Source organism: Nocardioides flavescens (assembly GCF_009823805.1).
In the GTDB taxonomy this organism is placed as follows: Bacteria; Actinomycetota; Actinomycetes; order Propionibacteriales; family Nocardioidaceae; genus Nocardioides; species Nocardioides flavescens.
The window spans coordinates 1-112847 of the sequence record NZ_WUEK01000009.1 but is presented as its reverse complement, the minus strand read 5'-3'; the positions used below and the strand labels follow the sequence as shown (position 1 = coordinate 112847).

108 protein-coding genes and 2 tRNA genes (1 of these 110 running past the window's edge) are annotated in these 112847 nt (G+C 73.4%); 39 read left to right on the top strand and 71 right to left on the bottom strand.

Features of this window, described 5'->3' with window-relative positions; all coding sequences use genetic code 11:
• Positions 1–243 carry the 5' portion of a YnfA family protein gene (locus GRQ65_RS15125; protein ID WP_160878813.1) on the bottom strand. 102 nt of this gene lie to the left of the window's left edge, so only the first 243 of its 345 coding nucleotides appear in the window; it begins with the start codon at positions 241–243; its stop codon lies off the left edge, out of view.
• An 88-nt stretch (positions 244–331) separates the two neighbouring features.
• Between GRQ65_RS15125 and GRQ65_RS15120 the strand changes: the two genes are divergently transcribed.
• Together GRQ65_RS15120 and GRQ65_RS15115 are read left to right on the top strand one after the other, a co-directional pair.
• Positions 332–712 (top strand): hypothetical protein, encoded by a 381-nt coding sequence (locus tag GRQ65_RS15120; protein WP_160878812.1) that lies wholly within the window; start codon positions 332–334, stop codon positions 710–712.
• 83 nt (positions 713–795) lie between these two features.
• Positions 796–872: transfer RNA gene (locus GRQ65_RS15115), tRNA-Ile, on the top strand.
• 192 nt (positions 873–1064) lie between these two features.
• Here GRQ65_RS15115 and GRQ65_RS15110 read toward each other — a convergent pair.
• Positions 1065–1346, bottom strand: coding sequence for a winged helix-turn-helix transcriptional regulator (locus GRQ65_RS15110; protein ID WP_160878811.1), 282 nt, complete (start codon positions 1344–1346; stop codon positions 1065–1067).
• A 138-nt stretch (positions 1347–1484) separates the two neighbouring features.
• Between GRQ65_RS15110 and GRQ65_RS15105 the strand changes: the two genes are divergently transcribed.
• The gene (locus GRQ65_RS15105) at positions 1485–2516 is read left to right on the top strand and encodes a zinc-binding alcohol dehydrogenase family protein (protein ID WP_160878810.1); all 1032 of its coding nucleotides are present in this window, start codon (positions 1485–1487) and stop codon (positions 2514–2516) included.
• A gap of 93 nt (positions 2517–2609) precedes the next feature.
• Positions 2610–3068: an OsmC family protein gene (locus GRQ65_RS15100; protein WP_160878809.1), complete on the top strand. Its 459-nt coding sequence runs from the start codon at positions 2610–2612 to the stop codon at positions 3066–3068.
• A 28-nt stretch (positions 3069–3096) separates the two neighbouring features.
• Here the strand turns inward: GRQ65_RS15100 and GRQ65_RS15095 are convergent, their stop codons facing one another.
• Positions 3097–3987: a LysR substrate-binding domain-containing protein gene (locus GRQ65_RS15095; RefSeq protein ID WP_160878808.1), complete on the bottom strand. Its 891-nt coding sequence runs from the start codon at positions 3985–3987 to the stop codon at positions 3097–3099.
• Between the two features lie 93 nt (positions 3988–4080).
• Between GRQ65_RS15095 and GRQ65_RS15090 the strand changes: the two genes are divergently transcribed.
• Positions 4081–5235: a TDT family transporter gene (locus tag GRQ65_RS15090; protein ID WP_160878807.1), complete on the top strand. Its 1155-nt coding sequence runs from the start codon at positions 4081–4083 to the stop codon at positions 5233–5235.
• Between the two features lie 56 nt (positions 5236–5291).
• Here GRQ65_RS15090 and GRQ65_RS15085 read toward each other — a convergent pair.
• From GRQ65_RS15085 to GRQ65_RS15040, 10 genes are all read right to left on the bottom strand, one after another.
• Positions 5292–5364 (bottom strand) — tRNA-Asn (locus GRQ65_RS15085).
• A gap of 69 nt (positions 5365–5433) precedes the next feature.
• Entirely contained in the window at positions 5434–5919 is a 486-nt protein-coding gene (locus tag GRQ65_RS15080) for a hypothetical protein (RefSeq protein WP_160878806.1), read from the bottom strand.
• A gap of 7 nt (positions 5920–5926) precedes the next feature.
• Positions 5927–7834, bottom strand: a complete 1908-nt coding sequence (gene dnaG, locus GRQ65_RS15075) for a DNA primase (RefSeq protein ID WP_160878805.1) — start codon at positions 7832–7834, stop codon at positions 5927–5929.
• A 20-nt stretch (positions 7835–7854) separates the two neighbouring features.
• Complete coding sequence (locus tag GRQ65_RS15070; RefSeq protein ID WP_160878804.1) at positions 7855–8772, bottom strand: 2-hydroxyacid dehydrogenase; 918 nt, start codon at positions 8770–8772, stop codon at positions 7855–7857.
• Positions 8769–10052: a deoxyguanosinetriphosphate triphosphohydrolase gene (locus GRQ65_RS15065; RefSeq protein WP_160878803.1), complete on the bottom strand. Its 1284-nt coding sequence runs from the start codon at positions 10050–10052 to the stop codon at positions 8769–8771. Before GRQ65_RS15065 ends, GRQ65_RS15070 begins: the two co-directional genes overlap by 4 nt.
• 160 nt (positions 10053–10212) lie before the next feature.
• Positions 10213–11166, bottom strand: coding sequence for a VldE C-terminal domain-containing protein (locus tag GRQ65_RS15060; protein ID WP_237448322.1), 954 nt, complete (start codon positions 11164–11166; stop codon positions 10213–10215).
• A 219-nt stretch (positions 11167–11385) separates the two neighbouring features.
• Positions 11386–12525, bottom strand: coding sequence for a tRNA dihydrouridine synthase DusB (gene dusB, locus GRQ65_RS15055; protein WP_160878801.1), 1140 nt, complete (start codon positions 12523–12525; stop codon positions 11386–11388).
• 209 nt (positions 12526–12734) lie between these two features.
• A complete protein-coding gene (locus tag GRQ65_RS15050) occupies positions 12735–13433 on the bottom strand; it encodes a hypothetical protein (protein ID WP_160878800.1) in 699 nt (232 codons plus the stop codon).
• A gap of 26 nt (positions 13434–13459) precedes the next feature.
• Positions 13460–14857: a glycine--tRNA ligase gene (locus GRQ65_RS15045; RefSeq protein ID WP_160878799.1), complete on the bottom strand. Its 1398-nt coding sequence runs from the start codon at positions 14855–14857 to the stop codon at positions 13460–13462.
• Positions 14858–14929: 72 nt separating this feature from the next.
• Positions 14930–15250, bottom strand: coding sequence for an antibiotic biosynthesis monooxygenase (locus GRQ65_RS15040; RefSeq protein ID WP_160878798.1), 321 nt, complete (start codon positions 15248–15250; stop codon positions 14930–14932).
• Between the two features lie 72 nt (positions 15251–15322).
• Here GRQ65_RS15040 and GRQ65_RS15035 point away from each other — a divergent pair, with 72 nt between their 5' ends.
• Genes GRQ65_RS15035 through GRQ65_RS15020 form a run of 4 tightly spaced genes read left to right on the top strand, consistent with a single transcriptional unit; the run spans position 15323 to position 18564 of the window.
• Entirely contained in the window at positions 15323–16324 is a 1002-nt protein-coding gene (locus GRQ65_RS15035) for a metal ABC transporter substrate-binding protein (protein WP_160878797.1), read from the top strand.
• A complete protein-coding gene (locus GRQ65_RS15030; RefSeq protein ID WP_160878796.1) occupies positions 16321–17151 on the top strand; it encodes an ATP-binding cassette domain-containing protein in 831 nt (276 codons plus the stop codon). The genes GRQ65_RS15035 and GRQ65_RS15030 overlap by 4 nt, the downstream gene beginning before the upstream one ends.
• The gene (locus GRQ65_RS15025; protein ID WP_160878795.1) at positions 17151–18146 is read left to right on the top strand and encodes a metal ABC transporter permease; all 996 of its coding nucleotides are present in this window, start codon (positions 17151–17153) and stop codon (positions 18144–18146) included. The genes GRQ65_RS15030 and GRQ65_RS15025 overlap by 1 nt, the downstream gene beginning before the upstream one ends.
• A 31-nt stretch (positions 18147–18177) precedes the next feature.
• Complete coding sequence (locus GRQ65_RS15020; protein WP_160878906.1) at positions 18178–18564, top strand: Fur family transcriptional regulator; 387 nt, start codon at positions 18178–18180, stop codon at positions 18562–18564.
• A gap of 3 nt (positions 18565–18567) precedes the next feature.
• Here the strand turns inward: GRQ65_RS15020 and GRQ65_RS15015 are convergent, their stop codons facing one another.
• Both GRQ65_RS15015 and GRQ65_RS15010 read right to left on the bottom strand, forming a co-directional pair.
• Positions 18568–20154 (bottom strand): ATP-binding protein, encoded by a 1587-nt coding sequence (locus GRQ65_RS15015; protein WP_160878794.1) that lies wholly within the window; start codon positions 20152–20154, stop codon positions 18568–18570.
• Between the two features lie 60 nt (positions 20155–20214).
• Complete coding sequence (locus GRQ65_RS15010; RefSeq protein ID WP_160878793.1) at positions 20215–21186, bottom strand: EamA family transporter; 972 nt, start codon at positions 21184–21186, stop codon at positions 20215–20217.
• A 105-nt stretch (positions 21187–21291) separates the two neighbouring features.
• Here GRQ65_RS15010 and GRQ65_RS15005 point away from each other — a divergent pair, with 105 nt between their 5' ends.
• Positions 21292–22197, top strand: coding sequence for a LysR family transcriptional regulator (locus GRQ65_RS15005; RefSeq protein WP_160878792.1), 906 nt, complete (start codon positions 21292–21294; stop codon positions 22195–22197).
• A 244-nt stretch (positions 22198–22441) separates the two neighbouring features.
• Here GRQ65_RS15005 and GRQ65_RS15000 read toward each other — a convergent pair whose 3' ends face one another.
• From GRQ65_RS15000 to GRQ65_RS14990, 3 genes are all read right to left on the bottom strand, one after another.
• Positions 22442–23218: an isoprenyl transferase gene (locus GRQ65_RS15000; RefSeq protein WP_160878791.1), complete on the bottom strand. Its 777-nt coding sequence runs from the start codon at positions 23216–23218 to the stop codon at positions 22442–22444.
• Positions 23219–23244: 26 nt separating this feature from the next.
• On the bottom strand, positions 23245–23985 hold the full coding sequence (recO, locus tag GRQ65_RS14995; RefSeq protein ID WP_160878790.1) for a DNA repair protein RecO: 741 nt from the start codon (positions 23983–23985) through the stop codon (positions 23245–23247).
• Between the two features lie 94 nt (positions 23986–24079).
• Positions 24080–24934 (bottom strand): alpha/beta fold hydrolase, encoded by an 855-nt coding sequence (locus tag GRQ65_RS14990; RefSeq protein ID WP_337191757.1) that lies wholly within the window; start codon positions 24932–24934, stop codon positions 24080–24082.
• 59 nt (positions 24935–24993) lie between these two features.
• On the opposite strand from GRQ65_RS14990, the gene GRQ65_RS14985 reads away from it, so the two are divergent.
• From GRQ65_RS14985 to ybaK, 3 genes are read left to right on the top strand one after another with little or no spacing between them, the layout of a single operon-like run.
• On the top strand, positions 24994–27840 hold the full coding sequence (locus GRQ65_RS14985; RefSeq protein ID WP_160878789.1) for a PAS domain S-box protein: 2847 nt from the start codon (positions 24994–24996) through the stop codon (positions 27838–27840).
• Positions 27841–27850: 10 nt separating this feature from the next.
• Positions 27851–28516, top strand: coding sequence for an LON peptidase substrate-binding domain-containing protein (locus GRQ65_RS14980; protein ID WP_160878788.1), 666 nt, complete (start codon positions 27851–27853; stop codon positions 28514–28516).
• Entirely contained in the window at positions 28501–28977 is a 477-nt protein-coding gene (gene ybaK / locus GRQ65_RS14975; RefSeq protein ID WP_160878787.1) for a Cys-tRNA(Pro) deacylase, read from the top strand. Before GRQ65_RS14980 ends, ybaK begins: the two co-directional genes overlap by 16 nt.
• 136 nt (positions 28978–29113) lie before the next feature.
• On the opposite strand, the gene GRQ65_RS14970 is transcribed toward ybaK, so the two are convergent.
• From GRQ65_RS14970 to mraZ, 25 genes are all read right to left on the bottom strand, one after another.
• Positions 29114–30931, bottom strand: a complete 1818-nt coding sequence (locus tag GRQ65_RS14970) for a hypothetical protein (RefSeq protein WP_160878786.1) — start codon at positions 30929–30931, stop codon at positions 29114–29116.
• Between the two features lie 70 nt (positions 30932–31001).
• Entirely contained in the window at positions 31002–31619 is a 618-nt protein-coding gene (locus GRQ65_RS14965; RefSeq protein ID WP_160878785.1) for a hypothetical protein, read from the bottom strand.
• A 9-nt stretch (positions 31620–31628) separates the two neighbouring features.
• Positions 31629–35174, bottom strand: a complete 3546-nt coding sequence (dnaE, locus tag GRQ65_RS14960) for a DNA polymerase III subunit alpha (RefSeq protein WP_160878784.1) — start codon at positions 35172–35174, stop codon at positions 31629–31631.
• A gap of 176 nt (positions 35175–35350) precedes the next feature.
• Complete coding sequence (locus GRQ65_RS14955; RefSeq protein ID WP_160878783.1) at positions 35351–36100, bottom strand: GNAT family N-acetyltransferase; 750 nt, start codon at positions 36098–36100, stop codon at positions 35351–35353.
• A complete protein-coding gene (locus tag GRQ65_RS14950) occupies positions 36087–37022 on the bottom strand; it encodes an RluA family pseudouridine synthase (protein WP_160878782.1) in 936 nt (311 codons plus the stop codon). The genes GRQ65_RS14955 and GRQ65_RS14950 overlap by 14 nt, the downstream gene beginning before the upstream one ends.
• Positions 37019–37645, bottom strand: a complete 627-nt coding sequence (lspA, locus tag GRQ65_RS14945; protein WP_160878781.1) for a signal peptidase II — start codon at positions 37643–37645, stop codon at positions 37019–37021. Before lspA ends, GRQ65_RS14950 begins: the two co-directional genes overlap by 4 nt.
• Positions 37618–38061, bottom strand: a complete 444-nt coding sequence (locus GRQ65_RS14940) for a TraR/DksA family transcriptional regulator (protein WP_160878780.1) — start codon at positions 38059–38061, stop codon at positions 37618–37620. Before GRQ65_RS14940 ends, lspA begins: the two co-directional genes overlap by 28 nt.
• A gap of 205 nt (positions 38062–38266) precedes the next feature.
• Positions 38267–39028 (bottom strand): DivIVA domain-containing protein, encoded by a 762-nt coding sequence (locus GRQ65_RS14935; RefSeq protein ID WP_160878779.1) that lies wholly within the window; start codon positions 39026–39028, stop codon positions 38267–38269.
• A gap of 177 nt (positions 39029–39205) precedes the next feature.
• The gene (locus GRQ65_RS14930) at positions 39206–39502 is read right to left on the bottom strand and encodes a YggT family protein (protein WP_160878778.1); all 297 of its coding nucleotides are present in this window, start codon (positions 39500–39502) and stop codon (positions 39206–39208) included.
• Positions 39503–39566: 64 nt separating this feature from the next.
• Positions 39567–40136: a cell division protein SepF gene (locus tag GRQ65_RS14925; protein ID WP_160878777.1), complete on the bottom strand. Its 570-nt coding sequence runs from the start codon at positions 40134–40136 to the stop codon at positions 39567–39569.
• 59 nt (positions 40137–40195) lie between these two features.
• Positions 40196–40900 carry a YggS family pyridoxal phosphate-dependent enzyme gene (locus tag GRQ65_RS14920; protein WP_160878776.1) on the bottom strand — a complete coding sequence of 235 codons (705 nt, stop codon included), beginning with the start codon at positions 40898–40900 and terminating at the stop codon, positions 40196–40198.
• Positions 40897–41589 (bottom strand): purine nucleoside phosphorylase YfiH/LACC1 family protein, encoded by a 693-nt coding sequence (locus GRQ65_RS14915; RefSeq protein ID WP_337191754.1) that lies wholly within the window; start codon positions 41587–41589, stop codon positions 40897–40899. The genes GRQ65_RS14920 and GRQ65_RS14915 overlap by 4 nt, the downstream gene beginning before the upstream one ends.
• Positions 41590–42810 (bottom strand): cell division protein FtsZ, encoded by a 1221-nt coding sequence (gene ftsZ / locus GRQ65_RS14910; RefSeq protein ID WP_160878775.1) that lies wholly within the window; start codon positions 42808–42810, stop codon positions 41590–41592.
• 352 nt (positions 42811–43162) lie between these two features.
• Entirely contained in the window at positions 43163–43927 is a 765-nt protein-coding gene (locus tag GRQ65_RS14905) for a cell division protein FtsQ/DivIB (protein ID WP_337191753.1), read from the bottom strand.
• A 4-nt stretch (positions 43928–43931) separates the two neighbouring features.
• Complete coding sequence (murC, locus tag GRQ65_RS14900) at positions 43932–45281, bottom strand: UDP-N-acetylmuramate--L-alanine ligase (protein ID WP_160878774.1); 1350 nt, start codon at positions 45279–45281, stop codon at positions 43932–43934.
• Complete coding sequence (gene murG / locus GRQ65_RS14895; RefSeq protein WP_160878773.1) at positions 45278–46366, bottom strand: undecaprenyldiphospho-muramoylpentapeptide beta-N-acetylglucosaminyltransferase; 1089 nt, start codon at positions 46364–46366, stop codon at positions 45278–45280. Before murG ends, murC begins: the two co-directional genes overlap by 4 nt.
• A 21-nt stretch (positions 46367–46387) precedes the next feature.
• On the bottom strand, positions 46388–47683 hold the full coding sequence (ftsW, locus tag GRQ65_RS14890; RefSeq protein WP_337191752.1) for a putative lipid II flippase FtsW: 1296 nt from the start codon (positions 47681–47683) through the stop codon (positions 46388–46390).
• Between the two features lie 29 nt (positions 47684–47712).
• Positions 47713–49236 (bottom strand): UDP-N-acetylmuramoyl-L-alanine--D-glutamate ligase, encoded by a 1524-nt coding sequence (gene murD, locus GRQ65_RS14885; RefSeq protein WP_160878772.1) that lies wholly within the window; start codon positions 49234–49236, stop codon positions 47713–47715.
• Complete coding sequence (gene mraY, locus GRQ65_RS14880) at positions 49233–50321, bottom strand: phospho-N-acetylmuramoyl-pentapeptide-transferase (RefSeq protein ID WP_160878771.1); 1089 nt, start codon at positions 50319–50321, stop codon at positions 49233–49235. The genes murD and mraY overlap by 4 nt, the downstream gene beginning before the upstream one ends.
• A 173-nt stretch (positions 50322–50494) precedes the next feature.
• Entirely contained in the window at positions 50495–52027 is a 1533-nt protein-coding gene (locus tag GRQ65_RS14875; protein WP_160878770.1) for a UDP-N-acetylmuramoyl-L-alanyl-D-glutamate--2,6-diaminopimelate ligase, read from the bottom strand.
• A 38-nt stretch (positions 52028–52065) separates the two neighbouring features.
• The gene (locus tag GRQ65_RS14870) at positions 52066–53973 is read right to left on the bottom strand and encodes a peptidoglycan D,D-transpeptidase FtsI family protein (RefSeq protein ID WP_337191751.1); all 1908 of its coding nucleotides are present in this window, start codon (positions 53971–53973) and stop codon (positions 52066–52068) included.
• A gap of 79 nt (positions 53974–54052) precedes the next feature.
• A complete protein-coding gene (ftsL, locus tag GRQ65_RS14865; protein ID WP_160878769.1) occupies positions 54053–54583 on the bottom strand; it encodes a cell division protein FtsL in 531 nt (176 codons plus the stop codon).
• The gene (gene rsmH, locus GRQ65_RS14860) at positions 54580–55551 is read right to left on the bottom strand and encodes a 16S rRNA (cytosine(1402)-N(4))-methyltransferase RsmH (RefSeq protein ID WP_160878768.1); all 972 of its coding nucleotides are present in this window, start codon (positions 55549–55551) and stop codon (positions 54580–54582) included. The genes ftsL and rsmH overlap by 4 nt, the downstream gene beginning before the upstream one ends.
• A gap of 7 nt (positions 55552–55558) precedes the next feature.
• A complete protein-coding gene (locus GRQ65_RS14855) occupies positions 55559–55711 on the bottom strand; it encodes a hypothetical protein (RefSeq protein ID WP_160878767.1) in 153 nt (50 codons plus the stop codon).
• A 351-nt stretch (positions 55712–56062) separates the two neighbouring features.
• Positions 56063–56485, bottom strand: coding sequence for a division/cell wall cluster transcriptional repressor MraZ (gene mraZ, locus GRQ65_RS14850; protein ID WP_160878900.1), 423 nt, complete (start codon positions 56483–56485; stop codon positions 56063–56065).
• A 272-nt stretch (positions 56486–56757) separates the two neighbouring features.
• Here mraZ and GRQ65_RS14845 point away from each other — a divergent pair, with 272 nt between their 5' ends.
• The 3 genes from GRQ65_RS14845 to GRQ65_RS14835 are packed head-to-tail and all read left to right on the top strand — an operon-like array spanning position 56758 to position 61466.
• Positions 56758–57750, top strand: coding sequence for an AAA family ATPase (locus GRQ65_RS14845; RefSeq protein WP_439331867.1), 993 nt, complete (start codon positions 56758–56760; stop codon positions 57748–57750).
• A 15-nt stretch (positions 57751–57765) separates the two neighbouring features.
• Positions 57766–59067, top strand: coding sequence for a DUF58 domain-containing protein (locus tag GRQ65_RS14840; protein WP_160878766.1), 1302 nt, complete (start codon positions 57766–57768; stop codon positions 59065–59067).
• On the top strand, positions 59067–61466 hold the full coding sequence (locus GRQ65_RS14835) for a transglutaminase TgpA family protein (RefSeq protein ID WP_160878765.1): 2400 nt from the start codon (positions 59067–59069) through the stop codon (positions 61464–61466). Before GRQ65_RS14840 ends, GRQ65_RS14835 begins: the two co-directional genes overlap by 1 nt.
• A gap of 363 nt (positions 61467–61829) precedes the next feature.
• Here the strand turns inward: GRQ65_RS14835 and GRQ65_RS14830 are convergent, their stop codons facing one another.
• The 5 genes from GRQ65_RS14830 to GRQ65_RS14810 all read right to left on the bottom strand — a co-directional run bounded on the left by GRQ65_RS14830 (position 61830) and on the right by GRQ65_RS14810 (position 65814).
• Positions 61830–62300: an SCO2097 family morphological protein gene (locus tag GRQ65_RS14830; protein WP_160878764.1), complete on the bottom strand. Its 471-nt coding sequence runs from the start codon at positions 62298–62300 to the stop codon at positions 61830–61832.
• A 142-nt stretch (positions 62301–62442) separates the two neighbouring features.
• Positions 62443–63684, bottom strand: a complete 1242-nt coding sequence (dinB, locus tag GRQ65_RS14825; RefSeq protein ID WP_337191749.1) for a DNA polymerase IV — start codon at positions 63682–63684, stop codon at positions 62443–62445.
• Between the two features lie 63 nt (positions 63685–63747).
• A complete protein-coding gene (locus GRQ65_RS14820; protein WP_160878763.1) occupies positions 63748–64485 on the bottom strand; it encodes a methyltransferase domain-containing protein in 738 nt (245 codons plus the stop codon).
• Between the two features lie 125 nt (positions 64486–64610).
• A complete protein-coding gene (locus tag GRQ65_RS14815; RefSeq protein ID WP_160878762.1) occupies positions 64611–65177 on the bottom strand; it encodes an SAV_6107 family HEPN domain-containing protein in 567 nt (188 codons plus the stop codon).
• A 136-nt stretch (positions 65178–65313) separates the two neighbouring features.
• Positions 65314–65814: a hypothetical protein gene (locus tag GRQ65_RS14810; RefSeq protein ID WP_160878761.1), complete on the bottom strand. Its 501-nt coding sequence runs from the start codon at positions 65812–65814 to the stop codon at positions 65314–65316.
• A gap of 30 nt (positions 65815–65844) precedes the next feature.
• Here GRQ65_RS14810 and GRQ65_RS14805 point away from each other — a divergent pair, with 30 nt between their 5' ends.
• From GRQ65_RS14805 to GRQ65_RS14795, 3 genes are read left to right on the top strand one after another with little or no spacing between them, the layout of a single operon-like run.
• Entirely contained in the window at positions 65845–66390 is a 546-nt protein-coding gene (locus tag GRQ65_RS14805; protein WP_160878760.1) for a YbaK/EbsC family protein, read from the top strand.
• Positions 66391–66394: 4 nt separating this feature from the next.
• The gene (locus tag GRQ65_RS14800; protein WP_160878759.1) at positions 66395–67000 is read left to right on the top strand and encodes a DUF4126 family protein; all 606 of its coding nucleotides are present in this window, start codon (positions 66395–66397) and stop codon (positions 66998–67000) included.
• Between the two features lie 31 nt (positions 67001–67031).
• Positions 67032–68351, top strand: a complete 1320-nt coding sequence (locus GRQ65_RS14795) for a phytoene desaturase family protein (protein ID WP_160878758.1) — start codon at positions 67032–67034, stop codon at positions 68349–68351.
• An 8-nt stretch (positions 68352–68359) separates the two neighbouring features.
• On the opposite strand, the gene GRQ65_RS14790 is transcribed toward GRQ65_RS14795, so the two are convergent.
• Together GRQ65_RS14790 and metF are read right to left on the bottom strand one after the other, a co-directional pair.
• Positions 68360–68953 (bottom strand): SIMPL domain-containing protein, encoded by a 594-nt coding sequence (locus GRQ65_RS14790; protein WP_160878757.1) that lies wholly within the window; start codon positions 68951–68953, stop codon positions 68360–68362.
• Positions 68954–69023: 70 nt separating this feature from the next.
• Complete coding sequence (gene metF / locus GRQ65_RS14785) at positions 69024–69914, bottom strand: methylenetetrahydrofolate reductase [NAD(P)H] (protein ID WP_160878756.1); 891 nt, start codon at positions 69912–69914, stop codon at positions 69024–69026.
• A 145-nt stretch (positions 69915–70059) separates the two neighbouring features.
• On the opposite strand from metF, the gene GRQ65_RS14780 reads away from it, so the two are divergent.
• Positions 70060–71124 carry a polyprenyl synthetase family protein gene (locus GRQ65_RS14780; RefSeq protein WP_160878755.1) on the top strand — a complete coding sequence of 355 codons (1065 nt, stop codon included), beginning with the start codon at positions 70060–70062 and terminating at the stop codon, positions 71122–71124.
• A gap of 20 nt (positions 71125–71144) precedes the next feature.
• Here GRQ65_RS14780 and GRQ65_RS14775 read toward each other — a convergent pair whose 3' ends face one another.
• Together GRQ65_RS14775 and GRQ65_RS14770 are read right to left on the bottom strand one after the other, a co-directional pair.
• Entirely contained in the window at positions 71145–71618 is a 474-nt protein-coding gene (locus GRQ65_RS14775) for a ribonuclease domain-containing protein (protein WP_160878754.1), read from the bottom strand.
• A 43-nt stretch (positions 71619–71661) separates the two neighbouring features.
• Positions 71662–72027 (bottom strand): Rv2175c family DNA-binding protein, encoded by a 366-nt coding sequence (locus GRQ65_RS14770; protein WP_160878753.1) that lies wholly within the window; start codon positions 72025–72027, stop codon positions 71662–71664.
• Between the two features lie 102 nt (positions 72028–72129).
• Between GRQ65_RS14770 and pknB the strand changes: the two genes are divergently transcribed.
• From pknB to GRQ65_RS14745, 5 genes are all read left to right on the top strand, one after another.
• The gene (gene pknB / locus GRQ65_RS14765; protein WP_160878752.1) at positions 72130–74235 is read left to right on the top strand and encodes a Stk1 family PASTA domain-containing Ser/Thr kinase; all 2106 of its coding nucleotides are present in this window, start codon (positions 72130–72132) and stop codon (positions 74233–74235) included.
• 6 nt (positions 74236–74241) lie between these two features.
• Positions 74242–75150: a deoxyribonuclease IV gene (locus tag GRQ65_RS14760; RefSeq protein WP_160878751.1), complete on the top strand. Its 909-nt coding sequence runs from the start codon at positions 74242–74244 to the stop codon at positions 75148–75150.
• Entirely contained in the window at positions 75147–76037 is an 891-nt protein-coding gene (locus tag GRQ65_RS14755; RefSeq protein WP_160878750.1) for an EamA family transporter, read from the top strand. The genes GRQ65_RS14760 and GRQ65_RS14755 overlap by 4 nt, the downstream gene beginning before the upstream one ends.
• Before the next feature lie 152 nt (positions 76038–76189).
• Positions 76190–77239, top strand: coding sequence for a 3-deoxy-7-phosphoheptulonate synthase (gene aroF, locus GRQ65_RS14750; RefSeq protein WP_160878749.1), 1050 nt, complete (start codon positions 76190–76192; stop codon positions 77237–77239).
• 46 nt (positions 77240–77285) lie between these two features.
• A complete protein-coding gene (locus GRQ65_RS14745) occupies positions 77286–78386 on the top strand; it encodes an NADase-type glycan-binding domain-containing protein (RefSeq protein ID WP_160878748.1) in 1101 nt (366 codons plus the stop codon).
• 127 nt (positions 78387–78513) lie between these two features.
• On the opposite strand, the gene GRQ65_RS14740 is transcribed toward GRQ65_RS14745, so the two are convergent.
• From GRQ65_RS14740 to GRQ65_RS14715, 6 genes are all read right to left on the bottom strand, one after another.
• The gene (locus GRQ65_RS14740) at positions 78514–79518 is read right to left on the bottom strand and encodes a threonine aldolase family protein (RefSeq protein ID WP_337191748.1); all 1005 of its coding nucleotides are present in this window, start codon (positions 79516–79518) and stop codon (positions 78514–78516) included.
• A 52-nt stretch (positions 79519–79570) separates the two neighbouring features.
• Positions 79571–80929 carry a class II 3-deoxy-7-phosphoheptulonate synthase gene (locus GRQ65_RS14735; protein WP_160878747.1) on the bottom strand — a complete coding sequence of 453 codons (1359 nt, stop codon included), beginning with the start codon at positions 80927–80929 and terminating at the stop codon, positions 79571–79573.
• A 63-nt stretch (positions 80930–80992) separates the two neighbouring features.
• Positions 80993–82444: an APC family permease gene (locus tag GRQ65_RS14730; RefSeq protein WP_160878746.1), complete on the bottom strand. Its 1452-nt coding sequence runs from the start codon at positions 82442–82444 to the stop codon at positions 80993–80995.
• 103 nt (positions 82445–82547) lie between these two features.
• Positions 82548–83546: a DUF3040 domain-containing protein gene (locus GRQ65_RS14725; RefSeq protein WP_160878745.1), complete on the bottom strand. Its 999-nt coding sequence runs from the start codon at positions 83544–83546 to the stop codon at positions 82548–82550.
• The gene (locus GRQ65_RS14720) at positions 83543–84067 is read right to left on the bottom strand and encodes a SigE family RNA polymerase sigma factor (protein ID WP_160878744.1); all 525 of its coding nucleotides are present in this window, start codon (positions 84065–84067) and stop codon (positions 83543–83545) included. Before GRQ65_RS14720 ends, GRQ65_RS14725 begins: the two co-directional genes overlap by 4 nt.
• Positions 84068–84126: 59 nt before the next feature.
• Entirely contained in the window at positions 84127–85155 is a 1029-nt protein-coding gene (locus GRQ65_RS14715; protein WP_160878743.1) for a 6-phosphofructokinase, read from the bottom strand.
• Positions 85156–85305: 150 nt separating this feature from the next.
• On the opposite strand from GRQ65_RS14715, the gene GRQ65_RS14710 reads away from it, so the two are divergent.
• The gene (locus GRQ65_RS14710; protein ID WP_160878742.1) at positions 85306–86136 is read left to right on the top strand and encodes a DUF1028 domain-containing protein; all 831 of its coding nucleotides are present in this window, start codon (positions 85306–85308) and stop codon (positions 86134–86136) included.
• 11 nt (positions 86137–86147) lie between these two features.
• The gene (locus GRQ65_RS22865; protein ID WP_160878741.1) at positions 86148–86900 is read left to right on the top strand and encodes an FGGY family carbohydrate kinase; all 753 of its coding nucleotides are present in this window, start codon (positions 86148–86150) and stop codon (positions 86898–86900) included.
• Here GRQ65_RS22865 and GRQ65_RS14700 read toward each other — a convergent pair.
• From GRQ65_RS14700 to GRQ65_RS14675, 6 genes are read right to left on the bottom strand one after another with little or no spacing between them, the layout of a single operon-like run.
• The gene (locus tag GRQ65_RS14700; RefSeq protein WP_160878740.1) at positions 86887–87792 is read right to left on the bottom strand and encodes a hypothetical protein; all 906 of its coding nucleotides are present in this window, start codon (positions 87790–87792) and stop codon (positions 86887–86889) included. The genes GRQ65_RS22865 and GRQ65_RS14700 overlap by 14 nt on opposite strands.
• Positions 87782–88273, bottom strand: a complete 492-nt coding sequence (locus GRQ65_RS14695) for a GNAT family N-acetyltransferase (RefSeq protein ID WP_160878739.1) — start codon at positions 88271–88273, stop codon at positions 87782–87784. The genes GRQ65_RS14700 and GRQ65_RS14695 overlap by 11 nt, the downstream gene beginning before the upstream one ends.
• A complete protein-coding gene (locus GRQ65_RS14690) occupies positions 88270–88932 on the bottom strand; it encodes a response regulator (RefSeq protein ID WP_160878896.1) in 663 nt (220 codons plus the stop codon). Before GRQ65_RS14690 ends, GRQ65_RS14695 begins: the two co-directional genes overlap by 4 nt.
• Positions 88933–88972: 40 nt before the next feature.
• Positions 88973–89488, bottom strand: a complete 516-nt coding sequence (locus tag GRQ65_RS14685; RefSeq protein WP_160878738.1) for a flavin reductase — start codon at positions 89486–89488, stop codon at positions 88973–88975.
• The gene (macS, locus tag GRQ65_RS14680) at positions 89485–90663 is read right to left on the bottom strand and encodes a MacS family sensor histidine kinase (RefSeq protein ID WP_160878895.1); all 1179 of its coding nucleotides are present in this window, start codon (positions 90661–90663) and stop codon (positions 89485–89487) included. Before macS ends, GRQ65_RS14685 begins: the two co-directional genes overlap by 4 nt.
• Positions 90664–90701: 38 nt before the next feature.
• The gene (locus GRQ65_RS14675) at positions 90702–91424 is read right to left on the bottom strand and encodes a 1-acyl-sn-glycerol-3-phosphate acyltransferase (protein WP_160878737.1); all 723 of its coding nucleotides are present in this window, start codon (positions 91422–91424) and stop codon (positions 90702–90704) included.
• Positions 91425–91572: 148 nt separating this feature from the next.
• Here GRQ65_RS14675 and GRQ65_RS14670 point away from each other — a divergent pair, with 148 nt between their 5' ends.
• A complete protein-coding gene (locus GRQ65_RS14670; protein ID WP_160878736.1) occupies positions 91573–92013 on the top strand; it encodes a hypothetical protein in 441 nt (146 codons plus the stop codon).
• A gap of 108 nt (positions 92014–92121) precedes the next feature.
• Here the strand turns inward: GRQ65_RS14670 and GRQ65_RS14665 are convergent, their stop codons facing one another.
• Positions 92122–94404 carry a glycoside hydrolase family 3 N-terminal domain-containing protein gene (locus GRQ65_RS14665; RefSeq protein ID WP_160878735.1) on the bottom strand — a complete coding sequence of 761 codons (2283 nt, stop codon included), beginning with the start codon at positions 94402–94404 and terminating at the stop codon, positions 92122–92124.
• A gap of 232 nt (positions 94405–94636) precedes the next feature.
• Between GRQ65_RS14665 and GRQ65_RS14660 the strand changes: the two genes are divergently transcribed.
• Positions 94637–95737 carry an ROK family protein gene (locus GRQ65_RS14660; protein ID WP_160878894.1) on the top strand — a complete coding sequence of 367 codons (1101 nt, stop codon included), beginning with the start codon at positions 94637–94639 and terminating at the stop codon, positions 95735–95737.
• Between the two features lie 20 nt (positions 95738–95757).
• Here GRQ65_RS14660 and GRQ65_RS14655 read toward each other — a convergent pair whose 3' ends face one another.
• The 5 genes from GRQ65_RS14655 to GRQ65_RS14635 are packed head-to-tail and all read right to left on the bottom strand — an operon-like array spanning position 95758 to position 99751.
• The gene (locus tag GRQ65_RS14655) at positions 95758–96717 is read right to left on the bottom strand and encodes an ROK family protein (RefSeq protein WP_160878734.1); all 960 of its coding nucleotides are present in this window, start codon (positions 96715–96717) and stop codon (positions 95758–95760) included.
• The gene (locus tag GRQ65_RS14650) at positions 96714–97655 is read right to left on the bottom strand and encodes an ROK family glucokinase (RefSeq protein WP_160878733.1); all 942 of its coding nucleotides are present in this window, start codon (positions 97653–97655) and stop codon (positions 96714–96716) included. The genes GRQ65_RS14655 and GRQ65_RS14650 overlap by 4 nt, the downstream gene beginning before the upstream one ends.
• The gene (locus GRQ65_RS14645) at positions 97652–98104 is read right to left on the bottom strand and encodes a hypothetical protein (RefSeq protein ID WP_160878732.1); all 453 of its coding nucleotides are present in this window, start codon (positions 98102–98104) and stop codon (positions 97652–97654) included. The genes GRQ65_RS14650 and GRQ65_RS14645 overlap by 4 nt, the downstream gene beginning before the upstream one ends.
• The gene (locus GRQ65_RS14640; protein WP_160878731.1) at positions 98101–99309 is read right to left on the bottom strand and encodes a TRC40/GET3/ArsA family transport-energizing ATPase; all 1209 of its coding nucleotides are present in this window, start codon (positions 99307–99309) and stop codon (positions 98101–98103) included. Before GRQ65_RS14640 ends, GRQ65_RS14645 begins: the two co-directional genes overlap by 4 nt.
• A 4-nt stretch (positions 99310–99313) precedes the next feature.
• A complete protein-coding gene (locus tag GRQ65_RS14635) occupies positions 99314–99751 on the bottom strand; it encodes an SRPBCC family protein (RefSeq protein WP_160878730.1) in 438 nt (145 codons plus the stop codon).
• Positions 99752–99872: 121 nt separating this feature from the next.
• On the opposite strand from GRQ65_RS14635, the gene GRQ65_RS14630 reads away from it, so the two are divergent.
• The 10 genes from GRQ65_RS14630 (at position 99873) to GRQ65_RS24075 (ending at position 111476) form a co-directional block, all read left to right on the top strand.
• Positions 99873–101669 (top strand): AMP-binding protein, encoded by a 1797-nt coding sequence (locus GRQ65_RS14630; RefSeq protein WP_160878729.1) that lies wholly within the window; start codon positions 99873–99875, stop codon positions 101667–101669.
• A 397-nt stretch (positions 101670–102066) separates the two neighbouring features.
• Entirely contained in the window at positions 102067–102798 is a 732-nt protein-coding gene (gene cpaB, locus GRQ65_RS14625) for a Flp pilus assembly protein CpaB (protein WP_160878728.1), read from the top strand.
• Positions 102799–102805: 7 nt separating this feature from the next.
• The gene (locus tag GRQ65_RS14620; protein ID WP_160878727.1) at positions 102806–103993 is read left to right on the top strand and encodes a CpaE/TadZ family protein; all 1188 of its coding nucleotides are present in this window, start codon (positions 102806–102808) and stop codon (positions 103991–103993) included.
• Positions 103990–105591 carry a TadA family conjugal transfer-associated ATPase gene (locus GRQ65_RS14615; protein ID WP_160878726.1) on the top strand — a complete coding sequence of 534 codons (1602 nt, stop codon included), beginning with the start codon at positions 103990–103992 and terminating at the stop codon, positions 105589–105591. The genes GRQ65_RS14620 and GRQ65_RS14615 overlap by 4 nt, the downstream gene beginning before the upstream one ends.
• On the top strand, positions 105588–107507 hold the full coding sequence (locus GRQ65_RS14610; RefSeq protein ID WP_160878725.1) for a type II secretion system F family protein: 1920 nt from the start codon (positions 105588–105590) through the stop codon (positions 107505–107507). The genes GRQ65_RS14615 and GRQ65_RS14610 overlap by 4 nt, the downstream gene beginning before the upstream one ends.
• Before the next feature lies 1 nt (position 107508).
• A complete protein-coding gene (locus GRQ65_RS14605) occupies positions 107509–108426 on the top strand; it encodes a type II secretion system F family protein (RefSeq protein WP_160878724.1) in 918 nt (305 codons plus the stop codon).
• Positions 108427–108514: 88 nt separating this feature from the next.
• Positions 108515–110104, top strand: a complete 1590-nt coding sequence (locus tag GRQ65_RS14600) for a sensor histidine kinase (protein WP_160878723.1) — start codon at positions 108515–108517, stop codon at positions 110102–110104.
• The gene (locus GRQ65_RS14595) at positions 110101–110754 is read left to right on the top strand and encodes a response regulator transcription factor (RefSeq protein ID WP_160878722.1); all 654 of its coding nucleotides are present in this window, start codon (positions 110101–110103) and stop codon (positions 110752–110754) included. Before GRQ65_RS14600 ends, GRQ65_RS14595 begins: the two co-directional genes overlap by 4 nt.
• Before the next feature lie 263 nt (positions 110755–111017).
• Positions 111018–111230: a Flp family type IVb pilin gene (locus tag GRQ65_RS14590; RefSeq protein WP_160878721.1), complete on the top strand. Its 213-nt coding sequence runs from the start codon at positions 111018–111020 to the stop codon at positions 111228–111230.
• Positions 111231–111236: 6 nt separating this feature from the next.
• Positions 111237–111476 carry a Flp family type IVb pilin gene (locus tag GRQ65_RS24075; protein WP_237448319.1) on the top strand — a complete coding sequence of 80 codons (240 nt, stop codon included), beginning with the start codon at positions 111237–111239 and terminating at the stop codon, positions 111474–111476.
• Here the strand turns inward: GRQ65_RS24075 and GRQ65_RS14580 are convergent, their stop codons facing one another.
• On the bottom strand, positions 111477–112712 hold the full coding sequence (locus tag GRQ65_RS14580) for a M48 family metalloprotease (RefSeq protein WP_160878720.1): 1236 nt from the start codon (positions 112710–112712) through the stop codon (positions 111477–111479).
• Between the last annotated feature and the right edge of the window lie 135 nt (positions 112713–112847).

Here is a 112847-nt window from a genome sequence, read left to right as displayed (position 1 = left end):
CACCGCCATCCCCCAGGCCAGCGAACCGGCGACGAACACCCCGCCGTACGCCGCCAGGATGCGCCCGAACTCCGCGTCGGGCTGCAGCGTCGCCACGAACCCGTAGGCACCCAGGGCGATCACTCCCGCACCGATCCACACCCACCCCCGGTGCTCGCGCACGCCCTGCCAGACCAGCCACGCGCCGCCGATCTCGGCGAGTGCGGCGACGGCGAACAGCAGCAGGGACCGCGCGACGTTCATGGCGGTGAGTGTGTCAGGGGCCCTAGGCAAGACCTCGGACCGGCGATCTCGGTTGCCCACCCTGGGGCGGGCCGGTGAGGCTGGCCGGATGAGCGAGCCCCGCCCTGACGCGCTGATGTCCCCGGACGGCACCCGAGGGTGGTTCGCCTACCTCCCCGACGGATCCAGGCCCGCAGCCTCGGACGACGACGCCTGGTCGCCTCCACGCGAGGGCTCCGTGATCCGGCTGATGGGCGAGTACGGCGCGGACGTCCCGCTCTGGGGCGAGGACGGGCTGCTCTTCCTCGACCGCGACGAGCTCGTCCGCGAGTGGACGCTCAGCGACGATCTGGTCGACGACCTCGTCCGCTGGGGGCTGGCCTGGGAGGAGCACGCCGGCGAGCGCGACCACGACGCGGACGGAGCCGACCTCGCGCGCCGGCTCAGGCGAGAGCTGGGACAGCGGTACCGGATGTTCTTCCACCCCTGACGGGAGAGCCGAGGGTGCTCGCGCACTCACCACACCCGCGTGCCTCGACGAGTGCCTCTGGCGGATAGCCTCGGACCTCCCACGGGGCGGTAGCTCAGTCGGTCAGAGCAGAGGACTCATAATCCTTGGGTCGTGGGTTCGAGCCCCACCCGCCCTACCACCTGCGTGACCCTCCCGCGCTCAGGCGGCACGTGGCCTGACGAGGCACCGTGGGGCGTCGTCCGCCGGTCAGGGTCCACCGCGACATGGTGAACACGATCACCCCGTCGCGGTGGACAGGGCCGCCGGTTTCCCGGGGACGGCACGGGCGACCTCGCTCACCCGGGTGAATCGACGCGCACGGCCCGACTGCTCACCCGTCGGCGGTGTTCTCCTCGACCCACGACCGCAGGGCGGCCAGCGGGACCGCGGCACTCCGGCCCAGGTCGGTGAGGGCGTACTCCACACGGGGTGGGACCTCTGCGTACGCGGTGCGGGTGACCAGCTCGCGATCCTCGAGGCGCTTCATGGTGCTCGAGAGCACCTTCGGGCTGATGCCCTCGAGACGAGACCTCAGCTGGCCGAAGCGACGTGGCCCTGCTTCGAGAGCACCGATCGCGAGCGCGCTCCACTTGTTGGCCAACAGGTCGAGCATGTCGCGACAGGGGCACATGGCCGTGTACACGTCACGAGGTCCGCACACGTCGTGGTCGCGAGTGGTCACCCCCGATGGTGACCAGAAGGAAGCAGGTGCCCTTGACGGTAACCAGGGCGCACCGACGATGGTGTGGTCATGACCTCCACGCCTGAGCACGCCGAGTCCATGAGGGCAGTCGCCTTCCATCCCAGCCAGAACGTCGCCGGTCCCTCCAGGCTCGTCGACGTCACGGTGCCACGCCCGGACGTCGGCTCGCGGGACCTGCTGGTGGAGGTGCGGGCGGTTTCGGTCAACCCGGTCGACATCAAGGTGCAGGACGGAGGCTCCGACGACCTGCGGATCCTCGGCTTCGACGCGGCCGGGACGGTCGTCGCGGTCGGCGAGGACGTCACCCTCTTCTCGCCCGGGGACGAGGTCTGGTACGCCGGGAGCATCGCCCGCCCCGGCACCAACGCGGAGTTCCACGCGGTGGACGAGCGGATCGCCGGGCGCAAGCCCTCGACCCTCGACTTCGCCGAGGCCGCAGCCATGCCCCTCACCGCGATCACGGCGTGGGAGGGCCTCTTCGACAAGCTGCGCCTCGACTCCACCAGCACGGGCACGATGCTCCTGATCGGCGCCAGCGGCGGTGTCGGCTCGATGGTCCTGCAGCTGGCCGAAGCGCTCCTGCCCGGCGTGCGCGTCATCGCCACCAGCTCGACGGCGGAGTCCGACGAATGGGTGCGGGACCTCGGCGCCGAGGTCACGGTCAACCACCGGGAGGGTGACCTGCTGGAGCAGGTCCGGACCGCGGCCCCGGAGGGGATCGACTGGGTGTTCACCTCGCGCGTGGCCGATCCCGGCCAGCTCGACCTCTATGTCGACGTGCTGAAGCCCTTCGGCCAGATCGTGGCCATCGACGACCCGGAGAGCCTCGACATCGCCTTCCTGAAGAGCAAGAGCATCACCTTCCACTGGGAGCTGATGTTCACGAAGGCGCTGGCCGGCGGCGACCTCATGACCAGCCAGCACACCCTGCTCGACGAGGTCGCCGACCTGGTGGACGCAGGCCGCATCCGCACGACCGTCACCACGGTGCTCAGCCCGATCGACGCCGCACAACTGCGCGAGGCGCACCGCCGCGTCGAGGGCGGACGCACCATCGGCAAGATCGCCGTCAGTCGCTGAGGGCCGGGGCTCAGGGCATCGACGACCACCTCCACCTTGCCTTGACGCGTATGTTGATCAACACAGTCCAGTTTGATCGTCCCGGAGGTCCGCATGCCCACCGTCCCCTTCTCCGTCGCCAGCCGCGGCACGGGCGTCGCCCAGGACGTCACCGTCCAGGGCGAGCACGAGCACCACTTCAGCTCCGACACCTACCCGGCCTTCGGCGGCGCCGACGCCGCGCCCAGTCCCCTGGCCTACACCCTGGGCGCGCTGACGTCGTGCAACCAGATCAGCGCTCAGCTCGTGGCCAAGGACCTCGACATCCGGGTCGGCGAGTTCACCTTCACCGCTCGCGGCGACCTGGACCCGTCGGTCTTCGTCGGCGGGGTCGAGGGCAACGCCAACTTCGACGCCGTGACCGTCGAGGCCACGGTCGAGACCGACGCCGAGGGCGAGCGGTTCGACCGGTTCGTCGCCGAGCTCGAGCGCCGCTGCCCCGTCACGCAGCTCTTCCGGCGCAGCGGCCTCGACTACACCTCGACCTGGAAGTCGCTGCCGCTCCCCGAGTGACTCCCGGCGCGGATCGGCCCCGACCCCGTCAGCTCGCCCGCACCGCGATGGCGAGCAGGTCCCGCACCGGTCCGGCGGGCGGGCGGGTGCCGCCGAGCCACACGGCGGTGAAGTCGCGACCGAGGTCGACGCCGCGGACGGGCAGCACCACCAGGTCGTCGGTGCCGGGGAGCGTGAGGGCACTGAGGAGCGCAGGTGCGCCGCCGGCGCGGACGGCGCCGAGCACCGCGGCGTTGGTGGTCAGCTCGACCTCGGGCGGGGCCAGCGGGTGGCCCGCGGCCCGGAAGGCGTCCTCGGCGACCTGGCGGGTCCCGGAGCCTGGCTCGCGGCTGGTGAGGGGTCGGCGGCTGACGACGGCTGCGGTGAGGGGGCTGCGACGCTCGGCCCAGGGGTCCTCGGTCGAGGCGACGAGCACGAGCTGGTCGCCGCCGACGACCCGGGAGGTCAGTCCGGTGAGGTCGCCCGAGCCCTCGGTGAAGCCGAGGTCGGCCTCGCCGCGGCGCACGGCGTCGAGCACACCGGTGGTGTTGGTCGCGACCATCGTGGCGCTGACCGCGCGCTCGCGACGGAGCCGGACGAGCCAGCGCGGGACGACGTGCTCGGCGGTGGTCATGCTGGCGAAGACGTGCAGCTCGTCCGAGCGACGTTCGCGCAGCGTCTGGACGGCCGCCTCCATCTCGTCGGCCCGGGCGAGCAGGCCGACGCTCCACTCGACCACCAGCCGTCCGGACGGCGTCAGGGTCGTGCCGGTCGGCCCGCGCTGCAGGAGCGGGAGGCCGGTCTCGGCCTCGATCGTCCGCAGCCGCTGCGACGCCGCCTGCTGCGAGACGCCCGCCTCCTTGGCCGCCGCGCCGATGCTCCCGGTCCGGGCCACGGCGACCAGGAGGCGCAGGGCGTCGAGCTCGGGCAGGCGGGGCACGGGACCACCCTAGCCCCACCCACAGGGCGAGCTTGTGGGGTCACAAGGAAGGAACGGGTACTCGAACCCGCCACGCCGCGAGATCGTGGGGTCATGAGCAGCACACAGGTCGCCGCCCGGGCGGAGCTCGCGACGACCGCGCCACCCCGCCCCCGGCTCCTGCGCGACCTCGAGGGCGCGCCCGCGCTCGGCTACGTCGGCCCCAACTGGTTCGCCTCGGTGATGGGCACCGGCATCGTGGCCGTGGCCCTGGCCTCGCTGCCGTTCCGCCTCCCCGGAGCGGTCGCCGCGGCGCTGGTGGTGTGGCTGCTCGCGGTCGCACTGCTCGTCGCCGTCACCGGAGCGACGCTCGCGCACCACCGGCGCCACCCCGCGACCGCCCGCGGTCACCTCGACGACCCCGTGATGTCGCACTTCTACGGCGCCCCGGCGATGGCTCTGATGACCGTCGGTGCCGGCACGGTCCTGGTCGGCCACCGGCTCGTCGGCACCGGACCGGCGCTCGTCGCGGACGCCGTGCTGTGGACCGTGGGCACCGCGCTCGGTCTGGCCACCGCCGTGGTCGTGCCCTTCCGGGCCATCACCTCGCACGACGTGCGTCCCGACTCGGCGTTCGGCGGCTGGCTGATGCCGGTCGTCCCGCCGATGGTCAGCGCCGCGACCGGGGCGCTGCTCGTCCCGCACCTGCCGGCCGGGCAGGCGCAGCAGACGATGCTGCTGGCCTGCTACGCGTTCTTCGGGCTGACGCTGATCGCGAGCCTGCTGATGGTCGCCGCGATCTGGCAGCGGCTGCTGCACCACGGCCTCGGCGCGGCCGGAGCGGTGCCAACCCTCTGGATCGTGCTCGGCCCGCTCGGCCAGTCGGTGACCGCCGCCCACCACCTCGGCCAGGTCGCCCCCGGCGTGCTCGGTGCGCCGTACGCCGGCGCCTTCCGGGCCCAGACGCTGGTCTACGGCGTGCCGGTCCTCGGCTTCGCCCTGCTGTGGCTGGCCCTCGCCCTCGCCCTGACGGTCCGCACCGCGCGGGCCGGGCTGCCGTTCGGCCTGACCTGGTGGTCCTTCACCTTCCCGGTCGGGACGGTGGTCACCGGCGCCTCCGGCCTGGCCTCGGCGACCGGTCTGGTCGCGCTCGACGTGCTCACGGGGCTGCTCCTCGTCGGCCTCGTCGCCGCCTGGACCGTGGTGCTCGTCCGGACCGTCCACGGCGTCGCCCGCGGACGCCTGCTCCTCGACCCGCGCCCGGCCTGAGGGGCGGGAGAAGCAGAACGCCGCCGCGCTGGTGCGCGGCGGCGTTCTGACGTGGGCTCCCCCGGTTGGACTCGAACCAACAACCCTCCGGTTAACAGCCGAATGCTCTGCCAGTTGAGCTACAGGGGATCGTGTTGCAGTCGGGAACACTAGCAACCCCGCCGCCCCGGCGGGTAATCCGGGTCGGACCTCGCGAGGTCAGTCGCCGACCTCGGCGCGAGCGGCAGCGAGGGCGTCCTGGGTGGCCAGCTCGACGAGCGGGTCGGCAGGGTCGATCCCGGCGTCGTACTCGAGCAGCCAGGTCAGCTCACGTGCACCGGAGGGTGCCCGCCTCGCCACGATGCGCACGCCCCGCTTGTCGTGGACGGCGACGTGGCGCTGCAGCAGCACCGTCGAGGTGACCCGCTCGCGCACGAGCTGCAGGAGCCGGACGGGTTCCTCGAGGCGTACGGCGTGGGTCGGCCGCGGCTCGCCCCAGGTGCCGACCTCGCGGACCGTGAGCGTCTCGGACTCGAGGTCCCAGTCGGCGGCCTCGACCTGCTGCCAGGGCACGCGGGTGCCGCCGGGGAGGTAGAGCGCGTCGCGGGTGCCCGCGACCGGACCGTCGGCCGAGGTCGCCCAGGCCAGCACCCGCTCCCCCGCCGCGACCTCGACGTCGGGCTGTCCGCGCCGCAGACCTCTCACCGACGCCTCACCTGGACGAGCCCACGATCAGGTCGCGCAGCTGGCGCCGGTAGGCCTCCAGCGCGGCGATGTCGCCGAACATCCGGTTGAACGCCTCGGCCTGCTCGATCGGGTTGGTGCGCTGCAGCTTGGACTTGATCTCGGCGATCCGGCGCAGCGCGGTCAGCTCGAGCAGCCCGAACACGTGGGCCGCGACGTAGGACGCCTCCGGCTCCTTGAGCGTGCGCAGCGGCTCGACCGTGAGCTCGGTGATCGCCGAGGCGACCTCGGGGCTGCCGGCGGCGTCGCGCACCTTGCCCGACCAGCCGGCGTCGGCGCTGCCCGCGGCGACCCCGCCGCAGGCCTCGACGGCGGACCACACCCCGGCGTACGTCGGGTGGGTGAAGTCGTCGACCGCGAGGTCGCTGGTGGTGCGACCGATGACCATCGGGTGCTGGATGACGAGCTTGAGGGTCTCGCGCTCCAGGGTGTACTTCGGGTCGCGCAGGTCGGGCAGCTGCCGCCGCGCGGGGGCCGGCTCGTCGGGTGGCGGTTCCTGCGCGGCGCCGCGCTCGGGGGCGGTGGCACCACGACCTCCCGGGGCGGGTCGTCCGGCGGCGCGGCGCACCTCGGCGAGCGCCTCCTCCACCTCGACGCCGACCATCGAGGCGATCTCGCGGGCGAACGCCGAGACCTTCGACCGGTCCCGCACGCTCGAGACCAGTCGCGCGGCCTCGCGCAGGGCGTCGACGCGCCCGTCGGCGCGGTCGAGGTCGTACTTCGAGACGACGTTGGCCAGCACGAAGCGGTAGAGCGGCTGGCGGCGCGCGACCAGCTCGCGGACGGCGGCGTCGCCCTGCTTGATGCGCAGGTCGCACGGGTCGAGGCCGTCGGGCTCGACGGCGACGTAGGTCTGGGAGACGAAGTTCTGGTCGCCGCCGAACGCCTTGATCGCGGCGGCCTGACCGGCGGCGTCACCGTCGAAGGTGAAGATCACCTCGCCGCGGAACTCCTCGTGGTCGGCCATGTAGCGGCGCAGCACCTTGGCGTGGTCGTCGCCGAACGCCGTGCCGCAGGAGGCCACCGCCGTCCTGACCCCGGCGAGGTGGCAGGCCATCACGTCGGTGTAGCCCTCGACGACGACGGCCTGCGAGGCCAGCCCCATCTCCTTGCGGGCCAGGTCGATGCCGTAGAGGACCTTGGACTTCTTGTAGATCGGGGTCTCGGCGGTGTTGAGGTACTTCGCCTCGATCTTGTCGTCGTCGAAGATCCGGCGCGCGCCGAAGCCGATCGTGTCGCCGTTGGCCTCGCGGATCGGCCACAGCAGCCGCCCGCGGAACCGGTCGTACGGCGATCGCCCGACCGCGACCAGCCCGGCGGTCACCACCTCGTCCTGGGTGAAGCCGCGCGCGCGCAGGTGGCGGAAGAGGTCCTCGCCGCCGCGCGGGGCGAAGCCGAGCCCGAAGGTCTCGGCGGCGTCCTGGTCGAAGCCGCGCTCCTTGAGGAACTGCCGGGCCACCTGCGCCTCGGGCGTGAGGAGCTGCTCGGCGTAGTACTCCTGGGCGACGCGGTGCGCCTCCACGAGCTTGCCGCGCCCCGGCCCGCGGGGGCGGTCGTCGAACCCCTCGCCCTCCTCGCGCTTGAGCTCGACCGAGAACCGCTCCGCGAGCCGCTCGACCGTCTCGACGAAGCTGAGGCCGTCCTGCTTCATCACGAACGAGATGACGTCGCCGCCCTCTCCGCAACCGAAGCAGTGGAATGTGCCGTGGGAGGGCCGGACGTTGAACGACGGCGACTTCTCGTCGTGGAAGGGGCACAGGCCCTTGAAGTTGCCGCCGCCGGCGCCCTTGAGGGTGACGTACTGCCCCACGACCTCGTCGATGGGCGACCGCTCGCGCACCTCCTGGATGCTCTCCTCGCGGATCCGCCCTGCCACCCCCTCAGCCTACGGGCGGATCAGTACGCGCCGCTCATCACGTTCACAGGCTCCTCGCCGGCCGCGATCCGGTGCAGCTGGTCGCGGATGAGGCGGTGGGCGCGGGGCCACATCGCACTGCTGGCGCCGCCGACGTGGGGCGAGACGAGCAGGCCGGGGGCCGACCAGAGCGGGTGGTCCTCGGGCAGCGGTTCGGGGTCGGTCACGTCGAGCGCGGCGCGCAGCCGACCGCTGGTCAGCTCGGCCAGCAGCGCGTCGGTGTCGACGACGGCCCCGCGGGCGACGTTGACGAGCAGGGCGCCGTCGGGCAGCGCGGCCAGGAACTCCGCGTCGACCAGACCCCGGGTCTCGTCGGTCAGCGGCACGATCAGGATCACCACGTCGGCCGAGGGCAGCAGGTCGGGCAGGTCACCGAAGGCGTGCACGCCGTCGCGGGCCGACCGGGCGACCCGGGTCACCGAGCACTCGAACGGCAGCAGCCGGGCCTCGATCGCCTCGCCGATGGCGCCGTAGCCGACCAGCAGCACCTCGCGGTCGGCGAGCGAGTCGCCCCACGCGGGCTCCCAGGACGAGCGGTCCTGGCCGCGCACCCACCCCGGGGCGCCGCGCAGGCTGGCCAGGGTGAGCGTCAGCGCGAGCTCGGCGGTCGAGGTGTCGTGGATGCCGCGCCCGTTGCACAGCAGCACCCCGTCGGGCACCACGTCGCGGACGTTGTCGACGCCCGCGGTCAGCGTCTGCACGATGCGCAGCGAGCGCATCCGCGGGATCAGCTCGCGCACCTGCGGCCCGACGGAGTACGGCGGCACGAAGACCTCGACGTCGTCGACCGAGGCCGGGAGCGCGTCGAGGTCGCTGATGTCGTCCACGACCTCGTAGTCGAGCGAGGTCGGCGCGTCGCCGAGGTCGGCCGGGTCGAAGGGCAGCCAGACGAGGGTCATGCCGTCCATCCTGACGTCCGCACCCCGCGCGCGCCCTGCCGCACCAGCCGCTCGTGCCACGCCAGCGCGCTGGCGTCGGTCAGCGAGGCGACCTGGTCGACGACGACCCGCAGCCGGGTCGCGTCGTCGGGCGCGGCCCGCCAGTCCTCGGCGAAGGACGCGTCGAGCGCCACCGGCGCGTGCTCGAGGAGCACCTCGACGAGCTCGGCCACGACCTCGCGCTGGCGCGCCATCAGCGCCACGCGGTCGTCGGCCTCCATGACGTAGTGCGCGGCGATCCCCTTGAGCACGGCCATCTCGAGCACCGTCTCGGGCGGCACGACCAGGTCGGCGCGGTAGCGCACGAACGGCCCCGGCCCCGCGGCGAACGTCGCCTCCTGCACCGCCCCGCAGAACAGCCCGATGAGGTCGCTCGTGAGGTTCTTCAGCGCGGCGAGGCTGCGCCGCGTGCCGTCGTACGACGTCGCGGGCCAGCCGGCCACGGAGCGGAGGCGGTCGAGGGCCGCGCCGAGCTCGTCGTCGTCGGCGGCCGGCAGGTAGGAGCGGCGCACGCTGGCCCACACCGCGTCGGGGTCGAGCCGGTCGAGGTCGACGCGTCCGGCGACCACCCCGTCCTCCACGTCGTGCACGGAGTAGGCGACGTCGTCGGCGAGGTCCATGATCTGCGCCTCGACGCAGCGCCGCTGCCCAGGCGCCCCGGCGCGCAGCCAGTCGAAGACCTCGGCGTCGTCGGCGTAGACGCCGAACTTCGACGTGGCGCGCTCCCGGCCCTGCTCGCGGGTCCAGGGGTACTTCGTGCAGGCGTCGAGGGTCGCCCGGGTGAGGTTGAGGCCGACGCTGCGACCCGAGCGCGGGTCGACGGTCTTGGCCTCGAGCCGGGTCAGCAGGCGCAGGGTCTGCGCGTTGCCCTCGAACCCGCCGCAGTCGGCGGCCAGCGCGTCCAGGGCGTGCTCGCCGTTGTGGCCGAACGGCGGGTGGCCGAGGTCGTGGGCCAGCGCGGCCGTCTCGGCGATGTCGGGCTGGGAGCCGAGCGCGCGCGAGAGGTCGCGCGCCACCTGGGCGACCTCGAGGCTGTGGGTCAACCGGTTGCGCACGAAGTCGTCGGCCTGGGGGCCGTGCACCTGCGTCTTGGCGGCCAGCCGGCGGAACGCCGCCGCGTGCACCACCCGCGCCCGGTCGCGCTCGTACGCCGTCCGCTCGGGGGCGTCGACCCGCTTCGGCGGCTCGGCCACCCAGCGCTCGGCGTCGCGGGCGGCGTAGCGCCGGGTGCTGTCGTCCATGTCGGGCACGACCCTAGTCAGCCGCACCGTCGGCGGCTGCGGCAGTGGTTCCTGCGAGTGGTTTCGAGACGGCGCTAGCGCGCCTCCTCAACCAGCGGCGTCGGTGGTTGAGGAAGGACGAAGTCCTGTCTCGGAACCACCCGCCGAGGACGGCAGGACCTCAGTAGACCGAGACGTGGACGTGGTCGAAGTGGTTGGCGGTGATGGAGCCGCGGTTCTCCATGCCCCGCCAGCCCTCGCCGGAGCGCTCGACCGACCAGATCTTCTGGGAGTAGATGACGTAGCTGACGCCGAGGGCGGCGTAGTTGGCGCGCACGAACTCCGCGACCTGCCAGCCCTCGGAGCCGCTCACCATGATGTCGACGGCCTTGCCCAGCGGGTGGTCGCCGCCACCGCCGCGCAGGGTGCCGTAGACCGAGATGTCGGGGAAGTTGGAGCAGACGGCCTCGTGGACCGCGACGATGCTCGGGCTCACGCCGCTCGGGACGCTCGTGCCATTGGTGCAGTCGCCGCCGAGCTTGGGCGGCTCGTCATGGGAGAGGTAGCCGTCGGTGACCCAGCGCGACTCGCCCTTGACGACGACCTCGGTGCGACCCCAGATCTCGCGTCCGGTGATGAGGACCTTCGTCCCCTCGTCGAGCTCACCGACCTGCTTGGCCCTGGCGCCCGGCTGGGTCCACAGGTTGAGGTCGCTGGTGGTCCAGCGCTTCTGGCTGGCGGCCTCGACGGCGGCCTGCGTGGCCTCCTTCGACATGAAGCGCGGCGCGTAGGTCTGCGGCGTGCGCATCTTCATCCGGCTCTCGGCGCGGGTGACCGGGTCGCTGCTGCGCGCCTCGGCGGCCGCCGCGTCCTCCGAGGACACCGCGGTCGGCTCGCCGGACGCGTCCTCGGACGTGGCGGCGTCGGCCGCACCGGAGTCGACGGCGCCCGCGACGCTGCCGACCGCGGCGGGTGCGGCGCTCAGCGGGACGAGGCCACTCCCCGCGGGGTCGACGGCGACGACGCCGACGGTCACGGCGGCGGCGGTGGCCAGGACGGCCAGCGGCGCGATGACGGCCATGGCCTGGGGCTTGCGGCGGGCTTCGGTGTCCCGCTTGTGGCGATGTTCGCCCACAGCGCTGATTCCTCTGCTTGATCGGTGGCACAGACAGTTCTGAACGAGGAGTCGGGCGCCCCCGGCGGCACCGACTGGTCCAAGACTGAACCACACGACTTCGGCGTCGAACCAATCGCCTGTCCACCCCTCGAGTGGCGCAAGTCACCCCTGACGGCCGATCTGCGCGGTTACCGAGCGGTCACCTGCGGCCCGCGTCACGTCCGGGTGAGAGCGGGATCACCCGCCGGAGGTCTCCCCGGCGTCCTCCCGCGAGGCCCCGGACAGCACCCAGGCGGTGCCGTCGGTGTCGTCGAGCCACCCCTCGGGCAGCGCGACCTTGGCGCGCGGCGAGCCCTGGCGTCCGCGCGGCGAGCCCAGCTCGGAGGCCGGGAACGGCTCGTCGGGGTCGAGGCGCCCGAGCAGCTCGTCGAGCTCGGCCAGCGAGCTGGTCATCGCCAGCGCCCGGCGCAGCTCGCCGCCGGCCGCGAAGCCCTTGAGGTACCACGACACGTGCTTGCGGAACTCCACGCACCCGCGCTCCTCACCGAGGTGCTTCGCGAGCAGCTCGGCGTGGCGGCGCATCATCGCAGCCACCTCGCCCAGGCGCGGCAGCGTCGCGGTCTCCTCGCCGGCGAACGCCGCCGCGAGGTCGCGGAACAGCCACGGCCGGCCCAGGCAGCCGCGCCCCACGACGACCCCGGCGGCCCCGGTCTGCTCGACCATCTGCAGCGCGTCGGCAGCCTCCCAGACGTCACCGTTGCCGAGCACCGGGATGTCGACGTGCTCGACGAGACGGGCGATCGAGTCCCAGTCGGCGTCGCCGGAGTAGGCCTGCGCCACGGTGCGCCCGTGCAACGCGATCGCTGCGCACCCCGACTCCTGGGCGATGCGTCCGGCGTCGAGGTAGGTGAGGTGGTCGTCGTCGAGGCCCTTGCGGGTCTTCATCGTCACCGGCACGTCGTACGGCGCGGCCGCGGCCACCGCGTGCTCGAGGATCGAGCCGAGCAGCCGACGCTTCCACGGCAGCGCTCCCCCGCCGCCCTTGCGGGTCACCTTGGGGACCGGGCAGCCGAAGTTGAGGTCGACGTGCGCCACGCCGTACTCCGCACAGAGGATCTCGGTCGCCTTGCCGACGTAGACCGGGTCGGTGCCGTAGAGCTGCACGGAGCGCACGGTCTCGAGCTCGTCGAAGACCAGCATGTCGAGGGTGTGGCGGTCACGCTCCACGATCCCGCGGCTCGTGATCATCTCGCAGACGTAGAGCCCCGCGCCCTGCTCGGCGCACAGCCGCCGGTAGGCGGCGTTGGTGATGCCGGCCATCGGGGCGAGCACCACGGGCGTCGGCACGTGGAGCGGGCCGAGGGTGAGTCCGCTCATGGGTCCATCGTCCCCGCTGCCCGCGGGCGGGCCGAAATCGTGGTCCCTCACGGTGGTTGAGGAGGTCGTGCAACGACCGTCTCGAAACCACTCCATCGGTCGAGTGGTTTCGAGACAGGACTTCGTCCTTCCTCAACCACCGGAACCGACCGGTGGTTGAGGAGGCCGGCTACGGCCGTCTCGAAACCACTCGACCACCGAGGCCCGACTCAGCCTCGGTTGCGCTTGACCTTCTCGATCGTCCCGGTCCAGGTGATCGGGTCGTACTCCTGCGAGGGGCGGAAGCTCACCGCGGTGAGCTGGCCGGCGGCGGGGACGAGGTAGACCGCGCAGACGTCGATGCTCTTGCCGGGCTTGAACTTCTTCGGGAAGGACCCCGGCTCGCAGGCGCTGAAGGCGCTGGCGAACGTCGTGGACTCGACCAGGACGTTGGCCGCGTCGACGGCGTAGAGCGGGACCCGGCGCCCGCCGAGGTCGCTCTCGCCGCGGTTGGTGACGGTGGCGCGGACGAAGTAGGGCGTCGAGCCCTTCTGCTCGTCCGTGAGCTGCCAGCCGGCGAAGGACCTCTTGATGGTGGTCTGCTCGATGCGCGTGACCGTGATGTCGAGGACGCCGACGAGGTCCTGGCGCGGCTGGTAGGCCACGGTCGCCGCCGCTCCCACGGTCAGCTGGCTGCCCTGGGCGGTCAGCTCGACGCCGGCGGGCACCGGCAGGGCCGGCACGCTCGGGGCGGCGCTCGTCGGGGCGGCGCTGCTGCTCGACGGCGCCGCCGGCGGCGACGAGGTGTCGATGTCGGGCCCGGCGCTGTCGCCCGAGCAGCCCGTCAGCAGCAGCACGCCCGCGGCGAGCAGGACCCCGGCGGCGGTCAGGCGGCTCGGCGCTGCTGCTGGCACCCCGTCACTGCGCACCGGGTCATTGTGCAGGCGCGCCACGCTCAGCAGCCGACGAAACGCTCGGCGAAGTACGACGTGATCTGGCCGAGGCCGACCCGCTCCTGGGCCATCGTGTCGCGCGAGCGCACCGTCACCGCGTCGTCCTCGAGGGTCTCGAAGTCGACGGTCACGCAGTACGGCGTGCCGACCTCGTCCTGGCGGCGGTAGCGGCGCCCGATCGCTCCGGAGTCGTCGAAGTCGACGTACCAGTTGCGGCGCAGCTCGGTCGCGAGGGCCTTGGCCTTGGGTGAGAGGTCGGCGTTGCGCGAGAGCGGGAGCACCGCGACCTTGACCGGCGCGAGGCGCGGGTCGAGCTTGAGCACGACGCGCTTGTCGACGCCGCCCTTGGTGTTGGGGGCCTCGTCCTCGTGGTAGGCGTCGACGAGGAAGGTCATCAGGCTGCGCGAGAGACCGGCGGCCGGCTCGATGACGTAGGGGACGTAGCGCTCGTTGGCGGCCTGGTCGAAGTACGACAGGTCGGTGCCGGAGTGCTCGGCGTGCGTCTTGAGGTCGAAGTCGGTGCGGTTGGCGATGCCTTCGAGCTCGCCCCACTCGGAGCCGGCGAAGCCGAAGCGGTACTCGATGTCGACGGTGCGCGTGGAGTAGTGCGAGAGCTTCTCCTGCGCGTGCTCGTAGTGGCGCAGGTTCTCGGGCTTGATGCCGAGGTCGGTGTACCACCGGGTGCGCTCGTCGATCCAGTACTGGTGCCACTCGGCGTCCTCGCCGGGCTTGACGAAGAACTCCATCTCCATCTGCTCGAACTCACGCGTGCGGAAGATGAAGTTGCCGGGAGTGATCTCGTTGCGGAAGCTCTTGCCGATCTGGGCGATGCCGAACGGCGGCTTCTGGCGCGAGCTGGTCACGACGTTGGCGAAGTTGATGAAGATGCCCTGGGCGGTCTCGGGGCGCAGGTAGTGCAGCCCCGACTCGTCCTCGACGACGCCGAGGTAGGTCTTGAGCAGGCCGGAGAACTGACGCGGCTCGGTCCACGCGCCGCGGGTGCCGCAGTTGGGGCAGGCCAGGGTCGACAGGTCGACCTCGTCGGGGTCGTCGAGGCCCTTGCGCTCGGCGTACTCCTCCTGGAGGTGGTCGGCGCGGAACCGCTTGTGGCAGCTCTGGCACTCGGTCAGCGGGTCGGAGAACGTCGCGACGTGGCCGCTGGCCTCCCACACCTTGCGCGGCAGGATGACCGAGGAGTCCAGCCCGACCATGTCGTCGCGCCGCTGCACCATGGTCTTCCACCACTGGCGCTTGATGTTCTCCTTCAGCTCCACACCGAGCGGGCCGTAGTCCCAGGCGGACTTGGTGCCGCCGTAGATCTCACCGCAGGGGTAGACGAAGCCGCGGCGCTTGGCCAGGGAGACGACGAGATCGACGGTGGATGCGGGCGCTTTGGCCACGGGTGCTCCCTGGGTGGTCACGGCCGGCTGGCTGCCGGTCTGGCGTTTGTGCTGACGGGTGGTGCGGAGCGCTCAGCCTACCGAGCGCGCGTCGTGGTCGTTGAGCACGGTGCCGGGCTCGACGACCTCGTAGGCGCTGGGCTCGTCGAGGGCGCGGCTGAGCAGCGGCACGGCGTGCAGCTTGACCTCGTACGACGACAGCGCGCGACGGTAGGCGCCGACGTGCTCCCATCGGGTCGTGAGCACCCACAGCTCCGGGTCGTCGAGGTTGCGCCCGACCTGTCCGGCGACGTACCCGGGCCGCTCGGCGAGCACGGCGTGGGCGGCCGCGATGCCCTCGCGGAAGGACGGCCCCTCGGCCTCGGGCACGCGGAAGCGACTGACGACGAGCACCCCGTCAGAGTAGGGGAGCCGAGATGCGCACAGAGTTGACAATGGTTCTCAACCTCTCTGAGAATCGTTCTCATGCGCCGCTCGACCGTCCCCGCCCTGCTCCTCGCCCTCCCCCTGACGCTCGCCGCGTCCGGGTGCGCGGCGTTCTCCGACGACCCGCGCAACGGCAGCGACGCCGGCTCGGGCGACGGGCCGGTCTCGGTGGCGGCGGCGTTCTACCCGCTCGCCTTCATCGCCGAGCGCGTCGGTGGAGACGACGTCACGGTCACCAACCTCACCTCCCCCGGTGCCGAGCCCCACGACCTCGAGCTGAGCGTGAAGGAGACCGCCGACATCGAGGGTGCCGACCTCGTGCTCATCGAGCACGGCCTGCAGCCGGCCGTCGACGACGCCGCCTCCCAGCTCGGTGGCGACCGCGTCCTCGACGCCACCGACGTCGTCGACCTGCTGCCCGCCTCGGCGGACGTGGTCGCCGAGGAGCACGCCGAGGAGGAGGGGCACTCCGACGAGCACTCCGAGGACGCGCACTCCGAGGGCGACGGTCACGACCACGGCGACCTCGACCCGCACTTCTGGCAGGACCCGACCCGGATGGCGACGCTGACGACCGCGGTCGCCGACCGCCTCGCCGAGATCGACCCCGACCACGCCGACACCTACCGCGCCAACGGCGAGGCGCTCGTCAGCGACCTGCAGGCCCTCGACACGGCGTACACCCAGGGACTGGCCAACTGCCAGCGCGACACGATCGTGGTCTCCCACGACGCCTTCAGCTACCTCGGTCGCTACGGCCTGACCGTCGAGGGCATCGCGGGCCTCTCCCCCGACGCCGAGCCCACGCCGGCCGACCTGCAACGGCTGCAGGAGCTCATCACGAGCGACGGCATCACCACGGTCTTCTCCGAGCGCCTGGTCAGCCCGCGCCTCGCGCAGAGCCTCGCCGACGACCTCGGCATCACGACCGCCGTGCTCGACCCGATCGAGGGGCTGAGCTCCGACACCTCCGACGAGGACTACCTTTCCCTGATGCAGGAGAACCTCGCCGCCCTCGAGCAGGCCAACGGCTGCTCGTGACCACCCCCGCCGTGCCACCGCCCATCTCCCTCGAGGACGGCGCCGTCGCCCTCGCCGGGCGACCCGTGCTGCGCGGGGTCGACCTCACCGTGCACAGCGGCGACTTCCTGGCCCTCATGGGCGCCAACGGCTCCGGCAAGTCGACCCTGGTGCGCGCACTGACGGGCCTGCTGCCGCTGACCCGGGGCCGCCTCGAGCTGTTCGGTACGCCGATCCGCGAGTTCGCGCAGTGGCGTCGCCTCGGCTTCGTGCCCCAGCGCGCCGGCGCCGCCTCGGGCGTCCCCGCGTCGGTGTGGGAGGTCGTGGCGTCGGGGCGGCTGACGCACCGGCGGCTGCTGCGTCCGCTGTCGCGGGCCGACCGGGCAGCCATCGACGAGGCGATCGAGGTGGTCGGGCTGCAGGACAAGACACGCGACGGCGTCTCGCAGCTCTCCGGCGGCCAGCAGCAGCGCGCGCTCATCGCCCGCGCGCTCGCCGGCCAGCCCGACCTGTTCTTCCTCGACGAGCCCACCGCGGGCGTCGACCTGCCCAACCAGGTCGCCCTGGCCGCCAGCCTCGGACGGCTCAAGGAGCGCGGGGCGACCGTGGTCCTGGTCGCCCACGAGCTCGGCCCGCTCGCGCCGCTCGTCGACCGCTCCGTCGTGATGCGCGACGGGCGGGTGGCCCACGACGGCGCGGCGCTCGCCGACCACGCGGTGCACCAGGCCGGCTTCGGCGACGTCCACGAGCACCACTGCGACGAGCCGGCGCGCCCGCGCAGGCGCGACCACCTGCCCGACGTCACCTCGCCGCTCGACCAGCCGCTCGACCGGAGAGGACGCCGCTGATGGACCTGCTCAGCCTGCCCTTCATGCAGCGGGCGCTCATCGCGGCGGTCGTCACCGGCCTCGCGGCGCCCGCCGTCGGCACCTACCTCGTGCAGCGTCGCCTCGCCCTCATGGGCGACGGGCTCGGCCACGTCGCCGTGACCGGTGTGGCCCTCGGCCTGGTCACCGGCATCGCCCCGACCTGGACCGCGGTCGTGGTCGCCGTGGTGGGCGCGGTCGTGCTCGAGCTGATCCGCGAGCGCGGCCACACCAACGGCGACGTCGCCCTCGCGCTGCTCTTCTACGGCGGTCTCGCCGGCGGCGTGCTGCTCACCGGCATCGGCGGCCAGAGCGCCGCGCGGCTCCAGCAGTTCCTCTTCGGCTCGATCACCACGGTCTCGGTCGCCGACGTGATCGCAGTGATGGTGCTCGCCGCGGTCGTCGTGGTGATCTGCGTGGGGCTCTCGCCGCAATTGTTCGCCGTGGCGCAGGACCAGGACTTCGCGCGGGTCGCCGGGCTGCGGGTGCGCGGCTACAACATGCTCATCGCCGTGCTGGCCGCCGTCAGCGTCACGGTGGCCATGCGCACCGTCGGGTTGCTGCTCGTCTCGGCGCTCATGGTGGTGCCGGTCGCGACCGCACAGCAGGTGACCCGGTCGTTCCGCACCACGCTGGCCGCGGCGATGCTGCTCGGCACCGTCGCCTCGCTCGGCGGCCTGCTGATCGCGGCGTTCCCGCCCGGCGACGTGCGCATCGCGCCGGGCCCGACGATCGTGCTGCTCGCGCTGGCCGGCTTCGCGCTCACCTGGCCGCTCGGGGCCTGGCTGCGCCACCGGCACCGGCTCGAGACGCCGTTCGCCCCGGGGGTCAACGTCGACCACGAGCTGGCCGGCGAGCACCCCCACGACCACGGCGACGACTGCGGTCACGTCGCCGTGCGCCACGGCGACCATCTCGACTACGTCCACGACGGGCACCGGCACGCCCGCCACGACGAGCACTACGACGAGCACTGACGGACGAGCAGTGGTGACCGAGACCGGCGCGATGCGCCCGACCCGCCAGCGCACGGCGGTCGTCGAGGCGCTGGAGACCTGCGGGGAGTTCCGCTCCGCCCAGGACCTGCACGACCTCCTGGGACGCCGCGGCGAGACCGTCGGGCTCGCCACCGTCTACCGCACGCTGCAGCGTCTCGTGGAGGCCGGCGAGGTCGACCTGCTGCGCACCGAGGACGGCGAGGCGATCTACCGCCGCTGCTCGACCACCCACCACCACCACCTCGTCTGCCGAGGCTGCGGGCGCACGGTCGAGGTCGAGGGGCCGGCGGTGGAGCGCTGGACCCGCGGGGTGGCCGCCGAGCACGGCTTCGTCGAGGTCAGCCACACCCTGGAGATCTTCGGGACCTGCGCGGCCTGCGCTGGTCGAGTCGGCTGAGCCTCAGTCGCCCGTCGGCGCGTCGTACGGCAGCCGCACCCGGAAGGTCGACCCGACGCCCTCGGCGCTCTCGACCTCGATGCGGCCCCCGTGGCTCTCGACGATCGCCTTGCAGATCGACAGCCCGAGCCCGACCCCCTGGATGGACTGCTCCGTCACGTGGCGCGAGCGGAAGAAGCGGCTGAAGACCTGGTGGCAGTCGCGGGGGCTGATGCCGATGCCGGTGTCGCGCACCTCGAGCTCAACGCCCCCGTCGGCCACCCCGAGGCACACCTCGACCCGCCCGTCGGGGCGGGTGTACTTCACCGCGTTGGAGACGAGGTTGTCGACGACCTGCGCCGTGCGCTGGGGGTCGACGCTGACCTCCAGACGCTCGGGCAGGTGCGTCTCGAGGCTCAGCCCGGCCCGCTCGAGGGCCGGGCGGGCCGCCTCGACGCAGTCGCGCACCAGGGCGGCGAGGTCGGTCGGGCGGCGTACGACGTCGACCGTCCCGCGCTCGGTCTGCGCGGTCTGCAGGAGGTCGCCGACGAGCCGGTCGAGACGGTCGACGTTGCGGCTGACGACCTGGAGCTGGTGGACGGCGTCCTCGGGGAGGTCGTCGCGCTCGAGCACGAGCGCGGTGAACCCGTGGATCGAGGTGAGCGGGGTGCGCAGCTCGTGGGAGACGAGCGCGATGAACTCCTCCTTGACCTGCAGGGCCCGCACCAGGTCGGTGACGTCCTTGTAGGCCAGGGCGGCCCCGGCGAAGCCGCCGTCCCCGTCGCGCACGGTGCGGGCCGAGACCGACAGCGCCCGCCGCTCGGCGCGCTCGCTGCCGATCCAGATCAGCTGGTCGTCGAACTCCTCGCCGCGCATGGCGCGTGACGTCGGCATGTCGTCGCGCTCGATGCCGGTCACGGCGTCCTCGTGGAAGACCTCGCCCAGACCGCCGGCGAAGCCGGCGTGACCGTCGGGGAACCCCACCGCCATGAACTCCTGGTGGCGGCGGTTGATCTGGACGTACCTGCCGTCCTCGTCGAGGAGCACGAGGCCGACGTCGACGCCGTCGAGGACCGCCTCGTTGACCCGGTGCTGGTGGGCCAGCGCCCCGCGTCCGGACCGCAGCTGCTCCAGCACGACGGCGACGAGCCAGGCGACCGCCACCGCCAGCACCCAGGCGAGGACGGCCCGCGACAGCCCGATGCCGGCGCCGAGACGGTGGTAGAGCAGCTCGGGGAGCACGACGAGCATCGCCACGGCGGCTGCGGTGAGGCCCACCCCTCGCCGGCCGCTGACGAAGCCGAGCCAGGCCGCCGGTGCGAGGACCAGGAGAGCGGTGCCACCGAGGTCGTCGAGGCGGCCGACGCCCACGACCGCGATGTCGGCCACCGCCACCGCCACCCGCCAGCGGTCGGGCAGACGCCGCCACGGCAGCAGCGCGACGACCGCGGCGATCAGGACGGCCGCGCCGGCCGCGACCCAGGGCCAGAGCGTCGACGTCGAGCCGCCGACGGCACGCAGCGCCAGGTCGAGCAGCACCAGCGCGGAGAAGCCCAGCTGAGGCAGTCGGGGGTCGCGCTCGACCAGCCACGACGACGGTGACCCGGTCACAGGTCGGCCCCTCACGGGGCCAGGGTGACAGGTGCGAGGCGCCGTCGGGGGCAGAACCGCTCAGCGCGTCGCCAGGGCCGCCCGGTCGATCACGGGCGCGGCGTCCTCCACGCGGCGGCGTACGCGCGGCGGCCGGGAGCCGACCAGCACCCCGGCCACGACGACGGCCCCGAGGGCGACCTCGCGCCAGGGCGTCGCCTCACCGAGGAGGACGTGGGCGGCGACCATGCCGACCACGGGCACCAGCATCGAGAACGGCGCGACCGAGCTCGACGGGTGGCGGGCCATCAGCGCCGACCAGATCACCTGGCCGACGAGCGTCGCGACCATCACGGTGAAGGCCAGGCCGGCCAGGGCCAGCAGCCCGGTGCGCGTGCCGAGGCCGGTGAAGGCGCCGGCGATGCGGTGCGGTCCCTCGACGAGCAGCGAGGCGAGAGCGAGCGGCAGCGGCGGCACCACCGAGACCCACAGGACCAGGCGCAGCGAGTCCGCACCCCGCGGCGGGCGACCGGCCGCGACCGCCTCGCGCCACGCCAGGCGGGACGCGAGGTTGCCGAAGGCCCAGCCGAGCCCTCCCAGCATGGTGAGCAGCACCGGCAGCAGCGTCGCGGCGCCGCCGAGCTCCGCCCGCGACGCGGCGATCCCGAGGAGCCCGGCGACCGCCACCAGGACCCCGGCGACCTGGCGTCCGCTCAGCCGCTCGTGCAGGAGCGCCGCGGCGAGCACGACCGTGAACGGCGCCGAGGACTGCAGCACCAGCGAGGCGAGACCGGCCGGCATGCCGACGGCCATCGCGACGTAGAGGAAGACGAACTGCGCGACGCCGAAGCCCGCGCCGTACGCCAGGAGCCAGCGCAGCGGCACCCCCCGCGGGCGGGGCACGAACAGCACGACCGGCACCGCGATCACCGTGAACCGCACCGCGGCGCACAGCAGGGGTGGGAACTGCTCGAGCGAGAGGTGGATCGCGACGAAGTTGAACCCCCACGTGACGGCGACGAGCAGGGCCAGGAGGCGGGCGGAGAGCGGCACGCGTCCACTGTGGGGCGCCGGAGACGGTGCAGTCCATCGACATCTGACACAGCGACCATGCAGTACGACTGCACGATCGGGCTGTGGGTGGGCCATGATGGGCGGATGGACGTGCGGGCGCTGGAGGCACTGCGGGCGGTGCGCTCGCAGGGCAGCGTCACCGGCGCCGCGGCCGTGCTGCACCTCACCCCGTCGGCCGTCTCCCAGCACCTGGCCTCGCTCGCGCGCCAGAGCGGGACCCCGCTCACCGAGCGGGTCGGCCGCGGTCTGCGGCTGACCCGGGCCGGCCTCGCCCTCGCCGAGGCCGCCGACGAGGTGGCGGTCGCGATGGCCCGGGCGCGCAGCGCCGTCCTCGACCAGCAGGAGGCGGCCACCGGGCTGGTCCGGGTCTCGGCGTTCTCCTCCGGGGCCGAGCTCCTGCTCCCCGGTCTGCTCACCCGGCTCGCCGGCACCGGCGTCGAGGTGGAGTGCAGCGACGAGGACGTCGCGCTGCACGACTTCGCCCCCCTCACCGACCGCATCGACGTCGTCATCGCCCACCGGCCCGAGGGCGAGCCCGCCTGGGTCGGTGCGCCGGGCGTGCGCGTCGTACCCCTGCTGCGCGAGCCCCTCGACGTCGCGGTCGGCCTCGGTCACCCCCTCGCGCAACGCGGCGACGGCGGCGTGCGCCCCACCGACCTCGCCGACGAGCGCTGGATCACCGTCAAGGAGGGCTTCCCGGTCGGGGAGGTGCTGCGCGCGGTGCTGAGCACCGAGGCCGCCGCACCCCGCGTCGTCTCCCGGATCAACGACTTCCACGTCGTGCTCGAGCTGGTCGCGGCCGACCACGGCATCGCCCTGCTCCCCCGCTACACCTGCGGGCGCCACCCCGGCGTCCGCCTGCTCCCCCTCCGCGGCGTCCGCGCCGCCCGCCGGATCGACGCCCTCGTCCGCGCCGACACCGCCGAGCGCCCCGTCGTGCGCCGCGTCCTCGACGAGCTCTCCGCTCTCGCCGCCGAGCTGGCCGCCTGAGGCCTGCGCCGGGGGCCGTGTGCTCGACAGTCGAACATCCGGGACGCCAGCACGTCCCGAAAGTTCGACTGTCGACGCCGGGTCAGAGGCGGAGGGCGTCTGTGCAACATCGGGGCCGTCAGACGACACGGATGTTGCACAGACCGACCGACGACCCCCGACAGGTGGCCGCGTCATCGACAGTCGAACATCCGGGACGCCAGCACGTCCCGAAAGTTCGACTGTCGACGCCAGGGGCGGAGGGTCAGGCCTTGCCGTAGCGCCGACTCCGGGCGGCGTAGGTCTCGATGGCCGACCAGAGGTGGCGGCGGTCGACGTCGGGCCAGAGCACGTCGGTGAAGACGAACTCGCTGTAGGCCGCCTGCCAGAGCATGAAGTTGGAGAGCCGCTGCTCACCGGAGGTGCGCCAGACCAGGTCGGCGTCGCCGAGGTCGGGGAGGTAGAGGTGGCGGGCGAAGGTGCGCTCGTCCACCTTGTCCGGGTTCAGCCGACCGGCGGCGACCTCGCGGGCGATCGAGCGCGCGGCGTCGGCGAGCTCGGCGCGGCCGCCGTAGTTGACGCACATGGTGAGGGTGAGGACGTCGTTGTCGCGCGTCAGCTCCTCGGCGACCTGCAGCTCCTTGATGACCGAGCGCCACAGGCGCGGGGCACGCCCCGCCCAGCGCACGCGCACGCCCAGCTCGTGCATCTCGTCGCGCCGGCGGCGGATGACGTCGCGGTTGAAGCCCATGAGGAAGCGGACCTCCTCGGGCGAGCGGGTCCAGTTCTCGGTCGAGAACGCGTAGGCGGAGATGGCCTTCACGCCGATCTCGATGGCGCCCTCGACCACGTCGAAGAGCGAGCTCTCCCCCTCCTCGTGGCCCCGAGTGCGCGGCAGCCCCTGCTGCTTGGCCCAGCGGCCGTTGCCGTCCATGACGATCGCGACGTGGCCCGGCACCAGCGAGCGGGGCAGGTCGGGAGGCGTCGCACCCGACGGGTGCGGGGTCGGGGGACGGACGCTGCGGGTGCTGCGGGGGCTCACGCGGGCACGCTAGCGCGGCCCGGGACTCACCGCTCGACGTAGGCCAGCGAGCGCAGCCCGCGCTCGACGTGCCAGTGCAGGAACGCCGAGACGAGCCCCGTCGCCTCCTTGCGGTGGCGCGGGTCGGCTGCTTCGACCACCGGCCAGTCGCCCGCCAGCAGCGCACCGAGCAGCGCGACCGTCTCGGCTGCCGGGCTCACCGAGCCGGGCACGCGACAGGTCGTGCACAGCATCCCGCCGTACGACGGGTTGAACCAGCGGTGCGTCGCCCCGGGCGCCGGCAGCGTGCCGCAGCGCGCACAGGCGTCGAACGACGGCGCGTAGCCCGCGACCGCGAGCGAGCGCAGCAGGTAGGAGTCGAGCACCTGGCCGGGGCCCCGCTCGCCGCCGACCATCGCGCGCAGCCCGCCCACGAGCAGCAGGAACTGCTGGGTGGAGGGCTGCTTCTCCTCCACCACGAGCCGCTCCGCGGTCTCGAGCATCACGGTGCCGGCGGTGTAGCGCTCGTAGTCGGCGCCCAGTGCGGAGGCGAACGGCGTGTGCGTCTCGGCCTGGGTGATCGTGTCGAGGTTGCGGCCCTCGGCCAGCTGCAGGTCGACGTGGGTGAACGGCTCGAGCCGCGAGCCGAACTTCGACGACGTGCGCCGCACCCCCTTGGCCACCGCGCGGACCCGTCCGTGGGCGCGGGTCAGCAGGGTGACGATGCGGTCGGCCTCGCCCAGCTTGTGGGTGCGCAGGACGATCGCCTCGTCGCGGTACAACGGCACCCGACCAGTCTCCCCCGCCGCGGGTAGTACGCGACGTTCCGCACCCCCGGACACGCCGCCCGCCGTACGTCACCCGCGTGCGGAAGGTCGCGGGCTATCCCTGGCGGAGCACCTCGGCGGGCGTGGCCCAGCACTCGAGCGCGAACTCCGCCGCCTCGTGGTCGAGCCGCTCGGGCCAGACCCGCCACTCGAGGATGCTGCGGGCGCGCACGAAGCGCGCGTTGGGCATCTCGTCGGCGAGCATCGCCGCGTCGGCGGCGGGGTGGATCGGGTCCGCGGGGTGGCCGACGACGAGCGCGGGCACGCGCAGCTCGCGACGGCGCCGCGAGGGAGGGGCGATGCGGCCGAAGAAGATGCCGTGCACGACGGCGGCCAGGGAGTCGGAGCGCTGGTCGAGGGTGTCGAGGACGATCCCGGTCCAGAACGGCACCAGCCCGCGGGGCACGGGGCGGGTCAGCGCCCGCAGGGCGTCGACGCTCCACGGCACGAAGCGGGCGGCGAACATCAGCGGCGCGAAGGCGAGGATGCCCGCCTCGACGGCGTTGTCGAGGACCGGCATCTCGCAGATCAGGCCCCGCACGCGCTCGGGCGCGAGGTCGGCCACCTCGAGCGAGACGTTGGCCCCGAGCGAGGTGCCGCCGATGACCGCCTGGTCGGCCCCGAGGTGGTCGAGCAGGGCGACGACCTGCTCCGCGAACGCCGTCATGGAGTAGACGAGCGGGTCGGCGGGCCGATCGGAGCGGCCGTGGCCCAGCAGGTCGAGGGTCACGACGTGCAGGCCGCGAGAGGCGAGCGCGCGCGCCAGCGGCTGCTGCATCCGGCGCGGCATCAGCTGGCCGTGCAGCAGCACCACCCACTGCTCGCCCGCGCCGTACTCGGTGTACTCCAGGCGGTCGCGCCCCGAGCCCGCGTCGACGAACAGCTGTCCGATGCGTTCAGAGACCAGCACGTTGCCGAAGGTAGCCGAAGTTCCCACGCCCGGGGGCCCGCGTGCACGAGACTGACCGCGTGAGCACCGGCCCGACGAGCGGCGACGTGCGCGCGCCGTCGTGGCGCACGCTCCTGCTCCTGCTCGTGGGTGTGTACGTCGCCGGGCGCGGCGCGGTGTTCTTCAAGCCCGACGGGTTCCCGATCACGACGTTCTGGCCGGCGACGGCGTTCTGCGTCGCGACCTTCGCCCTCAGCCCGGCGCGCCGGTGGCCGGCGCTGGCTCCCGCGGTGTTCGTCGTCAGTGTCCTGGCCAGCGTGACGGGTGGTCGCGCATGGGACTTGTCGATCGGCTTCGGGGTCACCAACACCGTCGAGGCCGGCGTCGCGGCCCTGCTGCTGACCTCCGCCGGGCGCCGGGCGGCGCGGCTCGCGTCGCAGGAGGACTTCCTGCGGCTCCTGGCGACGGCGCTCGTCGCCGCCGCGGTGCTCAGCCTGAGCGCCGCGAGCGTGGTCCGGCTGCTCGGCGCCGGTGACTTCTCGGCCACTGTCGAGTCGACCTTCGCCTCGCACGTCGCCGCCCTGATGACGCTCCTGCCGCTCCTCCTCGTCCTCGGTGACGAGCCCCGCCCGCCGCGCCGGGGGGTCGAGCTCGCCGCCCAGGTGTCGGTCCTGGTGGCGACCACCGTGCTCGTCTTCGCCTTCCAGCAGACCGCACCGATCGCCATCGCGCCGGTCGTCGCGCTCAGCTGGGCCGCCCTACGGCTCGGGCTGCCCGTCCTGACCGCCGAGCTCGGGATCTTCGCCGTCGTGGCCTCGCTCCTCACCGCGCACGGCCAGGGCCCGTTCGCGACCGCGCTGGCCGGCAGCGACCTGCGCCCGCTGCTGGCCGCCGCCCTCGGGCAGGGGTTCCTGGCCTGCGCCGCCCTGCTCGTCCTGCCGCTGTGCATCGCCGCCGAGCGCAACGCCGCCCTCGTCGAGCGGATCACCTCCGACTCGCTGCTCTTCCGCCGCAACTTCACCGAGTCGCTCGTCGGCATGGCCTTCGTCGAGCCGGCCGCCTCGGGCCGCGAGCTCGTGGTCGTCGAGCTCAACGACACCGCAGCCGGCGTGCTGGGCGGCACCGAGGACGACCTCGTCGGCCGCCGGCTCGGCGACCTGGTTGAGCTCGGACCTGACTACCACGCGGCGCTCCCCCGCCTGCTCCGCGGCACCCAGCACGGGTGGCGCACCGAGGCGCCGCTGCGCCCCCCGCGCGAGGGCCGGGTCGACCTGCTCCTGTCGCCCCTGAGCGAGCCGGGCAGCACGCCGTTCTTCGCCGTCCAGCTGCTCGACGTCACGACGGCCTACACGGCGCGCCGGGCCCTCGAGGTCGCGCAGAAGCTCACCAACGCCACGCTCGACACCACCAACTGCATCATCCTCGTCACCGATCTCGAGGGCGTGGTCGTGCGCGTCAACGCCGCGACCGAGCAGATCACCGGCTACACCGAGGCCGAGCTGCTCGGACGCCAGGTCTGGGACACCGGCATCGCCCCGCCCGAGGCCCGCGACCTCCGGGCCCTGCTCGACTGGCTCGACGACTCCGACCGCACGGCCTCCCACGAGGCCGACGCCGTGACGCGCTCCGGTCAGGCGCTGCGCATCGTCTGGAACTCCGACGTCGTCCGCGACGAGCTGGGCCGCCCGTCGTACGCCGTGATGACCGGCATGGACGTGACCGACGAGCGCACCACGACCGGCCTCGTCGACCACCTCATGGAGGCCTCCCAGTCGACCGCGATCATCGGCATCGACACCGCCGGACGGATCAGCGTGGTCAACAGCGGCACGGCCCACCTGCTCGGCTACGAGCGCGAGGAGCTCGTGGGGGTGCCGTTCCACCGCCTCCTCAAGCCGACGGAGCTGCTCGAGCGCACCGGCGCCGAGAGCGTCGAGGACGCCTTCGACATCCTGGTCCGCGGCCTGGGCCGCGACGGCGAGACGCAGGCGCGCGACTGGACCTGGCTGACCCGCACCGCCGGCGAGCAGCTGGTCTCGATGACCCTCTCGGTCGCCCAGGACTCGCTGACCGCCCGCACCGGCTACCTCTGCGTCGCCCGTGACGTCACCGAGCAGCGGCACAGCCAGGAGGTGCTGATCGCCGCTCTCGACAAGGAGCGCGACGCCGTCGACCGGCTGCGCTCGCTCGACCAGGCCAAGAACGAGTTCGTCTCGACCGTCTCGCACGAGCTCCGCACGCCGGTCACCTCCATCGTCGGCTACACCGAGATGCTCCGCGACGGCTCGATCGTCGAGCCGCTGCCGGACCAAGTGCCGCTGCTCGACTCGATCGGGCGCAACGGTCAGCGCCTCATCGCGATGATCAACGACCTCCTCATGCTCTCGGGTCTCGACGCCCGCACGGTGCACTGGCGCCACGACCCGGTCGACCTCGCGGCGACCCTGACCTCCGTCGAGGACGCAGTGCGCCCCCTGGTCGGCCGCCGCCGCCTCGCCCTCGACGTACGCCGGCCCGCGGACGCCGTGCCGGTGCTCGGCGACCGGGCGCAGCTCGAGCGGGTGATGGTCAACCTGCTGTCGAACGCCGTGAAGTTCACCGAGGACGGCGGCACGGTCACCCTGGAGATGGGCGTCGAGGCCGGTGAGGCCGTCGTGCGGGTGCGCGACACCGGCATCGGCATCCCCGTCGCCGAGCAGGGTGCCCTGTTCGAGCGGTTCTTCCGCTCCACCACCGCCCAGAGCCGCCAGATCCAGGGCACCGGGCTCGGGCTGTCGATCGTCTCCGCCATCGTGTCGGCGCACGGCGGGAGCATCGAGGTCGAGTCGGCCCACCTGGAGGGCTCGGTCTTCACGGTGCGGCTGCCGCTCGCCGACCTCGGTCCGTCCCGGTCGGCAGGGTCCCGGGTCGTCGAGCCCGCGGGATAGTTTGGACGGCGTGAGCACCTCGCTGCCGATGTTCCCGCTCAACGCGGTGGTCTTCCCCGGCGTGAGCGTGCCCCTGCGGGTCTTCGAGGACCGCTACCGCGCGCTGGTCCACCACCTGCTGCGTGTCGAGGACCCGACCCAGCGCCTGTTCGGCTCCGTCGCGATCCGTGAGGGCTACGAGGTCGGCGAGCACGGCTCGCAGTCGCTGTTCCGGGTGGGTTGCCGGGTGCAGCTCACCGAGGTCGAGGCGCTGCCCGACGGCAGCTTCGACGTCGTCGCGGTCGGTCTCGACCGCATCGAGCTCGAGCGCCTCGACACCACCGGCCCGTTCCCCCTCGGCCAGGTCGTGGACCGTCCCGAGCAGAGCGCTCCGGTCGCCGAGGCCCTCCTGCAGCAGGCCCGCTCGACGTTCACCGCCTACCGCGCCGCGCTCGCCGAGATCAGCGTCGATCCCTACTCCGGCAGCCTGCCCCGCGACCCGTCGTACCTCTCCTGGACGCTCGCGGCCTGCGCCCCGCTGCCGCTGCAGGAGCGCCAGTCGCTGCTCGAGGCCGAGGACGCCACCGAGCGGCTGCAGCTGGTCACCGACCTGCTGCGCACCGAGCTCCGGGCGATGAACGTGCTGCCCTCGCTGCCCGCGACCGAGGTCGCCCGCACGAGGTGGAACCCCAACTGACCCCCGCGGTGACCGCGCTGCGCGCCGCCGGCGTGGAGTTCACGCTGCGCGAGTACACCCACGACCCCTCGGCGGAGAGCTTCGGGCTGGAGGCGGCCCGCGAGCTGGGCCTCGACCCCGACCGCGTCCTCAAGACGCTGCTCGCCAACGCCGACTCGCGCCTGGTCGTCGCGGTCGTGCCCGTGAGCGGTCGACTCGATCTCAAGGCCCTCGCCCGCGCCGTCGGTGCCGGGCGTGCCGTCATGGCCGACCCGGCCGCGGCCCAGCGGGCCACCGGCTACGTCGTCGGCGGGATCTCGCCGTTCGGCCAGAAGCGACCCCACCCGACCGTCGTCGACGAGAGCGTCGAGCTGTGGGACACCGTCTTCGTCTCCGGCGGGCGCCGCGGGCTCGACCTCGAGATCGCCCCGGCCGACCTCGTGGAGGTGACCGGGGCGATCGTCGCCGACATCGGCCGGTGAGCCGACCCGCCGCCCGGTGGTTGAGGAAGGACGAAGTCCTGTCTCGAAACCACCTCCCGCGTGAGTGGTTTCGAGACGGCGCTGGCGCGCCTCCTCAACCACCGGAGGGCAGGGACCGTCTCGGGACCACCCGCCGTCAGTCCGTCGAGACGCGGAACACCCCGTGGGCGACGTCGCCGTCGACCCAGGAGCTGGCGCCCAGCGCACCGAGCGGCTCGAGGTTGTCGAAGAGCTCCTGCTGCTCGCCGAGCCCGTCGACGCCCTGGAGCAGCCCCTCGACCTGGTCGAGGTCGACGAAGAAGACCACGGACGCGTCGTCCGCCTCCGGCACCACGGCCCGGAACGCCTCGTCGTCCCCGAGGTCACCGTCCTCCAGCAGCGCCTCGCGGTAGGTCTCGCTCGGGCCGATCGCGACGGTCCCGTCGCTCTCGCTGGAGTCGAGGAACGTCGCCGCCGGGCCCGCCTGGGCCTGGAGCTTGGCCAACACCTCGGTGATGTCGTCGGCGTCGCCCTGCACCTTGAGCCCGATCGGCACGTCGGCGCCGTCGGGTGAGTCGAGGAGCGTCTCGGGGTCGAAGCCCGCACCGAGGGCCAGCACCGCGGAGTCGCCGGCGAGCTTCTCGGCGTCCTCGGGCAGGTCGAGCCCGCTGGCCTGCGACATCGTGTCGATCAGCTCCTCGGGCGAGAGCCCGGCGGAGGAGGCGAAGCGCTCGACGACCTTGGTGAACCAGTCGTCGCCGAACCCGAGGCCGTACGCCGCCACCGTGTCGGCCGGGAGCGAGGTCACGGCCTCGGCCGTCCCGTCCGCGCCGCTGAGACCGAACTGGTCGGCCAGGGAGCCGTCGGAGGCGGCCTCGAACTCCAGCGCACCGTCGGAGAACCGGATGGTCGCGGCCGCGCCCTCGAAGTCGCGCAGCATGCCGAGCACCTCGTCGGGCAGCTCGGCGCTCGAGCCGGTGCTCTCATCGGAGCACTCGTCGTAGCTCAGGTCCAGTTCGCTGCTGTAAGCGCTGCTGCCGTCCCCGAGCGTGTCTCCGCCGTAGGCGAACGTGTCGTCACCGTCGAGGCTGCCGGGCACTCCGCCCGAGAGGCCGGGCACACCCCCGCCGAGCCCGCAGGCCAAGTCGGATCCGGCCAGGCCGCCGAGCGCGTCCGGGTGGTCGGCGAGGTAGTCGCCCACGGCGGGAGCGGCGTACATCGACACGATGCCGGCGTCGCCCGCCTCCCCGGTCCAGCGCTGGAAGTCGGCGTCGTCGGCCAGGGACTCCTCGCCGGCCCGCTCGAGCACGTCGAAGGCGACGTCCTCGTTCTCCGCGACGACGGCCCAGTCGCCCTGGACGACCAGAGCGCCCTCGTCGCCACCACCGCCGCACTCCTTGATCGCGGCGAAGCCCTCGCGGGCGGCGCCGGCGTCGGTGACCTGCACGACGAAGACCGGCACCGGCTCGTCACCGCTGCCGGTGACGGCGGCGACCGCGGCCCGGTCGCCGAGCCAGGGCTCCACGTCGTCGGACCAGTCGAGCCCCTCGCAGGGGCTGCCGCCCTGGATCTTCTCGAACAGCCATTCGCGCACGTCCTCGTCGCTGTCGATCCCGACGGCGTCCTCGAAGGCCGGGAACTTGTTGAGGGTGCGCAGCGCCTCGATCTTCTGTCCCCCGCTGGGGTCGAGGTCGATGCTGACGTAGCCGAGGGTGTCGGCCGGGAGGGCCTGGGCGGGCTGGTCGCCGGTCGCCATGAAGCTGTAGGCGGCCCACGCGCCGACCCCGGCGGCGACGAGGCCGAGCGCTCCTCCGCCGACGATCAGGCCGCGCTTCAGACCACTGCGACGCGGCCCACCGGACGGTGCCGGCGCGCCACCTCCGCTGGTGAGGTACTCCGGCGGCGGACCACTCGGCGGACCACTGGGCGGACCACTGGGCGGGCCGGGCGGCGGGGGCGGGACAGAGCTGGACACGTGGCCTCCGGTGCGACGTCGTGGTCTGCCGGGTCGGGCAGGGCGTGGACGGGGGTCGGACGCGCGGAGCCTACCCAGGGGTTCCGTCGTCGAACCGACGAGACGACAAGGATTCCTTGAACTCCGGGTGGTCGCCCGCGTGGCGTCGTCCCGTGGTCGTGAACCAGGTGATGGTGACGGCGACGACCGCGCCGAGCGGGAAGGCGAGGCGCGGTGGCCACTGCGGCACCCGGAGGTCGCCGGGCAGGCGCGTGCCGTCGGGGCTGGTGCGGGCCAGCGCGTCCGGGTCGGGAGGGCCGAGGTGCACGCCCACCCGCAGCATGAGCCAGCCGGCCAGGGCGGAGCCGACGACCACGGCGGCGAGGGTCGCGATCTCGGAGCGGTCCGCGACCACGGCGGCGACGAGGCCGAGGACGACCCCGGCCACGACGGCGATGGCGACGTACCACCCGGTGCCGGCGAACTGGTCGCGCAGACCGGTCTCGTCGGTGAACCACTGGCCCTGCGACACGACTCCCGACGGGGCGTGCCAGAGCCGGTGCCACAACCACCCGCAGCCGGCACCGGCCGCCGCGAAGACGGCCACGACCGCGAGCACCTGGACCACGACGACCCGGCCCGTTCCGCGCCGCGCCGGCGAGAGCCGCTCCCCGGGTGCCGGGGACGGCCCGACGCGTGCGTCAACCACGGGTCCGCCTCACCCGGCCAGGCACCCCGGCCCCAGCAGCTGCTTGAGGTCGGCGAAGAGGGCGGGGCTGGGCGTCACCCGGAGCCGGTCGTCGAGGCGCATGACCTTGGTCGCCTCACGGGTGAGCAGGCGCAGCCGCACCTCGGTCACGCCGGGGTGGGTGCCGAGGACCTCGCGCAGCTGCGAGACCACCGGCCCGGTGCAGCGGGTCGAGGGCAGGCTGATCACGACCGGTCCGCTCGGACCGTCGCTGAGGTCGGGGACGCTGACCTCCTGGCCCATGATCTCGGGCTGGTCCTTGCTGCGGTTGAGCTTGCCCTTGACCGTGATGATGTTGTCCTCGGCCAGGAACGGCGCCGCGAGCTGGTAGGAGCTCGGGAAGAGCAGCACGTCGATCGCGCCCTCGAGGTCCTCGAGGGTCACCATCGCCCACGAGTCCCCGCGCTTGGTGATCTTGCGCTGCACCGAGGTGATCAGCCCGGAGATCGTGACGGTGCTGCCGTCGGCGCGGTCCTCGTCGAGCAGCAGCTGGCCGACCGTGCAGTCCGAGCTGGACGCGAGGACGTGCTCGAGGCCCAGGAGCGGGTGGTCGGAGACGTAGAGGCCGAGCATGTCGCGCTCGTGGCCGAGCAGCGTGGTCTTGTCCCACTCCTCGATGTCCTCCGGCACTGCGACCGCGACCCCGAAGCCGCTGCTGGTGTCGTCGATCCCGCCGAAGAGGCTGTCCTGCCCGATGGCCTCGTTGCGCTTGATGTCGACGTACTGGTCGACGGCCTGCTCGTGGATCGCCACCAGCGCCCGCCGCTTGTGCTTCATGTCGTCGAAGGCGCCCGCCTTGACCAGCGACTCCACGACCCGCTTGTTGCAGACCAGCGCTGGGACCTTCTCGAGGAAGTCGTTGAAGTCGACGTAGCGACCGCGCTCCTCGCGCGCGGCGACGACGCCGTCGACGACGTTGGCCCCGACGTTGCGGATCGCGGTGAGCCCGAAGCGGATGTCGTGGCCGACCGGGGTGAAGTTGGCCGAGGACTCGTTGACGTCGGGCGGGAGCACCTGGATCTTCATGCGCCGGCACTCGTTGAGGTAGATCGCGGACTTGTCCTTGTCGTCCTTGACCGAGGTGAGCAGCGCGGCCATGTACTCCGCGGGGTAGTTGGCCTTGAGGTAGGCCGTCCAGTACGACACGAGGCCGTAGGCCGCGGAGTGGGCCTTGTTGAAGGCGTAGTCGGAGAACGGCAGCAGGATCGCCCACAGCGTGTCGACCGCTGCGCGGGAGTAGCCGCGCTCCTCCATGCCGGCGCAGAAGCCGGCGAACTGCTTGTCCAGCTCCTCCTTCTTCTTCTTGCCCATGGCGCGCCGCAGGATGTCCGCCTGGCCCAGGCTGTAGCCCGCGAGCTTCTGGGCGATCGCCATGACCTGCTCCTGGTAGACGATCAGGCCGTAGGTCTCCCCCAGCACGTCCTCGAGCGGCTCGGCCAGCTCGGGGTGGATCGCCTCGATCGGCTCGCGACCGGTCTTGCGGCGGGCGTACTTGTTGTGCGAGTCCGCACCCATCGGCCCGGGTCGGTAGAGCGCGCCGACCGCGGAGATGTCCTCGAAGCAGTCGGGTCGCATGCTGCGCAGCAGCGCGCGCATCGGCCCGCCGTCGAGCTGGAACACCCCGAGCGTGTCCCCGCGCTGCAACAGGGCGTACGTCGCCTCGTCGGTCAGCTCGAGGTCCTCGAGCACCACCGTCTCGCCGCGGTTGGCCTGGATGTTGAGCAGCGCGTCGTCGAGGACGGTGAGGTTGCGCAGCCCCAGGAAGTCCATCTTGATCAGGCCGAGGTTCTCGCAGGTCGGGTAGTCGAACTGCGTGATCATCGCGCCGTCGGCGGGGCGGCGCAGGAGCGGGATCACATCGTCGAGCGGCTCGCTCGACATGATGACGCCGGCCGCGTGCACGCCCCACTGGCGCTTGAGCCCCTCGATGCCCATCGCGGTGTCGACCACGCGCTTGACGTCGTTGTCGGCCTCGTAGAGCGAGCGGAACTCCCCGCCCTCGCCGTAGCGCTTGTGGCCCTCGTCGAAGATCTCGCGCAGCGGGACGTCCTTGCCCATCACCGCGGCCGGCATCGCCTTGGTGATGCGGTCGCCCATCGCGAACGGGTAGCCGAGGATCCGGCTGGAGTCCTTGACGGCCTGCTTGGCCTTGATCGTGCCGTAGGTGACGATCATCGAGACCCGGTCCTCGCCGTACTTCTCGGTGACGTAGCGGATCACCTCGCCGCGCCGGCGCTCGTCGAAGTCGATGTCGAAGTCGGGCATCGAGACGCGGTCGGGGTTGAGGAAGCGCTCGAAGATCAGGCCGTGCTCGAGGGGGTCGAGGTCGGTGATGCGCATCGCGTAGGCGACCATCGAGCCCGCACCGGAGCCACGACCGGGGCCGACGCGGATGCCGTTGTCCTTGGCCCAGTTGATGAAGTCCGCGACGACGAGGAAGTAGCCCGGGAACCCCATCTGCGTGATGACGCCGACCTCGAAGTCGGCCTGGCGGCGCACCTTGTCGGGGATGCCGCCGGGGTAGCGGTAGCGCAGCCCCTTCTCGACCTCCTTGACCAGCCAGGAGTCCTCGTTCTCGCCCGGCGGGCAGGGGAACTTGGGCATGTACTTGCCGACGGACTCGCTGAACTCGACCTCGCACCGCTCCGCGATGAGCAGGGTGTTGTCACACGCCTCGGGGAAGTCGCGCCACAGCTCGCGCATCTCGGCGGCTGACTTGAGGTAGTAGCCGTCGCCGCTGAAGGCGAAGCGCTGGCCCGGACCGTCGCCGGCCGGGATGTCCATCGTGGAGCCGGAGTTGATGCAGAGCAGGTGCTCCTGGCTGGGGGCGTCCTCGCGCATGACGTAGTGCGAGTCGTTGGTCGCCAGCAGCGGGATCTGCAGGTCCTTGGCCAGGCGCAGCAGACCGTCGCGCACCCGGGTCTCGATGGACAGCCCGTGGTCCATCAGCTCGAGGAAGTAGTTGTCCCGACCGAGGATGTCCTGGAACTCGCCGGCGACCTGGCGGGCCGCGTCGTAGTTGCCGTAGCGCAGGTGGACCTGCACCTCGCCGGAGGGGCAGCCGGTGGTGCCGATGATGCCTTTGCCGTGCTGGGACAGCAGCTCGCGGTCCATGCGGGGCTGCTTGAAGAACCCCTCCCGCCAGGCGCCGGAGCTGAGCCGGAAGAGGTTGTGCATCCCCTCGGTCGACTCGCTCAGCAGCGTCATGTGGGTGTAGGCGCCACGGGCACTGACGTCGTCGGAGCCGCCGTCGTAGAAGTTGACGCCCTTGCGCTCGTGACGGCTGATGTTGGGGGTGAAGTAGGCCTCGATGCCGACGATCGGCTTCACGCCGGCCGACTTCGCCTTCTTGTAGAACTCGTAGGCCCCGAAGACGTTGCCGTGGTCGGTCATGGCGACCGCCGGCATCTCCAGCTCGGCCGCACGCTTGGTCAGCTCGGTCAGGCGGGCGGCACCGTCGAGCATGGAGTACTCGGTGTGCACGTGCAGGTGCACGAACGAGTCGGTCGCAGCCATCGGTCGGCGGCTCTCCTCAAGGATCGGGGGCGGGGTGCGTCAGGCCGGGGTGCGGCCGTGGTCGTGCGGTCGACGTCGTGCGCCGGTGATGCTCGGGGAAGGGCCTCAGCCTACGCGCGCGAGGACGATGCTGGCACCCGGCACCGACACCCGCCGGGGTCCGGTCACGTCCCGGCTCACGGCTCGTCGCCGGCGGCGTCGAGCGACTCGGTGACCACCACGTGGACGATGCGCGCGAGCCGCTCCTCCCCCAGGCCCGGCGCGCGCGCGGCGAGCGCCCGGGCGATCTGTCGCTCCCGGTCGGGGTCGCGCTGGGCGGAGGCCTTGAAGGGCTGTACGGCCCGGGTCAGGGCCGCGCGCCGGTGGAGCAGGTCGCCGAGCTCGCCGTCGACCTCGTCGATCAGCCCGCGCAGGCAGGTCAGCGGGTCGGTGCCCGGCCAGACCATGCGCAGGTCGGGGGCACGCTCCTCGTTGGCCGAGCCGTCGGTGCGCTCCAGCTCGAGCAGCCTGTGGCGGCGGTAGAAGGCCCGGGCGGGGTGATTGGACTCGAAGACCCACAGGCAGAAGCCGTCCGGTCGCGCCGCCTTCACGAGGTCGAGCAGCGCCGAGCCGATCCCGCCCCGCTGCGCCGACGGGTCGACGTACAGGTCGTCCAGCCAGGCCGCGTCGGCCCGGGCGTAGCCCAGCAGGACCGGCGCCCCGTCGGCGACGTCCTCGGCGACCCAGACGTCCTGGCGCGCCAGGTCCCACCCGGCGACCCACTCCCGCGCCTCGTGCGGCGGGTGCACCGCCGCGGGCATGGCCGGTACGGCGGCGGACCGGGCGCGGAGATGGACCTCCGCGATCGCCGGGAGGTCGCCGGGAGCCGCGGGGCGCAGGCGCAGCGCTTCGATCGACCCGTCCACCGAGCCGTCAGTGGGCCGCACGGACCGCTTCCAGGGCGTCGGCGAGGTCGTCGGGGTAGGTCGAGGAGTACTCCACGTGCTCGCCGGTGTCGGGGTGCTCGAAGCCAAGGCGTACGGCGTGCAGCCACTGCCGCTCGAGCTTGAACCGGGCCGCGAGCGTCGGGTCGGCGCCGTAGGTGAGGTCGCCGACGCAGGGGTGGCGCAGCGCGGACATGTGCACCCGGATCTGGTGGGTGCGCCCGGTCTCGAGGTGCACCTCGAGCAGGCTCGCGAACCGGTGGGCCTCGAGCGTGGAGTAGTGCGTGACGCTGGGGCGGCCGTCGGCCATCACGGCGAACTTGTAGTCGGCCTTGGGGTGGCGTCCGATCGGGGCGTCGACCGTGCCCTCGAGCGGGTCGGGGTGGCCCTGCACCAGCGCGTGGTAGACCTTGTCGATCGTGCGCTGGCGGAAGGCGTCCTTGAGCACCGAGTAGGCGTGCTCGGACTTGCACACGACCATGACGCCCGAGGTGCCGACGTCGAGCCGTTGCACGATGCCCTGCCGCTCCGAGGCCCCGCTGGTCGCGATCTGGAAGCCCGCACCCGCCAGGTGCCCGACGACGGTCGGGCCCGTCCAGCCCGGGCTCGGGTGGACCGCGACGCCCACCGGCTTGTCGATCACGACGATGGAGTCGTCGTCGTGGATGATCTTGATCCCCTCGACGATCTCGGGGACGACCTCGGAGGCGTCGGCCTCGACGGGGATCTCCACCTCGAGCACCGCCCCGGCGAGCACGCGGTCGCTCTTGGCGGCCCCCGCGCCGTCGACCTGCACGAGACCGCGGCCGATGAGGTCGGCCGCCCGGGTGCGGGAGAGACCGAACAGGCGTGACATGGCCGCGTCGACGCGCTCTCCCGCGAGCCCCTCGGGCACGCTCAGGGCTCGGTGGTCGGACTGCGTCACGAGCGCTCTCCCTCGGTCGCCGGCTGGTGTGCGTCGTCCCGCTCCCCGTCGCCGCCCTCGGTGCCGTCGTCGGCGTCGCTCTGCCGGGTCCCGTCGAGGTGGACCCCGCGGAACGCCTGCAGCACGATCGCCACGGCCGCGGCGTTGATGCAGATGTCGGCGACGTTGAAGATCGGCCAGTTCGGCAGCATCAGGAAGTCGACGACGTGACCGCGCAGCGGACCCGGCTCGCGCAGCAGCCGGTCGGTCAGGTTGCCCGCGATGCCGGCCAGCAGCAGACCGAAGCCGACCGCCCACAGGGTGCTGCGCACGCGGCGGGCGAGCCAGACGACCACCACGACCGCGACGATCGCGACGCAGGACAGGATCTCGGTGTAGGCGGTGCCCGCGCTGAACGCCGCCCCCGGGTTGCGGATGAGCCGCAGCTGGAGCACCTGACCGATCAGCTCTCGGTCGGGCTCACCGGTGAGGTGGCGGACGGCGAGGACCTTGGTGACCTGGTCGACGGCGTAGGCCAGGAGGAAGACGGCGGCGATCAGCAGTCGCGCTCGCTTCGCCGGGAGTGCCGGGGGCTGCGGGTCGGAGTCGCCAGGACTCAGCGACGTTCCTCGCGCTGCTTGCATGTCACGCACAGTGTGGCACGCGGGAAAGCCATCAGGCGCATCTTGCCGACGGGCTGCCCGCACGCCTCGCAGACGCCGTAGGTGCCGTCGTCGATGCGCTCGAGGGCGTGCTCGATCTGCTCGAGCTTGTCCCGCTCGCTGGTCAGCACGGCGAGCTCGTGGTCGCGCTCGAAGCTGCTCGCGCCGACATCCGCCTGGTCGTGACCGGCGCCGTCGCCCGAGTCGCGCATCAGCCCGGTCACCTCGGCGCCGAGCGCCGCGAGCTGGGCCTGGCTGTGGGTGCGCTGCGCGCGGAGCTCCTCGAGCACCTCGGCCAGCTCCTGCTCGGTCCAGGCGTCCTCGTCGGCCCTGACGACGAGGTCGCCACCGGGCTGCCCGGTGTCGGGCCCTTCGGGGGTCTTCGCGCGGCGGGCCATGGCGCCTCCTGGGAGCATGACGTCGGCTCGGGGCGGCCGACGCGTCGGGTGGTGCTCAGTGCGTGCTCGGACCGTAGCCGCCCCTCGCATCGCTCACAACGCGCCGCACCGTGTGTCACCGCGCTGCGCGAGGACCCGGGAACGACGAACCGCGGCCGACCCCGGAGGGGTCGACCGCGGCGTGCGCGGAACGGGGAGGTCCGGCTCAGACCTCGTCGTCGCCGAGGATCGAGCGCAGGCGCTTGGGCGCGGGCTGCTCCTCGTTGGCGGCCGCGGCCTCGCCGGGGCCGTTCAGCGCCTCGAGCTGCTGGGTGAAGTAGCTCTTCAGGCGGGAGCGGTACTCGCGCTCGAACGAGCGCAGCGTCTCCACCTCGCCGTTGAGCTTGTCGCGCTCGCGCTCGAGCTCGCCGAACATCTGCTGGCGGCGCTCGGCGGTCTCGGAGTCGAGCATCTGGGCGCGGGTGCGGGCGTCGGACTCGAGGCGGTCGGCCTTGGCCTTGGACTCGGCCTCGAGGCGCTCGGCCTTGGTGCGGGCCTCGCCGATGATTTTGTCGGCGTCGTTCTTGGCGCCGTCGACGAGCTCGTCGGCGTTGCGCGTGGCGATCTCGAGGAGGCGTGCGGCGGCGTTGGAGGCCTGCGGGACGGTCTCGACCCGGATGGTCTCGGCCGGCGCGGCGGCGGCAGCCACGGGCTGCTGCGGCGCGGGCGGCGGGGTCGGCTCCGGCTCGGGCTTGCGCTCGGGAGCGGCGGGGACCTGCGCGGTCGGGGGCGACTCCTGCTGGAAGGAGCCTCCGCCGGTCTGCGCCGAGGACAGCTTCGAGCGCAGGTCGTCGTTCTCCTTGGTGAGGCGGGCCAGCTCGGCCTCGACCTCGTCCAGGAACTGGTCGACCTCACCCATGTCGTAGCCCTCGCGGAGCCGGACCGGCGTGAAGCGCTTGTTACTCACGTCCTCGGGCGTCAGCGGCATGTGTCCACCTATTCATCTTCATTGACTCGGGGGCGTCGGGCGCAGCCTGGGCGCGGCGCCTGTGCGCCGCGGCGTGCGTCCGATCCGACTGCTCTTGGAGACTGTAGCGCCTGGCGTGGGACTGGTGTGACTCGTGTGCGGCTCGTGCTGCCGTCGGCCACTCGGACCGACCCGGGCTCAGACCGAGACGGCCAGGCGACCGACGATCGAGAGCAGCAGGTAGGCGGTGATCATCACGATGATGAACGACAGGTCGATGGCGACCTGGCCGATCCGCAACGGCGGGATGAACCGACGCAGCGCCTTGATCGGAGGGTCGGTCACCGAGTAGACGAACTCGAGCACCACCAGCAGGAACCCGCTCGGGGCCCACGACCGCGCGAAGACCTGCACCCAGTCCACCAGGAACCGGATCCACATCAGGGCGATGAAGACCCACAGGACACCGTGGAGGATCTGCAGGACGACGGACACGCGTGAATCATGCCGGGTCGCTCAAGGCGAGCCGCCACCGGCTCGCCGTCGGCTCACCAGATCGTCAGCTCTGGTTGAAGAACCCGTCCTCGGCCATCCGCGCCTTGTCCTCGGCGGCGACGACCACGTCGGGCGGCGAGAGCAGGAAGACGCGGTTGGTGATGCGCTCGATCGTGCCGCGGGAGGCGAAGACCAGGCCGGCCGCGAAGTCGACGAGCCGCTTGGCGTCGGAGTCGTCCATCTCGGTGAGGTTCATGATCACCGGGGTGCCGTCGCGGAAGTTCTCACCGACCGTGCGGGCCTCGTTGTAGGTGCTCGGCTGCAGCGTCACGATGCGCGAGGGCTCGGCGGTCGCGACCGCGGTGGGCACGCCCACCGGACGGCGCCGCTCGGCCAGCTCGGCGACGTTGGCCTCGCGGGGCTCACGGACCTCGTGGCGGGGCTCGCGGGGCTCGCGACGGGGCTGCTTCACCGCCAGCGGCCCGGTCTCCTCGGCGTAGCGGCGCTCGCGGGTCGAGCGTGCGTCGTAGCCGTCGTAGGCCTCGGTGTAGTCGTCGGCGTACTCGTCGTCGTACCGACCGGTGTCCTCGAGCAGGCCGAGGTACTCACCCATCCTGCGCATCGCGCCGCTCATGTGCTGCCTTCCGGGTCCGGCGACCTCCGTCGAGAGGTCGCGCCATCCTGTGTGGAACGTTAACGGTTGGAGGGCCTCGAACCGAGGACCGCGGAGCCGACGCGCACGTGTGTCGCGCCGGCGGCGATCGCCTGCTCCAGGTCGTTGCTCATCCCGGCCGAGAGCCAGGTCGCGTCGGGGTGCTGCGCCACGAGGTCGCGGCGCACTCCGGCCAGTCGCTCGAACGCCGCGGCGGGGTCCTCCCCCAGCGGCGCGACGGCCATCAGCCCGCGCAACCGCAGCCCGTCGGCCTCCTCGACCGCGCGCGCGAGGTCGTCGAGCTCCTCGGGGTCCGCCCCCGAGCGGCCCTCGCGGCCCGGCGGGTCGAGCGAGACCTGCAGGAGCACGTCGACGCCGCCGCCGTCCTCGCGCTGGGTCGCTCCGCGGGCGAGACCCGAGACCAGCTTGCGCCGGTCGACGGACTCCACCACCCCGGCGTACGCCGCCACGGCCGCGGCCTTGTTGCTCTGCAGGCCACCGATGAAGTGCCAGGTCAGCCCGAGGTCGGCGAGCTCGGCCGCCTTGGCCTCCGCCTCCTGGTGACGGTTCTCGCCGACGTCGGTGACCCCGAGGCCCGCGAGGACCCGCACGTCGCTGGCGGGGAAGAACTTCGTGACCACGACCAGGCGGACGTCGTCGTGGGGCCGGCCCGCCTGCGCGCAGGCGCCCGCGATCCGCTCGCGCACGCGCGTGAGCCGCTCCTCGAGCTCGCTCTCCCGGCTCACCGGCGCCACACCACCCCGGCGTGACGCCCGGCGGCGGCACCGTCGCGGCGGAAGGAGTGGTAGCGCTCGTCCTCGCGGGTGCAGCCGCCGAGGTCGACGACCGCCACGCCCAGCTCCTCGAGCTGGGCGCGCACTCCGGCACCGACGTCGAGGGACGGCGTCCCCCAGGTGGTGGTGGCGCGGCTCGCGGGCACCCGCTCGGCGACCTCCTCGCGCATCGCCGCCGGCACCTCGTAGCACCCCCCGCACACCCGGGGGCCGATCCACGCTGCGATGTCGGTGGCTCCGAGGTCACGCATCGCCTCGACGGTGCGCGTGGCGACGCCGAGCGCCATCCCGGGCCGACCGGCGTGGGCGGCCCCGATCACGCCCGTCCCGGCGTCGGCCAGGACGAGCGGCACGCAGTCGGCGGCCCGCACCATCAGACCGACCCCGCGCAGCGTGGTCACCAGCGCGTCGGCCTCTGGTACGTCGTCGCGCGGGCCTGGCGGCGCGGCCCGGTCGACCACGACCACCCGGTCACCGTGCACCTGGCTGAGCCGGGCGAACGTGACGCCGGTGGCCGCCTCCAGCCGGGCGAGGTCGTCGGCGAACCCCGGCCGGTGACCCTGCAGGTCGAGACCGGCGTCGGTGAAGCCGATCTCGACCTGGCCGGCGGGGCCGGTGCGGATGGCGCGGTGGGCGAACACCTACTTCAGGAAGTCCGGGACGTCGAGCTCGTCGTCGTCGAAGACCGGCGAGGCGACCGGTGCGGCCGGGGCCGCCTTGGGCGCCGCCTGCTCGAGGCGCTCGGGGCGCTCGAAGGGGCGGTTGACCGCCGTCGCGCCGGCGGGGACCCGCTCGCGCTCCTGGGTCTCGTCCTCGGTGCGCGACTCGGGTCGGCGGGTGGCGATCGCCGCCCGCGTCTCGGCCTGGGTCTGCTGCGGCCGCTCCTTGCGCAGCCCCTCCGAGGAGCGCTTGGGCTGACCGCCGTCGAAGCCCGCGGCGATGACGGTGACGCGCACCTCGTCGCCGAGGGCGTCGTCGATGGTCGCACCGAAGATGATGTTGGCCTCGGGGTGCACGGCGTCCGCGACGAGCGCGGCGGCCTCGTTGATCTCGAACAGGCCGAGGTCGGAGCCGCCGGCGATCGAGAGCAGCACCCCGTGGGCGCCGTCGATGCTCGCCTCGAGCAGCGGGCTGGACACGGCCATCTCGGCGGCGGCGACCGAGCGGTCCTCGCCCCGGGCCGAGCCGATGCCCATGAGCGCCGAGCCGGCGTTGGCCATCACGGACTTCACGTCGGCGAAGTCGAGGTTGATCAGGCCCGGCGTGGTGATCAGGTCGGTGATGCCCGAGACACCCTGCAGCAGCACCTGGTCGGCCTGCTTGAAGGCGTCGAGCACCGAGACGTTGCGGTCGGAGATCGACAGCAGCCGGTCGTTGGGGATCACGATGAGGGTGTCGACCTCCTCGCGCAGCTGCGCGATGCCCTCCTCCGCACTGTTGGCCCGGCGCCGGCCCTCGAACGCGAACGGGCGCGTCACGACACCGATCGTCAGCGCACCGAGGCTCCGGGCGATCCGGGCGACGACCGGCGCGCCGCCCGTGCCGGTGCCACCGCCCTCGCCGGCCGTCACGAACACCATGTCGGCGCCCTTGATGACCTCCTCGATCTCGTCGGCGTGGTCCTCCGCCGCCTTGGCCCCCACCTCGGGGTTGGCGCCGGCGCCCAGGCCGCGCGTCAGCTCGCGACCGATGTCGAGCTTGACGTCAGCGTCGCTCATCAGCAGCGCCTGCGCGTCGGTGTTGATGGCGATGAACTCGACACCCTTGAGCCCGACCTCGATCATCCGGTTGACGGCGTTGACGCCGCCTCCGCCGATGCCGACGACCTTGATGATCGCCAAGTAGTTCTGTGCTGCAGCCATCTCCGCTTCCCCTCGGGCTGGTGCCTCAACCATCACCCTCAGGCTGAGGGTTATAGTTATGTCAACCTCGTCGTGGTGACGACAGTAGGAGTCGCGAGCCCCGGAACCGGGTAGACACGCGGGCGTGTCGGCGTCCGATCGTACGGACTTCCCGCACGGAACTCACGCTTGTCGTACGAAGCTTCAGCCGGCCAGCACCAGTTTCACCGGGTACCCGGTGAAACTCTCGGCCTGCCCTGCGGACCGACCGGACGGCGCACTTCCTTCACGGACCTCACGCTTCCCGCACGAAGCTTCAGCCGGTCAGCGCCAGTTTCACCGGGTACCCGGTGAAACTGGCGCCGAGCCGGACCTACGACGTCGTCGGCTTCGACGGCACGGAGACGTCGTAGGTCTTGGCGTCGACGGTGGCGAGGAGGGTGGCGAGGACGGAGGCCTTGGTCTGCGACTCCGAGGAGCTGCCCCACACCACGGTGCGGCCGTCCTTCAGGACCAGGCTGATCTCGTCGACGGACTGGACGTCGACGTGGTCGACGCGCAGGGAGAGGTCCTCGGGCAGGGCGGTGACGACCTCCGCGGCCTCGCGCAGGGCGTCGGCGGTCGTGCCGATCTCGGTCTGGATGCGCGGGAGGCCGGGCGGGGGCGAGCGGAAGTCGCGGAAGACGACGCCGTCGCGGTCCATGCCGCGCAGGCTGCCGCCGATCTCTACGACCGCGACCGCGATGCGCTCCTCGAGGCTGATCAGGATGCCGTGCGGCCACTGGCGGGTGACGTCGACCGAGCGGACGACGGCCAGGCTCGCGATGCGCGCCTCGACGGCTGCGAGGTCGACGCGGGCGAGCTGCTCGCCCTGGTGGATGCCGGAGCGGCTGCGGATCGCCTCCGCCTTCACCGTCTGGGCGCCGCTGACGTCGACGGTGCGCACGGCGAGCCAGGAGGAGAACCACACGGCGTAGACGCCCGTGCCGACGAGGGCGAGCACCAGCACGCCCACCAGCACGACCCGCCAGGCCAGCCAGCGGCGACGCCACTGCCGTCGGGCGAACCGCTTGCGGCTGCGCCGGGTGGCTCGGTCGGGTCCGCCGGGCGCGACCCCGCGCCGCCGCAGGCTCACCACGCCGTCACGCCCCGCGCGCCTCGAGCAGTGCGAGCACCTCGGGCGCGACCCGGGTGACGTCTCCGGCGCCGAGCGTCAGGACGACGTCGCCGGATCGGGCGAGGGAGACGAGCGTGGCCGCCACGTCGTCGAGGTCGGGCACGAACCGCACCCGCTCCGCGGGCAGGGGTACGGCGCCCGCCACGAGCGCGCCGGTGACCTCGGGGTCCGGGTCGTCGCGGGACAGGTAGACGTCGCAGACCACGACCTCGTCGGCGGCGCCGAGCGCCTCCCCCATCGCCGCGCCCATCAGGCGCGTGCGCGAGACCAGGTGCGGCTGGTAGGCGACGACGACGCGCCCCTCGCCGGCCAGCGCGCGCGCCGACTGCAGGTCGCCCGCGATCTCGGTGGGGTGGTGGGCGTAGCTGTCGTAGACGCGCACCCCGGCCGCGGTGCCCTTGGGCTCCATCCGCCGCTTGGTCCCGGTGTACGACGCCACACCGGCCACGAGCGCAGCCTCGTCGAGGCCGAGCGTGACGCCGGCGGCGAGCGCCGCGAGCGCGTCGGCGAGGTAGTGCTCCCCGGGTGACCACAGCTCGACGCCGGCGAGTGCGCCGGGCTCGCGCGCCGAGACCCGGACGACGCGGCGCCCCGCCGCCTCCTGACGGTCGGCGAGCCGGGCGGCGCCCGGGTCGTCGACGCAGCAGACGAGGAAGCCGTCGGGGTGCACGGTGTCGGCGAAGCGGTCGAAGGCTGCGACGTAGGCCTCCTCGCTGAGCCAGTGGTCGAGGTGGTCGGCCTCGACGTTGGTGACGACGGCGGCGTGGGGGGCGTAGTGCAGGAACGCGCCGTCCGACTCGTCGGCCTCGGCGACGAACAGGTCGCCGGAGCCCTTCGCGGCGTTGACGCCGGTCGCGGAGAGGTCGCCGCCGATGGCGTAGGTCGGGTCGGCGCCGGCGTGCTGCAGCGCGACGGTGAGCAGCGAGGTGGTCGTGGTCTTGCCGTGGGTGCCGGCCACGGCGACGACGCGGCGACCGGCCATGAGCGAGGCGAGCGCGGCCGAGCGCGGCAGGACGAGCAGTCCGCGCGCCACCGCCTCGACGTACTCCGGGTTGTCCTCGCGCACCGCCGTCGAGACGACCACGGTGTCGGCGTCGCCGAGCTGCTCGGCGGCGTGGCCGACGTGGACACGCGCCCCGAGCGCGCGCAGCGCGTCGAGCGTGGGCGAGTCGGCGCCGTCGGAACCGCTCACCCCGACGCCGCGGGCGAGCAGGATCCGCGCGATGCCGGACAGGCCCGCTCCCCCGATGCCGACGAGGTGGACGCGCCCCAGGCGGTCGGCAGGGGGCACGTCGGCCGGCACAGGCAGCTTCACGACCGCGCCCCGGCGCTGCGGGCGACCTCGGCGACGATCCGGGCGAGCACGTCGTCGGCGTCGCGCGGGATCAGCCCGGTGGCGGCCGCGCTCATGGCGGCGAGCCGCTCGGGGTCGTGCAGCAGGTCGGGCACGGTCGAGACGACCCACTCGGCGGTGAACGCCGCGTCGGAGACCAGGAGCGCTCCCCCGGCGTCGACGACCGGACGGGCGTTGTGCTCCTGCTCGCCGTTGCCGATCGGCAGCGGCACGAACACCGCCGGCACCCCGACCGCCGCCGCCTCGGTGACCGAGGACGCGCCGCCGCGGCAGACCATCAGGTCCGCGGCGGCCAGCGCGAGGTCCATCCGCTCGACGAAGCCGACCGGCACGTAGCCGGGCACGCCGGGCTGCGGCGTCACGTCGTTCTTGGGACCGACCACGTGGAGGACCTGCACCCCGGCCGCGTCGAGGCGCAGTGCGGCCTCGGCGATCGCGCGGTTGAGGCTCCGCGCGCCCTGCGAGCCCCCGGTGACGACGAGCGTGGGCCGGTCGGCGTCGAGGCCGAAGAACGCGCGGGCCTCGGCCCGCCGGGCCGCCCGGTCGAGCCCGGAGACCATCGTGCGGATCGGCAGCCCGACGTACTCCGCCCGCGGCAGCGGCGTGTCGGGGAACGACACGGCCACGCGCCGAGCGAACCGGGCGCCGAGCTTGTTGCCGAGGCCCGGCACGGCGTTCTGCTCGTGGACGACGACGGGCACCCGCCGACGACGCGCGGCGAGGTAGGCCGGCACGGAGACGTAGCCGCCGTAGCCGACGACGACGTCGGGGCGCACCCGGTCGAGCACCTCGACCGCGGCGCGCACGGTGCCGCGCAGCCGGCCGGGGACCTTGAGCAGGTCAGCCGAGGGCTTGCGGGGCAGCGGCACCGGCGGGACCAGCTCGAGGGGGTAGCCCGCGGCCGGCACCACGGTGTTCTCCAGGCCGCGGGGGGTGCCGAGGCAGGTGATCTCGACGCTCGGGTCGAGACGCCGCAGCGCGTCGGCGGTGGCGAGCAGGGGTGAGGTGTGGCCGGCGGTGCCGCCGCCGGCGAGCAGGATGCGCATCGGGTAGAGCGTAGGCAGTGCTCAGCGCCGGGCGGACAGCCCGGCCGACCGCTGCCGCCTGCGCTGCGCCAGCGCGCGGGCCGCCTCGGGCTCGCGACGCGCGAAGCCCACGAGCAGTCCGAGCGCGACCAGGGTCGGTACGAGCGAGGAGCCGCCGTAGGAGATGAGCGGCAGCGGGATGCCGATGACGGGGAGCAGCGAGAGCACCATGCCGATGTTGATCATCATCTGACCGATCAGCCAGACCACGATGCCGAACGTCGCGTAGCGCACGAACGGGTCCTCGGTGGTGCGGGCCACGCGCAGCGCGGCGTAGGCGATGGTGAGGAAGAGCAGCACCACGAGCAGGGTGCCGGCCAGTCCCAGCTCCTCGCCGAGCACCGCGAAGATGAAGTCGGTGTGGGCCTCGGGCAGCGCCCCCCACTTCTGCTGGCTGGCGCCGATGCCTTCGCCCAGGATCCCCCCGGAGGTCAAGGCGAACAGGCCGTGACCCTGCTGGTAGCCGGCGTTGTCGAGGTCGGCGAAGGGATTCAGGAAGCTGCTCATCCGGCCCAGTCGCTCGGCGTCGCCGACGACGAGCACCGTGAGCCCCGTGCCGATGAAGGCGCCGATGATCGCGAAGAACCGCAGCGGGGCCCCGACCACCCAGAGCATCCCGAAGAGCAACGCGATGAGCACCAGGGCGGTGCCGAGGTCCCGGCCGAAGACCACGAGCCCGATGGCGAGCACCATCCCGGGCACGACCGGCACCACCATCTCGTTGGTGCGGCCCAGGCGTCGCTCCTTGTGCGCGAAGATGTGCGCCGCCCAGATGACCATGGCCAGCTTGGCGATCTCGGAGGGCTGCAGCTGCAGCGGGCCGATGACCAGCCAGTTCTGGTTGCCGTTGATCTCCTTGCCCATGAACGCCGTCAGGAGCAGCAGCACGAGAGACACAGAGAAGCCGGGGTACGCGAGTGCGCGCACCGCCTTGTAGGGCAGTCGGCTCGCGACCCACGCCAACGGCAGGCCGAGCAGCACCCACTGCAGCTGACGCTGGACGACGGCGTAGGAGTCACCGTCGTTGAGCTCGTAGGAGTAGACGCTGCTGGCGCTCAGCACCATGAGCAGCCCGATCGTGAGCAGCAGCGCGGCGGCGCCGAGCAGGAGGTAGTAGGACGTCAGCGGGCGGTCGAGCGCGGCGCGGACCGTCGAGAACCACGTCCGCGGCCGCTCGCGCACGTCGGTGGCGACAGCGTGGGCCAGGGCGGGTCGGAGACCGGAGAGGCTCGGGAGGGGGAAGCGGCGGGGGGTGCGTTCGGGGTTCGCCGTCGTCACTCGCCGCTCCTGGTCCCTCGGTGGATCTGCTAGCCGTGCTGCCCGTCGTCCAGCTCGCGCACCGCCGCGGCGAACGCGTCGCCCCGGGCTGCGTAGTCGGTGAAGACGTCCTGCGAGGCGCAGCCCGGTGCGAGGAGCACCGTGTCGCCGGGTCGCCCGAGCTCGGCGGCGGCAGCCACGGCGCGTCGCATCAGTCCTGCTCCGTCAGACGCACTGTCACCTGCTGTCACAGCAGTCTCAGGGGTCTCGACGACGATGACGGGCACATCGGGCGCGTGTCGCCGAAGTGCTTCCGCGATCACCTCGCGGTCGCGCCCGAGCAGCACCACGCCGTGCAACCGGTCGCGCACCCGCCGCACGAGGTCGTCGAAACGGGCGCCCTTCGCGAGACCGCCGGCGACCCAGACGACGGGCTCGTAGGCCAGCAGCGAGGCGAGGGCGGCGTGCGGGTTGGTGGCCTTGGAGTCGTCGACCCAGGCCAGTCCGGCGCGTTCGGCGACCAGGGCGATGCGGTGGCCGTCGGGTCGGAAGCCGCGCAGCCCGTCGCGCACCGCGGCCTGGGGCACCCCGTGGGCGCGGGCGAGCGCGGCGGCCGCGAGGGCGTTCTGCACCGTGTGGGGCGCGGGCCCCGCCTGCCCCGCCGGGGTGAGGTCGTCCAGCGTGCACAGCTCGGCCGCGCTGGTCTCGCGCTCCTCGACGAACGCCCGGTCGGCCAGGATGTCCTCGACCACGCCGAGCATCCCGACCGACGGCATGCCGAGGGTGAAGCCGATCGCGCGGGCGCCCTCGACCACGTCGGCCTCGCGCACGAGCTCCTCGGTCACCGGGTCCGCGACGTTGTAGACGCAGGCGCGCTGCGCCCGCTTGTAGACGCGGCCCTTGTCGCCGGCGTACGCCGCCATCGAGCCGTGCCAGTCGAGGTGGTCCTCGGCGACGTTGAGGACGGCGGCGGCCTGGGCGCTCATCGAGTCGGTCCAGTGCAGCTGGAAGCTGGAGAGCTCCACGGCGAGCACGTCGTAGGGCACGGGGTCCATGACGGCCTCGACGATCGGCAGGCCGACGTTGCCGACGGCTGCGCTGCGCAGCCCGGCGGCGCGCAGGATCGCGTCGAGCATCCGCACGGTGGTCGTCTTGCCGTTGGTGCCGGTGACGGCGAGCCACGGGGTGTCGTGCTCGGGGTCGCGCAGCCGCCACGCCAGCTCGACCTCGCCCCAGACCGGGATCCCGCGCTCGCGGGCCTGTGCCAGCAGCGGCGCGCTGGGCCGCCACCCGGGTGAGGTGACGACGAGGTCGACGCCCTCGGGCAGCGTGGCCGTGGCGCCCTCGCCGAGCCGGATGTCGGCGCCGAGGACCTCGAGCAGCTCGGCCTTCTCGGCGCGCTGGTCGGGGCCGTCGGCGCGCTCGTCCAGCGCGGTGACGGTCGCTCCGAGGTGGAGCAGGTTGTCGGCCGCCGCGAACCCCGAGACACCGAAGCCGGCGACGACGGCACGTACGCCGTCCCAGGAGTCGTGACGCCGCAGCGGCTCCGGGTCCCTGCCCGCGGTGCGGCTCATCCGATGCCCGAGACCCACTCGGCGTAGAAGACGCCGAGGCCGGCGGCCACGCAGATGCCCGAGATGATCCAGAACCGGATCGTGACGGTGACCTGCTCCCAGCCGAGCATCTCGAAGTGGTGGTGCAGCGGCGCCATCCGGAACAGCCGTCGCCCCTTGGTCGCCTTGAAGAAGCCGACCTGCAGCATCACCGACAGGGTCTCGACGACGAAGAGGCCGCCCAGGAGCACGAAGAGCAGCTCGGTGCGGGTGAGGATCGCGAGCCCGGCCATCGCGCCGCCGAGCGAGAGCGAGCCCGTGTCGCCCATGAAGATGGCCGCCGGCGAGGCGTTCCACCACAGGAAGCCGAAGCAGGCACCGGTCAGCGCCGCGGCGACGATCGCGAGGTCGAGCGGGTCGCGCACCTCGTAGCAGAGGCTGATGTTGGCCTCGTCGAGCCGGTCGGAGGCGCAGGACTGGTTGTTCTGCCAGATGTTGACGAGCATGTAGGCGCCGAAGACCATCATCGAGGCGCCGGCCGCGAGCCCGTCGAGGCCGTCGGTGAGGTTCACGCCGTTGCTGGTCGCGGTGACGATCAACCAGATCAGCGCCATCACGACGACCGTCGGCAGCACGAGCGCCTGGTGGTCACGGATGAACGACAGGTGGTTGGACGCCGGGCGCACGCCGTTCTCGTCCTTGAGCCACGGCGAGAGGGCGAGGCCGCCGAAGACGAGCGCGACCGCGGTCTGCCCGATCATCTTGGCCTTGCTGCGCAGGCCGAGGTTGCGCTGCTTGACGATCTGGATGTAGTCGTCGAGGAACCCCACGGCGCCGAGCCCCACGAAGAGGAACAGCAGCAGCAGGGCCGAGCCGGTCGGCGCGCTCATCGTGATCAGCTTGGCCAGGAAGTAGCCGGCCAGCGTGGCCGCGATGATCACCAGGCCACCCATCGTGGGGGTGCCCATCTTGGTGTGGTGGCTCGTGGGGCCGTCGTCGCGGATCTGCTTGCCCCAGCCGAGCCGGGTGAACTGCTTGATCGCGAACCGCGTGCCCAGCAGGGAGATGAACAGGGCGAACGCGCCGCTCAGCAGGATGGCTCTCATCGCCGCTCCGCCGCTCCTTCCGTCGTGCCCCGTACGTCGACCGCTCGTGCCGGCTGTGTCGGGCCCGGGCTCGCGCCCGGACCGCTGGCCCATGATTCCCCATCGCGCGGCGCTGGCCGATTCGCCCCGCCGCTCCCGGGTGCCGTGCTGGTCACAGGCCGGTCACAGCTCGGTCACGGCGCCGACGCCGCGCCCGTCAGCAGCTCACGTACGACCTCGCGGTCGTCGAAGGGGTGCACCACCCCGTCGACCTCCTGACCGGTCTCGTGGCCCTTGCCCGCGACGACGACGATGTCGCCGGGCCCGGCGAGCGCGAGAGCGGTCGCGATGGCCTCGCGCCGCTCCCCCACCTCGTGCACGTCGGCGCGAGCGTCGCCGGGCACGCCCGCGCGGACCGCCGCGCGGATCGCGGCCGGGTCCTCGGTGCGGGGGTTGTCGTCGGTGACGACCAGCACGTCGGAGAGGCGCGCGGCGATCTCGCCCATCAACGGACGCTTGCCGGGATCGCGGTCGCCGCCGGCCCCGAGCACGGTGATCAGCCGCCCGGAGGTCAGCGGCCGCAGGCTCTCGAGGGCGGCCTGCACCGCGTCGGGCTTGTGGGCGTAGTCGACGACCACCGTGAAGGGCTGGCCGGCCTCGACCCGCTCGAGCCGGCCGGGCACCCCGCCGCCGCGCGCGATACCGTCGGCGACCGCCTGGGGGTCGAGCCCCGCCTCGGCGCAGGCGGCGACGGCGGCCAGCGCGTTGGCGACGTTGAAGCCTCCGGGCACCGGCACGGCTGCGCGCACCTCGACCCCTGGCCCGTGCACGGTGAACGACGTGCCGTCGGGACCGGGCACCACCTCGGCGACGCTCCAGTCGGCGTCGCGGTGGCGCGTGGAGAGGGTGCGCACCTCGAGAGAGGTCTCCCCCGCCAGCCGTCGGCCGTGGTCGTCGTCGACGTTGACGATCGCGAGCCGCGCCCGCTCGGGGGTGAAGAGGGAGGCCTTGGCGCGGTAGTAGTCCTCGACGTCGGCGTGGAAGTCGAGATGGTCGCGCCCGAGGTTGAGGAAGACCGCCACGTCGAAGACGACCCCGTCGACCCGACCCATGACGAGCGCGTGGCTGCTCACCTCCATCGCGCAGGCCTCGACCCCCTGCTCGCGCATCAGCGCGAACAGGGCGTGCAGGTCGGGCGCCTCGGGGGTGGTGAGCGAGGTCTTGACGTCGGCGCCGGCGATGCGGGTGCCGACCGTGCCGATCACGCCGGCGCGCACGCCCGCCGCGCTCAGCCCGGCCTCGGCGAGCCGCGTGGTGGTGGTCTTGCCCTGGGTGCCCGTGACGCCGATCATCCGCATCGCCGTCGCGGGCTCGCCGTAGAGGTGCGCCGCCAGGCGGCCGAGCACCCGGCGCGGCTCGTCGACGACGAGCGTCGGCAGCGCGGGACCGGTGCCGGCGAGTACCTCCGCCCCGGCCGGGTCGGTCAGGACGGCCACCGCCCCGGCGGCGCGCGCGTCGTCGGCGTACGCCGCTCCGTGGGCACGGGCGCCGGGCAGCGCGGCGTACAGGTCGCCGGGGAGGACCCGCTGGCTGCTCAGGCTGAGCCCGGTCACCTCGACCGGCTCTCCGGCGCTCGCCACCGTGGCCCCGAGGAACGACGCGAGGTCCGCCAGCCGGTGCCGCGGCGGCTCCGTGGGCCGCAGGCTCGCCGGGGGTGGAGTGCTCACCGGACCGGTTCTACCAGGCGCCTGCCCCGCGGCCGGGCTCACCACTCGACGGGGTACTTCTTGCCCGGCGCCGTGCTCTCCGGCACCGAGTAGCGCTGCAGCGCCTGGCCCATGATCTTGGAGAAGACCGGGCCGGCGGTCGCGCCGCCGCCCGCGCCGGCGACGGTCGGGGCCTGGAGCGCGACGTAGACGGTGAAGCGGGGGTTCTCCGCCGGCGCGAAGCCGGCGAAGGACACGGTCACGGTGCCGTCGTAGCAGCCCTGCTTGACCCCGTCGACCACGCAGGTGCCGACGCGCTGCGCCGTGCCGGTCTTGCCGGCGACGCTGTAGCCGGGCACCTGGGCGGCCGGTGCGACACCGTCCTCGGGGTCGACGACGAGCTGCATCATCTTCGTGGTCTGGCGCGCGGCCTCCTCGCTCACGACCCGGCGGGTCGTCGAGACGTCGGTGCCGACCCGGGTGCCGTCGTCGCGCGTCGCCTCGCCGCGGATGAGGGTCGGGTCGACCCGCACCCCGCCGTTGGCGATGGTGTTGACCGCGGCCGCCATCTGCACGGCGTTGACCGAGAGCGACTGGCCGAAGGCGATGCGGTCGCCGACCTGGCTGGTCCACGCCGGGCCCTCGGGGATGCTGCCCCGGGTCTCGCCGCCGAGGCCGACGCCACTGACGGCACCGAGGCCGAACTTCTCGAGGTAGGAGCGCAGCTCGCCGGAGCCGAACCGGTCGGCTGCGAGGACGGTGCCGATGTTGGACGACTTGGCCAGCACCCCGGCGAGCGTCAGCTTGATCAAGCCGTGCTCCCAGTGGTCCTTGATCGGGCGGTCCTGGCGGTCGAGCTGACCCGGCACGAGCAGCTTGGTGCGCGGGGTCACCTTGCCCTCGTCGAGCAGCGCCGCCATGGTGAGCACCTTCTCGACGGAGCCGGGCTCGTAGGCGAGGTTGAGGGAACGGGCCTGCCGATCGCTCTTGTGGGCGCTGGCCGGGTCCTCGGCGTCGAACGTCGGGTAGTCGGCCAGCGTCAGCAGCTCGCCGGTCTGGGTGTCCATGACGATCGCGATGCCCGAGCGCGCCTTGGCGCCGATGACCGCCTGGCGCAGGGTGCGCTGGGCGTACCACTGCAGGTCGCGGTCGATCGTCGTGGTGATGTCCTGGCCGTCGACCGGCGCGACCGTCGTGTTGTTGCCGAGCGGCAGCCGGGTGTCGCCGGCGCCGAACTCGTAGCGCTCCTCGCCGTCCTTGCCGCTGAGCGCCTTGTTGAACGCCTCCTCCAGACCTCCGTAGGCCTGGTAGGTGCGGCCCGCCTCGACGTCGGCCTTCTTCGACGGCTCGCCGACGAAGCCGAGGACGTTGGCGGCGACGTCGTGGGCGGGGTAGATCCTGATCGGGTCGCGCTGGGTGAAGAGGCCCTTGAAGCCGTCGACGTCGTCGGACTGCGCCTTCGCCGCCGCGAGGACGTCGTCGGCCTTCGTCGCCGGGACGTGGCGGGCGATGTACTGGAACTGCGAGCCCTTCACCCGCAGCTTGCGCAGCGTGGTGGTGTAGTCGACCCCGAGCTCGCGGGCCAGGAACGCCGCCACCGCGGGGGCGTCGTCGGTCGTCTCGGCGGGGTTGGCGATGACCGCGCGACCCTCGACCGAGTCGGCGAGCGGCTCCCCGAAGCGGTCGAAGATCTCCCCGCGCTGGGCCGGCAGGGTCAGCGTGCGGGTGCCCGCGGCGGCCGCCATGGCGGCGTACTGCCCCGGGTCGACGCCCTGCAGCTGCACGAGCCGGGCGGCGAAGAGCGAGAACACCATCGCGATGAGGACGAACCCCGCCCGCAGGCGCAGCTGCGGCGAGCCGCGGCGCGAGCGCCTGGGTGACCTCGGAGCCCTGCCCGCCGGACGGGCCGGACGGGCGGGTCGCGCGGTGCGCGGGCGGGCGTCGGGACGGGTCCGGCGTTCTCTCACGGGGCTCTCGAGTCTCCTGGGGCTGGTGTGACCATCGTGCCCCGTGGGGCTGCTGGAACGGGTGAGCGACAGGCCGAGTTCAGCGACCGGCCCGCGGGCCGCGACCGCCCTGCACGACGACGGGGTCCGCGGTGACCGTGACGACCTGCGGCGCGGGGTTGAGCACGGGGGGCTTGCGCCGCCCGGGGCCCTCGAGGGCCGGCGTGTTGGCGCCGGTGGCGGCCGTGCACGACCCGCTCGTCTGCTGCGTCGCCAGGTCGACGGTGCACGAGCTGATCGGAGCCACCATCCCGGCCGCGTGGGCCAACGTGGCGAGGTGCTGGGGGTCGCGCAGGGCCTGCGCCTCGTCGTGGAGGGTCTGCTCGCGGGCGGCGAGGTCGTCGGCCCGCTGCTCGAGCGCGGTCGCCGCGAACGACGCCTGCTGCATCTGGGTGTTGAAGCAGAGCAGCCCGACGATCCCGCCGAGCAGCACCAGGCTGACGAGGGTCACGAACGGCATCCGAGCCGCACGGGCCCGGCGGCGCGGGACGACGGTCAGCCGGGCGCGCTCGACGGCGGCCTCGACGGGACGCGGCAGCCGCTCGCGCAGCTGGAGGGCCGGAGTGCTCATGCTGCTGCTCCCTTGCTCTTGACCCGCTCGACAGCGCGGAGACGGACGGATGCGGCACGCGGGTTCTCGGCGACCTCGCGCTCGTCGGCCTGCTCGGCGCCCCGGGTGACGGGGCGCAGAGCGGGCTCGAGCTCGGGCGGCACCACCGGGAGGTCCGGCGGGGCCAGCGAGCGGGTGACGGCGGTGAAGGCCTGCTTCACCAGCCGGTCCTCGAGGGAGTGGTAGGACTCGACCACGACGCGGCCGCCGACCTTGACGGCGTCGATCGCCGCGGGCACGGCCCGGCGCAGGACCGCGAGCTCGTCGTTGACCTCCATGCGCAGCGCCTGGAACGTCCGCTTCGCGGGGTGGCCGCCCGTGCGCCGCGCCGGGGCCGGGATCTCGGCGTACAGCAGCTCGACGAGGCGGGCGGAGGTCGTGAACGGCTCGTGCTCGCGCTGGCGGACGACGGCGGCCGCGATCTTGCGGGCGAACTTCTCCTCGCCGTACTCCCGCAGCACCCGGGTCAGCTCGCCGGCCGAGTAGGTGTTGAGGACGTCGGCGGCGGTGCGGCCCACCGTGTGGTCCATGCGCATGTCGAGCGGTGCGTCCTCGGCGTAGGCGAAGCCCCGCTCGCGCACGTCGAGCTGCATCGAGGAGACGCCGAGGTCGAACAGCACGGCGTCGACGCCTTCGACGGCTCCGAGACCGAGGTCGTCGAGCACGTCGGGGAGCTCGTCGTAGACCGCGTGCACGCCGGTGAAGCGGTCGCCGTACGCCGCGAGGCGGGTGCGGGCCAGGTCGAGGGCAGCGGGGTCGCGGTCGATGCCGACGACCCGGGCGAGCTCGCAGCGGCTCAGGACGGCCTCGGTGTGGCCGCCGAGGCCGAGGGTGCAGTCGACCATGACGGCGCCCTCGTGCTGCAGGGCGGGCGCCAGCAGGGCCACGACCCGGTCCAGCAGGACGGGGACGTGGGCGGGTGCGCTCATCGGCCCGTCAGCCTCGCGACCCGAGGTGGGTGACGACGACCAGTCCGATCGCGAACGCCACGGAGGTGAACGCCGAGAAGGCCATGACGGCGACCGCCTCGCGCGCCTGCTCGCGCACCCGGCGGGGTGCCGGCGGCGGCTGCGTGGCGGTGTCGCGCATCGGTTCGACCCTTCGGTGGAGCTTCGGTGGAGCTGTGTGGAGCAGGGGGGGGTGGAGCGAAGTGGAGCGGGCGGGTATCGCAGGGCCAGGTCTCAGGCCGCTCCCCCGTCTGGGGAGCGCCGTCCGGCACCGGGGAAGGTGTGTCGGTCGGCGGTGCGTCCGCTGGTGCCGCCCGGTGGCGCCTGGCACCGGGGAAGGTGTGCCAGGAGGCCGGGTGGCGTGTCGTCCGGCACCGGGGAAGGTGTGTCGGAGGACCACGGACGCAGGAGCGGGCCGAGACCTCGCCCTGCGAGCCCCTCTTCAGTTGTGGTGGTGCCAGGTGGTGCGTGGTGGAGCGGGTCAGTTGCGGGATCAGTTGAGCGGGGCGCCGTCCTCGTCGAGGTCGGCGAAGCTCTCGGAGGCGGCCGCGTTGTAGTCGCGCCAGCGGGTGGGCTCCCAGATCTCGACGCGGTCCATCGCGCCGATCACGACGACGTCGCGGCTGATCGCGGCGTACTCCCGCAGCGGCGCCGGGATCGCGATGCGGCCCTGCCGGTCCGGCGTGACCTCCTCGGCGGAGGCGAAGAGCATGCGGATCTGGTCACGACCACTGCGTGAGGTCATGCCCTTGGACCGCGCCCGGTCGGCCTCCTCCATGAACACGTCGACGGGGAAGACGTCGAGGCACTTCTCCTGCCCCTGTGTCACCACGAGTCCCTCCGACAGTCGATCCCTGAACTTGGCCGGGAGGATCAGCCGCCCCTTCTCGTCGAGCTTGGGGGTGTAGGTGCCCATGAAGAACACCAGGCACCTCCACCGTCACGGCTGCTTCCTCCACTTTCCACCACAGTACTCCACTTCCCTCCACCGTCAACCACATTCCGCCACATTCGCCCCACTCCCCTCCCCCGCCGCGTCCCGGCGTGCCCGGAGCCGCGCTCGCGCCGCGCTCACAGCGACCACGGGCGGGGGTTGCCGCCACGCCTTACGGTTGGGGGGACGCCGTACGACGGCGCCGGGGCCCAGGGCTCCGAGACGCAGGAGCAGCCGAGGGGATCGAGACCGACGTGGAGACGCCGACCCACCTGACCCAGCCGACCGGGACGGCCGGTGCCGACCTGGAGACGCTCGCCCGCGTGGTGGGCCGGGTGCGGGCCAACATCGAGCGGGTCATCGAGGGCAAGGCCGACGTGGTCTCCTCCACCCTGGTCGTGCTGCTCGCCGAGGGGCACCTGCTGCTCGAGGACGTCCCGGGCGTCGGCAAGACCCAGCTGAGCAAGGCGCTGGCGCGCAGCATCGACTGCTCGGTGCGCCGCATCCAGTTCACGCCGGACCTGCTGCCCTCCGACGTCACCGGCGTCTCTGTCTTTAACCAGAACACCCGCGAGTTCGAGTTCCGCCCGGGCGGCGTCTTCGCCAACATCGTGGTCGGCGACGAGATCAACCGCGCCTCCCCCAAGACCCAGTCGGCGCTGCTGGAGTGCATGGAGGAGCGCCAGGTCACGGTCGACAACAACACCTACGTGCTCGAGCAGCCGTTCATGGTGATCGCGACCCAGAACCCCATCGAGATGGAGGGCACCTACACCCTCCCCGAGGCCCAGCGCGACCGCTTCATGGCGCGGGTCTCGGTCGGCTACCCGGTCGAGGCCGCCGAGATCGCGATGCTGGACTCCCACACCCGGTCCAACCCGCTCGACGACCTCGAGGCGGTCACCGACGCCGCCGAGCTGCGCAAGCTGATCAGCATCGTCGGCCAGGTCTACGTCTCACCGGCCGTGCAGCGCTACACCGTCGCCATCTCGGCCGCCACTCGCCGCAGCGAGGAGCTGAGCCTCGGTGCCTCGCCGCGCGCGACGCTCCACCTGGCGCGGGCCGCCAAGGCCCTGGCCGCGATCTCCGGACGCGACTACGTCCTGCCCGACGACGTCCGCGCGATGACCCGCCCGGTGCTGGCGCACCGTCTGCTCCCGAGCGCGGACGCCGCGATGAACGGCCGTGGCGCGCAGGCGATCCTCGACTCCGTCGTCGCGGGCGTCCCCGTGCCGGCCGGGTCCTGAGGGGCCTGAGAAGAGGTGCGTGAGGCCCTGGGCGGGCTGACGGTCCGCGGGCGGGCGTTCCTGGCCGCGGGGGTCACCGCGATCGTGTGTGCGATCGCGCTGGGCCAGCCGGCGCTGAGCCGCATCGGGGTGCTGGTGCTGGCGCTGCCGCTGGTCAGTGCGGCGTTCCTGGCACGCAGCCGCTACCGCCTGGCGCTGGTCCGCACGGTCTCCCCCCAGCTGGTGTCCGCCGGCCAGTCCGCCTCGGTCGCCCTGTCGCTGACCAACGAGGGCCGCACCCCGTCGGGGGTCCTGCTGCTCGAGGACCAGCTGCCCTACGTCCTGGGGGCGCGGCCGCGGTTCGTGCTCGAGGGCATCGGGCACGGCTGGCACCGCGAGGTCACCTACCAGATCCGCTCCGACGTGCGCGGCCGCTTCGAGATCGGCCCGGTCACGGTCCGGGTGAAGGACCCGTTCGGACTCGTCGAGCTCGGGCGGGCGTTCCGGACGACCGTCCCGCTCACCGTCACCCCGCGCACCGTGGCCCTGGCCTCGATCCCCCTCGGCGGGGTGTGGACCGGCTCGGGCGACAACCGACCCCGGGCCTTCGCCGTCGGCAGCGCCGAGGACGTCACCGTCCGCGAGTACCGCCGCGGGGACGACCTGCGCCGCGTGCACTGGCGCAGCTCGGCCCACGCCGGTGAGCTCATGGTGCGCCGCGAGGAGCAGCCGTGGGAGTCGCGCGCCACCGTCTTCCTCGACAACCGGCTGCTCGCCCACCGCGGCCAGGGCATCGCCTCCTCCCTCGAGGCCGCGGTCTCGGCCGCCGCCTCGGTCGCCGTGCACCTGACCCAGCGCGGCTTCACCGTGCGCCTGGTGACCGCGGCCGGTGAGGCCAGCTCGCGCGACTGGCACACCCGCGCCGACCGCGGTGTCGCGCCGCTCCTGGAGACCCTCGCCGTCACCACCACCGTGCCGCAGCCGCGTCTCGACACCGACTGGATCGGCGAGAACGGCGCCGACGGGCTCCTGGTCGCGGTCCTCGGTCACCTCGAGCCCCGCGACCTGCCCGTCGTACGCCGCATGCAGGCGCGCAGCGGGTCCAGCGTCGCGATCGCCCTCGACGTCGACGCCTGGGTCGGGCCCGACACCGGAGAGCGGGCCGCCGCCCAGCTGCTCGGCCGCCAGGGCTGGCGTGCTGCGGGTCTGGGCCCGAGCGACCGGCTGGACAACGTCTGGGCCGAGCTCGGCCGTGGCCGCACTCAGGCACGGCCCGGACCCGAGGCCGCGCCCACCAGCGCCAGCACCTCCAGCAGCACCGTCACCGAGGACCACTGATGCCCACCTCCGCACCCAGGTCCCGCTCGCACCCCGTCGCGCTCGTCGCGCTCGCGGCGGTCGGCGCGGCCACCACGCTGGTCTCGACGCTGAGCTGGCAGCAGTTCACGCAGGACTTCCGCTCGACGTTCTGGCCCCTGGTCGTCCTCGCCGTGGTCATCGTCGGCACGGGCGCACTGCTGCGCTGGTGGCGGGTCCCGCGTGCGCTGGTGCCGCTCGCCCAGCTCGTGGTCGCCTCGATGCTGCTGTGCCTGTTCGTGGCGGGGACCCCGTTGCCGCTCGGCGAGTCCTGGACGCGCGTGGTCGAGGCGTTCACCGCGGCGGTCGACACCGCCAACCGCTTCGCACCGCCGGTGCCGTCGGCCGCACCCCCGGTGCACCCGCTGCTGATCGCCGGCGGCGCCGCGTGCCTGCTGCTGGTCGACGTCTTCGCCTGCACCCTGCGCCGGGTCCCGCTCGCCGGGCTGCCGCTGCTGACGATCTACAGCGTGCCGGTCAGCATGGCCGGCGAGGGCCCGCACTGGGCGCTGTTCCTGCTGACCGCCGTCGGGTTCCTCGTGATGATCTTCCTCAGCGAGGCCGAGCAGATCGCCCGCTGGGGGCCCCTGCTCGTCGAGGACCGCACCGGCAGCGCGCCGCGCCCGCTGCAGTCCCGCGCGTGGCCGCGCACCGGGGCGCGGGCCATCGGCGGCACGGCGCTGGTCATGGCCGTCGTGGTGCCACTCGCCCTGCCGTCCTACGGGGTGCGCGTCTTCGAGTTCGGCACCGCCGCGGGCGGCGACCGCGACATCAAGATCGACAACCCCGCCGCCGACCTGCAGCGCGACCTCACCCGCGGCGAGGACGTCCCGCTCATCCGGCTGCGCACCGACGACCCCGACCCGTCGTACCTCCGGGTCGCGGTGCTCAACCGCTTCCGGGAGAACGAGTGGAGCTCGGGCGACCGCGAGGTGCCCGACAGCCAGCGAGCCGACGGTCAGATGCCCGCCCTGGTCGGGGTGTCGGTGGGGCTGGCCCGCCAGACCTACGACTACCAGTTCGACGCCACCCGCGACTTCGACTCGACGTGGCTGCCGACCACCGGGCAGGTCGAGCGGGTCGAGGCCGAGGGCGACTGGCGCTACGACACCTCGACGATGGACTTCCTGGCCAGCGACGACGACCTCGACACCCGGTCGCTGTCGTGGTCGCTCACCGCAGTCAAGCTCGACTACGACGCCAACGACCTCGCCGACTCCGGTCCTGCGGGCGCGCTGGTCTCGCGCGACTTCACCGAGGTGCCCGACGACATCGACGCGCGGGTCCAGCAGATCACCGACGAGGTGACGGCCGACGCCCCGAGCCGCTTCGAGAAGGCCGTGGCCCTCCAGCGGTGGTTCCGCAGCACCGGCGGCTTCACCTACGACGACTCGGTCTCCATCGGCAACGGCCAGGACGACCTCGTCCGCTTCCTGACCCCCGGCGACGGCGGACGCCGCGGCTACTGCGAGCAGTTCGCCGCTGCGATGGCGCTGATGGCGCGTCAGGTCGGCATCCCGGCGCGGGTGGCCATCGGCTTCCTGCAGCCCGACCGCGTCGGCTCCGGGACCTGGGAGTACAGCTCGCACGACCTGCACGCCTGGCCTGAGCTGTTCTTCCCCGGCTCCGGATGGGTGCGCTTCGAGCCGACCCCCGGTGACCGTGCCAGCACCGTGCCGGGCTACACCCGCCAGCAGATCGTGCCCGGCGACGACACCGCCTCCCCCTCCGCGGCCCCCTCGGCGCAGCCGCAGCAGCCGCGCGACAACACGCCGGTCGACCCCGAGCAGCAGGACGCCGACGCCGCCGGCCAGACCGGCGCGAGCGACGGTCTCGGCTGGCTCCCCCTGGCGGGCGGCGCGCTGGCCGGCGTCCTCGTCGTGCTGCTGCTGCTCGGCCCCCGCACCGTGCGCCGCCGGCGCCGCGCCCAGCGGGTCCAGCTCGGACCCGAGGAGGCCTGGGTCGAGCTCCACGACACCGCGGTCGACCTCGGCCTCCCGTGGCCGCACGCGCGCTCACCCCGTGAGACCCGCGACGCCCTCGTGCAGGTGTTCGGCGCACCCCTCGACGAGTACGCCGACGAGCGGCCCCGCCGCGGCCCCGAGACCAACCCCGACGCCGTCGCCGCGCTCGACCTCCTCGTCAGCGCCCTCGAGCGGCTGCGCTACGCCCGCGCCGACGACTCCGCCCTCGGCACCTGGCGCGCCGAGACCGAGCTCTGCGTCGAGGCCCTCCACGGCGGCGCGACCCGCCGCGCCCGGCGCACCGCCGAGTGGTGGCCCCGCTCGGTGTTCCGCAGCCGGGCCGCTGCGCCGCAGACCCGTGCCGACGTACGCGTCGACGGGGCGACCTCCGGCCGCGTCGTCGACCACGTCGGCTGACGGGTTCACCCTGCTCCGACGACGCTCGAGGAGCAGGGCCGCGCTACCGGCGGTCTGAGGAGCAGGGCCGCGCTACCGGTGGTTGAGGAGGCCCGCTAGGGCCGTCTCGAAACCACTGCTGGGCTCGAGTGGTTTCGAGACAGGACTTCGTCCTTCCTCAACCACCGCGACCACGCATCGTCGAGACCACCCACCGCCGGTCGAGCAGCGAGCGCCAGCGAGCGTCGTCGAGACGACCTCAGCCGAGGCACCTGCTCGACCTGCACCGGGGTCTCGACACGGCCCTTCTGACCTCGCACCTCGGTCAGAGGCCTTGCTCGACCACCGTCACTGTCGGTCTCCTCGTTCCTCGGAGAACGACAGTCAGAAGCCGCCCTGCTCCTTGCGGCGGCGCCACCGCTCCTCCATGCGCTCCATGAAGGAGCCCGAGGAACGGGAGGAGGAGCCACGACGGGTGCGGCGCAGCCGACCGCTGCGGCCGCCGTCGACGACACTGAAGCCACCGCGGGAGGGGTGCATGGCCGTCCGAGGGTCCGCAGAGGCCGCGTGCTGCTGGGCGCCGCGCATCGCGGTGAGCCCGATCGTGGCCGCACCGAGCATCACGACGAAGCCCGCGATGCCGATCACGAAGCCGAGCGCACCCGTGCCGCTGACGACCCCACCCATCAGCAGGGCGATGCCGGCGACGAAGGCGACGCCTGCGGCGATCGCGCGACGACGGGCAGAACGACGGAGCGTGGTGCCGCGCAGGGTGGAGGCGAACTTCGGATCCTCCTCGACGAGCGCACGCTCCATCTGCTCGAGCAGTCGCAGCTCCTCTTCGGAGAGTGGCACCTGTTCCTCCAGGGGTCCGTGCGCGGAGCGCCTCTGAGAATGCGCCTCGTCGGACGCCTCACCAGTGTAGGCAGGGCCCCCACGCGCTCACCAGCGTGTCCGCGGAATTGGTCCGTCGACTTCGTGGACCATGCCCCCACCCTCAGGCAGAACCCCTCGCCGAGCCGCTCTGCCGTCCGCTCGGGTCGAGCAGGCTCGCGGGTCGTACGGCGGACCGGCCGAACCGCTGTGCGGCCCGGTCGACGGCTCGGTCGGCGTCGGACCAGCCGTGCTCGCGCTCCCCCAGGAGGCCCTGCCGGTGCACGCTCTCGCGCGGCACGAGGCCCTCCACCCGGACGCCGACGAGACGCAGCGGAGTGCGCTGCAGCCCCAGGGCGTCGTAGAGGGCGACGGCGGCCTGGTAGAGCTCCTGGGTGACGTCGCTCGCCTCGGCGATCGTGTGCGAGCGGCTGATCGTGCGGAAGTCGGCGAAGCGCACCGTGATCGCCACGGTGCGTCCGGCGACCCCCTTCGCGCGCATCCGGCGCGCCACCCCCGCAGTCAGCGTCAGCAGCTCACGCAGCACCACCTCGCGCTCGTGCTGGTCGCGCCCGAAGGTCCGCTGCGCGCCCATCGAACGATCCGGGTCACCGCCGTGGCCGAAGACGCTCACCCGGCCCGGCGTCACCTCGCGACGGTCCGTCCCCCAGGCGAGGTCGTGGAGCTGACGCCCCAGGGCCCGCCCGACCTTGTGCTGCAGCTCCTGGACCGGGGTGCGGGCCAGATCACCGACGGTGAGGAACCCCAGTCCGTGCAGGACCGTCCGGGTCTTCTCCCCCACCCCGTAGAGGTCGCCGACATCGCGCGGGTGCAGCACCTCGACGATCTCCTCGGGACCCACCACGACCACGCCGTCCGGCTTCGCGAGCCGGCTGGCGAGCTTGGCGACCGAGATGGAGGCGGCGACCCCGACCGAGCAGGTGATCCGCTGCTCGTCGTGGATGCGGGCCCGGAGCTCCTCGGCGATCTCGCGCGGGCCTCCCAGACGCCTCGTGGCCCCGCGCACGTCGAGGAACGCCTCGTCGAGCGAGACCGCCTCCACGCGAGGGGTCACCCGGCGGAACGCCTCCATCACAGCCGCGGAGACCGCCCCGAACAGCTCGTGGTCGGCCGGCAGCCGCACCGCCTGCGGGCAGAGGCGCCGGGCGCGGGTGCCGGGCATCCCCGAGCGCACACCGAAGGCGCGGGCGGGGTAGTTGGCGGCCAGCACCACGCCGCGGTAGCCGCCACCCACGATGACCGGCACCTGCTGGAGGTCGGGTCGGTCCCGGGTCGCGACCGAGGCGTAGAAGGCGTCCATGTCGACGTGCAGGATCGGGGTCGCCAGCTCCTCCTCGGCACTCACGACGGAGACCCGACCCGCCCCGGAGCGCCGGCCCCGACCGCCGCAGACCGAGCGGCCCTGCGGTCAGCGCGTCGCGAGCAGGTGGAGCTGGGTGGCGAGGGGGAGGTACTCGGACCGGGTCGCCACGGCCTGCTCGAGGGCGAGGAGAGCCGCGGTGGTGCCGGTCTCGAGCTCGAGCAGGGCTCCGGGCACCAGGTCGGCGAAGACGCGCACGCCGTGCACCGAGCCGACGGTGAACCCGGCGTCCCCGACCAGGGTCGCGAGCTCCTCGGAGCTGAAACGTCGGAACGGCCGACCCGGGCGGGACCCCGCGAGCGGGTCGTCGAGCAGGGCGTGGGCCTGCGCGATGTGGCCGGCCATCGCCCGGGCGACGACGGCGGCGTGACGCTGGGCGGCCAGCAGGGAGAGACGGCCGCCCGCGCGCAGGACACGGGCGAGCTCGGCCAGGGCCGCGGCAGGGTCGTCGACCACCTCGAGCACTCCGTGGCACAGCACCACGTCGGCGCTGCCGTCACCGACGAGGTCGGCGAGGCTCCCGAGCTCGCCCTGGCGGCCGGCCACGTCGACGCCGAGCTCGACGGCGCGGCGGGACAGTGCCGCGAGGGCGTCGGGGCTGGGGTCGACGACGGTGACACGGTGACCGAGCTGCGCGACGCGGACGGCGAAGCCTCCGGTGCCACCGCCGATGTCGAGGACGTCGAGGGGCGGACCGTCGAGCACCGGACCGAGCGCGTGCCAGACCACCGAGGTCCGGGCGCTGTCGCGGCGTTCGCTGGCGGAGCCGGGAGGCCGGGAGGGCATGGGGAAGAGACTAGGGCGCGTCGATCGATCCCCCGCAGTCGCCCGCGCGGCCCCCGGGCGCCCGGTCCGCGACTCCCGTCGGCGGGACGTGGTGCGGATGGCATGCCTGGGGACAGCCGGTCTGCTCAGCCCACCCGGCGGGCGCCGAGGCGCTCCCCCAGGTCGGCCACGTCGGCCAGGTCGGCCCGGTCGGCCCCCTCGGCGGCGTCCCACGGCAGCGAGGCCAGGGTCGGGGCGTGCGGGACGAGCCCCAGCGACTGCTCGACGACCGCCAGGAACCTGTCGGCGTCGCGGACGAGGTCGTCGGCCTCCCGCTCGGTCACCGAGCGGGTCGAGCCCGCCTCCGCCGCGGCCCGCTTGCTCGCTCCCGCCGCGAAGAACGCTGCCCACTCACCCAGCTCGGGGGCGACCTCGGCCAGCAGCACCCAGGCATTCTTCTGCGGCCGACGGCCACTGGTGGACGGACGGGCCCGTGCCGCGAGCAGCGCGGCCGCGGCCCGCAGCGCCGAGACGTGGGCGCACGCGTAGCGCGTCGTGACCTCGTCGGCCGCCATCGCCTCGCTGAGCGACTCGGCGGCGCGGGAGAGGTAGGAGTGGGTCGTCGCCGGGAGCACGTGCGGCTGCCACGTGGGCTGCACCTCGCGCGTGCGCCGGCTCCGGCCCGTGCGCGCTGCAGCGGCGTCCTGCCTCATGCGTCCTCCCCTGCCGGCGCCGACGCGCCTCGTCCGTGATGACCTCGGTCGTGTTCGAACATCTGTTCGAACACGATCAAGGTACACCGCAGCGCCGACAGACCGTCAAGGGTCGGTCGGTGTGTCGGTGTCCGGGTCAGCTCCGGGCGAGGTCCTCGCGGCGCTCCGCGGCGCCGCTGCGCAGGTAGGCACCGGTGTCACGGTGCCACAGGAACCACACGGCGACCGCCTCGAGCGGGAACGACGCGACCGAGAGCGCCGCGAAGACCGGCGGGGCGCCTGTGCGCAGACCCGCGATCGTGCCGACGGCGAGGAAGAAGAGCAGGAGCGTGAGGCAGACGCGGGCCCAGTTGTAGCCGCCGCTCAGGAAGGCCGAGAGGACCCAGATCAGGCCGGCGACGACGATGAACATCACGACCGCGACCGGCACGAAGGCCGGCGGGTGCACGGCCCCCTCCTTGACCGCGTCGAGGCCCTGGGTCTCGAGGATGCGTCGGATGTCGCGACGCCCCTCGGCCCACGACCGGACGAGGTCGTCGCGGAGCAGGACCATGAGCACGGTCGTGACGGCGCCGAGGCCGACCACGGCAGCCAGGGCGCGACGCGCCCAGGTCAGCGACGCGGGTTGCTCGCTCATCGTGTCGGTGGCCCTTCCTAGGCTGTGCGCATGTCGTCGACGTCGTCACCATCGCCGGGCTCGGAGCACCCGTCGATCGCCCGCTTCCGCGAGGAGCACGCCCGACTCGGGGGCACCGGCGAGATCGTCATTCTGCCCGACTCCGTCCACACCGCCGCACTCGCCGCGGAGGCGCTCGGCTGCGAGGTGGGGGCCATCGCCAACAGCCTGCTCTTCGACGCGGACGACGAGCCCGTCCTGATCCTCACCTCGGGCGCCCACCGCGTCGACGTGGTCGCCACCGCGGCCCGGATCGGCGTCCGCCGGCTGGAGCGCGCCTCGCCCGAGTTCGTGCGGCACCACACCGGCCAGGTGATCGGCGGGGTCTCGCCGCTCGCGCACCCGGCGCCCGTCCCCACCTGGCTCGACCCGTGGCTGCGACGGCACGAGGTCGTGTGGGCCGCCGCCGGTCACCCGGCGGCGGTGTTCTCGACCACCGTCGACGAGCTCGTCCGGCTGACCGGCGCCCGGACCGTCGAGGTCGGGCCCGCCGACGCCGAGGCCGACGCCGAGGCCGGCGACGACGTGGTTCGCTGACGTCGTGGAGTCCCTCCCCCTGGCGTTCTCGAGCGGCTGGGCCAGCGGCGTCAACGCCTACCTCGTGGTGCTGGTCCTCGGCCTGGCCGACCGCTTCGGCGACTACGCGGACATCCCCGACGCGCTCGGTCGGTGGGACGTGCTGGCCATCGCCGGTTTCCTCTACTCGATGGAGTTCGTCGCCGACAAGATCCCTTACGTCGACTCGACGTGGGACGCGGTCTCGACGTTCATCCGCCCGACCGCGGGCGCGGTCGTCGGCGCCCTGCTGGCGGGCGACGTCGGCCCGGACGCCCGGCTCGACCAGGTGGCGCTCGCCGCGGTCGGCGGCGGCACGGCCCTCGCCTCGCACCTGGTGAAGTCGGGCGTGCGGCTGGCGGTCAACACCTCCCCCGAGCCGGTGACCAACATCGGCGTCAGCGTGCTCGAGGACTTCGCCGTGCTCGGTCTCGTGGCGCTGGCGGTGCAGCACCCACGACTCGCCGCCGGCGTCGCCGGGGTGCTGCTCCTGCTCGGACTCGTCCTGCTGGTCCTCCTCGCGCGCCTCGTGCGCCGCGGGTGGCGGCGGTGGCAGGCGAGGCGCCCCCACCCGCACGGCGCTGCGCCGTGACCGCCGCGCAGCCCACCACGGAGTCCGCCCGATGAGGATCGTGGTCGTCGGCGGCGGGCTCGGAGGACTCGCCGCCGCGGCGCGCCTGGCGAAGCTGCGCCACGAGGTGACGCTGCTGGAGGCGGGCGACGCGCTCGGTGGCGCCCTGGGAGAGGTCGTCTCCGGTGAGTTCGCGTGGGACGCCGGACCCGTCGCGACCCTGGTGCCGGCCGTCGTGCGCGACCTGTTCCGCAAGAGCGGTCGTCCGCTCGAGCGCGAGCTGGACCTCGAGCCCGTCGAGACGGTGCGCGAGCACCGCTTCGCGGACCACACGACGCTCGCGCTGCCCGGGCACTCCCGGGCCGCACAGCTGCGGGCCTTCGACGAGCTGCGCCCCGGGCTCGGTCGTCAGTGGGTGGCCCACGTCGACGCCTACACCGAGGACTGGGAGGTGCTGCGCCGCGCCTACTTCGAGAACCCCTGGCAGCCCGACGACCTGCCCCGCGAGGTGCGGGCGCGCCTCGACAGCCGCGAGAGCCTGCGCCGTCGGCTCCGACGCACCCTCAAGGACGACCGCGCGCGACTGGTGGCGGCGCACCCCTTCGTCGCGGCCGGGCACGACCCCCGCGACGTGCCCGCGTGGGCGGGGCTCGTCGCCTACCTCGAGCAGCGTTTCGGCACCTGGGCGCCCGTCGGCGGGATGGCGCGACTGGGCGACGCGCTGACCGCCCGGATGGCCACCCGACGCGTCGACGTCCGGCTGTCCACCCGGGTCCGCGACCTCGTCGTGCGCGAGGGCCGCGCCGTCGCGGTCGCCGTGGACGGCGGGGAGGTCGACGCCGACGCGGTCGTGGTGGCCGTCGACCCGCGCACCCTGCCCGCACTCGCGCCGTACGTCGCGCGCACGCTGCCTGCGATGCCGCCGGTGGTCACCCACGCCGGCCTGTCACGGCCCGTCGAGGGGCTGCCGTCGGGCGCTGGCCCCCACGAGGTGGTGCTGCACGGCGACCCGATGCTGGTCGTGCGCACCGGCGGACGCGCACCCGACGGTGCCGCCGCCGTCACCGTCCACGGGCGGGGGCGGCTCGCCGAGGACCTGCTGACCGCGCTGGCCCGCCACGGCATCGACCTGCGTCGCGACCTGGTCGTCCGCGTCGACCGCAGCCCGCGCCAGCAGGTCGAGCAGTGGGGCGGCTCGCCCTACGGCGTGCTGTGGCAAGGACGCGGCACGGTGCGCCGGCGACTCGGCCCGCGCACGCCGCTGACCGGTGTCTACACCGCTGGAGCATCGGCCACCCCCGGCGCGGGCGTGCCGTTCGTCGGCCTCTCCGGCGCCCTGGTCGCCGCCGAGATCGGGCCGGCCCGAGGCTGACCGGTCGCTCAGTCGGCGAGCGACCAGGTGACGGTGAGCGCGGCGGTGAACGTCGACTCCCCCGGCTGGAGCCCGACGTCCGCCTTCGCCGCGGCGAGGACCGGGCCGCCGGGCGGTCCGACCGGCACCGCGCCCTCGCCGATGCTCTGCACCCGGTCGAGGACGGCCCCGGCCAGGGACGCGAGGTGCTCGGCGCGCGCGGTCGCGTCGGCGTACGCCGCCTCGCGGGCCCGGCCGAGCGCCGCCGTCGGGTCGGCGACCACCAGGTCGACGCCCTCGACCACGAGCCGGTCGCCGACCTCGGCCGCGAGAGCGGCGAGGAGGTCGCCGGCCTGCTCGACCGTGGTGGTGCTCACCGCGAGCGCGTGCCGCGCCTCGAAGCCCGCCGGGCGGCCCTGGTCGTCGTGGACGGGCCAGATGGCGAGGTCCCGCGTCGCCACGCTGTGCTCCGCGGCGACGGCGACCACGCGCGCGCGGGCCGACTCGGCCCCCTCGAGCGCCTCGGTCAGCGACGACCCGCGCTGGACTGCGGCGACCCGCACGACGGCTGAGTCGGGGACAGCGCTCGCGGAGCCGTGGCCGGTCACGGTGAGGGTGCGCACCCGGTCACCGTAGCCACGGCCCCCACGGCCCGTCCTGGCACTGTCCCGGGACGGCCGGGTCCGGAGGTGCTCAGACGGTGACGTTGAGGCGCTCGAAGATCTCGAGCGTGGCCTTCGACCGGTTGAGCGTGTAGAAGTGCAGGCCCGGCGCACCGCCGGCGAGGAGCTCGTCGCACAGCTCGGCCGCGGCGTCGATGCCGGCGGCCCGCATGGCGGCGGCGTCGCCGTCGTTCTCGGCGATGCGGGCCACGACGTGATCGGGCACCTCGGTGCCGATGAGCTCGCTCTGGCGGCGGATGGCGCCGAGGTTGAGGATCGGCATGATGCCCGGGAGGATCGGGATGTCGACGCCGCGATCGCGCACCCGACGGACCAGCGCGAAGTAGTCGTCGGCGCGGAAGAACATCTGCGTCACGGCGAACTCCGCCCCCGCGCGGGCCTTGGCGACCAGCACGTCGGCGTCGGCGTCGAGGGACGCGGCCGACGGGTGCCCCTCGGGGAACGCCGCCACGCCGATGCGGAAGTCGCCGCGCCCGGCGACGAGCTCGACCAGCTCCTGGGCGTAGGTCAGGCCGCCCTCGGTCGGCGTCCACTCCGCCCGGGGGCCCTCCTGCGGGTCGCCGCGCAGCAGCATCACGTGGCGCACGCCCTCGCGGGCGTAGGCGTCGAGGATGCCCTGCAGCTCGGCGCGGGTGTGGCCGACGCAGGTCAGGTGGGCGACCGGGGTCATCGAGGTCTCGCGTGCGATCCGGCTCGTGATGCCGATCGTCTTGTCACGCGTGCCGCCACCGGCGCCGTAGGTGACCGAGACGAAGCTCGGGTCGTAGGGCTCCAGCGCGGAGATCGCCTTCCACAGCTGCTCCTCGCCGGCCTCGTCGGACGGCGGGAAGAACTCGAAGGAGAACGAGCGGTCACCCTCGTCGAGCAGCTCGCGGATGCTGCGTCCACGTCGGTCGGTCACGCGTCGATCCTAGGTCGCACAGACGGCTCCCACCGTCATCCGCACAGCCGCCGGACGCCTCCTGAGAGGTGTCTCACGTCTCGCCGGTCCGCGTGGGCGCGGGCGGGTGGTCCGCGGTCAGGGCGGACCTCCTAGGGTCGTCGGCGTGAGTGGCCAGTGGGACCAGTCCGGCTTCCGAGCACGAGTCGAGCGGGTGCTCGGCGAGTTCCTCGACGCCCAGACCGAGCGGCTCGCCCCGCTCGGGCCCGACGCCGCCCGGCTGCTGAACGAGGCGCGCACGTCGGTGGCGGGCGGCAAGATGTTCCGCGCGTCGTTCTGCTGGTGGGGCCACCTCGCGGTCGCCCCGGCGCCCGACGAGGACGCCCTCGCCCGCGCCGCCGCCGCGCTCGAGCTGCTCCACGCGAGCGCGCTCGTGCACGACGACGTGATGGACGCCTCCGACACCCGGCGTGGCCACCCGACGACCCACCGCCTCTTCGAACGCGAGCACCGCGCGGCCGGCTGGCGCGGCGGCGCGGAGCAGTACGGCGCGGCCGCGGCGGTCCTGCTCGGCGACCTGCTGCTCGCCTGGGCCGACGAGCTGCTGCGCCGCTGCGGGCTGCCGCTGGAGCGGGTCCTGGCCGGTCTCGAGGTGTTCGACCTCTGTCGCAGCGAGGTGATCGCCGGGCAGTTCCTCGACGTCTCGGTCCAGGCCCGGGGCCGCGCCGACGTCGACACCGCGATGACGGTGCTGCGCTACAAGTCGGCGAAGTACTCCATCGAGCGCCCGCTCCACCTCGGCGCTGCGCTCGCCGGCGCGAGCTCCGAGACCGTCGCCGAGCTGTCGGCGTACGGCCTGCCGCTGGGCGAGGCGTTCCAGCTGCGCGACGACCTCCTCGGGGTCTACGGCGACCCCGCGACGACCGGCAAGCCCGCCGGCGACGACCTGGTGGAGGGCAAGCGCACCGTGCTGGTCGCGCTCGCCCTCGACTCCGCCCCGGCCGCCGACGCGGCCCACCTCGACCGCGCGCTCGGCACGCCGCTCGACGCGGCCGGGGTCGACCGGCTGCGCCGCATCATCGAGGAGTCCGGGGCCCGGGCCCAGGTCGAGGCGGTCATCGCGCAGCTCTCGGACGTCGCGCTCGCCGCGCTCGACCGGGCGCGCATCGACGACACCGCGCGCGAGGTGCTGCGAGGCCTCGCGGTCGCGGTCACCCAGCGCACCGTCTGAGCACCGTCCGAAGCAGGCGGCTACTCGCGCAGGATCCGCGCGAACGAGTCGTAGTGGTCGTCGGTCCAGAACCACTCCGGGTCGGGCCCGTCTCCGTCTCCCACGACGATGCGGCGCGGACCGCGGTCGTCCTCACCGGGGGTCGGCACGGTGTACTCCGCGTAGTGGCCGCGCGGCGCCGGCGGCAGCAGCCCCTCACGGTTCTCGAACGTCGCCCCGTCGCGGCCGGGGTAGGGGAACGGCCCGCCCGCGTCGATGAGCTCGAGTGTCTCGCGCGCCTCGACCGGCAGGTCGGCCTCGCTGATCCACCGCAGTCCGGTGGCGGCGTCGGTCGACGGCGCATCCAGGGACGAGGACGACGAGGACGACGACGAGTCGGTCGACCCGCCAGGTCCCGAGTCGGGCGCCAGCTGGCCGAACCCGAGGTACGCCGCCAGGGCGAAGACCACGACGGCCGCGGCGGTCCGGAGCTGGCGCCGGAGGGCGGGACTCACCGGGGAGCCGCCGCGCTCGTCACAGCGGATGTCACAGCGGATGTCACAGCGCCATGGCCTGGGCCCGGCGCTTCACCTCCGAGCCGCGGTTCTCCCGCAGCGCGTCGATGGGCCGCCCGGGCAGGTCGTCGTCGAGGAACAGCCAGGCGATGATCTCGCGGTCGTCGAAGCGGCCGTCGTGGAGCATCGTGATCAGGCCGCTCAGCCCCTTGACCGGCTGACCGCCGTCGTCGAAGAACGCCGCCGGGATGCGCGGGCCCTGCCCGGGGACCGGCACCGCCGCCGCGAGCTCGTGCTCGCGCACCATCGTGCGCACCTTCGCCTCGCTCACACCGAGCAGGTCCGCCGCCTGGCGCCAGTCCAGCCAGGTGTCGACCAGGGTGCTCAGGTCCTCCTCCGCCAGTGTCATGGGCCCATGCTGACACCCGGAGCGTCGAACGTGCCGGTCGGAGGGTGCTGTCCGTAGGATGGGGCGTCCGGATCCTTCCCCGTCCGGGCGCAGGAGGTCGCCGTGAGCCCTGACCGGCATGCCCCCCGGGCCGCCGCAGGACCGAGCGACCCCGCGGGACGCCGCGACGTCGACCACCTGACCGGTCGGGTCCTCGACGGGCGCTACCGGATGGGCCCGCGCATCGCGCGCGGCGGGATGGCCAGTGTCTACGAGGCCACCGACCTGCGCCTCGAGCGCACAGTCGCGGTCAAGGTCATGCACCCGGGGCTGGGCGACGACGACGAGTTCGCAGCCCGGTTCGTGGCCGAGGCGCGGGCCGCCGCCCGGCTCTCGCACCCCAACGTCGTCTCCGTCTTCGACCAGGGCGCCGACGACGGCACCGTGTTCCTGGCGATGGAGCTCGTCGAGGGCCACACGCTGCGCGACACCATCGGCCGCGACGCGCCCCTCTCCCCCGCCCGTGCTCTCGCCCTGCTCGAGCCGGTGGTCTCGGCGCTCGCCGCCGCCCACCGCGCCGGGCTGATCCACCGCGACGTCAAGCCCGAGAACGTCCTCATCGCCCACGACGGCCGCGTCAAGGTGGCCGACTTCGGGCTGGCCAAGGCGGTCTCCGCGACCACCCAGCACACCGCGACCGGCGTGCTCATCGGCACCGTGTCGTACGTCGCTCCCGAGCTGGTCGTCGAGGGACGCTCCGACGCCAGGGCCGACGTCTACGCCGTGGGCGTGATCCTGTTCGAGCTGCTGACAGGTCACAAGCCGCACTCGGGCGAGACTCCGATCCAGGTGGCCTACAAGCACGTCCACGAGGACGTCCCGCCGCCCTCGCGCGAGGTCGCGTCGGTCCCCGACTACGTCGACGCCCTCGTCGCGCGGGCGACCGCCCGCGACCGGGTGCAGCGCCCGGCCGACGCCGGCGTGCTGCTCCACCACCTGCGCCGCGTCGCCCACGCGGTCCACTCCGGGGCGCGCTCGGACCGCGAGCTGGTCGAGGACCTGACGCCCCGCCACCACACCGACACCGCTGAGGTGCTGCAGCGCCGCGGACCGGCGCGCGGCGACGGCGCCTGGGACGACGCCGAGATGGCGGCCCTGCTCGCCCCGACCCCGGCGACGTCCGCACGCACCTCGACGCCCGACGCGACGGCCCGGCGTCCGGCGGTGGGGGGCGGGGCAGCCCGACCCGCCGCATCGCTCACCACGCAGACCACCACGGCCACCCAGCGGCCGCGGCCCACGCCACCCGGCGGCGACGGGCCCAGGCGCCCCGCTCGACCACGGCGCCGCCGCCGCGGGCCGGTGCTGCTCGTGCTGGCCGTCCTCCTCGCGGCCGCCGTCGGCATGAGCGCGTGGTGGTTCGGCTACGCCCGCTACACCGCGACCCCCGGCGTCATCGGCCTCACCCAGGCGGAGGCCACGTCCCGACTCGAGGCGGCCGGGCTCGGCGTGGCCGTCGGCGAGTCGGCGTACTCCGCCAACGTCGCCATGGGCGACGTCCTCAGCACCGACCCGTCGCCGGGAGACCGGGTGCTCGACGGCACGACGGTGACGATCCGGGTGTCGCTGGGGCGCGAGGTCTACCCGCTGCCCGAGCTGACCGGGAGGACCGAGGACCAGGCCCAGGACCTCATCGGCTCGGTCAAGATGGTCTTCGGTACGACGACGCGACAGTTCTCCGAGACCGTCCCCGAGGGCACCGTCATCTCGTCCGAGCCCGCCGGCGGCCAGACGCTGCGCCCGGGCACGATCGTCGACCTCGTCGTGTCGAAGGGACGCAAGCCGATCAAGGTGGGCGACTGGGTCGGCGACCCGGTCGACGAGGCCCGCTCCACCCTGCAGGACCGCGGCCTGCAGGTGCAGACGAGCGAGCAGTACTCCGACGACGTCGCCGAGGGCCTGGTCATCTCGCAGAGCCCGCCCGACGGCACTCTCTACCGCGGTGACACCGTGACCCTCACCGTCTCGCGCGGTCCCGAGCTGGTCCAGGTGCCCAACGTCATCGGCTACGGCACCGACGCGGCGGTCGACGCGCTCGAGGGCGCCGGGTTCGAGGTGCGGCAGGAGCCCGCTCCGGGCTCGCTCGGCCTCGGCTACGTGCTGTCCATGGACCCCGGCGCCGACCAGTCGCTGCCCCGCGGCACCACCATCACGATCTACCTGGTCTGAGCCCCGTTGTCCGAGCCTCTCGGCGCGAGCAGCGCCGCCGCCCTGCGCAACCCCGTCGGCACCCACGTCAAGGTCGGTCAGGGGCTGGTGCGCGGCACCCTGCGCGGGGCGCAGGAGATCGGCGCCGAGGTGGTGCAGATCTTCGCCGGCAACCCCCGCGGCTGGACGTTGAGCGCCGGGAGGCCCGAGGAGGACGCGACGTTCCGAGCCGGGTGCCGGGAGGCCGGCATCCGTGTCGTCGTCCACGCGCCGTACCTCGTCAACCTCGGCTCGCCGACGCCGGCGACGTACGAGCGGTCGGTCGCCTCGGTCGCGCACAACCTGCGCCGCGCGGCCGAGCTCGGGGCCGAGGGGGTCGTGGTGCACACCGGCTCCTACGTCTCCGGCTCGGCCGAGCAGGCTTTCGCCCAGGTGCGGGCGGGCCTGCTGCCCCTGCTCGGGGCCCTCACCCAGGCCGGAGACGACGCGCCGTGGCTCCTGCTGGAGCCCACCGCCGGCCAGGGCCGCTCGCTGTGCGCGGCGGTCGACGACCTCGCGGCGTACCTCGACGCCCTCGACCACCACCCGCGGGCGGGCATCTGCCTCGACACCTGCCACGCCTTCGCGGCCGGCGACCCGCTCGACGAAGCGGGCGGCACGAGTGCGGCGCTCGACCGCATCGTCGAGATCGGTGGTCCGGGGCGGCTGCGGCTGGTGCACGCCAACGACTCGGCCGACCCGCGGGGGTCGATGCGCGACCGCCACCACCCGGTGGGCAGCGAGGACGGGTCCATCGGGCTCGGCTGCTTCCGCGAGCTCCTCGCCCACCCGGCGACCCACGGCGTGCCGTTCGTCCTCGAGACCCCGGGATCCCGCGATCCCGGCGACCCCCAGATCCCGCTGCTCAAGCGGCTGCGCGCCGAGGCCTGGGCGTGAGCAGTCGGCGCCTCCAGCTGCTCGCCACCCTCGCCCTGCTGAGCGTCACCGCGAGCTGGGGCAGCACGTTCTTCCTCATCAAGGACCTCCTCGACCGGGTGCCGACGCTCGACTTCCTGGCGGTGCGCTTCGCGATCGCCGGCCTCGTGATGCTGGCCGTGGCCCACCGCTCCGTCCTGGCGCTGTCACGACAGGCGTGGCGGCGGGCCGGCGTGCTCGGCGCGGTCTACGGCGTCGCGCAGATCCTGCAGACCGCCGGCCTCGCCCACACCCCGGCGAGCGTCTCGGGCTTCGTCACCGGCATGTACGTCGTGTTCACGCCGCTGCTCGCCGCCGTGCTGCTGCGCAGCCGGATCACCGGGCTCACCTGGTGCGCCGTACTCGTCGCCGCGCTGGGTCTCGCGGTGCTCACGCTGCAGGGCGTGTCGGTGGGCTACGGCGAGGCGATCACGCTGGTCTCCGCGGTGCTCTACGCGCTGCACATCGTGGCACTGGGCGCCTGGTCCACCTCGCGCGAGGCGCTCGGGCTCTCCGTCGTCCAGCTGCTGGTCATCGCCGCGGTCTGTCTCGCCGCGACCGCACCCGACGGGATCGTGCTGCCCGAGCGCACCTCGGACTGGGTCTCGGTCGTCTACATGGCGCTGGTCGCCGGGGCCGTCGCCCTGGTCGCCCAGACGTGGGCCCAGTCGCAGCTCTCCCCCACCCGCTCGGCGATCGTGATGAGCATGGAGCCGGTCTTCGCCACGCTCTTCGCCGTCGCGCTGGGTGGCGAGTCGCTGACCACCCGGATGCTGCTCGGGGGTGCGCTCGTGCTGGCCGCGATGCTGCTGGTCGAGCTCGGGCCGCGTCGTCCCGTCGAGGGCGAGGTCCAGCACCTGGCGGTCTGAGCCCGTTCGTCCGGGCCGTCGCGAGGCGCACGTCACGTGTTCGTAACGTCTGCCCGGATGGTGAGAACTCCGTCTCACGGCAGGCGACCGCGGACCTACTGTCGCGACGTCCCCCGGGATCGGGTCGCGGGGCCCGCCGAGGGAGGACGTCGATGGTCGTGGTGATGGCGCCCGGCGCCACCGACGAGGACGTCGCCAACGTCGTCGCCCGCGTCGAGGCGATGGGCGGCGAGGCGTTCGTGTCGAAGGGTCTCTCGCGCACGATCATCGGGCTGGTCGGCGACGTCGCGGCGTTCCACCACCTCAACCTGCGCACGCTGCGCGGTGTCGCCGACGTGCACCGCATCTCCGACCCCTACAAGCTCGTCAGCCGCCAGCACCACGCCGAGCGCTCCACGGTGCGGATCGGCCCCGCCGGCCGCCAGGTCCCGATCGGCCCCGAGACCTGCACGCTCATCGCCGGCCCGTGCGCGGTCGAGAGTCGCGAGCAGATGCTCGAGGCCGCTCAGATGTCCCGCTCGGCGGGCGCCGGCCTGCTGCGCGGCGGGGCGTTCATGCCCCGCACCTCGCCGTACGCCTTCCAGGGCCTCGGGCTCAAGGGGCTCGAGATCCTCGCCGACGTGGGCGAGGCCACCGGCATGCCGGTCGTGACCGAGGTGGTCGACGCCCGTGACGTCGGTGTCGTCGCCGAGTACGCCGACCTGCTGCAGGTCGGCGCGCGCAACATGGGCAACACCGGGCTGCTCCAGGCCGTCGGCGAGGCCGGGCGACCCGTGCTGCTCAAGCGCGGACCGAGCGCGACGCTCGAGGAGTGGCTGATGGCGGCGGAGTACGTCGCGCAGCGGGGCAACCTCGACATCGTGCTGTGCGAGCGCGGCATCCGCACCTTCGAGACGTCGTACCGCAACACCCTTGATCTCAGTGCGGTCCCCGCGGTGCAGGCCACCAGCCACCTGCCGGTCGTCGTCGACCCGAGCCACGCCGCCGGCCGCCAGGACCTCGTCGTGCCGCTGGCCCGGGCCTCGATCGCCGTCGGCGCCGACGGGGTCATGGTCGACGTGCACCCCTTCCCCGACCAGGCGCTGTGCGACGGACCCCAGGCGCTGGACGGCACGGCGCTGCGTGAGCTGGCCACCGCCGTGCGCCGGCTCCCCCCGGCCCTCGGCCGTCGCACCGGCGCACCGGACCGCTCACCGGCCTGACCTGCGGTGATCGCGCCGAGGGCCGCTACCCTCGCCTGCTGAGGAGGTGGACCACGAGATGGTCGACGAGACGGCTCCCGAGCCGGCTACCGAGCCGATGAGGTGCACGGCGTGCGGGCAGCAGCTCGGTGCCGGGCGGTTCTGCGCCCACTGCGGCACCCCGATCGGGGGTCGCACGCCGGCCACCTCGGACGAGGGCGACTGGCGCACCGACACCGCGGAGCGGGCCCGACCCGTCCGCACCCGCGACCCGCGGACGCCGCCTTCGGTGAGCGCCCCGCCGCTGCCGCAGCGCTACCCGCTGTTCGCCGACGAGGTCGAGGGCTGGACGCCCGACGGAGCGCTGGTCACCCGCGCGGGCCTCGCGCCGGAGCCGGAGCCCGAACCCGCTCCAGCGCCCGACTCCGCCATCGCCACGTGGTTCGACGACGAGCCCCCGGCGTACGACGACGTCCGCCGGGACGAGCGGGACAGCTGGGACGACGAGCGCGGAGATCGGCGCAGTCCGTGGCTGTGGATCCTCGTGGCGCTGCTGGTGGTGGCCGCCATCGCGGCGGCCTGGTGGTTCGTCGTCCGCCCGGACGTCGGACGCAGCGGCGCACCGACGTCGGGCCGGGACACCCCGACCGGGAGCGACGAGGCGAGTGCGTCGGCTCCGCAGGGTGCCACGGCGAGCAACGTGGCCGGCGAGGCCACCGCCACCGCCCCTCGCACCGCGCCCGACAGCCGCGACGTCGACGGCAACCGCACGTCGTTCGCCGCCAGCAACCTCGTCGACGGCGACGTCGAGACGGCCTGGCGTGCCCCGGGTGACGTGTCGGGTCTCCGCATCCGGCTGCAGCTGGCCGAGCCGACGACGATCAGCGAGGTCGGGCTGGTCAACGGCTACGCCAAGACCTCCGGCGGCGTCGACTGGTACGCCGGCAACCGACGGGTCAGCGAGGTCGTCTGGCTCTTCCCCGACGGCACGAAGGTGCGCCAGACGCTGGTCGACAGTCGCGAGCCTCAGCTGATCGACCTCGGACCTGTCACCGCCGACTCGGTGGTGCTGCGCATCACCGGCGTCACCGCGCCCGGCGAGGGCCGCTCCGGGCGCGACTTCACCGCGATCAGCGAGATCGCGGTGCTCGGCACGCCCGCGGGCTGACCGACTCGCTCGCCGCGGCTGCGCGGCGGCGGGCTCGACCGGCGGCGGTGCCTCAGCAACCGTTCGGCGCCCCGAGGAGGTTGCCCACGCACCGCCACCCCGGCGCAGCGCAGCCGGCCGGGCGCGGTCAGAGCCGGGCCAGCACCGCCGCGGCGCGCTCGGCGTCGGCACGGCTGACGTCGAGGTGGGTGACCATCCGGACCGTGGTGGGACCGACGACGGAGACGCGCACGCCCTCCTCGCCGGCCCGGGTGACGAACTCGGTGGCGTCGGAGCGCTCGACGACGACGATGTTGGTGTCGACCTCGGCCGGGTCGAGCCCGCAGGCCTCGGCGAGCAGGCGCGCGTGTTCGTGGTCCTCGGCGAGCCGGTCGACGTGGTGGTCGAGGGCGTGCAGGCCGCCCGCGGCGAGGATGCCTGCCTGACGCATCCCGCCGCCCATCCGCTTGCGACGCACCCGCGCCTCGTCGACGGCGTCGCGCCCGCCGACCATCAGCGAGCCGACGGGGGCACCCAGTCCCTTCGAGAGGCAGACCGCGAGCACGGTCGCGATCGCGCCGTACTCGACGAGCGGGGTGCCGGTCGCGACGTGGGCGTTCCAGAGCCGGGCCCCGTCGAGGTGCACGCCGGCGCCGACGCCGTCGGCCCACTCGCGCAGGTCGCGCAGGTCCTCGATCGGCAGCACGGCGCCGCCGGCGAAGTTGTGGGTGTTCTCCACCGAGACCGCCGCGGTCGGCACGAAGAACGGGCCCATGTCGGGGGCGAACATCCGGCGTACGGCGGGCAGGTCGAGCCGGCCGCGCTGCCCGGTCCAGGTGCGCATGGTGACCCCGCCGATGGTGGCGTGCGCGCCGAGCTCGGCCCGGGCGATGTGCGCGGAGGACTCGCAGATGACCTCCTGGCCGGGGCGCACCAGCGAGCCGACCGCCAGCACGTTGGCCATCGAGCCGGTCGGGGTGAACAGCGCCGCCTCGTGGCCGAACAGCCCGGCCACCCGCTCCTCGAGGGCCCGGACCGCGGGGTCCTCGCCGTAGACGTCGTCGCCGACCTCGGCGCGCGCCATGGCCTGGCGCATCGCCTCGGTCGGCCGGGTCAGGGTGTCGGAGCGCAGGTCGATCACGGGGTGCCTCACGGTCGGGGGTGTGCCGGCGGGTGGGTACCCGCGTGCGACGGGTCGAGCGGGCTCAGCGAGCGCCGGCGCGCAGCATCTCCGCCACGTGGAAGGCCAGCTCGAGCGACTGCACGCGGTTGAGGCGCGGGTCGACGACCGACTCGTAGCGGTGCGCGAGGCCGGCCTCGGTGAGCTCCTCGCCGCCGCCGATGACCTCGGTGACGTCGTCGCCGGTCATCTCGACCAGGATGCCGCCGGGCACGGTGCCGAGCGAGCGGTGGACGTCGAAGAAGCCCTGCACCTCGCCGACGACGTCCTCGAAGCGCCGGGTCTTGAAGCCGTTGCTCGCCTCGAAGGTGTTGCCGTGCATCGGGTCGCAGACCCAGGCCACGGAGACGCCCTCGGCGGTGACCTTCTCGACCAGGCCGGGCAGGCCGTCGCGGATCTTGCCGGCGCCGAAGCGGGTGATGAAGGTGAGGCGGCCGGGCTCGTTGTCGGGGTTGAGCCGCGCCGCCAGCGCGAGCGCGTCGTCGGCGGTGGCGCTGGGGCCGAGCTTGCAGCCGATCGGGTTGCGGATGTGGCGGAAGTACTCGACGTGGGCGCCGTCGAGCTGACGGGTGCGCTCACCGATCCAGACGAAGTGGCCCGAGACGTTGTAGGGCCGCTCGGTGCGCGAGTCGATGCGCGTCATCGCGTGTTCGTACTCCAAGAGCAGCGCCTCGTGGCTGGAGTGGAAGTCGACGCGGCGCAGCTCCTCGGGGCTGATCCCGATGGCGGTCATGAACGACATCGCCTTGTCGATCTCGGAGGCCAGCTGCTCGTAGCGCTGCCCCACGACCGAGCCGCGCACGAAGTCGGTGTTCCAGGTGTGGACCTGGCGCAGGTCGGCGTAGCCGCCTGTGACGAAGGCGCGCACGAGGTTGAGCGTCGCCGCCGAGGCGTTGTAGACGTCGAGGAGGCGGTGCGGGTCGGGGATGCGCGAGGCCGCGGTGAACTCGAAGCCGTTGACGGCGTCGCCGCGGTAGGCCGGCAGCGTGATGCTCTCGCCGTCGACCACGCGGGTCTCGAGGTCGGAGGAGCGCGGCTTGGCGTACTGCCCGGCCATCCGGCCGAGCTTCACGACCGGCATCGAGCCGCCGTAGGTCAGCACGACCGCCATCTGCAGCAGCGTGCGCAGCTTGTTGCGGACGTTGTCGGCGGTGACGCCCTCGAAGGTCTCGGCGCAGTCACCGCCCTGCAGCAGGAACGCCTCGCCGCGCGAGACCGCGGCCATCTTCTCGGTGAGGTCGTCGCACTCCCCCGCGAACACCAGCGGCGGCATCGAGCTCAACCGCGTGACGGCCGCGTCGACGGCCTCGCGGTCGGGGTAGGTCGGCTGCTGGGCGGGGCCCATCGCTCGCAGAGTCTCGAGGTCCGGCAAGGTGCTGCTCACGGGCCCAGGGTACGGCGAGCGCGACCCCGGCCCGGAATCACGACCAGTCGGCGGGACCCGCGCTCACTCGAGGTTCTCGATGTCGCGGAAGCCGGTGCGCTTGGCGCGCACGCCGCGGTTGGTCGCCCAGGTGATCGCCCACAGCACGACGCCGACGGCGAGCAGCCCGCCCGCGATCTTGTACTGGATCATGTCGGCCTCGAGGCGCGCCCACGGGCCGAGCAGGTAGGCGCAGAACACCGCGCCGAGCACCGGCACCACGGTCGGTGCGCGGAAGGCGCGCTCCGGGGTGGGGTCGCGGCGCAGGATCAGGCAGCAGACGTTGACGATGGTGAAGACCGCGAGCAGCAGCAGCGACGTCGTGCCCGAGAGGGCGGCGACGATCGTGCTGTCGGACTGGGTGCGCACCACGATGATCAGCGCGAGCGCGAGCACGGTGGTGAAGGCGATCGCGGTGTACGGCGAGCGGCGCTGCGGCAGCACCCGGCCGAGGCTGCGCGGCAGCACGTCCTGCTGCGCCATGCCGTAGATGAGGCGGCTGGCCATCAGCATGTTGATGAGGGCGGTGTTGGCGACCGCGAAGACCGTGAGGAACGGGAAGATCCTGTCGATCGGCAGGTCCGGAGCGCCGATGCGCACGACGTCGAGCAGGATGCCGGCCTCGGGGTTCTGCGGCTCGAGGATCTGCCCGGCCGGGATGACCGCGACGACCGAGATCGCGACGAGCACGTAGATCAGCACGGCGATGCCGAGGCCGGTCAGCATCATCTTGGGGAAGATGCGCAGCGGGTCCTTCGTCTCCTCGACCATGTTGACCGAGTCCTCGAAGCCGACCATCGAGAAGAAGGCGATGGCAGTGGCGATCGTGACCGCCATGAACAGCCCCTTGTCGTCGGGGCTCTCGAAGACGGTGATGCGGCCGAGGTCGGCGTCGCCGCCGCCGATCGCGACGAAGCCGATCACGATGACGATGGCGAGGGCCAGCATCTCGATCAGGGTCAGCACGACGTTGAACTTCACGCTCTCACCGACCCCGCGCAGGTTGATCGCGGCGAGCAGGACCATGAAGAGCAGCGCCGTGACGAGGCTGGCGGTGCTCCCGGTCGGGATGCCGGGCAGGAACTCGTCCAGCCCGATCAGGAGGTTCTGCGCGAGCAGCCCCGAGGAGGTCGAGGCGCTCGTGATGCCCGAGCAGACCACCGTGAACGCCACCAGGAACGTCACGAAGTGCACCCCGAACGCCTTGTGCGCGTACAACGCGGCCCCGGCGGCCTGGGGGTACTTCGTGACCAGCTCGAGGTAGGAGTACGCCGTCAGCGTGGCGACCCCGAACGCGACGAGGAACGGCAGCCAGGCGATGCCGCCCACCTGCCCCGCCAGGCGTCCGGTCACGGCGTACACCCCGGCACCGAGGATGTCGCCGACGATGAAGAGCAGCAGGAGCTTGGGCCCCATCACCCTCTTCAGGTCGGGGGTCGAGCCGTTGACGTCGGTCTCGCGGGCAGAAGCGGTCATCTCGGTCCTCCGAGTCCAGACGGGCAGCTCTGGTCGCAGGGTTTACCCCACCGGATGAGCTGTCATGCACCGGTTCTGCACCGTACCGCGCCCGAGGCCCGGGTCAGCGCACCTCGCAGTCGACGGGGTCGTCGCAGGGACGCACCTCGTGACGCTCGACCACGTCGCCGTCGGCGTCGTAGACGACAGCCTCCGCCAGCTCGCCGGTGACCGGTCCCCAGAACATCGTGTCGCCGGGCACCACGGTGCCGGCGGCCACCGTCGCCTCCGTGCGCGAGCCGTCGGTGGCGACGAGCTCGACGCGGGCTGCGTCCGTGCCGTCGCGCCCGCCGATCCACAGCATCCGAGGGGAGCCGGTGCTGTAGTCGGGCGCGTCGAACAGCTCGAGGTCGGAGCCTGCGGCGAGGAAGTCGTCGGTGCCCATCCCCCAGCCGAACGTCCGGACGCCGTCCCGCTCCTCGAGCACGGCTGGGGAGCAGCGGTCCGCGCCCTCGCCGCTGAACCCCTCGTGGAACGGGCGCACGCACGCCAGCTGCAGCTCGCCCACGTCCACGAGGATGCCGTTGTCGGTCGATCCGACCGGCCAGCTGCTCTCGTCGCCCTGCGCGCGCTCCCACGCCTGCACCCCGGAGGAGAGCCACTGCGGGAACGCGCCTGTGTCGAACGACGTGACGCCTGTGTAACCGTGCGCGCCGAGGTCGACGGCGGCATCGACGAAGCGGTCGGCCACCACGTCCGCCATCGGGTCCACGGCGTCGGCGGGCCGGGGCAGGACGACCTGGCCGGCCGATACCTGCCGTGCGCCGGGGACCTCAGCCAGAGCACGGGCAGCGAGCGGCAAGAGCTCGGCCGGCCCCCGCACCTCGTCGGCGTACGACGCGCGGTCCTCCGCGCCCGACCCCGTCGGGTCGGTCACCTGGGTCGTGACCACCCCGGCAACCAGGAGCGCCGTGGCCGCGCCCACGCCGTACGCCGAGAGCCGGGCGCGACGGCGACGACGGCCCTGAGACCGGATCGCTGCGAGTCGGACCGCGGTGAGCCGGTCCGGATGGTCGGGGCGGAGCGCCTGCTCGAGCTCCTCGACGCTGCGGGTCTCGCTCATCTCTCCACCACTTCCTCGACCGCGCCGGCCTGGGCGGCGACGCGAAGCTTGGCGAGCGCGCGGGAGAGCGCGCTCTTGACGGTGCCGGGCGCGACGCCCAGCTCGCGGGCCGCCTCGGCCTCGGAGAGGTCGAGGTAGTGGCGCAGCACGACGACGCGGCGCTCGCGGTCGGTCAGCGTGCGCAGCAGGCGGACGACCTCGTCGCGCTGCTCGGCGCGCTCGTCGGTCCGCTCCGGATGCGTCTGGAGGGCGTCATCACCGACCTCGACGGTGCCGAGGCGACGCCGGTGCCGGTCGATGTTGAGGTTGACCAGGGTGCGGCGCGCGTAGGCCAGGGCGTCCTCACGCCGCACCTTGCGCCAGCGCGCGAAAGTGCGGGCCAGCGCGGTCTGGACGAGGTCCTCGGCGAGGTGGTGGTCACCGCAGAGCAGGACCTCGGCTCGGTGGAGGCGTGGCCACGCGGCGGCGGCGAACTCGTCGAACCCGTCGTCGACGCCGTCGCCGGCCGGTGCGTCCCCCACACCTGCCTCTACGCAGCCGGGGACGGACCGGTTCCGTTACCGAGCCGAGAGCCTCGGGATCAGCCGAAGAAGACCGCCGCCTCGGCGTACTCCTCCGGGCTGACGAGCTTCAGCTCGGCGGTGCCCTCGCTGAGCGGGACCCGCTCGATGTTCGTCCCGCGCAGCGCCATCATCGTGCCGAAGTCGCCGGCGGCGACGGCGTCGGCGGCGTGCAGGCCGAAGCGGGTGGCGAGCCAGCGGTCGAACGCCGTGGGCGTGCCGCCCCGCTGGACGTGGCCGAGGACGACCGCACGCGACTCCTTGCCGGTGCGCGCCTCGATCTCGCTGGCGATGCGGTCGCCGATGCCGCCGAGGCGGACGTGGCCGAAGGCGTCCTTCTCCCCCGACACCAGGGTCATGTCACCGCCCTCGACCGGGACCGCGCCCTCGGAGACCACGATGATCGGGGCGTAGGAGGTCTCGAAGCGGGTCTCGACGTGGCGGCACAGTGCCTCGATGTCGAACGGCTGCTCGGGGATCAGCACCGCGCTCGCACCGCCGGCGATGCCGGCGTGCAGCGCGATCCAGCCGGCGTGGCGGCCCATGACCTCGACGACGAGGACGCGGTGGTGCGACTCGGCGGTGGTGTGGAGGCGGTCGATGGCCTCGGTCGCGATGTTGACGGCCGTGTCGAAGCCGAAGGTGAAGTCGGTGCCGGACAGGTCGTTGTCGATCGTCTTGGGCACCCCGACCACGTCGACGCCGAGCTCGGCGAGCTTGGTGGCGACGCCGAGGGTGTCCTCGCCGCCGATCGCGACGAGGGCGTCGACGCCGGCCGAGGCGAGGTTGTCCTTGATCTGCTCGACCCCGCCGTCGATGGAGAACGGGTTGGTGCGCGAGGAGCCGAGGATCGTGCCGCCGCGGGGCAGGATGCCGCGGCACTGCTCGATGCCGAGCTCCATCGTCAGGCCCTCGAGCGGGCCGCGCCAGCCGTCGCGGAAGCCGAGGAACTCGAAGCCGTGGTCGCGCACGCCGCGGCGTACGACGGCGCGGATCACCGCGTTGAGACCGGGGCAGTCGCCCCCACCGGTGAGGACTCCGACGCGCATCTGTGCTCTCCCTGGGTGTGACCGGACGAGCCGGCTTGGAACGTTCCACGGCCACCGTAGTGGCCCGCGCCACACGCCCACCAGGCCGTGTCCACAGGCTCCGGCGGGTGCGTGCGGCCCGTCGTCGACGCTCGGTCATAGGCTCGCCCCATGACCTTCTCGATCGTGGCCCGCTCCGCCGACGGCGAGTCGTGGGGCGTCGCTGTGGCCTCGAAGTTCCTCGCCGTCGGAGCCGCCGTGCCGGCCGCCGTCGCCCAGGTCGGGGCCATCGCCACCCAGGCCGACGCCAACGTCGCCTACAAGGGCCAGGCGCTCGCGCACCTCGACGACGGCGCCACGGCGCCGGTGGCGCTGCAGCGCCTGCTCGAGGAGGACGAGGGCCGTGACCACCGCCAGGTCGGCATCGTCGACTCCGACGGCGGCGCCGCCAGCCACACCGGGCCCGCCTGCCTCGACTGGGCCGGCGGGACGACCGGCGAGGGTTACGCGATCCAGGGCAACGTGCTCGCCGGCGAGCAGGTCGTGCGCGACATGGAGACGGCCTTCCTCGCCAGCGACCCGGAGCTCCCGCTCGCGCGGCGGCTGATGGCGGCCCTGCTCGCGGGCGACGCGGCCGGCGGCGACAAGCGCGGGCGTCAGTCCGCGGCGCTGCTGGTGGTGCGCGACGGCGCGGGCTACGGCGGCCTCGACGACATCGCGGTCGACCTGCGCGTCGACGACCACGTCTCGCCGTTCGAGGAGCTCGGGCGGCTGCTCGACCTCAACGACCTCTACCTCACCGCCTCGACCGAGGACGAGCGCGTGCCGGTGACGCCCGAGCTCGAGGCCGAGCTGACGGCGTTCGCGCAGGCGCAGGGGCACCGCGAGTTCGCGGACTGGGTCGGCACCGAGAACTACGAGATGCGGGTCTCCCCCGAGCTCGCGTGGATCGACGAGCAGGTCCTCGCGATCGTGCGCGAGACCGCGCACGGCGACGGCTGAGCCTGGCGACCGTGAGCGCCGCAGCGCAGGTCGTCGGGCTCCACGTCGGGGTCGACGCCACGGGCGCCCGCGTGACCGCAGTGGCGCTCGACCGCGAGGGCACCACGACGGCACGGGCCGAGCGTCCCCTGCCCGTGAGCGAGCCCCGACCCGGGTGGTTCGAGCTGGCGCCCGGCGAGCTCTGGGCCGCCGCGCTCGACCTCCTGGGTCGCCCGGGCGCCGGACCCGCAGGTCTAGGCCTGGGCGCCGACCCGGGACCCGTGGTGCTGTGGGACCGAGACACGCTCGGGTCGCCCCGTCCGGCGGTGACGGCGCCGGGTGGTCCGGTCGAGGCGCTGCGGTGGGTGGCGGAGCACGAGCCGCACACCTGGCGGCTGGTCGAGGAGGACACCTACGCCCTCGGCGGCCTCGACTCCTACCTGCTGGCCCGGCTGACCCGCGGCACCTACCACCTGACCGATCCCTCGCAGGCCGAGCACTCCGGCCTCTACGACGCCGGCGCAGGCGCCTGGAGCGAGGAGCGCTGCCGGGCCGCCGGCGTCCCGGTCGACGCGCTGCCCGAGCTGACGGCACCCTGGGGCCGGATCGCGGACACCGAGCCGGGCGCCAGCGGCGGGCTCGACGTCCCCGTGACCGCCCTGCTGTCGACCCACCGCGCAGGGGAGCTGGTGGGCGGAGACCCCGCCCTCGGCACGGCGTACGCCGCCGGCCTGGGGCTCGGCTGGTGGGGCACGCCGGAGCCGACCGGCCTCAGTCCGCGCTGAGCCGGTCCACCACCGCGGCCGCCTCGTCGCGGGTCCGGGCAGCGTCGGCCAGCGACTCCTCCGCCTCGTCGCGTGCCTCCTCCGCTCCGGCCAGCTCCTCGTCGACCTCCTCGGCCGTCTCCTCCAGCTCGGCGAGCCGGCGCCGCAGCTCGTCGATCTCGGCCTGCACCTGCATCGAGCGCGCCTCGAGACGGGCGACGGACTCCCGCGCCTCGTCACGCTCCTCGGTGGCCTCGCGCAGTGCCTCCTCGGCCTCGGTCAGCGCCTCCTGGGCCGCCGCCCGGGCCTTGGCCTCGGCGTCGGGGTCGGGTACGACGCGCAGGTCGGGCCGGGCGGGGGCCGGGGCCTCCTGGGCGGTGGCCTCGAACCCGAGCGCCTCGGGCAGCGCGACGGCCCCGTCGAGGGCGACCTCCTCGACCCCGGTGGCCGACAGCGCGGTCACGAGCAGACCGCTGCGCACGGCGAGCGCGCACCGCTCGTCGAGCATCGCCGCTGTGAGGGTCGCCTCGACCTGCTCGGCGACGGCCTCGGTGACCTTCTGGCCCTCGTCACGCGCGAGCCGCCGCGCCTGGGTGGTGACGGCCGCGGTGAGCTGGCGCCGCTGCCGGGTGAGCTGACGCAGCTCGTCGCCCGACATCGCCTCCTGGGCCTGGCGCAGTGCGGCACCGACCTGCAGCACCTGCTCGACCTGCGCGGCGTCGCGGCGCACGAGCAGGTTGACGACCCAGGCGGCCAGTGACGGCTTGCGCAGCTTCTTCACCGGGGCGGCGAGATCCGTGCCCTTCAGCTCCTTGGCCCGGGCGTCGCGGGCCGGGGTGAACTCACCCAGCGGCAGCGCGTAGAGGTCGTCGGCGACGGCGAGCAGCTCCTGCTCGGGGTCGTCAGTGGCCACGTCCCGATCCTGACAGGTCGCCGGGCCGCGCCGAGGGCCGCGGCCACCGCAGCCGCAGCTCCACCGGGTGCGGCGGCCACAGGGCCGGTCGGGTCTCGCCGGTCGGCACCCAGCCGAGGTGGTCGTAGAGCCGCCGGGCGCGGTGGTTGTCCTCCAGGGCCCACAGGTGCGCCTCACCGCCGGCGGCCTCCACCGCGGCGACGGCGAGACCTAGGCCCTCCCGGCCGAGCCCACGACCCCAGTGGTCGGGGTGCACCGCCAGGTGGCGCACCCGGCCGTCGCCGTCCCAGCTCGTGAAGGCGTGCGGGTGGCGCATCACGACGACGCCCGGCTCGGCGAGCGTGGCCCGCCACCGGTCGAGGACCTCGTCGTCCGGGAAGGGCGTTGCGCCGAAGACGTGGGCCAGACCGACGACGTTGGCGGCCCGCTCCAGGTCGCGCAGCGCCTCCGCGTCGGGTGGCCCGGCGAGCCGCCAGGTCACCCCGCGCCGTCCCCGTCGTCCCCGTCGCCCCCGTCGTCGCCGTCGATGCCCTGCTCGATGGCGTAGCGGGTCAGCTCGACGCGGTTGTGCAGCTGGAGCTTGCGCAGGGTGTTCTGCACGTGGTTCTGCACGGTGCGGTGGCTCAGGACGAGCCGCTCCGCGATCTGCTTGTAGGACTGTCCGGTGGCGACCATCCGCAGCACCTCGGTCTCCCGCTCGGTGAGCGTGGGCCGGCCGGGGTCGGCGGGCGCGGAGAGACGGCGGTACTCCCCCAGCACCAGCCCCGCCAGCCCTGCGGTGAAGACCGCGTCGCCTCGAGCGACTCGGCGTACGGCGTCGAGCAGCTCGGCCCGCGACGCGGACTTCACGAGGTAGCCCGTCGCGCCCGCCTTCACCGCGGCGAGCACGTCGGCCTGCTCGCCCGACGCGCTCAGCACCAGCACCCGCGCCGACGGGTCGTGCTGCAGCACCTCCCGGGTCACCTCGACGCCGCTGCGCCCGGGCAGCTGCAGGTCGAGGACGACCACCTGGGGCCGGCACGCGGGGAAGCGCCGCACCGCCTCGTCACCGGTCGCCGCCACCCCGACCACGTCGAAGCCGGCCTCGCGCAGGTCTCGCTCGACCGCGTCGCGCCACATGGGGTGGTCGTCGACCACCATCACGCTGACCCGCGCCTCCTCCTGCAGCTGCGCGTCCACCTCAGTCCCTCGTCCCCGGTCGCAGCCAGCGGCCGCGCCGGTGCAGGAGCGGGTCGGCGTCCTCGCCGACCTCGACGTGCTCGACGGTGGTCGTGAGCAGGGACGACCAGCCGGCCCCGACCGCGCTCTCGAGGCGTACGCCGGCCCAGGTGTGCGCCTCGGCCAGCCGCGGACCCCACGCGGTGTCGACGAACTCCGCCTGCGCGAAGACCCCGCCGGGGGCGGGCGCGGTGCCGGCGAAGGCCTCGGCCAGGTCGCGGTGCGGCCAGGAGAGCAGCTGGACGACGGCCGTGCCGGTCTCCTCGACCGCGAGGGCCAGGTCGGAGTCGGGGTCGACCAGGCCGAGCACCCGGGCGGGCTCGCCGAGCGCCACCATGACCGAGGTCAGGGTGAGCCCGGCGCGCTCGGAGCCGGCGCCGCTGGTCCACAGCGTGACGGCGCCACCGAGCCGGCCGCGCAGGCGCCGCGCCGGGTCGGGGTCGGCCTCGGCGAACGGGTGGGTGGTGTGGATGGTCACGACCCGATCCTCCCGCCCGCCGGCTCGGTCGTGGCCCGCGGGACGCTGAAGGTCCAGCAGGTCCCGGTCGGGTCGGTGCGCAGGTCAGCGGTGCCGCCCAGGTCGGCGACGCGGCCGCGGATCGACTCGGCGACGCCGAGCCGTCCCTCGGCCGCGGCCTGCTCGAGCCGCCCGGCGGGGATCCCCGGACCGTCGTCGCGCACGGTCAGCACCACCCGCTCGTCGTCGGCCTCGACCAGCACCCACGCCGACGCGCCGGGGGCGTGCCGCCCGACGTTGTCGAGGCACGCCGCGACCACCGAGGAGAGCTCCGAGCCGATCCGTGCGGCGACCTCGACGCGCTCGCCGAGGTCGACCACCTCGACGCCCGGGCGGCCGGCGTACGGCGCGAGCGCGGCGACGAGGTCGACCCGGTCGGGGGCCGAGACCGCGAGAGCGTCGGGATCCACCGTGTCCTGGCGTCGGATGAGCGCGCGCAGCGCCACCTCCTGCTCACCGGCGAGGCGTCCCAGCTCGGCGAGCTCGGGCACCTCGCGACCATGTCGCTGCACGAGGCCGAGCACCTGGAGCACCCCGTCGTGGACCGCCCGGGCCAGGCGGGTCCGCTCGGCGGCGACCGCCGCCTCGTGCTGGGCCCGGTCGCGCTCGAGCGCCATCCGGTGCAGCGACTCCGCCATCGAGCCGACGATCACGCCCCCGAGCAGGAGCAGGAAGACGTTGCCGGCGTTGGCCTGGGTGACGTCGCGCCGCACGGCCAGGTCGGCGGTGGCGAGCGCAGCACCCGCCAGCAGGCCGCCGGGCCAGCGGTAGCGGACGGCCCAGGCCATCAGCGCCCCGACGACCCAGAACCCCGGCACGGTCGCCCCGAAGCCCGCGCCCTTGACGACCGGCGACAGCAGCACCAGGGCCAGGGCCAGGGCGAGGTCGAGCCCCAGCCACCACGGCGTACGCCGAGCCGGGTCGGCCAGCAGCCACGAGGCCAGCGGCGTCCACACCACCATCGCGAGCACGCAGACCGCACCGAGCACGGGACGCGTCACCGCGTCGATGCGGTAGGCGTAGAGCACGAGGGCGTTGAGCAGCAGCACGAAGCGCAGCACCGCCAACCAGCGCAACAGCCGGTCCTCGACGGTGAGCGCCGAGGAGAACCACCAGGTGCCGAGCCGGGAGGCCAGGGCGGGCCGCGCAGGCCCCGGCGACCGGTCGGGCTCGGTCAGGACGCCAGCCGCTGGTCGGGGGCGGAGGGCGGCGTGGGCTCCTTCTTCGACTCCTCCTTGGCGCGGGCGGCGTACATGTCGACGTACTCCTGGCCCGAGAGCCGCATGATCTCGTACATGATCTCGTCGGTGATCGAGCGCAGGATGTAGCGGTCGTTCTCCATGCCCTCGTAGCGCGAGAAGTCGAGCGGCGCACCGAAGCGCACGGTCGGTCGCGTGAAGCGCCCGAAGGTGCGACCGGGGGGTGCGACCACGTCGGTGCCGACGACGGCAACCGGGATCACCGGCACCCGGCACTCGAGCGCCAGCCGGGCGACGCCGGTCTTGCCGCGGTAGAGCTTGCCGTCGTGCGAGCGCGTGCCCTCGGGGTAGATGCCGAAGAGCTCACCGCCCTCGAGGATGCGCTTGGCCGCCGACATCGCGCCCTCGGCCGCCGAGGCACCGGAGCGGTCGATCGGCACCTGGCCGCTGCCGGCGAAGAACTTCTTCTGGAACCAACCCTTGATGCCGGGGGTGTTGAAGTACTCCGCCTTGGCCACGAACGTCACCCGGCGCGGCAGCGTGAGCGGCATGAACAGCCAGTCGGCGTAGGAGAGGTGGTTGCTCGCCAAGATCGCGGGACCGTCGGCCGGGACGTGCTCGGCTCCGCTGACCTGCGGGCGGAACACCAGCCGGAGCCAGGGACCGATCGCCACCCACTTGAGGAACCAGTAGAACACCGACCGACCTCCCACTGCCGTGCGCCGCGGACCCGAGCCGCTCTCCGACGAGAGCCTAGGCCATGGGAGCACCGCCGACGTGACCACGACCACGTGGGCCCGCTCGCCGGGGTCTGCTCCCGGGCGGCCGCGGCGTACCCTCGGAGGCGTGCAGCGCGACCACGACGATGACGCCTGGCGCGCGATCGTCGAGAACTACGGCGAGCGTGCCGAGCTCGACGACGAGCCGGAGCCGCCCTCACCGACCGCGGCCCCCGCGGCGACGTTCTTCGAGCTCGCCCCGGCGCCCGTCGAGCCGCAGGAGCCGCGCGAGCTCCGCGACGCGTGGGACGACTCTGCCGAGGACGAGGAGCGGTTCGTGCCGCCTCCCCCGCCCCCGCTGCCGAAGCTCCCGCCGGACCGGCTCGCCGCGTGGAGCGGCCTGGTCGGGGCCCCGGCGGTCCTGATGCTCTTCCTGGTGACCGGTCTGCGGATGCCCGACTGGGGTGGCTACCTGCTCGTGGCGGCGTTCATCGGCGGCTTCGCCTACCTGGTCGTCACGATGAAGGCCGGCCCGGACGACCCCTGGGACGACGGCGCCCGGCTCTGACGCGCCCCTCCCGCAGACGCGACGACGGCCCCCGCCCCGGCATCAGCCGGGACGGGGGCCGTCGTACCTTGCGGATCAGGACCGGATCAGGACCGGGTCAGGACCAGGTCAGCGGCGGACCTTGGGGCCCTTGACGACGATCACGGTCGTAGCGGCGGTGCTGCCGGTGATCGTGACCTTCACCTTGAGGCGCTTGCCGACGTCACCGCGACGCGGGGTGTACGCCGGGCGCTTGGCGCCGCGGACCTTCTTGCCGCCCACGAACCAGTGGACGCGCACCTTCGTGGCGGCCGGGGCGACGTTGGCGACGCCGATGCCCTTGATGCGCACCTTGCGGCCCACCTTGGCGACGCCCTTGACCTTCGGCGCCTTCTTGAAGGCGAACCGGCTCGGGGTGGCGGGCGGCGTGGCGCCACCGCCGTAGGACAGGCCGGTGCCCGCGGCGAACAGCGCGTTGGGGGTGTCCTGGGGGACGTCGCCGGCCTGGCGCAGCACGTCGGCCATCGACGAGGGGAGCTCGAAAGGCAGCTTCCCGCCGGGGCTGCGCTCGCCGAAGATCGTCTGGAGCAGCACCTCGTCGGTGACGCCGTAGTTGGCCAGGACGGCGTCGGCGCGGTCGACGACGTTGGTCAGCACCAGCGGGCGGTCGAGGCGAGGCACCGCGATGGTCGGGGTGCTCGTGGCCGCCGCGGCGGCGAAGGCCTGGTAGTCCGCCTCGGTGCCCTTGAAGTCGAGGTCGGTGCGGTCGCTGCCGCCCACCGGGTCGCTCAGTCGGACGATCGCGAGGTCGGCCTCGGCCGGGGTGGCGACGACGGTCAGACCGCGCGCCTGGGCCGCCTGGGTGCCGACACCGCTGAGGTAGACCTTCTTCACCGCCGACGTCGACGCGGGCAGCGTCTTCGCCTGGTTGGACAGCAGGGTCAGCGACTTCGCCTGGGCGGCGTCACCGATGGCCTTGAACGCCGCGCTGCCGTTGACGGCGGCCGCACGGGCCGGGTCGACGAACGGGTTCTCGAACAGGCCGAGCTGGAACTTCTGGATCAGCACCCGCCGGGCGGCCTCGTTGAGCCGGGACCGGCTGATCAGCCCGGCGTCGAACGCCGCGACGACCTGGGCGGGCTCGACCGAGCCGCCGACCTGGTCGACGCCGGCGGAGATCGCCTTGCCGTAGCGCTGGGTGACCGTCAGCGGCTCGACGCCCCACGGCATGCCGACGCCCCACGAGCCGACGAAGCTCGCCGGCGGGCGGGTGTCCTGGCAGATCTGGGGGCAGTTGCCGGTGATGCCGAAGTCGGAGACCGTGACGCCCGTGAAGCCGTACTCACCGCGCAGCAGGTCGGTGGTGAGGTAGCGGTTGAAGCCGGCGCCGACCTGCTCGACCGGCTGGCCGCGGAAGACGAGGTCCTTGAGGATGGAGTACGTCGGCATGACCCCGCCGGCGTTGGCCGCGAAGGCGCCTTCGAAGGGGATCAGGTGCTTCTCGAACTGTCCGCCGGCGAAGCCCGCGTAGCGCCCGTAGTAGTAGTGGCTGTCGTAGCCGTTGACCTGGGCGCCGTAGCCGACCCAGTGCTTCACGGTCGCGACCGTGCCCTCGGAGTTGACGCCGCTGGTGCCGCCCTGCATGCCGGCGATGTAGGCGTTGACCTGCTGCTTGGCCTTCTGCGGGTCGCTGCCGAAGGTGCCGTTGATCCGCGACCAGCGCGGCTCGGTCGCGATGTCGGCCTGGGGCGAGAGGCCCTCGTGGATGCCGACCGCGCGGTACTCCTGGCGGATGACGTCGCCGTAGGCGCGAGTGAGCGCCGGGTCGTCCGTGGCGCCCATGCCGATCGCCTCGGGGAACGCCGTGTTGCCGACCCGGGCGACGGTCTGGCCCAGGGTCACCGCGAACCCGTTGCGCGGGTCGGTCGAGATCGTGACCGGGATGCCCCACTCGGTGTTCTCAGCGATCTGCTGGACGGCGTTCGACTGCTCCGCCATCGCCGAGGGCTCGATCGCGAGGCGGGTGATGAACGTGCTGATGTTCCGGGTCTGGATGTAGTCGGTGTTGGTGGCGGTGTTGTAGGCCTGCCCGGTCGTGGCCAGCGTGCCGTGGGCCAGCAGCCCGGCCTTCTGCTCCTTGGTGAGCCGGGCCAGCAGGTCGGAGGCCCGCTCGCCGGCGCTGAGGCGCCAGTCCTCGTAGGGCGTGAGGTCGCCGTCGCGGTCGAGGTCGCGGAACCTGAGCCCGTCGACGGTGATGACCGGCACGTCGCGGCTGCTGAGCGCGGGCTGGGTCGGACCGGCGGCCTGTGCACTCCCGCCGCTCTGCGCGGCCACGGCCAGGGCTCCCGCGGTCAGGGCGCTGGCGACCACGGCTGCTGTGCCGCGGGCGGCACGGTTCGTCGTTCGTTTCATCGATCGTCCTTCGTTGAGGGCACCCGCTCCGCGTTCACCACGTGAACGCTGTGACCGGGCAAGACGGGGCCGAGTCCACCACCCGGCGAGAGACGACCGCCACACCTGAGCGAGATCGTCCCACCGTCACTCAGACTTTTCTCATGGTTGTATTCACCTCGTGAAGACAGACCGCGATCGCCGACCCGGTCCCGGGTCTGCTGCGTCGCTGCGTGCCGCCAACGAGCAGCGCGTGCTCGCGACCGTGAGAGAGGGCTGGGGCCGCAGCCAGGCCGACCTCGCCCGCGCCACCGGCCTCTCGCCCGCCGCGGTGTCGGGCATCGTCGCCCGGCTGGTCGCCCGTGGCGAGGTGAGCTGCACGACCGAGGTCTCCCGCGGCCGCAGGGTGCGCGTGGTCTCCGCCGCGGCGGGCAGCGAGGTGTTCGCCGGTGTCGACATCGGCCGCAGCCACGCCCGGCTCCTGGTCGGCGACGGGTCGGGCCGGGTGCTGGAGGAGCGGGAGCAGCCGCTGGCCCCGGGCCATCGACCGACGACGACGCTGGCCACCGTCCGCGACCAGCTCGAGGAGATGGTGGCGGGCTCGGCCGGGGGGCGTGTGCTCCGCGCGATCGGCGTGGGGCTCCCCGGTCCGCTCGACCGCGAGCACGGGGCGGTCGTCGGCGGCACGATCCTGCCGGGGTGGGTGGGCGTGCCGGTCACCACCGCGCTCGCGCCGCTCGCTGCCGACGTACGGGTCGAGAACGACGCCAACCTCGGCGCCCTCGCCAGCGCGGCGCAGACCGGCGCGCGCGACCTGGTCCACGTCAAGGCCGGCTCCGGCCTCGGCGCGGGGCTCGTGGTCGGGGGCCGCCTGCACCCGGGTGCGGGTGGCCTGGCCGGCGAGCTCGGTCACGTCGCCGTCTCCGACGCCGCCTCCGCACCGATGTGCCGCTGCGGACGACGCGGCTGCCTGGAGACCTACGCCTCGACGGAGGTCCTGGCCAGGACGCTCAGCACGGTCCTCGACCGACGCGTGCCGCTCTCGCGCGTGGTGGCGATGGGGGCCAGCGCGGACCCGATCGTCCGTCGGGTCTTCGACGACTCGGCAGAGGCGGTCGGTCGCGGTCTCGGCATCCTCTGCACGCTGCTCGACCCCGGTCTCGTCGTTCTCGGCGGGCCGCTCGCCGGCCTCGGCCACCGCTGGCTGCAGCCCGTGCGCGCCGGGTTCGCGCGCAGCGCCCTGCCGGCGGTGGTCTCCCACACCTCGATCCAGCTCTCCCCGCTCGGGGAGCGGGCCGAGGCGCTCGGCGCGCTGCAGCTCGCGCGCACCAGCGTGGTGGCGGCGGCCGACTGACCCGCCGCCCGCGGCAGGGGTCAGCCCAGCGCGGCTCGGGCCATCAGCGCACCGCCGACGGCCCCGGCCTCGGGACCGAAGTGCGCGCGGCGCAGTGGGGGTACGACGCGGTGCGGCTCGCCGACGAGCGCGCGCCGCAGGGCGGCGCGGGCGGGCTCGAGGAGGCGGTCGCCGGCGGCCGAGACACCACCGCCGACGACGACGACCTCGGGGTCGAGGGCGGCGACGAGGTTGGCCAGCCCGACGCCGAGCCACTCCCCGACCGAGGCGAACGCCTGGCGCGCCACCAGGTCGCCGTCGCCGGCGGCCTCGGTGATCATCGGGCCCGTCAGCCGCGACGGGTCGCCGCCGCAGAGGTCGTCGAGCAGGGTCGGCTCCTGGCCGACCCGGGCGCGGGCGAGACGGACGAGGGCGTTGCCCGAGGAGTACTGCTCCCAGCAGCCGCGGTGGCCGCACTCGCACGGGTGGCCGTCGGGCACGACCTGGGCGTGGCCGAACTCCCCCGCCATGCCGTTGCGGCCCCGCCGCAGCTGCCCGCCGACCACGACGGCGCCGCCGATGCCGGTGCCCATCGTGACGACGACGGCGTCCTGGGCTCCGGCTGCGGCACCGTGCTCGAGCTCGGCGAGGGCGGCGCAGTTGGCGTCGTTGTCGAGCACCACGCGGGTGCCCCAGCGCTCCTCGAGCCGCGAGCGCACCGGCTCCTCGCGCCACGGCAGGTGCGGCGCGAACATCACCCGCTCGCCCTCCGCGTCCACGAACCCGGCCGCGGCCAGGCCGACCGCCGCGACGGGGCGGCCCTGGGCGACGTCCTCGACGGCGAGCGTGAGCGCGTCCTCGACGAGACCGACCTCGACCAGACGGCCCGGGGTCACCCGGGTGGCGGTCGTGAGCACCTCGCCGGCCGGACCGATCTCGGCGGCCAGCACCTTGCTGCCGCCGACGTCGATCCCGACGACGAGCGGCTCGCGTCCGCTCACCGGCGAGCGAGGTCGGCGGCGCCGATGAGCCCCGCCCGGTTGCCGAGGCGGGCCTTGCGGATCTCGAGCACCGGCCGGTGACCACGACCGGTCAGCTGGCTCCCGAACGCCGCGCGCGCGGGACCCAGCAGCAGGTCGCCGGCCTCGCTCACACCGCCGCCGATGACCACGACGGCCGGGTCGAGCACGGCGGTCAGCGAGGCGATGCCCTCACCGAGCCACCGGCCCAGCGAGGCGAGCTGCTCGACCGCGAACGGGTCGCCCGCTCGGGCCGCCTCCGTGATCAGCGGACCGGTGATCCGGTCGGGGTCGCCGCCCGCCCGGTCCAGGAGCTCCCGGGCCAGGAGGGACCCTGCACGCACGGCGCCGCGCGCCTCGCGGACCAGAGCGCTGCCGCTGGCGTACTGCTCGTAGCAGCCGCGGTTGCCGCAGCCGCACAGGATGCCGTCGGGCACGACCCGCATGTGACCGATCTCGGCGCCGACGCCGAACGCGCCGCGGTAGAGCGAGCCGTCGAGCACGACGCCGCCGCCGACCCCGGTGCCGACCGTGACGAGCAGCAGGTCGTCGACGTCGTGCCCGGCGCCGTAGCGGAACTCGCCCCAGGCGGCGGCGTTGGCGTCGTTCTCCACCACGACGGGCAGACCGGTGCGCTGCTCGAGGTCGCCCTTGAGGTCGACGTCGCGCCAGGCGATGTTGGGCGCGAACATCACCACCGCGCGCTGCTTGTCGATGTACCCCGCGGCGCCCACCCCGACGCAGGTGATGGGGTGGCGCGACGCCAGCTGGACGACGAGACCCTCGATGGCCTCCTCGATGGCCTCGGCCGAGGTGGCGGGCGACTCGACGCGCAGCTCCTCGACGATCGAGCCGTCCTCGTCGACCACGCCACCCAGGATCTTCGTGCCACCCACGTCGATGCCGCAGGACAGGGTCACTGGTGGTCCTCCTGGTGAGGGTCGTGCTCGTCGGACGTGGGCTCGGGCTGGGGCTCGGCGTCGAGGTCGATGCGCTGCACCGTCCCGGACCGCCGGGCGTCCGCGCCGGGCTGCGCCTGGGTGGCTGCGGTGAGCAGCCCCGCCGCGGCCTGCAGCAGCGCCTGGCCGGCGGTCGCGAGCTGCGCCTTGACCTCCGGGCTGGCGGTGCGGACCGCGTGCACCGTACGGCAGACAGGGCACCAGTGGCACTCCGGCGCGTCGGTGGGAAAACGTCCCGGTCCCGGCACATCCTCCGGGCGCGCCTCGTCGGGTCCACCCACGTGACCGCTGGCCCAGTCCTGCAGGACTCCCAGCAGCTTGGCCGCCTCCTCGCCGACGCTGCCGACCTGCTCACCGACGACCTCGGGTCCCGGTCCCTGGTCCGGCTCCTGGTCCGACGGGCCCGTCATCCGGTCTGCTCGCTCACCGGGTCATCCTCCCGGAAGGACACCCGGAGCACGCCGTCGGCGTCCACCCTGGCGCCGGTCACACCCAGGCGGGCGAGGCCCTGGGGCAGGGTGAGCAGCCGACGGTAGGACCCGACGGTGACGACGAGCTCGTCACCGGTGCGGGCGAGGTCGACCTCCTCCCGGGTGGTGAACGGCAGCCGCAGCCGCAGCTCCGCGCCACGCCGCGCCGGGTCGGCGACGACCTCGAAGGGACCCGGCCCGCCGGTGGGCGCGAGCGGGTCGGCACCGGCGTAGAGCGTGCGGGCGACGTCGGTGAGGGCCTCGACACCGACTGGCTCGCCGGTGCGGTACTCCGAGCGCCACAGCGGCAGGCCCGCGAAGGACTCCTCCACCTGTGCGAGCACACCGGTCTGCGCCGCGACCCACCCGGCCCGCCACGGGTCGTCGCCACCGTCGGGGAAGACGCGGTTGGCCACGACCCCGTCGACGCGGTAGCCGAAGAGGGAGAGCGTCGTGTACGCCCGTCGGGCCTCTGCGAGCACCACCGCCTCGGGGGTGAGCACGATCCGCACGCTGGCCTCGGGGGCCGACAGCAGGGCCCGCACCTCGTCGAGCTCGGCGTGCAGGCGCCGCAGGGCGTCGAAGACGCTCCCGCCCGGCATGGGTACGCCGGCCGCCCGGGTCAGCAGCGGACGCAGCGCCGTCATCGCGCGCTGCTGCACCGGCAGCACGCGGTCGACGTACCACCCCAGCGCCTCGGGCAGCGCCAGCAGCCGCAGCGTCTCGGCGGTCGGGGCGCAGTCGACGACCACCACGTCCCAACGGTCGCTGAGCACCTGCAGGCGGAGCTCGAGGAGCGCGATGACCTCCTCGGCGCCCGGCACCACCGTCAGCTCCTCGGCGCTCACCCGGTCCATGCCCGTCGTGTCGAGCACGGAGAGGAGGTAGCCCTGGATCTCGGCCCACGACTGCTCGAAGCGGCGCTGGGCGTCGACCTGCTGCACGAACAGGCGGGGCGCGACCTCGCTCGGCTCGGAGCCGATCGTGCCGGCGGGGGCCCCGAAGGCGTCGGCGAGGGAGTGCGCGGCGTCGGTGGAGAGCACGAGCGTGCGGTGGCCGGCGGCCGCGGCGAGGGCGGCCGTGCCGGCCGCGACGGTCGACTTGCCCACCCCGCCCTTGCCCGTGAAGAGCAGCGTGCGCGTCACAGCATCAGGGCAGCGACTCGACGCGCTTCTTCAGCCCCTTGAGGGCGGTGTCGATGAGGATCTTCTCGCCCTTGCGCTTGAGCATGCCGATCAGCGGGATCGAGACGTCCAGGGCCAGCCGGTAGGTCACCTCGGTCGAGCCATCACGCTCGCGCAGCTCGTAGGCGCCGTCGAGGGCGCGCAGCATCTTGCCCTCGACGAGGGTCCAGGTGACCTCGCGGTCTCCGTCCCAGGTGTAGGCGAGGGTGTACTCGTCCTTGATCGGGCTCACGTCGAGGGCGAAGAAGACCTGCTCGGCACGGCCGTCGTCGTACGTCGAGCGGGTCTCGGCCACCGTGACGCCCTTGGCCCACTCGGGGTAGGCGTCGAAGTCGGCGATGACGGCCATCACGGCCGACGCGGGCGCGTCGACGGTGATGGACGACGTGGTCTGCTCAGCCATCCGACACCCCTCTTGTCCTGCGGTCGTGCTGCCGCCCGGGACCTCGCGCGGACACCCGCGCGGGACTGCTGGGGAGGCTACCCGACGCCCCGCTGACCTGACCCGGCGGTAACGTGCGCTCGTGCGCGAGTACTCCACGCCGGCGACCTCGGAGGTCCCCTCCTCCGGCAACCTCACCGACGACGTCGTGGCCAACGCCCGCGACCATGCGCAGACGGTGGTCTTCAGCCGCCCGGACCCCGAGAACGGTGGCAGCTGGCGCGACGTCACCGCCGCTGAGTTCCACGACGAGGTCCGCGCCGTCGCCAAGGGGCTGATCGCCGCGGGCATCGAGGCGGGCGACCGGGTGGCCCTCGTCTCCAAGACGCGCTACGAGTGGACCCTGCTCGACTACGCCATCTGGTTCGCGGGCGCGGCCACGGTGCCGGTCTACGAGACCTCCTCGGCCGAGCAGGTCGCGTGGATCCTGCGCGACTCCGGCGCCCGCGCCGTCGTCGCCGAGACCGCCGAGCACGTCGCCCGGGTGACCGAGGTCCGCCGCGACCTCGACGCGCTCAACCACGTCTGGTCGTTCACCGACAACGCCGTCGCGATCCTGACCTCGCTCGGCCAGGACATCGCCGACGACGAGCTCGAGGCGCGGCGCTCGGCCGTCGGCCCCGGCGACGTCGCGACGCTGATCTACACCTCCGGCACCACCGGGCGCCCCAAGGGCTGCATGCTGACCCACGCCAACTTCATGGTCGAGCTCGGTGTCGCCGTCTCGGAGCTCGACCGGCTCTTCGAGATCGAGGACTCCTCGACGCTGCTCTTCCTGCCGCTGGCCCACGTCTTCGCCCGGATCATCCAGATCGGCTGCGTGAAGTCGCGCACCCGGCTGGGGCACAGCGCCGACATCAAGAACCTCGTCGCCGACCTGCAGGAGTTCCGCCCGACGTTCGTCCTGGCGGTCCCCCGGGTGTTCGAGAAGGTCTTCAACACCGCCTCGCAGCGCGCCACCGCCGACGGCCGCGGCGCGATCTTCGACCGGGCCGCCGACGTGGCGATCGCCTGGTCGCGCGGGCAGGACGACGGCAAGCCGTCGCTCGCCGTACGACTGCAGCACGCGGTGTTCGACCGCCTGGTCTACGGCAAGCTGCGCGAGGCGCTCGGCGGCAAGTGCCAGTACGCCGTGTCCGGCGGCGCGCCGCTCGGTGAGCGGCTCGGTCACTTCTACCGCGGCATCGGGGTCACCGTGCTCGAGGGGTACGGCCTCACCGAGACCACCGCGGCGGTGACCGTCAACCTCCCCGACGCCATCAAGATCGGCACCGTCGGTCGCCCGCTGCCCGGCACCGCGGTCCGCGTCGCCGAGGACGGTGAGCTGCTGTTCCGCGGCGGGCAGGTCTTCGCCGGCTACTGGCGCGCCGAGGAGGCCACCGCCGAGGCGTTCGAGGACGGCGAGTGGTTCCGCTCCGGCGACGTCGGCGAGGTCGACGACGAGGGCTTCGTCCGGATCACCGGGCGCAAGAAGGAGATTCTCGTGACCGCGGGCGGCAAGAACGTCGCCCCGGCGGTCCTCGAGGACCGGCTGCGCGCCCACGTGCTCGTCGACCAGTGCATCGTGGTCGGCGACGGTCAGCCGTTCATCGCCGCGCTGGTCACCCTCGACCGCGAGTCGCTCACCGCCTGGGCCGAGAGCCACGGCAAGCGCGACGACGTCGCCTCGCTCGTCGACGACCCCGACCTGCTCGCCGAGCTCCAGAACGCCGTCGACGACGCCAACAAGGCCGTCTCCAAGGCCGAGTCGATCCGCAAGTTCCGCGTGCTCGTCGACGAGTGGACCGAGGAGGGCGGGCAGCTCACGCCCAGCCTCAAGCTCAAGCGCAACGTCGTCATGCGCGAGAGCAAGGACGAGGTCGCCGCGCTCTACAGCTGAGCGCTCTACCCTCGGTGGTCGAGAAGAAGGCCGGCCACGGCCGTCTCGAAACCACCCTCGGTGGTTGAGGAGGCCGGCCACGGCCGTCTCGAAACCACCCTCGGTGGTTGAGGAGGCCGGCCACGGCCCTAGCGGAACCCTCCCCGGTGGTTGAGGAGGCCGGCTACGGCCGTCTCGAAACCACGTGACCATGACGACGTGGCTTCGAGACAGGACTTCGTCCTTCCTCAACCACCGTGACCACCGGTCGCTCTCACCCGCAGCGGTCGAGTTCGGTGAAAACGCGGACGCGTGGGGCGGGTGGTTCCTAGAGTTCTGGACCGTAGGCACCTCGGAGGACAGGGCTGACCGGGGCCTTTCGACCCGTCGGCCACGAAGGTCGGAAAGGTCTGGGTCGATGGACCGTCGCAGGATCCTGCTCGTGGTGGCCGTGCTGGTCGCGGCCGCGGGCTCGGCGCTGGTCTTCCTCTACTCCCAGGGCGCCGACGACCGCGCCGCGCAGAAGTTCGACACCGTCCAGGTCCTCGAGGCGACCGCCCTCATCAACCCCGGCGAGACGATCGAGGACGCCCAGGCCGCGGGCAAGCTCGCGCTGCGCCCGGTCTCGCAGGAGAGCCTGCTCGACGGCTACCAGGTCGACACCAGCGGTCTCGCCGGCACCATCGCCCTCGGGGCGATCTACCCGGGCGAGCAGATCATCGCCGCCAAGTTCGGCGCGACCGCCGCCGTCCAGTCGGCGCTGCAGGTGCCGGACGGGATGATGGCGGCCTCGGTCAACCTCACCGACCCCGGCCGGGTCGCCGGCTTCGTCAACCCCGGCTCCGAGGTCGCGGTCTTCATGAGCGGCACCGACGAGGCCGGTCTGCCGTTCACCCGGGTCCTGCTCGACCGGGTGACGGTGCTGGCGGTCGGCTCGACGACGCCCGTGTCGACCACCACCACCGACGAGACCGGCGCGTCGACGACCGAGCAGCTCCCCCGCACCCTCATCACCCTGGCGCTGGACCAGACCCAGGTCGAGAAGGTCACCTTCGCCTCCACCACGGGCGAGCTCAGCTTCGCCCTGCTCACCGACAAGAGCGCCGTCCAGGACGGGCCCGGCGTGACCGCGGCCAGTCTGTTCCAGTGAGGCCCTGATGCCCGTCGTCGTCGACCCCGACCCGCTCGTCGTCGAGTCGCTGCTGGCCTCGATGCCGGCCGGCTCGCACGGCGTGGAGTCCGTGGACCGCCTCAACGCCTGGCTCGGCTCGCACTCCGACGAGTACGTCGTCCTGCTCGGCCCGACGCTCAGCGACCGCGAGGCCGTCGACACCTGCGAGCTGATGCGACGCTCGGCCCCGGCGATCAGCACGGTGCTGGTGCGCGAGCAGCTCGAGGGGCCGTTGCTCGTGGCCGCGATGAAGGCGGGGGCACGCGACGTCGTGCAGCACCACGACGCCGCCGCCCTCGCGGAGTCCCTGCGCCGGGCGCTGGAGTTCTTCGTCGCCCTGCGCGGGCCGGCGGGCGCGATGCACGTCAGCAAGGTCATCTCCGTCTTCTCGCCCAAGGGCGGCGTCGGCAAGACCACGCTCTCGGTCAACCTCGCGCTCGCCCTGGCCGAGAAGGGCGCGCGGCGGGTGTGCCTGGTCGACCTCGACCTGGCCTTCGGCGACGTCGCGATCACCATGCAGCTCTTCCCCACCCACTCGATCGAGCAGGCGATCGGGGCTGAGGACTCGGTCGACGTCGAGATGCTCGACTCGCTGCTGACCCGCCACCAGGACTCCCTGATGGTGCTCGCTGCCCCGGCGCACCCCGACACCCGCGACCGGGTCAGCCCCCAGCTCATCTCGCGCATCGTGCGCACGCTGCGCGAGACCTTCGACTTCATCGTCATCGACACCGCCCCGTCCTTCGACGAGCAGGTCCTGACCGCGCTCGACGAGACCGACGAGGTCGTGCTGATCACGACCCTCGACGTGCCGACGCTGAAGAACGTCAAGGTCGCCGTCGAGACCTTCGACGCCCTCCACATCGCCAAGGAGAGCCGCCACCTCGTGCTCAACCGCGCCGACGACGAGGTCGGCATCAGTGCCGACAAGGTCGAGGGCATCCTCGGCATGCCCGTCGACGCCCAGATCGCCAGCTCCATCGACATCGCCGCCGCCACGAACGCCGGCACGCCGGTCGTGGTGAGCAGCCCGCAGCACCAGATGAGCCTGGCCGTCCGCCAGCTCGCGGCCCGCCTGGCCGGTGAGGTCCTCGGCGCCCCGACGCTGCAGCCGGTCGCTGCGCCCGTGCCCGAGCAGCCCCGCTCGATCTTCTCCCGCCGGAGGCGGGCATGAGCCTCGCCGACCGCCTCGCCGCGGCCCGTCAGGCGCGGGCCGAGGCACCGCCGCCGCTCGAGCCCGCGGCGCTGGCCGTCTCCGACGCCCCCGAGCCGGGTGAGGGACTCCCCCACGACGACCACCTCGTCCCCGACCCGACCTCACCCGTCGCCGCCGCCGTCTCCGCGGTCGAGGCCGTGCAGCGCAGCGCGGGCAAGCGCCGTGCCGACGTACCCGCCGCGACCGCCACCTCCGCACCCTCCCCCGCGTCGTACGCCGCGACGCGGGCGAGCGCAGCCGAGCCGACCCCGCGCCGCGGCCTCACCGGGACCTCGCCGACGGAGCGGATCGAGGAGCTCAAGAGCAGCGTGCACCTGCAGCTGCTCCAGCAGATCGGCCCGCGGCTCTACGACGCCGAGATGGACCAGTCCGAGCTCGACAGCGAGGTGCGCAAGGTCCTCTCCGACGTCTTGTCCTCGCAGGACCGCCCGCTCAGCACCGCCGACCGCGCCCGGGTCACGCAGGAGATCAGCGACGACATCCTGGGCTACGGGCCGATCGAGCCGTTCCTGCGCGACCCGGACGTCTCCGAGGTGATGGTCAACGGGCCCGCCAGCATCTGGCTGGAGAAGGGTGGCCGCCTCACCCCCGCCGCTGCGCACTTCACCGACGAGGCCCACCTGCGTCGCACGATCGACAAGATCGTGTCGCGGATCGGGCGCCGCGTCGACGAGTCCAGCCCGATGGTCGACGCGCGTCTGCCCGACGGCAGCCGCGTCAACGCGGTCGTGCCGCCGCTCGCCGTGGACGGCTCCGCGCTCACGATCCGCAAGTTCGCGGCCGACCCGCTCACCGTCGATGACCTCATCCGCTTCGGCTCGCTGAGCCCCAAGACCGCGGAGTTCCTCGACGCGTGTGTCCGGGGCAGGCTCAACATCATCGTCTCGGGCTCCACGGGCGCGGGGAAGACGACGACCCTCAACGTCTTGTCGTCGTTCATCCCCGACGACGAGCGGATCGTGACGATCGAGGACGCCGCGGAGCTGCAGCTGAAGCAGGACCACGTGGTGCGGCTGGAGTCGCGACCGGCCAACATCGAGGGCAAGGGCGCGGTGACGATCCGCGACCTGGTCAAGAACAGCCTGCGGATGCGACCCGACCGCATCATCGTCGGCGAGGTCCGCGACGCCTCGGCCCTCGACATGCTGCAGGCGATGAACACCGGTCACGACGGGTCCATCTGCACCCTGCACTCCAACGGCCCGCGCGACACGCTCGCCCGCATGGAGACGATGGTGCTCATGGCGGGCATGGACCTCCCGGTGCGGGCCATCCGCGAGCAGGTCGCCTCGGCGGTGGACCTGATCGTGCACCAGACCCGCTTCAAGGACGGATCGCGGCGCATCACCCACATCACCGAGGTGGAGCGGATGGAGGGCGACGTGATCACCCTCCAGGACGTGTTCCTGTGGGACGGCTCCCGCGGCTTCGACGCCGAGGGACGCGTGCTGGGCCGGCTCGCCGGCACCGGTCTGCGGCCCAAGTTCCTCGAGAAGATGGCCTACTCCAACGTCACGGTCGACCCGCTCGTCTTCGTCCCGGAGCACGGCCGGTGAGCGCGCGCCGTCGAGCGGCACTGGTGGGCGCCGTGGCCGCCCTGGCCGCGGCGGCCGGCGGTCCGCTGCTCGCGCCGGGGGCGGCCCACGCGGCCGACGACGCCGTCGTGGCGCACGTGGAGTCGACCGAGGGGGCCGTGAGCGTCCTCGTCTCGGTGCCCGCCGACACCGAGGTCGACCTGGGCGGGGTCACCGTGAGCGTCGACGGCAAGGCCGCCGAGGCCCAGGCGCAGCCCGCCGACGGCAGCACGCTCGTGCGCCGCACCGCCGTGCTCGCCGTCGACACCAGCCGCTCGATGCGGGGCGGGCGCTTCAAGGCCGCCAAGATCGCCGCCCAGGAGTTCATCAGCGCGGTGCCGGCCGACGTCTACGTCGGCATCGTGACGTTCGCCGGGGACGTCACCACCCAGCTCGCCCCCACCCAGGACCGCGACGCCGCCCGCGGCGTGCTGGGCGGCCTCGAGCTCACCCGCCAGACGCGCCTCTACGACGGCATCGTCGAGGCGGTCGACGACGCCGGCACCGAGGGCCAGCGCAGCCTGCTCGTGCTCTCCGACGGTGCCGACACGAGCGACACCCCCCTCGACGCCGCGACCGGCGCCATCCGCGGCGCCGGCGTCCTCACCGACGTGGTCGCGCTCGACCAGAGCCTGGGCGGGGACTCCGCACTGCAGGAGATCGCCGCCGCCGGGCAGGGCCGCGTGGTCCCGGCCGACCCCGCGGCGCTCCAGGCCGCGCTGGCCGCCGAGGCCCAGGTGCTGGCGCGCCAGGTGCTGGTGACCGCGACCCTCCCCAGCGGCGCGACCGCCGACCAGGGCACCGTCGCGGTCACGCTGCCCACCTCCACCGGCACGCTGACCGCCGAGGCGTTCGCCTCCCTCCAGCCGCTCCCGGTCACGCCGGTCGCCGCACCGGCGTCCGGCTGGTCGCCTCCCCCGTGGTCGCTGTACGCCGGCTCCGCGGCGCTCGCCGTCGGGCTCGTGCTCGCCGCCGTGGCCCTCGTCCCGACCGGGCGCACCCGCACCAGCCCCGCGCAGCGCGTGACGGCGTACACCGAGAGCCAGAGCGCGGGCGGCGCCGAGACCGCACCGAGCGCCCGCCTCGACACCGACGTCACCTTCGCCTCCGCGAAGCACACCGCTGCTGAGGTCCTGCGGCGCAACCGCGACCTCGACGCCCGGATCAGCACCCGCCTCGAAGCGGCCGGCAGCGAGCTCACCTCCTCGGAGTGGCTGCTCGTCCACGGCGCCCTCTTCTTCGTCTCCGGGCTGGTGGGCCTGCTGCTCGGTGGCGGCAACCTCGCGCTCGGACTCGTCTTCCTGGTGCTCGGCCTGGTCGGACCGTGGGTCTACCTCGGCCTGCGGCGCAGCCGGCGCCGCAAGGCCTTCGACGCCGGACTGCCCGAGACGCTGCAGCTGATGTCGGGCTCGCTGGCCGCCGGACTCTCCCTCAGCCAGTCCGTGGACACGATCGTCCGCGAGGGCGTCGAGCCGATCGCCTCGGCGTTCCGCCGGGTGCTCGTCGAGACCCGGCTCGGCGTGACGCTCGAGGACGCGCTCGAGGGGGTGGCGGAGCGGTTCGAGAGCAAGGACTTCGCGTGGGTCGTCATGGCCATCAAGATCCAGCGGCAGGTCGGCGGCAACCTCGCCGAGCTGCTGGACAACGTCGCCGCGACCATGCGCGAGCGGGAGTACATGCGGCGCCAGGTCAACGCCCTCGCGGCCGAAGGGAAGCTGTCGGCCTGGGTGTTGGGCGGCCTTCCGCCGCTCTTCATGCTCTACCTTTTGATGACGAACTACGACTACGTGATCGTCATGTTCCAAGAGCCCCTCGGGTGGGCCATGCTGCTCGGTGCCGCGACCATCCTCGGGGTCGGAGTCTTCTGGATGAGCCGACTGGTCAAGGTGGAGGTGTGAGGTGACCCTGCTGTTCGTGCTCGGCGTCGGCCTCCTCGTCCTGGCCGTCCTGATCCTCGGCTCCGCCCTCAGCTCCAGCTCCGAGACCGGGGTGACGCGGTCGCTCGCGGTCCTCGAGGCGATGACCAGCGCACCGAAGGAGCTCACGGGCGAGCTCGACCGGTCCTTCAGCGACCGGGTGCTCGTCCCGCTGCAGGAGCGCGCCACGCGGATCGGTCGCCGACTCTCCGGGGCCGACACCTCCGACCGGATCCGTCGCAAGCTCGACCTCGCCGGCAACCCGTCCGGCTGGACCGTCGACCGCGTCCTGGGCGGCAAGGTCCTGGGCGCGGTGGTCGGCCTGGTGTTCGGCCTGACCTTCTCCCTCATGCTCGGCGCCCCCACCACCAAGGTCCTCGTGGTGCTCGCCATCACGGTCGCAGGGTTCTTCGCGCCCAACCTCTACCTCTACCAGAAGGGCTACGAGCGGGCCGAGCAGCTCCAGCGCGGCCTGCCCGACGCCATCGACCTGCTCACGATCAGCGTCGAGTCCGGGCTCGGCTTCGACGCCGCCGTCCAGCAGGTCGCACGCAACACCGAGGGACCGATCGCCGAGGAGTTCTCCCGGCTGCTGCGCGAGATGCAGATCGGCATGGGTCGCGCCGATGCGCTGCGCGCGATGGGTGAGCGCACCAACGTCGCGGACGTCAAGACCTTCGTGGGCGCCATGGTGCAGGCCGACTCCTTCGGCATCCCCATCTCGCAGGTCCTGCGGGTGCAGTCCGGCGAGATGCGCGTCAAGCGCCGTCAGCGCGCCGAGGAGAAGGCCCAGCAGGTCCCCGTCAAGATCACGATCCCGCTGATCTTCTGCATCCTGCCCACCCTGTTCATCGCGGTCATGGGCCCCGCGGCCATCAGCATCATGGACTCGTTCAGGTGAACGCTCTCAGAACAGCCCTCGGTGTCGGTAGCGTCGCTGTCACCGTCCCGACCACCGTCCCGACGACCGTACGAGGGGAGCGAGCGCGATGAGGGTCCGCGAGCGTCAGCACGTCCGGCTCAGCGCCGCGGCGCGCGCCTTCGTGCTCGTCGCGCTGCTCGGCCCGGTGCTCTGGGACCAGAACACCGCCGCCCTCGGCGCGCTGATCACGATCGGCGTCATCTGGGGCGTGAGCACCATCGCCGACTGGCGACAGCGCCTCCCGGTCGTCGTGCTCATCACCGTCGAGGCGGCGATGGTGGGCGCGGTCTGCGGCTTCACCATCCACTCCTCCCTGGCGGTCCTCGGCGCCCTCGCGGTGCCGCCGTTCACGGCCGGCCTCTACCGCTCGCTGCAGGGCGTCGCGCTCGCGCTCTCGGCGCAGCTCGCGACCATCGTGCTCGTCTCCTACATCAGCTTCGACGGGCTCAAGCCCGACCAGGGCTTCGGCGCGTTCAGCTGGAGCATGACCGGCCTGGGTCTGGGTCTCGTCGGCACGTTCCTGCACTCCGCGCTCAACGAGAAGCCCGACCCGCTGGCGCCGTACCACTACGCCCAGGGGCTGATCCGCAAGCTCATCGACATCTCCGGCGGTCTCGACTCGGGTCTCGACCCGGTCGCGCTCGGTGGGGCGATCCTGAGCGCCGTGCGCGACGACCTGCCGACGTCCGCGCTGGTCGTCAGCATCCCCCGCGGCGACACCCTGACTCCCCTGGTGTCGAAGGCGATGGGCTCCAAGATCAACGTCGACGAGTGCGAGGACATCGCCGTCGAGGCGTGGGCCGTCGGGCTGCCGGTGCTCCACGACCGCGTGTTCGCCTTCCCGCTCAACACCGAGGCCGGCACGACCGCCATCGTCGCGGGCGTCCTCTCGGCGCGCGTCGACCCGGCCCGCATCGGCGTCGAGGACCGCATCCGCAAGCTGATGCGACGCCTCGGCCCCAGCGCGGTGCACCTCGACACGGCGCTGCTGTTCTCTGCGTTCCGCGACGCCGCGACCGCCGAGGAGCGGCGCCGCCTCTCCCGCGAGATGCACGACGGGGTCGCCCAGGACATCGCCTCACTCGGCTACCTCGTCGACACCCTGCGCGTCGGCATCACCTCCCCCGAGCAGGCCGAGCGCATCGACATGCTCCGCGACCGCATCTCCGCCGTCGTCGCCGAGATCCGGCGGAGCGTCGTGACCCTGCGCACCAGCGTCGGGCAGAGCGAGAGCCTCGGCACCGCGATCGGCTCGATCGCGCGCAACCTGTCCGAGGTCTCGGGCGTGCCGATCCACGTGACGCTCGACGAGCACACCCAGCGGCTGCGTCCCGAGGTCGAGGCCGAGCTGTTCCGCATCGCCCAGGAGGCGATGAACAACGCCGTGCGCCACGCCCAGGCCTCGGCGATCGACGTGCACTGCGTCGTCCACGCACCGGAGGCGCTCATCACCGTCTCCGACAACGGCCGCGGCCTCCAGGCCGCCCGGTCGACCTCGCACGGCCTGCACATCATGAAGGAGCGGGCCCTGCTCATCAACGCCACGCTCGACATCGGGGAGACCCCCACCGGTGGCCTCTCGGTCACCGTCCGACTCCTCGCGAACCCCTCGTCCGACTACCCCACGGACACCGTCCACGAAAAGGTCACCGCATGAGCGCCGCCCCCACCACCGTCCTCCTCGTCGACGACCACGAGCTGATCCGCAGCGGCCTCGCCGGTGTGTTCGAGCTCGAGGAGGACATGACCATCGTCGCCCAGGCCGGCTCGGTCGTCGAGGCCCTCAAGAAGTACGACGAGCTGCGCCCCGACGTCGTCGTCGCCGACCTGCAGCTGCAGGACGGCACCGGGCTCGACATCGTGCGCAGCATCCGCAAGGTCAGCAACACCACCGGCCTCGTGGTGCTGACCATGCACTCCGGCGACGACCAGATCTTCGCCGCGATGCAGGCCGGCGCCTCCGGCTTCGTCGGCAAGGACGCGCCCTCGGGCGAGGTCGTGCGCGCGGCCCGCCACGCCGCGGTCTCCCCGCGCTCGTTCGTGTGCACCGGCCTGGTCGGCGCGATGATGCGGCGCTCGGCTGCCGAGTCCACGCGCCTGTCCGACCGCGAGCACGAGGTGCTGCTGCTGCTCGCCGACGGTCTCGGCGCCGCCGCGATCGGCGAGAAGCTCTACCTCTCCGAGTCGACGGCGAAGAGCCACATCGCCCGCATCTACCAGAAGCTCGGCGCCTCCAACCGCGCCCAGGCCCTCGTCACCGCCATGCGGATCGGCCTGCTCTCCTCGGTGCGGCCCGTCGACTCCTGAGCCGTCCTCCCGCCGTACGTCTCCCGACGCCCGCGTCGCCCTGCTCCGGGGCGGCGCGGGCGTTCGTCGTCGCCGTCCGATGAGCCCTCACCCTTCGGAGGGCCCCCGTCCGTCGGAGCGCCCCATGGCCCGAAATGACTACGTCGCCGGCCTGCCGGTCGGACCTGACTGATTCGTCGTACAGGGGTGACCGACCGGCGAAGGATTGCTCCTACCGGGGTACGACCGGCCCCGCCTCTTGGGACCACGCAAGGAGAAACCCAGTGATCGACTACCTCCGCATCATGCTCGCCGCGCAGAAGGCTCGGATGGACGAGCGTGGCGCCTCCGCCGTCGAGTACGGCCTGCTCATCGCCGGCATCGCCGCCCTCGTCGTCGTCGTCGTGTTCGCCTTCGGCGGCACCATCAAGGGCGTCTTCAGCGACACCTGCTCGACCATCGCCAGCAACGCCAGCACGGGAACGACCTGCGAGTAGCACCACGTGCACGACGCGTTCACCGTGTCCCACCGCGCACGCCGGCCGGGAGAGTTCTCTCGCGGCCGGCGTCCGTGCTCCCGGGCCGAGGACGGCGCGTCCGCCGTGGAGTACGGCCTGCTCGTCTCGGGGATCGCCGCAGTCGTCGTCGTGGTGATCATGGCCTTCGGCGGCGCCATCGGGTCGATGTTCGACGACAGCTGCGAGACGATCGCCGAGGACCAGTCCATCGGCTCCTGCAACTGATCAGCCCGGGTCCGGGTCCTCGACCTGCCGGGCGATCGCGATCCGCACCATCGTCGTCGGGTGGCTGCCGAACCACCACTGCGACCACGCCGGCGGCGTCAGGTCGGCCAGCGACCGGCGCGCCAGGTCCTGCTGCAGGGCCACGAAGCCGGCCGGGTCACCGGTCGCGCGCAGGGCGTCGACGTCGGCCCGGGTCTCCAGCTGGCGACTGATGCCGTTCTCCACCGGCGAGACGAGCAGCGTCGCCAGAGCGAGGAGCGCGAGCAGGCGCGGCGCCCGTCGGGGGTCCGCCACTCCCCCGCGCCCCCCGGCGAGCAGCGCCAGCAGCCCGACGCCGGCCAGGGCACCGGCCGCACCGAGCAGCGAACCCGTGAGCACGTCGTCGTGCCGCGCGTGGGCCAGCTCGTGCGCCACCACCGCCAGCACCTCCCGCTGCTGCACGCCCGAGGACCCGGCCACGAGGTTGTCGTAGACGACGACCCGACGGGACGAGCCGAAACCCGACACGTAGGCGTTCAGCGTGGTCGTGCGTCGCGAGGCGTCCGCGACCAGCACCTCGCCGACCCGCACCCCCTCGGTGTCCGCGAGCGCCAGCACCTGTGAGCGCAGCTCCCCGTCGGGCAACGGGGTGAAGTCGTTGAACAGCGGCTCGACCAGCAGCGGGTAGAGGAACGACCCGCCCATGACGAGCGCCGCCAGCAGCCCCCCGGCCACGGCCGGCCACACCCGCGGCAGCCGCCGGGCCAGCCCGACGAGCAGCACGACGGCCAGTGCGGTGACGCCCGCGTCGAGGGCGAAGCCCTTGACCAGGTCGACGGCGTAGGCGCCCCAGGGCTGGGTCGAGAGCCCGGCCTCGAGTGCCCGCCGACGCAGCAGCACCGAGAACGGCAATGTGACCACCCGGCCGATCAGCGCCAGGAGCAGCACCGCCTGGACCACCTGGGCCCACCAGGGGCCCGGAAGCCGGGCCACCAGCCGCGCCCCGGACCGGCTGAAGCCGAGTGCCGACGCGACGGCGAGCGACACGGCGAGCGAGGTCCACGACAGCCACCGCGCCCCGGTGGCGTAGTCCTCGCCGGCTCGCAGATCCGCCGGCGTGAAGTAGTCGACCGCCGGCGCCGGGGCGGGCACCCCTCCGGGCACCGGGTGCCACGGCACCAGCAGCACCGCGAGGACCACGAACGCACCCAGCCCGACGGCGGTCACCGCCCGCGCGGTGCGTCTGTCCTCGCGCACGTCGTCAGTCTCCCAGGCGCGGGCGTCCGAGCCTCCACCGCTGGTCGAAGACGGCGTCACCACCGCTGGTTGAGGAGGTCGCGCTAGCTGTGATGTCCAGGCACGTTGGTCGAGATCGTGCGACGACACGATCTG

What these genes read in the sequence shown, in the direction of transcription:
- GRQ65_RS15070 (WP_160878804.1), bottom strand. Translation starts at nt 8,772, where the DNA reads ATGACCCTCGTCTGGCTGCCCTTCGACCCGGCCGACCTCGGCGACGCG.
- rsmH (WP_160878768.1), bottom strand. Translation starts at nt 55,551, where the DNA reads ATGAGCGCACCCGCCCACGTCCCCGTCCTGCTGGACCGGGTCGTGGCC.
- GRQ65_RS14615 (WP_160878726.1), top strand. Translation starts at nt 103,990, where the DNA reads ATGAGCCTCGCCGACCGCCTCGCCGCGGCCCGTCAGGCGCGGGCCGAG.
- ftsZ (WP_160878775.1), bottom strand. Translation starts at nt 42,810, where the DNA reads ATGGCTGCAGCACAGAACTACTTGGCGATCATCAAGGTCGTCGGCATC.
- GRQ65_RS14810 (WP_160878761.1), bottom strand. Translation starts at nt 65,814, where the DNA reads ATGAGCGAGCAACCCGCGTCGCTGACCTGGGCGCGTCGCGCCCTGGCT.
- GRQ65_RS14690 (WP_160878896.1), bottom strand. Translation starts at nt 88,932, where the DNA reads ATGGTGGTCGACGACCACCCCATGTGGCGCGACGCGGTCGAGCGAGAC.
- dusB (WP_160878801.1), bottom strand. Translation starts at nt 12,525, where the DNA reads ATGAGCGGACTCACCCTCGGCCCGCTCCACGTGCCGACGCCCGTGGTG.
- GRQ65_RS14815 (WP_160878762.1), bottom strand. Translation starts at nt 65,177, where the DNA reads ATGAGGCAGGACGCCGCTGCAGCGCGCACGGGCCGGAGCCGGCGCACG.
- GRQ65_RS14835 (WP_160878765.1), top strand. Translation starts at nt 59,067, where the DNA reads ATGCCCACCTCCGCACCCAGGTCCCGCTCGCACCCCGTCGCGCTCGTC.
- GRQ65_RS15090 (WP_160878807.1), top strand. Translation starts at nt 4,081, where the DNA reads ATGAGCAGCACACAGGTCGCCGCCCGGGCGGAGCTCGCGACGACCGCG.
- cpaB (WP_160878728.1), top strand. Translation starts at nt 102,067, where the DNA reads ATGGACCGTCGCAGGATCCTGCTCGTGGTGGCCGTGCTGGTCGCGGCC.
- ftsL (WP_160878769.1), bottom strand. Translation starts at nt 54,583, where the DNA reads ATGAGCACTCCGGCCCTCCAGCTGCGCGAGCGGCTGCCGCGTCCCGTC.
- GRQ65_RS14600 (WP_160878723.1), top strand. Translation starts at nt 108,515, where the DNA reads ATGAGGGTCCGCGAGCGTCAGCACGTCCGGCTCAGCGCCGCGGCGCGC.
- GRQ65_RS14595 (WP_160878722.1), top strand. Translation starts at nt 110,101, where the DNA reads ATGAGCGCCGCCCCCACCACCGTCCTCCTCGTCGACGACCACGAGCTG.
- GRQ65_RS14820 (WP_160878763.1), bottom strand. Translation starts at nt 64,485, where the DNA reads ATGCCCTCCCGGCCTCCCGGCTCCGCCAGCGAACGCCGCGACAGCGCC.
- GRQ65_RS14715 (WP_160878743.1), bottom strand. Translation starts at nt 85,155, where the DNA reads ATGCGCGTCGGAGTCCTCACCGGTGGGGGCGACTGCCCCGGTCTCAAC.
- GRQ65_RS15035 (WP_160878797.1), top strand. Translation starts at nt 15,323, where the DNA reads ATGCGCCGCTCGACCGTCCCCGCCCTGCTCCTCGCCCTCCCCCTGACG.
- GRQ65_RS14925 (WP_160878777.1), bottom strand. Translation starts at nt 40,136, where the DNA reads ATGAGCGGCGCGATGCGCAGGATGGGTGAGTACCTCGGCCTGCTCGAG.
- GRQ65_RS14730 (WP_160878746.1), bottom strand. Translation starts at nt 82,444, where the DNA reads ATGACCGCTTCTGCCCGCGAGACCGACGTCAACGGCTCGACCCCCGAC.
- GRQ65_RS14770 (WP_160878753.1), bottom strand. Translation starts at nt 72,027, where the DNA reads ATGACACTGGCGGAGGAGGACCTGAGCACCCTGGTCGACACCTGGCTG.
- GRQ65_RS14645 (WP_160878732.1), bottom strand. Translation starts at nt 98,104, where the DNA reads ATGACGGGCCCGTCGGACCAGGAGCCGGACCAGGGACCGGGACCCGAG.
- aroF (WP_160878749.1), top strand. Translation starts at nt 76,190, where the DNA reads ATGGTCGTGGTGATGGCGCCCGGCGCCACCGACGAGGACGTCGCCAAC.
- GRQ65_RS15120 (WP_160878812.1), top strand. Translation starts at nt 332, where the DNA reads ATGAGCGAGCCCCGCCCTGACGCGCTGATGTCCCCGGACGGCACCCGA.
- GRQ65_RS14935 (WP_160878779.1), bottom strand. Translation starts at nt 39,028, where the DNA reads ATGCCGCTGACGCCCGAGGACGTGAGTAACAAGCGCTTCACGCCGGTC.
- GRQ65_RS14805 (WP_160878760.1), top strand. Translation starts at nt 65,845, where the DNA reads ATGTCGTCGACGTCGTCACCATCGCCGGGCTCGGAGCACCCGTCGATC.
- GRQ65_RS15020 (WP_160878906.1), top strand. Translation starts at nt 18,178, where the DNA reads ATGCGCCCGACCCGCCAGCGCACGGCGGTCGTCGAGGCGCTGGAGACC.
- murG (WP_160878773.1), bottom strand. Translation starts at nt 46,366, where the DNA reads ATGCGCATCCTGCTCGCCGGCGGCGGCACCGCCGGCCACACCTCACCC.
- lspA (WP_160878781.1), bottom strand. Translation starts at nt 37,645, where the DNA reads ATGCAAGCAGCGCGAGGAACGTCGCTGAGTCCTGGCGACTCCGACCCG.
- GRQ65_RS15005 (WP_160878792.1), top strand. Translation starts at nt 21,292, where the DNA reads ATGGACGTGCGGGCGCTGGAGGCACTGCGGGCGGTGCGCTCGCAGGGC.
- GRQ65_RS14665 (WP_160878735.1), bottom strand. Translation starts at nt 94,404, where the DNA reads ATGAAACGAACGACGAACCGTGCCGCCCGCGGCACAGCAGCCGTGGTC.
- GRQ65_RS15110 (WP_160878811.1), bottom strand. Translation starts at nt 1,346, where the DNA reads ATGCTCGACCTGTTGGCCAACAAGTGGAGCGCGCTCGCGATCGGTGCT.
- dnaE (WP_160878784.1), bottom strand. Translation starts at nt 35,174, where the DNA reads ATGGCTGCGACCGACTCGTTCGTGCACCTGCACGTGCACACCGAGTAC.
- GRQ65_RS15100 (WP_160878809.1), top strand. Translation starts at nt 2,610, where the DNA reads ATGCCCACCGTCCCCTTCTCCGTCGCCAGCCGCGGCACGGGCGTCGCC.
- GRQ65_RS15105 (WP_160878810.1), top strand. Translation starts at nt 1,485, where the DNA reads ATGACCTCCACGCCTGAGCACGCCGAGTCCATGAGGGCAGTCGCCTTC.
- GRQ65_RS14620 (WP_160878727.1), top strand. Translation starts at nt 102,806, where the DNA reads ATGCCCGTCGTCGTCGACCCCGACCCGCTCGTCGTCGAGTCGCTGCTG.
- mraZ (WP_160878900.1), bottom strand. Translation starts at nt 56,485, where the DNA reads ATGGGCACCTACACCCCCAAGCTCGACGAGAAGGGGCGGCTGATCCTC.
- GRQ65_RS14710 (WP_160878742.1), top strand. Translation starts at nt 85,306, where the DNA reads ATGACCTTCTCGATCGTGGCCCGCTCCGCCGACGGCGAGTCGTGGGGC.
- mraY (WP_160878771.1), bottom strand. Translation starts at nt 50,321, where the DNA reads ATGAGAGCCATCCTGCTGAGCGGCGCGTTCGCCCTGTTCATCTCCCTG.
- GRQ65_RS14635 (WP_160878730.1), bottom strand. Translation starts at nt 99,751, where the DNA reads ATGGCTGAGCAGACCACGTCGTCCATCACCGTCGACGCGCCCGCGTCG.
- GRQ65_RS14855 (WP_160878767.1), bottom strand. Translation starts at nt 55,711, where the DNA reads ATGCGCGACACCGCCACGCAGCCGCCGCCGGCACCCCGCCGGGTGCGC.
- GRQ65_RS14940 (WP_160878780.1), bottom strand. Translation starts at nt 38,061, where the DNA reads ATGGCCCGCCGCGCGAAGACCCCCGAAGGGCCCGACACCGGGCAGCCC.
- GRQ65_RS14795 (WP_160878758.1), top strand. Translation starts at nt 67,032, where the DNA reads ATGAGGATCGTGGTCGTCGGCGGCGGGCTCGGAGGACTCGCCGCCGCG.
- GRQ65_RS15025 (WP_160878795.1), top strand. Translation starts at nt 17,151, where the DNA reads ATGGACCTGCTCAGCCTGCCCTTCATGCAGCGGGCGCTCATCGCGGCG.
- GRQ65_RS14725 (WP_160878745.1), bottom strand. Translation starts at nt 83,546, where the DNA reads ATGAGCGAGACCCGCAGCGTCGAGGAGCTCGAGCAGGCGCTCCGCCCC.
- GRQ65_RS15065 (WP_160878803.1), bottom strand. Translation starts at nt 10,052, where the DNA reads ATGGACGACAGCACCCGGCGCTACGCCGCCCGCGACGCCGAGCGCTGG.
- murD (WP_160878772.1), bottom strand. Translation starts at nt 49,236, where the DNA reads ATGAGCCGCACCGCGGGCAGGGACCCGGAGCCGCTGCGGCGTCACGAC.